The organism is Variovorax sp. LjRoot130, assembly GCF_964253755.1.
Classification (GTDB): Bacteria; Pseudomonadota; Gammaproteobacteria; order Burkholderiales; family Burkholderiaceae_C; genus Variovorax.
Genome location: NZ_CAXURM020000002.1, coordinates 1121057 through 1234848, shown reverse-complemented (window position 1 = coordinate 1234848; position 113792 = coordinate 1121057). Strand labels below are relative to the sequence as shown.

Genomic DNA, 113792 nt, shown 5'->3' with positions numbered 1-113792 from the left:
ACGTTGTTCAGGCCGTTGCCGATGATCGTGCTGTTGGTGATCTTGCCGTCCTGCGTCGCGCGGCCGACGTTCTGCGTCGCCGTCGACAGGAAGCCCGCGGCCGTGTTGTTGGCGCCGTTGACGATCACGGTGCTGTTGGTGATCTTGCCGTTCTGTTCGGCCACGCCGATGTTCTGGCGCGCCGTGGCCAGGAAGCCGGCCGAGGTGTTGACGGCGCCGGTGGACAGCACCGTGGAGCCGGTGATCTCGCCGGCGATCGCGCCACCGAAGGCGAGACCGAGAACGACGAGGGCGGAAGCTTTGCGAACGAGTTGCATGATGATCTCCTGAGAGTGGTGACGAGGTTGATGGTGGGGCTTGCCGATTTGCCTGCCTTCCCGCTCCATGGGTTGCGGCCGGTTCGGGAACGGTTCAAACGATTTGTTCAGGCCTTGGCCGAGGATCTGAGAAGGGTTCAAGCGGATGTCGGGCGGGCTGCGCGCCAGCGTAGGATTGCCCGCCATGCTCGACAGGGCTCCGCCTGAACCGCCTCCGCACCCGCCACGCCTGACGGGCCTGCGCGGCGCCTTGAACGCGCTGCGCAATTTCGGGCTGGTGGGCCTCGGCACGCCTGGTGCCGGCGAGTACGACAGCTTCACGGCCAGCGATGGTCAGGTGGTTCCCGTTTACGTTCTCGGCAAAGGCCCGCCGCTGGTGCTGGTGCACGGGGTCGGGTGCTCGCATCGCGACTGGATGCCGGTGGCGCGACGGCTGGCGCGGCGTCATTGCGTGCTCGCCTGGGACGCGCGCGGCCATGGCAGCTGCCGGCCGGTGCGCGGCAGCATCACGCTGGCGCGACTGGCTTGCGACTTGGCCGAGATGCTCGATCACTTCGGGCTGCAGCGTTCGGCGTTGGTCGGGCACTCCATGGGCGCGCTGACGCTGATGCAGTATCTGCATTTGTATGGCACGCAGCGCGTCGCGGCGGTGGCGCTGGTCGACCAGTCGCCGCGCATCGTGACGGACGACAGCTGGCGTCTCGGGCTGTTCGGCGGCTGCAGCGCGACGATGCTGTCGGGGCTGATCGCGGGTGCGCGCCAGGATCTGGCCGAGACGCTGTTGAACGAGGTCGGCACGTTCGGCGGCGCTTGGCTGAAGCGCCAGCTGGGTGTCGAAGCATCGCTCGGACGGATGCTGCGCCGGCGCCTGGGACGCATCGATGTCCGGCCATTGCTCGACCTCGCCGAGTCGATGGCGCATGCCGACTTCCGCGCGTCGCTGTCGCGCCTCGATGCCCCGCTGCTCGTCGTGCTCGGGGCGCGCAGCCCGCACTACGCCGGTCTGCCGCTCGATGCCTGGTATCGCGACACGGTGAAGCACGCGCAGATCTCGGTTTACCCGCGTGCCGGCCATTCGCCGCATGTCAGTGAGCCGCTGCGCTTCGCGCGCGAACTCGAGCGCTTCTTGGACGACCACGCGTGAGCGCGGTTTGCCTACCCGCAGCGCCCCTTGTCGTCCGATTTGAAGCAGAAGTCGGTTGTCAGGCTCGACGACTCCCAGGGCACCTGCGCGCGGCCGGTATCTTCGGCCACACCGATGCGCACCCGCTTGAAGAGCTGCTCGATCTGCAGCCCCGGCGTCGGCAGGTTGGCCAGCAGGTGACGCGCATAGACGCTGTGCTTGCCGCTGGCGCCGTCGAGCGCCACGCCGTTCGGCGCGGTCGAGAAGGCCACCAGGGTGCCCACGGGCGCATCGAGCGTGGCCAGGCCACCCGGCGTCGCGCCGCGGAATCGCAGTCGCCGTCCATCGGGGCCGACAATGACGCCGCCGGCGAACGGGTTCACACGGCAGGCGTCGAGCACCACGATGTTGACGCCGGTGGGAATCGCGCTGAGTCGGTCGACGAACTCGCCGACGTCCGCACTTTGACGCTGGATGTCCGCTTCCGATTGCGGGTCGGCGTCGATCGGCACCAGGTAGTTGCGGCCCTTCACCTGAACGCCGTGGCCGGCATAGAACAGCATGCGAACCGAGGCCTTCGGAGCGCGCACCGAAAACTCGCGCAGCGACTCGATCAGTTCCGGCAGCCGCGTGTTCTGACGCAGGGTCACGTCATAGCCAAGGCCGCGCAGCGCCGCCGCGACAGCGCTGGCGTCGCCGGGCGGGTTCTTCAACGGTGCAGTGCGATACGCGCCGTTGCCGATCACCAGGGCGATGCGCGACTCGGCGACGTTGGCGTCGGCAGGGCCGCTCATGGCGGGACCGAAGGGCAGCGCTGCGGCGCCCAATGTGCAGCGCAGCAACATACGGCGGGTCAGCAGCGTGGCCATGGCGGCTACTCCCGAGGCGGCACGCCGGGCGCCATCGAGGCGGCCTGAACGATCGGGGCAGCCTGCACCCGGGCGAGCGCTGCCGCTTCGCTGCCGGCCGGCACGCGCAGGTAGTAGTCGCCCAGCTGGCCCGGACCGCCGGCCAGCTCGCCGTGAACCTGGACCACCAGCATGCGGATGTCGGCCTCCTTGGCGTCGGGTGCGAAGCTGATCTTCAGCATCGGAGCCTCTTCGACGCGAACCGCGTGCAGTGCGCGGATTTCGTTCTCGTTCTCGCGTACGTCACCGAGCAGGTTCAGGATCACGCCGCCTTGCACTGCCACGAGCGCCAGCCCGGCCATCGCATAGCTCGGGCGCATGCCGAAGTTGCCGAAGAAGGCGCCGATGCGCTCGGCCAAGGTCGGACGGTCGCCCTGGATCAGGCGCATGGCGCGCGCCAGGCCGATCGTTGCCGGCACGGCCGGGGCGTTTTCCTGTACGCGCTGCTGCAGCGAGCGATACCAGTCCAACTCGCTCCGGGCCTCGGGATTCTGTTCCAGGTAGGCGTCGACCCAGGCGCGCTCTTCGGCTCCCAGCGTGCCGTTGGCGTACCAGGGGAGCAGTTCTTCGAAGCGTTTGTTCATGATGCCTGTGCTCCCGTGGCAACGGTCGCACCCTTGCGGTGCGGCAGCGATGAAAGGATCTCGACCATGGTGACCACCCAGAATTCTTCGGCTCGTACGAGCCCGTAACTGACCCGATCGTTGTCCATGCAAGCGGCGACTGTGGTGAGATCACGCAATATAGCGCGCGCGACCGACCGCACCGAGACCCCGATCTACCTGCACGGGACATGCCCGTGTCGCCTCTGGGTTGCGCGAGGTCGGCCGAAGGTTCAGTTTATTTTTGCGCGCTTGTCACGTACACCGCAAGCTTCAGGATGCGAGCGCGCCTTTGGCGTCGGGGGCGCCGCCCTCGCTGCGCAGCAGAGACTCCAGGCATTTCTTGATCTTCTGGCGGGCGTGGAACAGGCGCGTCTTGACGGTGCCCTCGGGACAATTCTGTACCTCTGCCACTTCAGCCAGACCCATGCCCTCGTAAAACACCAGGTGCAGGCATTCGCGGTGCTCGTCCGACAGCTTGCCCATGCAGTGCTGTACGCCTTCGCGCCGTTGCTTGCCCGCCAACTCCGCGTAGCCGTCAGGCGTGTCCGAGGCGGTGATCTCGGCGATGTCCTCAAGATCTCCATGCACCTCGTCGGGCCGGCGCGCCCGATAGACCATCAGCGCCTTTCTGCGTGCGATCCCGATGAGCCACGTGGAAAACTGCGAATCGCCGCGAAAGCGCTGGGGGTGGCGCCAGACCTCATAAAGCGTGTCCACCAGGACCTCCTCGGCCCGCGCGTGGTCGTTCAGCATGTTGAGCACGTAGGCGTATACCTTTCGGCTGAACGCCTTGTACAGCTGACGAAACGCTGCCTGGTCTTCGCGGCCGATGCGTACGAGCAGCTGATTGACCTCGTCGTTGTCCATGCGGGCGGTGGCGGTGCGGCGGGGGTGACGGTGACGCAATATAACGTCATCACCCATCGGAATGAATGGGGCTGCGTGCGCCACTGGCGGCATCAGCCAGAATCGACCCGTGAAGGACACGCCAACCACACCGCCTTCCCCGCAAGCGCCGAAGGTCTCATTTGCCTCGCGATTTTTCGGTTACGACGTATTCATCTCCTTCGCGCTAGGCGGCCCGCCGCGTGGATCGCAGAGCTACGCGTCGGACCTTGCCAGAAGGCTGCGCGAGCGAGACCTGAGCGTGTTCTTCAGTGAGGACGAGGCGCGCCCCGCTGTCCGACACCCTGAGACGTGCCCTGCTGCGGTCGAAGTTGCTGGTGGTGATCATCAACCGCGACACGCTAGAGGTGCCGAATTGGCTGCGTACCGAGGTCGAAGCGTGTCGATCGAAGTGCCCGGGCCGGCGCCAGCAGCACGGGGTCGCTCATCGAAGCAAGGCCCCGCATGCGCGGCGTTTCGAACATCGACCAGAGATCGACCCGCGCGCCGCGATTGCAGTGGACGAGCGCATCGCCACGCAAGTGCTGTTGCTGTTGCTGTTGCAGTTTCCAGAGGGCGGGCGTCCAGGGCGCATCGAAGGGACGCGCGAGCTGATCGTTCGCCGCACGCCGTACATCGTGGCCTACCGGGGTCGGAAAGGATTGCGTTCGCATCCTGCGAATTCTTCACAGCGCGCAGTTGTGGCCTGGCGAACTGACAGACCTGCTGCGAAGAGGGGGTGAATGTTGTTCGCCATCCGGAGTTTGCGTGGCGAGAACGTGCGTGAGCAGAGCATGCGAGCCCTTGGATCTGCTGGCAGCTCTCGCCCATAGCATCGCGTTCGTCATAACTCACAGCGCTTCTCCTGCTCGAGGCGTAAGGCGTGTACGGACCCTACGCCTTTTGCAAGCTCTTTTCGGTGACGTCAAACAGTCTGCATGCATGTATACCGCTTGCCGGTGGGCGCGTCGATCCCGCAGCCTCGATGAGATCCGCACGCCCTGACCTCAGCGCCTCAGCGACTACTCCAAGAAATGTCTCCCTAGGACAGCGACAGAACTGTTCCAGGTCATTCAGCCGGCTGAGCGCTACGGCGCCGGCGCCGAGCGCATTCGTTCCTGCGTGACGGCGCCCTTGAGTCGTTGGAAGTCGAGCCAGGAGCGCTTGATCTCCGGGTTGAAAGACTTAGCCAGGGCGCCGCGAGATTTCGCCTCCTGGGCGCCGTAGAGCGAGCGGCCCGCGCTCGTCGTTGCGGCCTCGGCCAACCATGCCGGGTCGGGGAGCACAAGGCGCTGCAGCCTGTCAGGGGGCAGCGCATTGGCGATGACCAGCCCTGCCGGATCGAAGTCCACGAAAGCCCAGAGGGGCTCGGTGCGCGCCAGGATGCATTCGCGTGGGGCTGAAGGGGAGAGGTGGACGTCGCCGCGATAGATCGCCAGGACCGACAGGCCTTGGTAGTCGATCCATCGGTAGGTCTCCAATTCTCGGAACGTCTCCAGGTTCTCGACGAGCATGAGCCGCTGGCAGGCGATGCGCGCCGCTACGGCCCCCTTCACTACAAGGTAAGTGCCGTCGGGCGTGTGGGAACGTGCTGGTTGGAACCGGCATTGATCAGCACCATACGGTGGAGTTGGTAGTTGGACATGTTCCGTGATCCGCAACGTGGGCCGGTTGGCACTCTTCTGTAGAGATGCAGCCTCACTGGGTTGATTTCGGCGCTGCCTCCGCGATGCACTCAACCAGGTTCAGCGCCGCCAGCATAAGCATCTTTTCCGTCTCGGATTCGATGCCCAGAAGGCCGTGCTCCCCGAATTTTCCGCGGACGTATGCGAGCAACTGCTGCTCGGGATGGTCCGCGATAGCGTCCGAAATGGCTTGCGCTTGCTGCTGCGGCGTCAGGCCCTCGATGAAGCGCACGCGTGCGGAGATGCGCTTCAGGCAACGTTCCTGAACGACTTCGGAGATGACCGGCCAGGCTTTGCCGCTGCTTTTCATCGCCTCATAGAAGACGAGTAGCAGATTCAGAACCATCTCGATTTGCTCAAGGGTGGCGCCATGCAGCCGAAGGGCGAGCACCGAGAAGAAAAGGTTGGGCTATCGGTCGTGGATTTCTTCGGCAAGTCGCTCGCGCTCCTTGAAAGCCATGCGCTCGACGCGGAGCACGGCATCGACGAGAAGCCGATTGGAGATCGATGTCATGGGGCGATTGTCCAACGCCGCCTCTCTGTTACGTGGTGGTGGCCTCTTGCCCACGAAATGAGCTCGTGCAAACCGACCGAAGTCGCTCGGCAGAGAAGTGCCTGACGGTGCCGCCCGCCAGCTCAAGACGAAGCGAGAGCCATTTTGTCAATCAAACAGAACTCAATCTGAGGTTGCTGCAACTCAGTGTCAGACAAGGAGAACGACATGGAAGACGATCGCCGCCCCGTCACCGTCATTCGTGCTGATCTGGTTCGCGCCAAAGATCAGCTTGCCGCCTTGGGCCCCAACCTCGAGGGCACCGTCCATAGCTTTGCCCGCCACCGCGTCATGAGCCTGGCCGAGGAGCTCCGCGCTGCGGAGGACGCAGCCGAGAGCCTCGCAGAGACGGTTGCATTGAAGTGGATCTATCGCTATGCCGTCGGCAAGCGCCTGCTGATCAACGAGGGCAACAGTCTACAGGGCACTTGACACGCCAGGGCAACGTCGGGGAGCGTGAGGACGCGTCACGACGAGCCTCTGGTTCAGGCAATCGCTTCCTTGGAGAGCATCCAGAAGCTGGCTCCTTGAAGGGCGCGGCTGCTCGGCCCCGTTACGACGCCGACTGCGGAATCGTGAACACCATGTTTGCCGCGCCGCGGAACTCGCCCTTCGTCACAAGGAACCACAGCGTCGCGTGGTCGCCGAACAGCTCGCCGACGTTGCCGCTCGCGGCGGCGCGGCGCGCGACCATCATGCCGTAGGTGTTGGTGCGCGTTTCGGCGGCGGTGAAGTGGTTGCCGGTGACGCTCATGAAGATGCCGGCACAAACCACCATGTCGGCCGTGAAGGTGTTGCCCGTCAGCACCACGGTCTGGAACAGGCCCCGTGCCTGTCTGACGGTCAGCAGCTTGATGGTTTCCGCGCCTAGCGCCAGCCGCGTCACCAGGTTGTGCGCGAAGACCAGTTGGCCGGTGCCGGGTTGGACCTCAAAATCACCGGGCTGCAGTGCGCGCAGCAGCGCTTCGCGCGGCACCTCGGGGTCGGGGATGCCGTAGAACGCCACGTCGCCCGCGAACTGGCAGTGCGTGATTTCGCAGACGCTGGTGATCTCCTGGAACACGGCCGCGGCCCGTATCGCCGCCGGCAGCGTGCAGCCGCGCATGCGCAGCACGCGCGCGTTGCCCACGGCCAGCCAGGGCAGCTGGCTGTCGTTCCTGCCGGCCACGTGCACGCCGTCGAGTTCGACCTGGGCGTTGTTGTTCAGCGCGATCAGCGCGCGGCCGCTCAGCGTCAGCTGCAGGTCGCGCAGTTCCAGCGCGGCCAAGCCGGCCAGGGCGATCGGGCCGGCAGCCGCGATCACCGCCGTAGGCCCGCAGCCGTGCAGCGATAGGCGCCGCGCGGGTCGCGTGTTCGCGGCGTCCAGCTGCAGGCCGGCCTCCAGGCGGTGCTGGCCTGGCAGGAAGCAGATGCACAGCGAGGGGCGCGCAGCCAGAAGCTTCTCCAGCAGTTCGCTACTCAATTCAGGGAAGTTGCCCCCCTCGCCGATGGTGATCTCGCAGCCGCCACCCCCATCGCTGGTGGCCGGTGTCGTGGCCGTGGCCGCGAACACCAGCACCTGCTCGGACACGGGGCTGCCGCCGCTGGTCAGCAGATGCGCGCGCACGCGCTGGTGCTGCGGCGTGCCCAACTGCCATGGGCATTCGGCCAGCCCCTGGGCGTTGCAGCTAGCGTCGAAGGCGTCGGCCGGCGGACTGCCCACGCTGCCGGCGCCGACCTCCACCGTGAAGCGCACGCGCGCGCCGGGCACCGGCAGTGCGCCGCGCATCACGCGCACGCGCAGCGGCTCGGGCAACGCGCCGCCGGGCGTGGTGTCCTGGCCGTCGCCACCCACATAGAGCAGTTGCATCATCCTGGTGAGCGGCGGGAACAGGTCGCGGCAGTCGGTGATGGCCGTGACCAGGCCGTTGGCATCCACCGTCACCAGGCCCAGGCGGGCCCAGCCGTCGCGCACGCCGGCCGGCGGCTCGGCGACGGGTTCGCCGTCGCCGTCGCGCGGCCATTCCACGTCGGCCGTGACGGTGCGCGCCGGGATCTGCCAGTAGTCGCCCGGCCGGTAGCTGCCGCCGGGCGCAAAACGGATCTGCACCCCGTCCTCCAGCGTGATCCAGTCGCCTTCCTCCACCGCCAGCGCGTTCTCGCCGACCGTGGCCGACGTGTGGTCCCAGCGCCGCAGTACCGGATGGCGCGCCGGGTCCTGGCCCAGCGTGCCGGAGGGCACGCCGGCCAGCACCAGTTCCAGCGCATCGTTGCCATCGTGCAGGTACTCGAAGAGCTGGCCGGCGCGGCCCTGCAACTCGGCCTCGTCGTCGACCAGTTCCACGCGGTCGTGCAGGGCCAGGTCCAGGTTGGCGTCGCGGCCGCGCGCGGCCAGACGCACCGTGGTGCGGTTGGCGGCGGTGTCGATGCTGACTTCCTGCACCGCGTAGGCGACCGAACCGTTCTCGCGCGACCACTTGAAGCTGGCTGCGCCGGTCGTGTCCACGGCGTGGATTTCCACGCGGTAGAGCTGGTTCTCCAGCCGGCGGTAGCCTGCGCTGGCGGCGATCTCGCAGACGCCGGTCGCGGCCAGCTCGGGCTCGGCGCGGGCGGCCATGCGGGCGGCGGGCGGCGCGGTCAGAGCGGTCCAGGCGGCCATGTCGGCGCCGCAGTGCCAGCCGGCGTTGTCGGGCGCGGCCGGCAGGGCGAGTGCGCGCACCTGTACCACCTGCTGTGCGCGCGTGGCCGTGTCGGGCCCGCCCAGCGCCACCTCGCGGATGCCGGGGGCCTCCAGCGCGCTCACATGGCGTTGCCAGGCGCGCAGGTAGACGAGGTGCGTGCCAGCCGCGAGCCGAAACGGCAAGCCGCCGTCGGGCTGGTTGGCCAGCGAGGCGGCCTGCTCCCATTCGCACAGCTGGCCCTGCGCGTAGTAGCGGCCCGCGCCGATGCGCAGGCTGGCCGCCGGTAGCGCCGCGGGCGCGCCGGCGCCGGTGGCGGCCACGCGCCAGGCCTGGCCGCCGCCGACCAGCCAGGGCGCCTCGGTGCCGGCCACTGCAAGCCCGGCCAGCGCCGGGCTTCCGGCCACGGGCTGCGCGCTCCAGGTGTTGCCGCCGTTGGTCGTGGCCAGCAGCGTGCCGCCGTCACCGGCGATCCAGCCGTTGTTGGCGTCGCGAAAACGCACGGCGCGCAGCCTGGCGGTGCTGCCGCTGGTGGTGGCCGTCCAGGTGGCACCGCCGTCGTTGCTGCGCAGCACGGTGCCGCCATCGCCTACCGCCCAGGCCTGGCCGCCTGTCAGCGACACCGCGCGCAGCGTTGCGGTGCTGCCGCCATCCACGCGGCTCCAGGCCGCGCCGCCATCGGTCGTACGCACGATGGCGCCGCCCGGCCCCACGGCCAGGCCGTCCTGCGCGCTGGCGAAGGCTACGGCGTACAGCCGGTCCACGCCGCCGGCGTGACGCGTCCAGTTGGCGCCGCCGTCCACGGTGCGCAGCACCAGGCCGCCGTCGCCCACGGCCCAGGCGTGCTGTGCATCGAACACCGCCGCGCCGCGCAGCGTCTGCAGGCTGCCGGCGTTCTGCACGGTCCAACTGCTGCCCGCGTTGTTGGTGCGCAGCACGGTGCCGCCGTCGCCCACGGCCCAGCCGGTGTTGGCGGCGCGTCCGATGGCGCGCAGGTGCCGCGTGCTGCCGGTGCTGGCGAGGGTCCAGGCCGCACCACCGTTGGTGCTGACCAGCAGCGCGCCATCCTCGCCGGCGATCCATACGCTGTTGGCGTCGGCCGCGTGCACCGCCAGCGCGCCCATGCCGGCCGACAGCGCGAAGCCGGCGTTCTCGGCCGGCGCGCCGCTGGCGCCGATCACATCCACGGCCAGCCGCTCGGCGCGGTGGCGCGTGATGTCGCCCTGCTCGTTGAAATCGGCATCGGTGATCACGCGGCCTTGCTGCATGCGCACGGCGGTGTAGTGCGCGCCGGGCTCGAAGGTCTCGCGCGAGAGATCGGCTTTCATGGTGTCCTCCTCAATTGGCGAAATGCACGCTGGCGGCCAGGCCCAGGCGCAGGTATTCGGTCAGCGCGTCGCGCAGGTTGGCCTCGCGCTGCGGTTGCTGCAGGTGTTCGTAGGCGCCCATCTCGGCGCCGCTGGCCGCACCGGCGCGGATCTGCCCGGCGCAGCGCAGCTCCAGCTGGCCCAGTGCCGGGTCGCCATAGCGGCGCGTGACAAACAGCGGCCGCACCGTGGCCTCGACCTCGGCGCGCACGGCGTCCTTGTCGGCCGCCGTGGCGGTGGCGGGCAGGGCGGCGAGGCGGACTTCGGTCTCGAGTTGCGGCTGGCAGCGGTAGCGCCGCGGCACCTGCGAGGCCGGTGGCACATAGCAAAAGCGCACGCAGCCGATCTGGCGCCGCTCGGCCAGCACCGGCGCGTCGAAGATACAGTCGCTGGCCTTGAGCGACAGCGCGTTGACGGCGCCGAAGAAGCTGGCGCGTTGCAGGTCCAGCGCGGCCTCGGGCGCGTCCAGCGCGGCCGTTGCCGCGCCGTCGGCGAGGCCGAGGCCGACGATGCTGTCGGTCACCTCCACGCCGCGCACCGGGCCGGCCACGGCGACCGGCGCGCAAAGGCTTTGCAGCAGCCGCAATTGCAGGCGCGGGCTGTCGGCGCCGACCGTCAGGTGCTGCGCGCCCAGCACCGTCTCGGGCAGCAGCGTGCAATGCGCCAGTTCCAGTTGCCCCAGGTGGCCGGAGGCCTGCAGCGGCCCCTGCAGCAGCAGGCCATGCAGGAACAGCGCGCCGGGGTTCGCTGCATCGGTATCGGCTGTGCCGCGCACCTGCAGCCGGCCTTCCCAATGCGCGCGCACCTGCCGGGCCTCGAAGCGGCCGGGCACGCGCTCCACGCCGCCGGGCGGTGCGCCGGGGATGGGCTGCAGTGGCCACTGGCCGGCCATCACCAGCAGTTGCGAGGCTTCGGGGATCTCGATCTCCAGCGCGGCCGCGGTGTCGATCTCCGACAGGCTGTCCATCACCACGATGACGCCGGTGCGACCGGCCGGCTGCGTGTTCCAGGCGTCGACGGCCTCGCGCAGCGTGGGGAACAAGATGCCGCTTCCGTCGTCGGGCAGCAGGTGCGACACGCCCACCTGCCAGACCTGGGGGTCGAAGAAGCCGCCAACGTCCTCGTCGGCCGTGCTGCCATCGGCCGCGCGGTTCGTCGCGCGAAGGGCCGCGCTGCGCTCGTAGGGGCCACCGCCGATGTCGGCGACGCTGCCGTGGGCCGCATGCAGCCAGACGCGCTCCACCTCGAGCGCGGGGGGAAAGCCGATGCGGCCGCGCCGCAGGTCCAGTGCCAGCACGCGTGGCGTGGGAATCGCCAGTTCAACGGTGTCGGGGATCTCGCAGATGCAGATGTCCTCTCGCGGCACCTCCACCGGCAGGGTCTCGCCGGCCAGTTGCACGAAGCAGCGCAGCACCGGATCGCGTTCGGTCATGAAGCGCGCCGCCGGTTCGGCCTGTCCTGCCCGCAACCGTTCCAGTTCGGCATGCAGTGCCAGTTCGCGCAGCGGCGCGCTGGCGTGTTCCTCGCGCGCGGCCTGGGTGATGGCACTGCCGCCGGTCTCGGTGCGCGGGCGGTTGAAGAGCGGCGCGTCCACGCCGGCCGGATGCATGTGCCAAAAGCCCTTGGCGTGGAGGCGCGCGCTGATGAAGTCGGCGCTCGTCATGTCGGCAGGGGCGCCAGGCGCGCCGAGGCCCAGGTGCTGCGAGCGCACGCGCCACAGGTACAGGCCGACGTTGGGGATGTTGAAGCGCCCGCCGCGCGTGTCTGCGTTGCGCACCTCCAGCGTGTGGGCGAAGGGATCGAAGGCGCCGACCGAGGCTTGGGCCAGCTCGGCCGCCGCGGCGTCGCGCACGCAGGCCGTGGCGGTGGGCCGCATGCGCACATGGTTCATGTGCTGGGTGGTGCCCAGGCGCTGGAAGAATTCCACGGCCGCAGCGGGCCAGCCGGTGACGTCGCGCGCCAGTTGCTCCAGCACCAGCGCCGTGCCCTTGCGCCGGCGGTAGGCGATGGTGTTGGCGACCCAGGCGCGGGTGCTGACGCCTGCCGAGGGCACCGGCCGGATCGGCCGCGCGCCCAGCAGGTCGCCGATGTAGGGCACGGTCCATTCGTCGCAGGTCTCGATGAACCAGTTGTCGTACAGGCGCGCGGAGTCGGCCTCCACCGCCTCGAGTTCGCTTTCGATCACGGCCAGCAGCGCGCGCAGCGGCGCGCCCTGCTCGCCATCGCGCAGGCGGTGGATGACCGGCAGCAGCTGGTAGAGCCGTTCGGGGGTGAGCAGACTCATAGCGTGGCCTCCACCAGTTCGAGTGCCGCGGGGTTCAGCAGCATCAGCTCGGCTGGCTTCATCGCCTTGGCCGCGCTGTCCCAGCGCCCGCCAAACGCCGGCACGACCTGCATGTCGCTGGCGGCCGCCGCCGGTTCGCCATACGGCTGCAGCACGTCAAGATCCACCGCCACCACGCCCGGCACCTGGTGCAGCAGTGCGAGCAGTTCGGCCGCCGTGACCGACTGCGCCAGGTCGCGCGCATCAAAGCTGAAGGCCCATTGCAGCTTCGTCCTGCAAGCCGCGAGCACGGTGTCGGCTTCATAGCGCGGATCGATCGCGACACGCGCCGTGCAGCGGAAGTAGCGCAGCACCGAGGCGCCCAGCACGAAGGGCTGCGACGGATCGGACAGGTCGGCGATGGCCTGGCACAGGTTGTCCATGACCTCGGCGCCCGGCGCGCCGCCGGTGGCGCCGGCCACCGACAGCAGCACGCGCGAGCTGCCGTCGACCCAGGCCAGGTCGGCGCGCGCCTTGCCGATGCCGGGAAAGGCGCGTGCGAAGTCCTGGTAGTCCGACAGCGAGACCACGCGCTCGAAGGCCAGCAAGGTCAGCGGCGCGTTGCGGCGCGCATCATGAAGGTGCTCGGGCCCCTGGGCGCCGCTGGCCGGCAGCGGGTTGCTCACGCCGCGCAGGCCCAGCGGCATGGCGCGCAGCATGGTCAGCGTACGCGCCGCGACTTCGCCGTCCGGGCCGATGCCGCTGCGGTAGCGCGCCTGCACGTTCATCTGGCCGCTGGGCAGGCGCGCGCCGCTGCGGCCGTCGCCGAACAGGATCTCCATGCGCGCCTCGTTGTCGATGCGCGTGGCATATGCATGCTCGTCAGGCGCGGCGCCGTAGAGCGAAGGCTGCTCGGTCCACAGCAGGCCGTTGACGCGCAGTTCCAGCGTGCTCTTCACGCCGGTGGCCGAGGCCGCCGTCAAGTGCGTGGTCGGCGGCTTGCGAAGCGTGAAGCGCTGGAACGGTTCTTTCGCGTCGCCGTTGCCCAGCACCTCCTGCACGCTCTCGCCATGCGTGGCACGAACCACGTTGGCGTGGATCTGGAGGCCCTCGCGCCGGTAGCTGTACGTCAGCGGCTGCTGCAGCACCAGCATGCTGCGGCCACCGCCATGTTCCACCTCGTCGAGCAACGCGATTTCGGCCGCATCCACGCCGGGCAGGTCGTGCCGCGGGCCGACGAAGGCGAGCGGCTGGCCGTGCGCCAGGCCCAGCACCATGGTCGACAGCTCGATGCGCTTGCTGCCCGCTTCCACCGGCGACTCGATCGGCAGCTCGGCCATCGGTTGGCGTCGGCTGGCGACATGGGCCGTGGTGTCACGGAACAGGAAGGCCTCCGAAGGCGCAGTGCTTCGGGGCTGGCCGCTGCCATCGGCCAGGCGAAGCGCCGTCGCGCGCGCCGACAGGCCATAGTCGGCGCGCGAGACTTCGCGGGCGTCGAACAGGGCATAGGCGGTGGCCTTCTCGCTGGGCGCGTCGAAGACCATCCAGCTGCCGGGCGCGAGCTTGGGTACCGGGCGCTCCAGCAGCGCATGGCAGGGCGGCAGCACCGTGCTGGCCAGGTTGCTGTTGCCCTGCGAGTCGGTCCAGATGTTGCGGCTTGCGCCCAGCGAGCCGCCGCCGGAGAGCGGGTCGCCGTCGTCCCAGCCGCTCGTGTAGACCGGCTCCTTGGTGTTGGTGGCGGGCAGCGAGCCCCACTTGGGCGCGTTGTGGCCGAAGAAGCCCAGCCGCTGCGAGAAGCTGAAGGTGCCGGCCTCGGGCGCCACCGGCTTGGACGGGGGCTTGACGCTGGCCGTGATCGCCTGCACCAGCTGCAGGCTGCTCCAGCCCTGGATCGCGATCATGGCCTGCAGCTCGTTCTCCTTCCAGCTCTGGCTGGCAATGGTGCTGCCGAGCGCGCTGCTGGTGAAAGGCACGCTCTCGATCTGCGCCTGCGCGTAGCCGCCGAAGGAGAAGGACAGGATCGGCACCGCCCAGTGCAGCAGCGGCGGCGCTGCCGGCGTCACCGGGTCGGGCAGCGGCTCCAGTTCGATGCGCACGCGGCGCAGCGCGGGCTCGTCCTCCACCTCCAGCGCGCGCAGCACCAGGTGGCGCAACTGGCTGCCGTTCTTGCCGACGAAGAGCAGCAGCTCGCCGGCCTGGATGCCGCTGGCCTGGTCGGAGAGGTAGACGCGCGCGACGTCGAGTGCATCGACCGTGGGCTCCACGGCCAGGCCGGGGTCCAGCCGGTACAGGCTGCCGCTGCTCAGGGCCGGGTGCAGGCCGGCGGTCTCGCTGGCCAGGCTGCCTTCGGGATAGAGCATGACCAGTCGCCGCGTGCCCGCCACGTCGAGCAAGGCCAGGTCCGCCGGGCGCGTCTGGCGCGGACGCAGCGCATTCCATTCGGCGCGCGCGACGATGGGCTCGCTGGTCTCGAAGACCTGCGGCAGCTTGCCCTGCGGCGGCACGCTTTGCACCGGCGCGCCGGCGGCGATGGCGCAGACGCCCGGGGCGCCGGCGGCGTCCTCCACGGTGAAGACCAGGTGCACGCTGGCGGCCACACCGGGCCGCAGTTCGTAGCCGACGGCGCGCGCCAGTTCCAGCACGGAGCGGCGTTCGGTGGCGGTGCGCAGGAAGCCCTCGTTGGCGATGCGCTCCTGGTAGAAGGTCAGCACATCGGCCACGCAGGCGGACGCGTCCACCAGCGCGACGGCCGCGTCGTCGGGCTCGCGGGTGCGCAGCGCGCCCAGCGGCCGCGGCGCACTTGCAGGCACGCCGGGCACATGCCACAGCGGCAGCCGAGCCAGCATGCGCTGGTAGAAGCCGGGCTGGGTGTCGATGCGCCAAGACAGCGCGGACAGGCCGGGCGCGTTGTAGATCACGCCGGGCTCGGCCTGGCCCTCGCAGCAGTGGCAGCCGTCCAGCGGGGTGTCGTCGCTGCTCATTTCATTTCCTCCGCCGCATGCACCTCGAACTGGATGCGGCCGTGCTCGGGCGCGTTCGGGTCGTTGTCCAGCCGCGCGATCTCCAGCCGCGCCATCGCAATGCGGCCGGCGTCGATCTCACCGTCCGGTTGCCGGCCCAGGCGCTGGAAGCGCAGCGGCTCCACATGCGAGACCCCTTGCACCGCCATCGCCGCGGCGACCACGGCGCTCAGGTAGACCGGCTCGCCGAAGCTGAAGCGGTCCGGGTGGAAGAAGCCGCCCGGGGTGGTGGCGAACACGCGCAGCAGCCGGCGCTGCACGTCGGCCCCGAAATAGCCCGGCCGGGTGCAGACGTGCAGCGCAATGTCCAGCGCCACGTAGGCCGGCGCGTCGATCTCGACGTCGTGCCCGGCCAGCCGGTAGCGGTCGATGAAGGCCGTCAGGCTGTCCTCGAAGGCCGGGTCCATGCCCTCGGCGCCGCGCCGGTCCACCGTGATGAACATGGTGTGCCAGCTGCCGGTCCAGCGCCGCGTGGCCACGGCGCGCTGCACGCGGCCGTTGCGCATCGCGACCTCGGCATAGTCCTGCGCCGTCACCGCGCGCTCCTGGCGCCGGAAGGCCTGCGGCGCGTCCATGCGCGCGCGCGCCAGCGTGACAGGGTCCACGCCGCCGGCGGCCGGCAGCGGGTTGCGCACCCGCGTGATGCCATCGAAGTTGCACAGCACATGGGAAATCGCGTCGGCACCCACGTTGCCGGCGCTGCCGTTGCCCACGCGCACGCGCGCCGACAAGGCCTCGGCCGCGCCGGGGCGCAGGCCGTTCACGCCGTCGCCGAAGCGCAGCAGCACCTGGCCGTCGCCTTCGGTCTCGGCCACGAACTCGGCGGCAGCGCCGCCGCTTTGCAGCAGGTCGCGCCGGGCACTCCAGCGGCGGCGATCGCCGTCGCTGGTCACCAGCACCGCTTCGCGCGTGTCGGCCAGGTCGCGCCGCAACGCGGCGGTGGCACTGGCGGCCGGATCCACCAGCAGCGGCTGGCCGGCCGCATCGCGCGCCAGGGCCTGGCGCGTCCACGGCAGCAGCGTGGGCTGGGCCAGGCGAAAGCGCGGCACGCGGCCGCCGGGCACCGGCACCAGGGACTCGAAGCGCGGCGCGCTGAAGCCGTGGTCGGCCAGCGCGATGTTGGCGCAGGCGCCGGCCATGTCCTGCACCAGCACGCCGGCGATGACCTTGGACAGGCACAGGTCGAAGGGCAGCGCGTCCTCGGCCTGCCATTGCACTTCGACCAGCGGCTGCTCGGTGACCGGGTCGCGCCGCGGTACGGGCGAAGGCGCGCGGCCGGGGCTGGCCTCGGGGTCCACGTGCATGAGGCGGACCACGTGGCGCTGCTGCGCGTCGGCATCCTGCGCGAGGCCGTTGGTGGTGCCGGCGCGCGCCTCCAGCAGCAGCAGGTCGCCCACGCGCAGGCGCAGGCGGTTCGCCTCATCGTCGCGCAAGAAGGCGCGCGTGGCGCCGCGCGGCAGGCAGCAGGCCTCGTCGCTCCAGGTGTAGAAGCGCAGGTCGTTGTGCGCGCTGTAGAGCTGCAGGGGCATCAGCAGTTCGAAGGGCTGCGCGCCGGCCGCGACCAGGGCCTGCGCGCTGTCGGGCGAGCCGAGCCGCGTGGGCGAGCCGTGTGCGCGCGTCAGCAGCAGCGTGCCGTCCAGGCCGGTCGCGCCGTCGCAGGCGGCGAGCATTTGGCCGTCGGCCGCGGCATCGATCTCGAAGGCCACCCAGGTGCGCGCGTTGCAGCCCTCGTGCACCGCGTAGTCCAGCAGCCGCGCATGCCGGCGCACCGACACGCGCTGGCGCGCCGTGCCCAGGTAGGCCTCGGTCGCGACTGCGTCCTGGAAGTAGGCGATCTCGTCGGCGCGGAAGGCCAGCGCCTCGGACAGCGTGACCATCAGGTCGGCCGGGCTGCGTTCCTTCCAGTTCGGCATCAGCACCGACAGCCGGTCCAGCACCAGCCGGCGGAAGCTCTGGTAGTCGCGCGCCAGGTAGTCGATGTCGGGCGCGCGTTGCGGCAGCGGCGCGCAGTCGTCCTCCACGCGGCAGTCGAAGTCGCTGGGGCAGTCGACCTTGAAGCCGAATGCGATCTGCGCCAGCGCCGGGTCGATGCCGTCGGGCGGCGCGTCGGAGCCGGCCGAGGCCACCAGCCGCAGCTCGTAGCGCGAGAAGTCACCGATGCTGTCGAGCTCCACCGTCAGCACGTCGCCGCTGGCCGCCACGCCGATGGCCCGCGGGTCGCGCACGCGCACGCCGCCGCGGATCTCGATGTTGGATGCAGCGAGCGGCGCGGCCGGCGCGAAGGACAGGTCCTGCACGAAATGCAGCATCAGCCGCGGCTGGCCATGCACCACCTCCAGGTATTCGATGCCGTTGAAGGCCCGCGGTGGATCGGCCTGCGCGGCCTGGCGCACGGCGGCGACGCGTCCCGGGTTGCTGCAGAGGTATTGACCGTTCATGTGATCTCCCGCCTGAACTGCGCCTGCCCGGTCTGCTGCGTTTCCAGCACCGTGTAGCGCACCGTCACCGAGAGGGTCGCGTCCTCGCTCTCGGCGCTGACCTCGTCGATGCGCATCAGGTGGCCAAGCCACTGCTGCAGCGAGCCGTGCACCAGCGCCTGCACCGTGGCCGCCAGCTCGGGGCTGTTGGGCGCGAACACCAGTTGCATCAGGCCGCAGCCAAAATCGGGCCGGTTCACGCGTTCGCCCGGCACGGTGAACAGCAGCTGCTCGATCAGGTCGCGCAAGTGCGCCTCGCGCGACACCGTCGCGCTGCGGCCGCGCCCGTCGATGCGGAAGGGGAATCCGATGTCGGTGTCCATGGTGTTCACATCCCTATGACGCGGGTCTGCGCGGCCACCGCCACCAGCGGGGTGCCGGTGGGCGCGCAGATGGCCTGGCTGCTCATCAGCAGCACCGGCTGGCCGGCGGCGAACACGCGCGTGGCCGCCACGATCCATTGCGCCGTCACGCAGGGCCCGTTGCCCTGCGGCGGCGAAAAGGCGCAGCCGGCCACCAGGTAGGGCGCCGCCTGCGTCGTCACCGGCTGGCCCGAGACCAGCACGCGCGGCACGGGGGCGCTGGGCGTGGCCTGGCCGCCGTGCGCGCACAGCACGGTGGCGCCGAGGTGGAGGAGGGGGCCGGACATGCTGTTGCCTCTAGACGATGGTGAGGGCGCCGGCGTTGATGGTGACCGTGGGACCGGTCATCACGATGGACGCGCCCTTGCCGTTCTGGATGTAGATGCCGGTGTCGTTGACGATCAAGGTGGCGCCGGTCGCGCTCTTGAGCATGATCCCGCCGCTGGGCCCGGGCAGGTCGCTGATGGTCAGGCCGTTCTGCAGCGGTGTCTGCAGGGTGATGGCCTGCACCGCCGGCGGCGTCAGCCGCGCCAGCGCCGGCACCTCGGCCGCGCTGCCCCAGAAGCAGCCGACCCAGATCGGGTGGTCGATGTCGCCCTGCTCGTACTCGATCCAGACGCCCGAGCCGATCATCGGCAGCGCGAACATGCCGTTCTGGATCCCGGCCACCGGCACGCAGGGCATGGCCCAGGTCGAGGGCATCACGCCACCGACGTCGGGCACCTGCACCATCAGCCGGCCCATCTGCATCGGATCGATGTTGTTGAGCACCATGCCGCGGTACTTGCCGTAGAACTTCTCGGGCACTGGATGGGCTCCTTCAGACGGGGACCTTGGGCGTGATCGACACCAGCCCGTTGCGCGTGAGTTCGAAGCTCTGCTTGAACTCGCCGCGCTTGAGGTTGCTGGTCACGCTGCTGACGTAGTACAGCCCGTCGTAGGCAATGCCCACGCCGCGCACGCCGACCAACCCGCGCGCCTTGAGCGGCCGGCCGTAGCGCAGCACGTCCAGCGTGCCGCTGCCGCTCACCGCGTCCTGCGACTTGGCCGCTTCCGCGAGCCCGGCCGAGATGGCACGCATTGGGCTCATCTTGGCGGTGTCCTTCATGAACTTGATGTTGGACAGCGGCGTGGGCAGCGCGCCCAGCGGCGGCTGCAGCGGGTTCAGGTTGGGGATCGGAATCGGGATCGGGACGCGCGTGAGCTGGTTCTGGATGAACACGACGGGCAGCACGCCCTTCTCGGGATCGAAGGTGAAGCTGAGCGACTCGACGTTGGTCAGCGCGTCCATGTCCACGTTCAGCGCCGGCTGCGGCACGCCGATCTTGAGTTCGGGCCCGAAGTAGGCGATGTTGGTGCCTGGCGTCGGCCCCGGCTCGACGTAGAACACATAGCCCACTTGGCGCGCCAGCTCCTGGATGTAGGCCAGGTCGGTGCCCTGCTGCGCCGGGATCTTGTCGATCGGGATCTGCACATCGGGGAAGAGCACCGGGATGATCATGGGGATGAGGCCGAAGGGCGCGTACTTGGCGCACAGCAGCGCCACGCGCCCCTCCACCGGCACGGCCGGGAAGGGCAGGCCGCTCCAGTCCTGCTTGTCCATGGCCTTGGTCACGTCCTCGCCGGTCACGACCAGGCTGCCGGGTTGCCCCTGGCTGCCGGGCTGAACCTGCACGTTGGTCATCACGCCGTCGAACAGCGGCTGCGCCTGGCCGTTGAGCGTCATCACCAGCAGCACGCGCAGCGCCGGCGTGAAGGGCGTCGAGTTGACGCCGGCCAAAAGGAAGATGGTGTTGAGTTCCGAGCGCGCGGTGATCGAGAACTTGAGCTGGAAGCCGCTCGCGCTGCCGGTGGCGGTGCGCACCTCGACGCTCTCGAGTGCGTCCGTCACCACCCGCGGCACCGGGATCGGCACGATGGGGCCGATCATCAGGCTGAGCTGGATGCCCTTAGCGAACATCTCCGGCTCCAGGTGCGGGCACGCCCTCGGGCAGCGTGATGGCCAGTTGGCGGCCGACTTCGGCCACCAGCGCCTCGGGCAGCATCGCGCCGTTGGCGTCGGCCAGGCGCCAGTTCTGCTCGGCTGCACCCAGGTGCTGCGCGGAAAGGTTGTCGAGCCGGTCGCCGGCCACGACGGTGGCGGTGGCAATCCGCGCGAAGTTCTCCGGCGGCGGCAGGAAGCGCCGCGTGACGAACACCATCTGTCGGCCGTCCGGCAAGGTGGCCTGCGCGATCGGCAGGCCGTGGTAGCGGCTGTCCGGAGCGAAGGCCGGCTGCGCCAGGCCGTTGGCCTGCATGAAGGCCTGGATCGGATCGACCATCACGAAATCCCCCCGATGCCGAGCGTGGAGAAGGACACCGGCTGCACCTTTGCGGCCAGCCTCTCCTTGCCCTGCAGATAGGTCATGAACAAGGACCCGCCCTTGGACGAGAAGCCCAGGTCGTCCACCGACAGCACGCGCAGGCTGAACGAGACCTTGGCGCGGATCGGGTTCAGCGCCGGGTCGAAAGCCTCCTCGGTGATCGAGAAGTCGGCCAGCTTCACCGGGACGATGCGGCTCTTGCCCCAGACGAAGAGGAGCAGCGGCGCCAGCATGGGCGCGATCTCCAGCGTGCCCGAACTCGCCTGGCTGTCCACCCGCTGCAACTGCGCCGCGCTGGGATGCGACAGCGACTCCAGCACCGCCAGTTGCGGCGCGATCCCGTGGGCCGTGGCGCTGGCGTTCTGGTCCGGGAACTCGAGCTGGTCCGTGGCGTCGATGTCGGCCTCGAAGCTGATGGTCTCCACGGCAGGCCCCTTGAAGCGCGTGGGCTCGGTGCGGTCGGTGCCTTCGCCGCCAACCGACTGGGCCTGGAGCTTGCGCGTCAGCGAGTCGGCGTTGTATTGCAGCGAGATCACGCGCTGCACCTGGGCCGATTCCGGGTCGACCAGGACCAGGCCGCCCTTGATCAGCTTGGGGGAGTTCGGGGTCGTGCTCATGGCGTGGGCGCCTCCGGCGGCGTGAAGCTCGACTTCGCGTGGAAGGCGGGATCGGACTCGGGCCGCGTGAAGTGGTTGTGCGGCGACGCGTCCAGGCTTGCGTGGTGCAGGTAGGCGATCACGCGCGTGGCGGTGACCCGTAGCTTGGTGTTGCCGGCGGCGTCGTGCTGGCGCTCCTGCGTCCACTCGTATTTGGCCGGGTTGTTGAGCGAGCCACGTGCCTTTGTGGCCAGCTCGGCCAGGGTCGGCAGCACCTTGGAGTCGATGTCGTAGGTCATGGTGCCCCCGTCGGGCATGCTGCCCTTCAGCTTGTACAGGCGCTTGCGCGCACCCTTGCCCGTGGGCTCGACGATGGTCGACGTGAACTCGCCGGCCTTGAAGCCGGGCGCGACCCCGCCGGGCATCGCGCGCTGCGCGGCCAGGAATTCGCTGGCGTCGGCCGGTTCGAAGCCTTCCTCCGTGAAGTCGTGGCGGTACAGGCGCTGCCCCTGCTGGCCATAGGTGGTGTTGAGCCTGGCCTCGGCCTCGGGACGTGGGTCGTCCTTGACCAGCCGCGCCGCCAGCGCGTTGCGCTGGTCGTCGGACAGGTGGCCATACAGGCGCTTCATGTCAGGCAGCAACTCGGCCGCGGTGAACTTCGCCTCCCCGGGGTGCTGGAACAGCGGCCCCGAGAAGCCTTCGAAGCTGCGCCCCTTGGCGACGGCAGCGCTGCGGTCCGCCTCGTGTTGCTTCTGCGCGGCTGCGATGTCGGACTTGCGCTTGGCCAATGCCTTGGCGCGGGCCTGCTGGGCCGCCAGGAGATCCTTGCCCTTGAGGTTCTTGTCGATGGCGGGGGGCTCGGGGAACTGGGCCTCGAGCTTCGCCTTGAAGGCGGCATCGCCGCGCGCGAACTCGGCGCCGGCGCGATCGGCGAGCTCGGGATCGGTGCCGTAGGTCTGCTCGTGCGTGGGCGCGATCACCGTTCCGCGCCCGCCGAAGGCCTCGTCCAGCAGGTCCAGCATCTCGCCATTGCGCCCAAGGTCGCAGCCCTTGATGCGCACCACCGTGTAGGCGTCCACCTGCGGGCCGACTTTCGCCAGTGCCGAGTTGCCCTCTGTCGGGTGCAGGGCCTTGCGCAGTTCGGTGGCGTTGAGCTTGCGGTCCGGATCGCTCGGGTTCAGGCCGAACATCAGCGTGCCGTCCTCGTTGGCATGCGAGACCAGGTACAGGTTGCCGATGGGTGCCTTGATTTTGTTGGCGACGTGAAGCAGCACGTCGGCCAAGCTGCGCTTGTCGATCACGATGATCGCCTTCGGTCGGTGCGCCTTGAAGAAGCCCAGTGCGTCGCGGTAGAAGGTGTCGCCCTGCGTGTCGCCCATGATGAACACGTAGTCCTGGCGCGGCGGGCCGGGGGCCTGCTGTGGTTCGAACGCCGGGGGCGCCTTCACCTCCGGCTCGTCGGCCTTGGCCCGGCGCAGGCTGCGCTGGCCGGCCAGCGCCGACTTGCGCCCGCCGACGAACTTCTGGTCGAAGAAGTCGCGCAGCGTGTCCTCTTCGTCGCCCTGGAAGTCGCTGTCGAGCTCGTTCGGGTTGATCGCCGCGAAGATCGCGGTGAGGTCGGCCGGCGGCGCGTCCAGCAGCAGCGCCAGGATGCCGCGCTCGTCGTCGTTGCCTGTGTAGCCGGACTGCATCTCCTGGATGAGCAGGATCTTCTGTTGCGCGCTGAGCTGCGTGAAGGGCGCCTGCTTGTTCTTCCACAGCCGCACGATGCGGCGGGCCTTGTCGTCGCTGTCGTTGTTGTCCTCGATCTTGCCCGGCCCGTGGGTCGCGAGGTAGCTCTCCAGCGTAGGCACGGCGAAGTCGTCGGTCTCGAAATCGTCGAGATCCTTCGCGCTGAGGAGCTCGCGCTGCATGAGTTCGTTGCCGTCGCCCTGCTGCACCACGTGGGCCAGCTCGTGCGCCAGCAGGTGGCGGCCGGCCGGCGTGGCCGGCTCGTACTGGCCGAGATTGAACACCAGGTCCTCGCCCACGGTGTAGGCGCGCGCGCCCACGGATTGCGCCGAGGCGGCGGCTTGCGCGTCGGCGTGGATGCGCACGCTGCCGAAGTCGTGGCCGAAGCGCGACTCCATGAATTGCCGCGTCGCCGGCTCCAGCGGCGCGCCGCCTTCGGCCAGAGTGGATTGCACCGCGGCGGCCGCGGCCGGGCTGCTCTCGCGCGCGCCGGGCGCTTGCGCGGGTTGCTGCGCTTCGCGCGCGACGTCGATCTGCGGGCCCAGCGGGTTGGGCTTGCCTGGGTTGAAGTGCTGGTAGAGCCGCACCAGGTCGAGGTTCAGCGTGAAGCGCACGTCCTGCCTGCCCGCCTGCAGGTCGGGCATGGCGGGGGTCTGCGCCATCACGCTGCCGCCCGGCTCGATCAGCGGGTAGGGCGAGATGCCGTTCCTGAAGCCACCTGACAGGTTGATGCCGTCGCTGAAGAGGCCCAGCTGGACCTGCATCGCCGACAAGGAAGGCAGCGCCGAACCCTTGGTATCGATCCGGCCGCTGCTGTCGAACTTGAGGCTGGAGAGATGCGTGTTCAGCACGCCGTCGTTGAAGGCCTCCAGCAGCGAGGTGGCGTCCAGGCCGAAGTCGAATTCGAAGCGCGTCTGCGCGCTGTCCAGGATGCGGTAGGTGAAGGTCTTGACCGGGAACTGCGGCACGAGGCCGGGCAGCATCGCGAGGTTGAAGTCGTCGAAGTTGCGGCGCATGGCCGGGTTCACCATCGCCATGCTCCAGAGGAAGGCGTAGTTGGCGCCCAAGAACACCGGCACGCCCACGCTCAGTTCCGCCGGCTGACGCATGAAGTCGGCCGCCAGCTTCTCGGTGAAGACGCCGAAGGCCGGGTTGTTCTCGCCCAGATTGGCAGCAACCACGCCCAGGCCTTCGCCGGCCGGGTCGGGCGCTTCCTTCTTGCGCTCCTCGTCCTCGCGCTGCACCGTCGGCGCGCGCAGCGGCGTCAGCGCGGGCTGGGTGCCGCCCTGCATCACGCGGTCGGCGGCCTGGTCGGCTTCCTGCTCGTGGCGGTCGCCCGGTGCGCCGATGGACAGCTTGGGTTGCAGCCAGGCAGAGGCCGGCGCGGTCGTCGACGCGACAGGTGCGGGGCCGCGGGGGGCGCGTGAACGGGTCATGGGCAAGCCCTGTTCAGCACGTCGATCATCCAGTTGGCCACGGCGATGTCGGTGCGGCGCGAGTTGATCTCGTCGACCACCCAGTCGCCGGCCTCGTTGAAGGCAGTGCGAAACGCCCGCGTGCCACGGCCGTGCTGCTGCTGCAGTTCGCGCGTGTGGACCGAGTGGATCTGCTCGTGCGCCAGCGTCAGCCTCTCTTCCAGCGGACCGCAGGGCCCGGCCACCGGCGCCACCCGCACCGTCCCGCTCGAGTCCGTGGTGCCCGCCGTCACGAGGCTGCTGCCGGCGGCGGCGGCGCGGGCCTCGATGCAGGCTTCGACCTGCGCGCCGGTGGTGTTGCCCGGGTCGGCACCGCAGGCGGTGTACTCGCCGATGAAGAAGTTGGCGTCCTGGATCTCGGACTGCAGCCGCGGGATGCAGCTGCAGAAGGCGGTGGTGATGTCCAGCAGGGCGCGGTCGGGGAAGTCGGCGATCAGCAGCGCCGCGTCGCCTGGGTTGCCCTCGGCCTGCAGTTCTTCCACCACGTAGGTCACGGTGACGGCGCCGAGCCGGCCGTCCTGCGCCAGGCCGTGCGAGGCCTGCCAGCGTGCCACGCCGAGCGCGAGGTCGCGGTCCGACACGGCCGGAAAGCGCGATACGCCGATCACGTCGCGGATCACCGCCAGCGAGTACGGGTCGCTGAACTGGCGTTGGTTGAAGCGGATCGCGTCCTCGATGTCGCGCTCGCTCATCGGGCGCTCCGTCGGTGCGGCCACCTGCGGCCCGATCGCCAGGTCGCACTGCACCAGCGGTGTGGTGGCCGACTGCTGCACCACGTGGGTCAGCTCGTGCGCCAGCAGTTGCCGGCCGCCGCGGCTCTGGGGCGCGAAGCGACCCGGCGCGAAGGCGATGTGCTCGCCCACGGTCCAGGCGTTGGCGCCCAGCGCCTGGGCCGAGCGCGCGGCTGCTTCGTCGGCATGGATGCGCACGCGCGAGAAATCGTGGCCGAAGCGTTGCTCGAAGTCCTGCCGCAGTGGCGCGTCGAGCGCGCGGCCGCTGCTTGCCAGTACCTGGTCCACGCTGTCCGGCGCGGTATCCGATTGCTGCGCGCTCGCGGCGGGCGCGCTGGCGCGCTGCACGCGGGGTGGGCTGGCGAGCTGCGGGCGCGTGAGCTGGTCGGCCACACGGTCGGCCTCTTCCTCCAGCGGATCGTGGGCCGCGCCCACGGCCAGCTTCGCTTGCAGGCCCAGCGCCTTCTTGCGCTCGCACTCGCTGCAGTGGCCGGTGAGGCCCGCCGAGCCGCCGCAGGCGCACTTGCGCTGCAGCCAGCGATGCTTGCCACCGACTTGCGTGCGTTCGGCGCCGGATGTGCGTGCGGCGAGGGCGGCGGTCATGGCGCACCTGCCTTGCTGCCAGCCGGGCTCGCGGGGCCGCCCGCGATGCGCATGGCCACGGCGCGGCCTAGGGCCGCGGCGCCGGCGTCGTGGGGCAGCCGGACCTTCTCGGCCTGCAGCCCATGGGCGTTGCCTTGCGTGACCAGCGGGCTGCCGCCGACGGCCAGCAGCGTGCGCAGCTCGGCCTGCAGCGCGTCGGAGACGGCCGCGGCATCGGCGCGCTCCACCCCGCGCAGCACCAGCCGGTCGATATGGAGGACGATGCGTGGCATGGCGGACTCGCTTATTCCGTCAAGCGTTGCGGGTCCTCAGACCCACCCCCGCGTTTCCGCGTCCGAATAGGGCTTGTCGCGCTTGGCCGCGTCCAGCTGCGCAGCCTGTAGCAGCGTGGCCATGCCGATGGGCGTGCCGGCCTCGGCGGCCAGAAAGGCGGCCGCCAGCGCGATGTTTCGGATGGTGCCGCCGGCCACGTTCAGCCGCGCCAGCTTGGGATAGTCGATGTCCGCGTCCAGCGGCGCGCCGGCCGGGAACACCGCGCGCCAGATGCCTTCGCGCTGCGCCTGGTCCGGGAAGGGGAAGTGCACGACGAAGCGTAGGCGGCGCTGGAACGCGGCGTCCAGCGCGGCCTTGTGGTTGGTCGTCAGGATCGCCAGGCCGCCGTAGGCCTCCATGCGCTGCAGCAGGTAGCTGACTTCGATGTTGGCGTAGCGGTCGTGGCTGTCCTTGACCTCGCTGCGCTTGCCGAACAGCGCGTCGGCCTCGTCGAACAGCAGGATGGCGCCGGCTTCCTCGGCCGCGTCGAAGACTTTGCGCAGGTTCTTCTCGGTCTCGCCGATGTACTTGCTGACCACGGCCGACAGGTCGATGCGGTAGAGCGCCAGGCCGAGTTCCGAGGCGATGACTTCGGCGGCCAGGGTCTTGCCGGTGCCGCTGTCACCCCAGAACAGCGTCGCGATGCCCAGCCCGCGCGCGCCCTGGGCGGCGAAGCCCCATTGGTGGTGCACCGTGAGCCGGTGGCGCGCGTGGGCCGCGATTTGGCGCAGCACGGCCTGCTGGGCCTCGGGCAGCACCAGGTCGGACCAGCGCGCGCGCCTGTCGATGCGCTGGGCCAGGCCAGGCATGCCATGGGCGGGGCCGCGGCTGGCCTCGTGCAGCGAAGCGGCGTTGGCGGCTGCGTCGTCGCCGCTTGCCTGCGCGGCGATCTGCGCGATGCGGCGCGCGCCCAAGCGGTACTGCGTGGCCAGCGTGTCGACCACCGGCCCCAGTGCCGCGGCCTTGTCGGCCAGCGCGGCCTGCCAGAGCTGCAGCCGTTCGGGCGCCTCGGGTCGCGCGATGTTCTGGCGCAGTTGCGGCGTGTCGCCCAGCGCCAATTCGTGGCCGCTGACGAAGACCAGGCCGCTCAGGCGTTCCAGCAGGCGCGCCACGGTTGCTTGCGCCTCGCGCTCCTCGCAGTGGATCAACAGCCCGCAGCCCAGCAGCGCAGCCTCGCGCAACCACAGCGCTGCGAAAGCGGCCTGCTCGACGGCGGCCGTCGGTACGTCGGTCGCACGCAATCGATACAGGCCGGCGCCCAGTCCGCCCGCGACCGCCGCGGCCACGTCGTGCTGGCCGGGGGCATCGTCACCGTCGAGCACGATGGCGGGCAGGCGACTGGTGGCGCCGCGCAGCCGGGCCAGCAGTTGCGCGACCGCGGCCTGCTGGTCCCGGCCCATGGCGCCGGCCGGCGGGTGCGGCTGCAGCAGCGGCTGCAGGCGGTGGTCCAGCGCGTTCAGCCCGGCGATGAAGTGCAGCACGCGCTCTTCCAGGCGCAGCCTGGCGCCGGCGATGCCGGTGCTCTCGTCGACCTCCAGCAGGCGCCAGCGGCGCAGCGGCTCGTTCGGCGCGATGGCGCTCCAGTGTGGCTGCGGCAGTACCGCCAGCGCGAGGCCGAAGCTGGCCCACGGCCGATGCGGCGGGCCGCCGCCCTGGGCGCACAGGGTGGCGATGCGCGCGTCCATCTCGACGCCGGCCACCAAAAGCAGGAGGTCGCGCTCGAAGGCGCTGAGCGCGAACAGCGCCGCCAGCGTGTCGATGGCGGCCGGTGCCGGCATGGCGGCGCGCAGCGCGGCGGCCTCGGTTTCCGCCGCGGCTGCGTCGCGCGCACCGTCGCCCGCACCGTCGCCCAAAAGGGCCGCCAGCCGCGCGAACTCCGCCACCAGCAGGCGCTGGTTGGCGTCGCTCCAGGCGAGCAGGCGGTCGGGCGCGTTCACGTGATCTCCACCGTCCGGTCCAGGAAGCGCGGCAGTTCCGGCGGCTCGAAGTCCATGTCGATGATCGGGCTGTCGATGTCGTCGATGCGCAGGCGCGCCAGATGCACGCCGACCGGCGCGTCGGGGATCACGAAGACCAGCGAATTCGGCGTGGCGCCTGCCGTCTGCGGCAGCACCTCCGCCGCGCCCAGCACCAGCACGGCGCGCTGGCCTTCGTGCAGGTCGGGCGTGAACTGGATCGAGACGCTGGCCGAGCCGTTGCCCGCGCGCGCCACGGTCTGCGGCAGGTTGGTGATGCGCGGCGCCAGCGTCAGCAGCAGCGCGTTGGACTCGTGCAGCCGGTCCTCGCCCTGCGCATCGGGCCGCGTCAGGCGCACGCTCACGCGGTACACGCCGGCCGGTAGCGCGGCCTGCTGGCCGGCCAGCGAGAAGGCGGCCACGGTGGCGGCGGGGCGGTCCGGCGCGGGGGCGAGCACCGGCAGCATCTGCGCGATGTCGAAGCGGTCGTTGCGCAGCCAGGCTTCGCGGTCGTCGCCGTCGAGCAGGCTGCCCTGCAGGGCCACGGTGTCACCGATGGCTGCCGCCGGCTGGCGCAGCGGCGGCACGGCGCGCACCAGCACCGGCACGCTGGGCAGCAGGCTGGGCTGCACGGCGATGCCGGTCTCGCGGCCCGTGTCTTCGTCGATGCGGCCGCGCGTGAGCACCGGCAGCGGCGTGCGGGCCGGGCGCAGGGCCTGGATCAGCACCACCGAGGCGCTGTAGGCCATGCTGGGGCGCAAGTGGCTTTGCGTGGCGGTCCAGAGCTTGGACATCTCCTCGTTGTTCAGGTGCTGTGGCGTGATCTTGATCAGCTCCACCTGCTCGGCCAGGCCCGATTCGGACAGCGCGCGCAGTGCCGGCGGCAAGGTGGCGCCGGTTGCGGGCGAGGGGTTGAGCGCCGTGCGGATGGCCTCGCGCGTGAGCACCGGCATCTCGTGCAGCAACTGCGTGGCGTAGCCCAGGAGGATTTCGGCATGCAGGTCCCCGGCGCTGTAGGCCGACAGCAGGTAGTGCAGGTCGAGCGCCAGCGGCGGGTTCGTGAGCCGCGCACGGCCGGCGCCGTCGCGCGAGGGCAGGGCCTCGTTGCGCCAGCCGGCGTTGGGCGTCACACCGTACAGGAACAGGTTGAGCTGCGAGGCCTCGGTGCCGCCGGTGGGCACCACACGGTCGGGCGCCAGCAGGCTGACCGTCACGCTGGAGCCCAGCACGCCGCTGACGTTGCCGTTGACCAGCCCGTCGTTGAGCAGGTCGCGCAGCACGGCGCTGACGCCGGCGATGGCCAGGGCTGTGCTCATGTCTTGCTCCTCGCGGCGAGGTAGGCGTCCAGCGATACGGGTTGCGTGCGCTCGCGCGGGCGGGCCTTGGGGCGGGGCGCTTCGTGCAAGGCCGTCACGTCGATGCGGCCGATGTGGATGTGGACCTCGGTCTCTTGGCTGGCGGCGGCTTGCGGCGCCGGCCGGAGGGCGAACTCTGCCGGGCCCCGCACCGTTGGGGCCAGGGGCGCGGCGTGGCCTGCGGTGCTTGGCTGCGGCGGCAGCAACGGCGCGGGTTCCTCGCGGCGTGGCGGGGGCGTTGACTGCGGCCGGGCGGGTGTGAGCAAGGACGCCATGATGGGCATGGCAGCGGCCGGAACAGCGGGCGCGCCGGGTGCGCCGGGTGGCTGTGCGGGCGTCGTCGTGGCCACCGGCGTGCGCGTCGCCGCTGACTGGCGGGATATGGGCATCGGCGCCTTCGGCGCCGCAGCCTCGGCCTCCACGGGCTGCGCGCGCCCGGCCTGAGCGGCGACGGCGGGCGATTGCACGAGTGGTGGCACGGCTTGCTCTGGCCCGGCCGTGGCGAGCGAAGCTGGCTCGGGCGGCCGGGGCCGCGCGGGCACGCGGGTCTTGGACACAGCCGCTTCCATCAGCGGCGGCGCCGTGTCGTCCTGCGGCCGGTCGAGGCGATCCGCGCCGAACGGCAAGCGCACGTCCGAGCGCACTGTCCAAGCGTTGCCGGCGGCGCGCTGGGCCAGGCGGTGCAGCAGGCCCGTCATGCCGCCCCCACCATGGCCAGGTAGCTGGCCCGCCGCGTCGGCGTCAGCGCCAGGATCTGCGCCTCGCTCCAACCGTAGGCGCCGGCCAGATGGTGCACCTCGCGCAGCAGCACCAGCGCGCGTGCCTCGATCTCTTCCCACAGCAGCTGCCCGGCGTCCAACTGCACCAGGTCCGCATGGCCGCAGGCCACGCACTGCAAGGCCAGCGCCAGGTCGGCTTGCGGGTCCAGCGCGTCCAGCCCTTCTTCGACGGCCCGCAGCGCCGCCTCATCCAACCGCGCGGCATCGCCGGCCAGGGTGCAGCGTGCGAGTACCTGGCGCGCGGCGCGTTCGGCATCCGCGTCGGCCGCCACAGCCGCCAAGTCGCGCAGGCTGGGCGCGCGCACGCGCAGGCCGGCGACCTCGGCCTCGCGCGGGGCCAGGTCGTCGTCCTGGGCAGGGGCGAGCAACTCCCGCGCGTCCAGCGCAAAGGCCAGGCGCTGGCCGCATCGCGGGCAGTCGGCATGGCCGTCGATGCGCGGGCCGAAGCAGGCCGCGCGCAGTTGCAGCAAGCTGGCGTTGACCGCACCCAGCGGCAGGTCGGCGATGGCCTCGGCTGGCCAGTCCGGGCGGGCCGCGGCGGCCAGCAGCGCGCTGCGGTCGAGCGCGTGGCGGCTGGCGCCACGCTCCCACAGCGACAGCAGTTCAGAGCCGGCCAGCGCGCGCATCGCCACCTTCCGCACCGGGTCGTCGTTCAGGCAGGTTCGTTGAAGGTGGGCTCGGCCGGTTCGACCACGTCGTAGTCGCGCTCCCAGCCCTCGTTCTCGAGCTTCAGGGTCTGGATCGCGACGGCGTTGGCATTGGCGTCCAGGTCCGGCAGCGCCTGGTACTCCGACACCCAGCAGCGGAACACCTTGTAGGCGATGGCGAGCTGGCCGGCCTCGTTGTAGACCTCGATGATCAGGTCCTTGCGAAAGTTCGCCAGCGAAACCTCGGCGCCCAGCCCGGAGCCGAAGTTCCAGACCTTGTTGGCCCAGCGCTCGAACTCGACGTCGTGCGTGACGCCGCGCTCCAGCGTGATGGCCTCGAACTTGGTGCGGCCCGGGGACTTGCGCGTGGAAGACGGATCGCCCCCCTCGCGGTGCTCCACCGGCTCGGTGCTGCGCTTGAGCGCGCCGACCTTGGAGATGCCGGCCACGTAGCGGCCGTCCCACTTGACGCGGAATTTGAAGTTCTTGTAGGGGTCGAAGCGGGTGGCGTTGACGCTGAACTGTGCCATGTCGTTCTTCCTCGGTCAGGTTGGGATCTGGCCGGCCATCTGCTGGATCTTGATGACCACGAACTCGGCCGGTTTCAGCGGCGCAAAGCCGACGACCACGTTCAGCACGCCCAGGTTGATGTCGGCCTGCGTGGTGGTCTGGCTGTCGCACTTGACGAAGTAGGCGTCGCGCGCCGAGGCGCCCTGGAACGCGCCCTGGCGGAACAGCCCCTGCATGAAGGCGCCGAGGTTCAGGCGCACCTGCGCCCACAGCGGCTCGTCGTTGGGCTCGAACACCACCCATTGCGTGCCGCGGTACAGGCTTTCTTCGAGGAACAGCGCGAGTCGGCGCACCGGCACGTACTTGTATTCGTCGGCGCTGACGTCGGCGCCGCGCAGGGTGCGCGCGCCCCAGACCACGCGGCCGTTCACACCCATCGAGCGCAAGCAGTTGATGCCCAGCGGATTGAGTTGGCCGTTCTGCAGGTCGTTCAGATTGATCTGCAGGTCCTGCACGCCGTTGAGCGCCGCGTCGAGCCCGGCCGGCGCCTTCCAGACGCCGCGCGCCACGTCGGTGCGCGCCATGATGCCGGCCACCGCGCCGCCGGGCATGAAGGTGTCGACACGGCTGTCGCGCAGCGGGTCGACCATGCGCAGGCACGGGAAGTACAGCGCGGCGTTGCGCGCACCGGGGCCGCTGAGGTTGAGCCCGGTGCGGCCGGTCTGCGCATTGGTGACGGCGCTCGCCGCCGGCACGGCCCAGCCTGGATCGGGGTCGACGACCAGCATGGCGCGGCGCTCCACGCACAGCGCCAGCGCGGCCTGCCAGACGTTGGCCGGCACCGGGGTGTAGGTGGACGGCAGGGTGGTGGTGTTGCGCGCCAGCGGCGGGATCACAAGCAGGTTGAACAGGTCGGCATGGGCCAGTGCATGGATGCCGGTGCGGCCGGCGGCATTGCCCAGCAGGTCCTCGGCGCGCAGCGGGGGGCCGTCGTCGCCGCCGGCGGCGTCGATCCATGTGATGGTGGTGGGCGTGACGGTGGAGGCTGGCCGCGCCACCGGCACCGCGCCCAGCGCCCGGACCAGCGTGGATTCACGCTCCAGCACCAGCGGCAGGTAGCGCGGGTCGCCGGCGGTGGTGGACACCGCGCCGATGGTCTCGAACACGAAGTCGTCGCGGCCCGGCCGCACGCGGTAGCGCAGGCGCAGGTTGAAGCGCGTGGTGTCGGCGGCCGGCAGGCCGCTGTCGGTGCCATGGTCCACTGCGGCCGACAGCCGGCCGCCCCAGGCGCCCAGGCTGGCCGCCGTCAGCACGAGATTGTCGCCGCCAGTCGGCAGCGTGAGGGTGGCCGCCGAGGCCGCAGCCGGCGCGTCGGCCGCATCCGGATCGGCCGCCGTGCCGACCAGCCGCACGACCAGCGCCAGCGCGCCGCCGTTCAGGTAGAAGTCGCGCACCGCATAGGACATCGGACAGTCCACGGCCAGGCCACCGAACCGGCGCTCGTAGTCTGCGAAGCTGGTCAGCATCAACGGGTCGTTGATAGCGCCGGAGGCGGCCCGGCCGACGAAGGCCGTGATCGAGGTGGCCACACCGGTCAGGGTGCGCACGCCACTGGGCACTTCTTCCACGTAGACGCCTGGGTAACTCAGGGCACTGGGCATACATTCCCCTCCATCAATTGATGATCAAGAGCCTGGCGGCTCCGCCTGCGATCCCTCATGGCCCGCGAGCCGCGCGGCGCGGTACACCGTCTGGCCGTCCGGACCGAATGCGCACTCCACCTCGCCGCTGGCCACCAGCGCGGCCAGCGCCGCACCGACAACGTCTGGCGAACTCCTCGCCGTCTGCGGCTGCAGCCACCAGGCGGCGATGCCCGCGAGGGTGTCGCAGGCCTGCGGATTCGCACGCACGTAGCGGCCCAGGGCCGCTACCACTTCCGTCACCGCAATCAGGTCGTCGCGCCGGGCATTCAAGTCCACCCCACGAAGTCACGAACGCATCAGCTTGCAGCAAGCGTGCCATCTGTTTCTCAATGGCAAGTGCTTGAATTGATTGGGGTTTTTTGACAGATCCCTGGGGTTGTTGTGCGCTCGGAAGCACAGCCCCTCCATTGCAGTCCGGAGACGCTGCGTTGGCGGTTTCCGCAGAGCCGCTGGTGCGAATGGGGTACGTGTCGTGGCGGACACGGGTGTGCTTGCATCGACATGGGGCCGCGCGAGCGGCGCAAGAATCCCATCCACCAAACAGTGGAGAAGTGCGGGGGAGGGGAAAGGGAGGCGGCGCTAAACGCTACCGAGCGCGCGTGCCTTGACGCCGTATTTCTTGACAAGTCGACTCAGCGAGGCCCGTTCGATGCCGGTCAACCGTGCGGCCTCGCTGATGTTGCCGGCCGTCCGCGACAGCCAGTCCTCGATGAAGCGTCGCTCGGCTTGGTCGGCGGCTGCACGCTTGGCCGCGCGCAGCGAATGCGGAGGCGTGGCGGCTGGCACAGCGGGGACGCCAACCTGGGCCAGCTCGGGCGCGCATCGGCGCAGATCGTCGACGCCGACCTCGGATCCCTGACAGACCACGTGGGCCTTGAGCAGCACGTGCTCCAGCTGGCGCACGTTGCCGGGCCAGTCGTAGGCACGAAGCAGCGCCAGGCCGGGCTCGCCGATGCGGCGCGCCAAGCCGTCGGTCTGTTGCGCCGCCTTGGCCAGCAGGTGCGGCACCAGCAGGGTCAGGTCGTCAAGACGCTCGCGAAGCGGCGGCAGGCTGACGCGAAAGGCGTCCAGCCGGTAGAGCAGGTCGTCACGGAACGTGCGCGCCGCCGCCTTCTCGTGCAGGTCAACGTTGGAGGCCGCGACGATGCGCACGTCCGCATGGTGCAACGTGTTGCCCCCCAGCGCCCGATAGCTGGAGTCCTGCAGAAAGCGCAGCAGCACGCCCTGGCCACGCGGCGACAGCGCTTCCACTTCATCGAGGAACAGCGTCCCGCCCTCGGCCAGGCGCACCAGGCCCTGGCGCGCTTGGCTGGCGTCGGTGAAAGCGCCGCGGGTGTGGCCGAACAACTCGCTCTCGACCAGGGTGTCGGGCAGCGTCGCGCAGTTGACCGGGATGAACGGGCAGTGCCGGCGCCGGCTCTGGTAGTGCACCGCGCGCGCGACCAACTCCTTGCCGGTGCCGGTTTCGCCGGCGATCAGCAGCGGCGCGGACCACGCGGCGTAGAGCTTCACCAGCTCCATGGCTTCGCGAAAGGGCGGGCTGTGGCCGACAAGGTTCTGCGCCAGCGCCGTACAGGCGGGGCCGTAGCCATCGTCCTCTGGACAGACTGCGGTCTGCGTGTATGAAGAGCTGTTTGTGCGCATTCTTCGTCCGTCCTCAACCCGCCGATGTGGGCAATCCCCGGATTCGCTCACTCTTACTGCCTGGCGAAAAGCTTCGCGGACCACGTCGCGCCTGCGTTACGTTCGCGTCGTCACAGAAGAGAGCGGTCGACTTCCATCGCATGACTTTGGAGAACACACGCCCTTGTTCTTTTGAAATGGCAATAGTCCACGTCGCGCGAGATCCAGCTCCCGCGCGGCGACCCGCCTCCCCGAGTTTTTTAGTTCAGCCGAGCCAGCCGTGAACACGCCTAACGCCCGGTGACCGAATACCGCAGCGTGGATCACCCCGGCGCTGCCTGGCAACGCGCAGCAACGTGTTCGCTCCGATCGAATTGCAGCGCTGCTTCGGTGGACCAGAAAGTGCGCCGCATTGCGGCTCGAGACCTACGACACGACTCGCCGCGAACCCAACGAAGCGCGCCCATCATCCGTCCACAGGGCAGAACGCGCATCTACCAAACGAACTAGTGACGTGAGTCAGAAGTTTGACGTCTCCCGCCGAACCCGGGGCGTTTCAAAACCAGAGGTACGGCTGCTCTCCGGCAGCCCCGGAGGGGCGCGAGGAGAAGCAAAGTAAGGAGGAGCAATGAAAAGGTCGAACTTCAGCGAAGAGCAGATCGCCTGCGCGTTACGGTTGGTCGATGCAGGAGAGCATGAGCTCGCAGCTCGTGACAGACGAATTGATGATAGACGTGTGGCGCCGCGGTAAGCCCGTGACGTTGCCGCATCACTCGGACCAAGGCAGCTCAATACACCAGAGAGCACTTCCATCAGCTGCTCAAAGAGTAAGGCACTACCTGCAGCATGCGCCACGCAGGAGAAGTCTGCGACAACTCGGCCATGGAGAGCTTTCCAGGTCGAACCACTCACAGCAGCGGTGGGCCAGCGCTACGGCCAGATTCGCGGCACCCTCGAGCGCAAAGGTCAGCCCACCGGCAACAACGACCTCTGGGTCGCCGCTCACGCCCGTGCTGAAGGTCGCCAACAACGAGCGTGAGTTCTGCCGCGTCGGCGATCTGGCGATTGAGAACTGAGCTTCATGAATCCGGCGACGCCAGCCGAAGATTTTGTCAATCCCACTCTCAAATGTCGCATTCCTGGCTAAGTAGAGATGTCGCATCTCTAAGGTTTGCCCAGGGCGCATTGACTGCCTTGCCTCAGCATGCGCACAGGCTTGTCAGCCGGAGGCAGGACGCATGCCTGAAACCACCACCTTGCCTTGCAACTTCTGGTTCGTGAGGGGTAGGCGCGAGAGCCGCCGCTGTGCGGATCGCGGCCTCGGTCTGCGCCTGTGACTGTGAACTGGCGCGAATGTTTGGTGCCGGGCAGGGTCTTCTTGGCGTACGGTGCCTGGCCAGAGTTCGTTCGATGTGGCATGTTTGACGCGTGACGATCATCCCGCCTGGATCACCAGCGTCGTCTGCAGCACATGGCTCAGGCGCTTGTTCTCCACGATCGCCCCCATGTCGACTTGCGGCAGCCGGTTGCAGCGTTTCGTACGCCAGGGGTCTGAGGATGACCCCCGTGGCATTCACAAAGCTTCTCTGCCGCAAGAGCGTCGGGCCGAAGTCTGCATAGCGTTCGCAGATCATCGAGATCGCACGCTCGGCAATGCCTGGCGCCAGCTGATTGTTGCTGGCACGCCCGCGCTTGCGTGAGACCCGCCTACCCCGGCTTGGGTGGCGGCGGATGGGTGTATGCGTAGCTGGGCATCACCCGCTGGCGCAGGAATGCCGACACTTCCGCATTGAGTTTGCGTTCGCTGTCCAAGTCGTTCGGCAGCGCCAAGTGAAGCGCCGGGTACAGGCTGAAACGGTACAGGTCGAACGCCACCTCCACCACGTTCCCGTACGCGATCGCTGCCTGCACACCGGCACGGTACGACAGCCGCGCCAGCACGAGCGAGATCAACGCCAGCCCCAGCCATGGCGGGTGGCGCCACAACAGCGCGCCGCACACCAGCGCGGCCAGAAAGAACACTGCGGCGAAGCGCAGCGTCACGTCCATCTGGTTGCGCGCATCGCCCAAAAGGCTGCGCATTGACTCGGGCAACAGCGGGAACAGTCGCGGCCAGATCACCACGCCGTCCAGTCCGTAGGCACGCTGCGGTCGGTCCTCGGCGGCGCGCAATACATTTCCGAGCGCAGTGGGCATCAACCGGTCGGCCGACGGATAGCGTTGCATCAGTGCCGCTGCGCTTGCCTGCATGCGCTGGCGGGTCGGCGCATCGGGCTGGCCGGCACCTTCGTAGCCCAGTGCCTTCACCAGTGCATCGCGTCGGCGCGCCTGGCGCGCGGTGGCGAGGCGCGCCAGATCGCGTGCACCCGGTGCATTGCCCCAGTAACCCTCCAGCAGGCGCACCAGCGAAAGCTGCAGGGGGTGCAGCACGAGCGCCAGTGCGAGTAGCGCGGCCACCAGCAGCAGTGCCTCGCCGCCGTCCGGGTTCTTGGCAGCGGCCCACAGTTTGCCCAAGTCAGGTGCGGCCTGCGGCGCGCCGCTCGCGAGCAGCGAGGCGATCAATCCGAACAGCGCCAGGTTCGGCAGCAGGCCGATAAGCGACAAGCGCGGGCCGACCTCCTTCAAGCCGCTGTCGATCAGGCCGTCGAGTTTCATCGGTGCGACCTTCAGCCTTGCAGGACAAGCGTTTGGTCGGGGTGGCGAGCACAGTTCGGCGCATCGTCAAATACGATGGTCACGAGCGAGTAGCCGCAGTCGCGCCGCGGGCACACCCAGTTCGTGGTGCTGTAGTTCCCCACGCCCGGCAGCAGCATGGCGTCGGATGCGCCGACACCCTTCAGGCCGTCGCCGACGAACGCGATCGTCGCTTCGCGGTTCACGGTGCCGAGCAGAACTCCACCGCGCCGCACCTGAATCTCGGTGCACGAATCGTCGCCGCCGAAGGTGCTGACCAGTGTGCCGAGCACCTGCGCATCGCTGGCGCCGCTCACGTCCACGGCCACGGCCGCGCCGGCGTCGTGCGCCGCCACTTTCGCCACGATGAGCTTATCGAGTAGTCCCATGGTGTCTTCCTTTCGCGAAACGGATTTGCGGCTTGCCGACCGCGAAAAAAGCGGCCCAGTGCACCGGGTGAGCGTAAGGGCGCTCGGGCCCGCCTTGCAAGCGGGTCGCGGCCGCCTCGAGCATGAAGCGCGCTGCCGGCTGCAGGCGCTGTTCGTGCATTGCCAAGAACCGCGCGCGTGCCTCGTCGCGCGGCATCTCGCGCAAAGTGCCGGCGCTCTCGCGCAATGCGGTCACGACGTCGAACGCGTCGCCCGACGCCGCGAGCCGGCGGTAGAACAGGTCGGCGGCGAGCAGCGTGAGCGACTCGGGCACCGGCCACAAACTGCACACCACCGCGCCCACGCCGGCCAGCAAAAGGGCCGCGGGCAAGCCGCCGTATTCGTCGATCACCGGCTCGAAGCCACCGGAGGCGGTTTCACAGGCGGAGAGAAAGGCCACGCCGAGCCGGTTCAAGCGCGCGCCGACGCCGATGTCGCCCGCCGACCAGAGCTCGGCACTGCGCAGCGGCGCGCCGTCGCGGTACAACGTCCACAACGTGCCGGTAACGCTGAATTCGAGCCTGCGCTCGAGCGGCGTGCCATCGTCGCGCCGGATCTCATGCAGGCGGCCGCGCCCGTCGATGTTGGTGTGACGCCGGCCGTCCCCTTGTTCCTCCCATGCCTCGGCGGCCGCGGCCAGCACGCCGAGCGGGTCGGCGCCGGGCAAGCCCAGCGCGCCGGCGCCCGCGTGCATCAGCAAAGCCGATGCACGGTCGCGGTCGGGTTCCGATCGCCCGTGACCACAGAAGTGCAACACACCCGCACGACGCAATGCGGGTGCCACGAGCGCTTCGGTGGCGCGCTCGTGCGCGAAGCGTTCGACGGCGAAGCCGGCGCCGCCCAAGGCGCTCTGCACCGCTGCGCTTTCGGCGGCGGCGAGCGGCAGATCGCCGGTCGGGTTCTCGACGATCACCGCGCGGCGTGAGCTCGGCGGACGCGGCGCACGTGAGGCCAGCAGGTGCGCGAGGCTGGGCGCACTCGCGATCTCGATCTCGGACAGCGAGGGGAGCGCCCAGAACGGCAGCAGGTGCAGATAGCGGTGCGCGACGATCGTCAGCCGGCGCACGCCGAACTCGCGTGCTGCCTTCGCAATCCAGCGCCCGAGGTCGGCGTCGACCGCGGCGAGCAGGCCATCAAGCACCGCGGCGTGTTCGAGGCCGAGCTCCGGCGCGCCAATCGCGAAGAGCCAACCCGGGCGCGCCTCGTCGCCTGCCATCACACGCATCCAATAGCCGTGGGTCCATTCGCTGATCCATTGCGCGCGGCTCGGCTGCTCGCGGTCGCCGTGGCGCACCAGCACCGCAAGCGTGCCGCTGAAACTGCTGCCGATCGAAAGCACTGCCTCGTGTTCAACGAGCACCGCTGCCACTTCAGCGAGGCCGGGCGACACCAGCGCCGACGCATCGAACTGAGGCCGCAGCCTTCGGTAGCGCTCGTACACCCGTGCATGGCGCGACACCTGACCGTGCATGCGGTCACCGGCGTCAGCGCGGTCGGGGGTGGCGGCCGTCGCCGTCGAACCAAGCGGTGCGCCGCGCTCGTGCGCATGCAGCTCGCGCTCGAGGCGCAACAGCGTTCGCCCGCGCGGGATCGTGCGCAACCATGCGCGCTGGCGCAGGCGCAGGCTGCGCGCGGCATCCAGCGCACGCAGGGCCTCGTCCCAGCGTCCAAGCGCACCGAGCGCGAAGGCGTGATGCGTGGCCAGGTTGCTGAAATGCTCACCTCGGTCCTGAACATCGGCGTCGCGCAGCGCGTCGAGGTAGTCCTCGCGTGCCGCATCGATCAGCGGTGCGAAGAGCTGCGCCGCGGTCTCGTGCTCGCCGAGTTCGAGGCGCCGGCGTCCTTCGTGGTACGCGACGATGCGGTCAATGTCGTCCGGCACCGACTCGCCGCTGCGCGCGGCAGCCCAGGCCGTCGCCGCGACTGCGGCGTTGCTCTCATCGACGTCAATCAGCATCGCGAGCAGCATACGGCTCTGGCGCAGCTCACGGTCGCTCGAACGCTCGACACCGATCGCGTCGGCGCGTTGACGCGCGAGAGCGGACTGTTCCTTGAGACGCGAAGCTTCGCCGGCGTCGCGCGCCTCGATCGCCAGCTTGGCGTGAAACTTGAGCGACGCAACGTCCAGGCGGCGCGGCAGCTGCGGCTCGCCTTCGATGGGCAGCCGCTGCCGGGCCTGCTCATAGAGCGACACGGCTTCATCCTCGGCAGCAAGGCCATGATCGAGCAAGTCGATCACCGACGAGACGAACGATGAGGGATCGTCGTCGTTCAGCGCTGCGCCAAGCCGTTGGCGCACGAGAGTCTCGGCTCGTTGCAGGTCGCGCTGAGGGTGCGACTCGGGCAGCGACAGGATCGCTCGCGCAACGATGCCGCCGATGCGTACATGGCCCTGCGCCATCAGGAGCATCTCCTCGCCCACCGCGACGCGGCGCTCGTCGTCGTCGGCGCGCTTGGTGAGGCGAGCGCCGCCGATCCAGCGCAGCAAGAAAGCCCCGGATTCTTCGCTCAGCGCCGTGTAGGGCCCGGGCGTGTTCTCGAGCCTGGCGAGTTCGCCCAGGGAGTAGGCGAAGCCCATGCCGAAGCGCGCGAAGCCTTCGCCAAGCGCCGCGTCGCGTTGTGCGTCGTCCGCTGCGGCGAGCGCACGCTGCACCAAAGCGAAATGATGTTTCGCATCCGCCTTGCTCACTTTTCGTGCTTCTTCGCGAGCCATTGGTGGACCATACGCCGCATGCAGTGACGCGGCAAATGCTTGTACTGTGGGTCGGCGCATCACGAGCCGTGGACTAAGGGCAACCTCGACACTGAAACAGCCCGAAGAGCAGCTCCGTTTGGTACTAGTACATCAACACGCAAGTTTCGAAACGTAATGACGCCCGAGCTTGTGATCTGCATCCTGTCGAGTGAACTTCCACTCGATGGTTCGGCGCAGCGCGTTTCGATCTGTTTGCCAAGCATCGACTTCGCGTCGCAGAAGTTGCTGACTTGGGAGGCGGCGGTTCAGGCATTGGCGCGTGAGGATGCCGATCTCGATCTCTGCCATGTTGAGCCAACTTGCGTGCTTGGGCGTGTAGTGAAAGCACGCCCGGCGCAGCAGCGTGCTGGCCGCGCGCGTTCCCAACACATCGTCGAAGCATTTCCTGAAGTGAATGTTCAGGTTGTCCAGCACGAGGTGAACGCGGCGCGCCGTCGCATAAGTGTCGGTAAGAAGTGCCTGGACGAAGCCGACGAAGTCCGTCTTGCCCCGGTGATCGGTGACCGAGACGACGCGCTGTCCCGCCTTGGGCTCGACCGCCACGAACAGATTGGTCGTGCCCTTGCGCACGTACTCGTAGTCCAGCTTGGCCGGTTCGCCCGGCGCCATGGGCAACGGTTCGCGGCTATGAGCAACGAGTTGCAGACTCTTCTCGTCGATGCAAATCACGGGCTCGTCGCCGCGCATCGGTTTGGCATACAGCTTGAGCAGGTTGTACATGCGGCAGCGGTACTCTTCGGTGAGCGTGCCGATGCACCACATCAGCCGTCGCCAGGGCTTGAGCTCGTTTTTTTGAGCATGCGCCGGACGGTTTCCCGACTGCAGATTCTTGATCACGTGGAACGGGTGCTCGACCTTGGCCCGGATGCTCGCCTTCAGCTGCTCGGCCTTTTCAAGAAGGCGCGCCCACTTGCGCTTCGGGTCCAGCTGCCGGCGCTTGCCCGGCTGCATCGCCACGTGCCACTTCGGGCCCTGCGCTTCCTTGCGCTTGTCTACGCCCCGATAGCCGGCATCGCCGAAGGCCACCGTCTCTTCCCCGTGAAGAAGCGCGCCGGCCTGGGGGTCACGTCGTGGACGTTGGCCGACGTGGCGACCACCGTGTGCACGAGGCCCGATTGGGCGTCCACACCGACATGGGCCTTCATGCCGAAGTGCCAGGTATTGCCCTTCTTGGTCTGATGCATCTCGGGATCGCGCGATTTACCCTCGTTCTTGGTCGAACTGGGCGCGGCGATGATGGTCGCGTCCACGATGGTGCCCGCGCGCATCAGAAGACCTTGCTCGGCAAGATGGGCGTTGATCTCCTCGAACAGGGCCTTGGTGAGGTCGTTGTCCAACAGCAGTCGCCTGAACTTCAGCAGCGTGGTGGCGTCGGGCACCGACTCGCGCGACAGGTCGATGCCCACGAAGTCGCGCAGCGCCTGGCTGTCGTACAGCGCGTCCTCCAGCGCCTCGTCGGCCAGGCCGTACCACTGCTGGAGACAGTACATGCGCAGCATCCTGGGAACGCCGATCGGCTGTCGGCCGACGCGCCCGCGCGTGGGGTACAGCGGCTCGATCACGGCAACCAGACGAGACCACACGACGCGCTCCATGTCGGCCAAGAACTTCTCGCGCCGCGTGCGCTTCTTCTTCATCGCGTACTCGGCGCTGGCAAAGCTGCGTTGGTTCATCTAGGTGGTGCTGTGATTTGCGGTGTCTTCACGCATGCACGGGCCGTGCCCGCCGCGACCAATTGATCAGCATTTCCCTAAGTCCCCGCGGCCAAGCACTTCTCCGGGCGGTGTGTCGTGGTCAGTTCGAGCGTCGCGCGAGGTCTCGAACGGGTGTATGGATAACCGATTGGCTTCCCTGCAGCGCTGCGACCGCGCGCGCCTCGGAAGTCACTGTGACTCGCGGAGCAACGCGTCAACGGAGATGGGGTGTCCGCCATTCCGCCTATCGCGAATGCTCTATCACACCTGATTGCTTCATCCGGTCCGTTTCAACACAATCCAGCACGGAAATCGAGAGGGCTTCGTTCCGAGGCACGATCGTCAATGCGAGGACAGCAGACATGCCTTCATACCAGAACGGTCCGGAAGGCTGTCAATGGGAAGAACTCCGTCTGGGCCTCATCGAAGGGGCGCATCCAGGAATCCTTTCGACCCGATCGCCGCTCAGATCGGGAGGCGAAATTCCTTGCCCTTCCTCCGTGCTCGGATTCATCCGCCCGGCTCTGCGGCGTCGAAGCGCAGGCCGCTCGACCCTTCGCCGCGGCCCACGCGACGCAGCCGCCGCGACCAAACGAAGGTCGCACCATTCGACCAGCGCGTGAGTACATAGTCGCGCACTAGCTGCCTTCCTTCGCGTGGCACGTTGGCGTCCGCAAATGTCGGTCCGTTGAGGTTGAGCAACCGACCGAGCGGTGTGATGGATACCTGCCGATTCACCATCTGCCGAAGTTCTAGCTGCAAGTCGCCGCCCGTGTTGACCGGGACCAGCGGAAACCAGTAAGGCGGCACCTGAGTGCCGAGCACATATTTCAGCGCGGCGTCCGCGGCAGGTGGCAGCGGTGCATCGCGATCACGCATCGCTTCTTCTACGCGTTCCACCGCTGTTCCGCGCGCACCTTCGTAGCGGCGCTCGATCGCCCACGCGAGGTTCGCCATCTCGTCGCGCAGCAGCAAGACCTCTTCGACCGGCGCGTCCACCAGGATCTGGTGCGCGACCGGCGGCAGGACGAAGCAGTCCGACACGCCGGTGCCGCCGGGGGCGGCAGGATCGCGTTCGCTCAGCGTGAACATCGACCAACGCTGCGCGCCCTGGCGTGCGTTCCCATGCGCGGCCGCACCGATCCGCTGGCGCAGGCCGAAGGTGTCTGCGACCACCAGTGAGGTAATGCGGCACAGCGTGCCGAGCGCGAGCCTCAACGGCATCGCGAAAAAGTCGTTGGCATAGACGAGGCCGAACTCGAGCAGTGCCACGCGCGCCATATCGCTTGCGCCAGCGTCGACGCTGCCCAAGTCGATAGATGCGTCCTCGAACTCCCACCATCGGGCATTCGGCATGCCGCGGAAACGCACGCCGGTGGGCAGTCCCTGAACGGTGGCCTGCGTTCTGAAATCCACCGGCTTGGCGACTGGCCGCGCATTGAAGGCATGCCAGTCGAGCGCGCCACCGGGATGCTCGGGAGCGTCCAATCGCATGGCGTCGACATCGGACGAAGTAGCGACGCTGAAGCCATGATCAAGCGTGGCCGGCCGCCAGGCCGAGGCACCGCCGATGTCTGCCAACGTGTCGTCACACCACCGAAGCCAGGCGGCTGCGGCATCACGCACCGCATCGGTGTCGGCGGCCGCGACGGCAGGGTGAGAAGGCAACTGCTTGCCTATGCGCAGTCGCTCTTCGAGGGCCTGGTAGAGCAGGCGGCCATCGGGGACGCGGCCTGCATGCACGTCGCGCAGTCGCGCACCGGCCGGGTCAGCGATTCGAGCTCCGACATCGGCGCGGTCCAGCGCGAAGGCATCGCAGAAGCCGGCCCCGTAGCCACCCATGGACGCATCGTCCAGCGCGCGCTGGAACGCGCGACCGGTGTCGATGCGCAGCCGCAGCGTCCACAGGTCGGCACTGCGCACCTGGTCGGCCTCGACACGCACCTCCAGCGGCGACTCGCGCGGGTCGTAGGCTTCGTCGTCACGGTTCTCGCCGCGACGCAGCACACCGAGCATCGCGGTCTCGGTGTCGAGCGCGGCCGACACGGGGCTGCCTGCGTCGTCGCCCAGCAGTTCCCCGAGCTGCCACTGCCGACCGAGCATCCACAGAGGGTCGTAGACGCGGGCCTCGACGCCGGCGTCGAGGTCGGATGTCGTGGTGCGGCCTTCAAGGCGCAGAAAGTACGTCGTGGCCACTACTTCTCTCCGGTGCGTGTGAGGTCTTCGACATCGAGCCCCGCGACTTCGTGGTCGAGGTTCTCGGCTGTCACGAAGGCCGGCAGCAGTTGGCCCAGGGTAGGCAGGTCGTCGGTGTCGACCAGGCGGATGCGGGCGAGTTCGATCGCCTCGGCGACCAGGCCGCATGCCGCATCGGCGGTCCAGCGTTCGACGCCGGGTTGCGGCACCCCAAGCAGCAGAACCTGCGGTGCGGCGGAGGAGGGCGCATCGTAGTGAAAGGCGACACTGGTCGTCTCCTCCGGATTCGGCAACACCTCCACCCATTCGTCGACGAAGAGGCCCGCCACTGTGTCGCCGGGCAGTACGCCGGACGTCGCCGCGACCAGCGACACCCGACCTCCGGGCAGTGTCGTGCCCGCAGCCAGCGGCAGCGCGATCCAGCGCTCGCCCGCTGGACCGCCGAGTTGCCCCACGTGGAACTGCGGCAGCGTGCCGCGCTTCTGGGTGAATGCGACAGCCTCGGCACAACCCAGCACGCTATCGAACAGGCGTGCGCCTTCGCGCACCCGCGCGGCGCTAGAAAGCCAGGTGCGCGTCGCGGCGGCGCTCGCGCCATCCGGCCGCGCGCCGGGCACGAAGGCCGCAGTAGCCGCGCTCGATTCGACCAGCAATGGCAGGACCACGAACGCTTCGCCGAACACCGCCTTCAGGCGCGCCACGGGACCGTCGGCCGTCGCCTGGTTCAGCCGCGTGGAGCGGCGAGCCAGTTCGGCCAGGCACGCGGCCGCCTGCGCGTGCAGTTCGGCAAGTTCGGGCCCCTTGGCCGCGGCGATGGCGGCATCGCGCAACGATGCCGGTGCGGCACCGACGACGCCGAGCGCATCGGCCGCGAACAGCGCCTCGCGCAGCGCTGCGGGCTCGGCACTTCGGGCCAGCGTATCCAGCGCGCTGCGCACCGCCGCCAGTTCGTCGGCGGCCTTCTGCGCGCGTTTTCCCAGCTCGGCCTGGTCGATCGCAAGCGACGGCGACTGGCCCGGAGCGGTGAGGTCGGCTGGCGCGAGCGGTCGGGCGTGGCCGATCGAATCGCGCAACTGCATCGCGATCTCGAGCGCATCGGCCAGGAGAAACTCGTTGGTCTGCAGGTCGTCCGGCCGCTCGTAGACCAGTTCCAGCCTCGCCGACGCCGGAAGGTCCACCGGCCGCCTGCACTCGACGAGCGCCATCAGGCGCACCTCGAGCGCCGAGCGCTGCGGCCTCGCCTGTGGGTCGGCCAGCGCAACGAGATCGAGCGCCGCGAACTGGAGGTAGCCGGCATCCCGGTCCTCGGCGGCCTCATGCAGTGCGGCCAACGTCAGGTTGTCCAGCGTGGCAGCGACGCTGCCGTCGGCGGCCACAAAGCGCGCGCGGACCCGGATTTGCGATGGCGTCGGCAGCACGGTCGAGGCCCAGGCCTCCAGTCGCGGCTCCGCGATCGCACGCGGCGTCGCGCCCCAGCCTTTCGCGCTGGCGGCCCTGACGTCGGTGTCGCCGGTGAGCACCAGCAGGCGATGCGTGGCCGCGATGCCGGTGCGCGGCGTGCGCACGATGGTGGGCTCCGAAGGCGGCACCGGTGCGCCCGACGTGCTGTCCGCCGCGGCGCCCGCGCGCACCGGGTTGCCTTGCACCGCCTGGTAGACGCTCTCTGCCAGCACCAGGTCCGAGACCGCATCGATCGCGTCTTCTGCGGCGCTCAGCACGCGTTGCAAGGCTGCGTGCTCGGGGCCGCTCGGCAGTGCGCCGAGCGAGGCATGACGCTGCCAAAGCCTATCCACCGAGGCGGCCTGTTCGCCGTCGTAGCCGCTCTCCGCGAGCAGCGCGAGCCCGTCGACCACGTTGCTCGCAGCGACGCTGTCGGCCGGCTGCGTCGACGGCGTCAATGTGTTGGCCAGCAGCGGCGCGACGCTGCGCAGCGGTGCGATGAAGCGCTGCAGCCGCTCCGCGCCCAGCGCGCGCTCGATGCGGTACCCGAGCAGCGCCGAGAGCGGCTGTCCGCCACGCACGCCTTCGAGCAGTTCCAGCGCGTGACGCACGCGTTCGGACGACAAGTCGACACTGAATGCGGTACCGCGTCCTGCGGCCGAGTGCGCGAGATGCACCGAGCGCAGCACCGCCGCCGCCACGCCCTGGTTGACGCTGGGCGCATGCACGTAGCCGCCATTCGCCGGATCGCTGAAGAGGCCCGGGCTGCCCGCAACCGGCCGGCGCGGCGCGGGAACGATATGCTCGAGCACGCCCCAGCCACCGATGTTCAGGCCGGTCTGCGTGCCGACTTCGTTGCGCAGCGACAGCAGCTGCTCGGTCGCGAGCGCGGTGTACCAGGCATCGAGCCGGTGACTGAACAGGCCCAGGCTCGCGCGCAACTGCAGTTCGAGCATTTCCGGCGGACGCTGCTTCAGTTGGCGCAACGCATTGCGCAACGTGCCCAGCACGCCGGCATCGCGACCGGCCTCGGAAAGATGGAAGGCGATTGGCGCAAGCGGATCGGCCGGATCGGGCGACTGCAGGCGGCGCAATGGCGACGCCAGCGCATCGACGAACAGGCTTGGCACTTCCTCGTCGTCCCAGCGTTGCGGATTCGCGCCTGCGGCGATCAGCAACGCGCGCGCCCAGGCGTCGGCCTGCTCCAGCATCGCGAGACGCGCGATCGCGAACAGCAGCGCGCGCGGGCGCTCGCCGCCGCCGTAGTCGTGCTGCATCAGATGATCGGGGCGCAGCGCGGCAACGGTTTCCAGGTAGGCTGCGGCACGCTGCGCCGAGGCGGCCAGCGCATCGGCTGGTTGAACGAGATCGACCGCAAGCGATGGCGCCATCGGCAGATGCAGTGTTTTCAGAAGCGGTGAGGCCGACGAGCGCCGGGCACCCAGCGCATCGATCGCGGCCGCAGCGGTCTGCTGCTGCGCACGCAGATCCGCGGCGGCGCGCCCGGTCAGACCGGCGGCGACGGCCGCGCCGGTCAGCGGGCCCAGCACCGGGCGCAATGCGACGCGGCGCAGCACACCGTCGCGCTGCAGGATCCGCAGCAACGTCTTGCCCGGGTCGGCGCCGGCTTGGCCGACGCGGTCAATGGTTTTGGTGGCAGTGCGCCAGACCGCGCGCAGGCGCTCGAGCACCGGCAGGAAGCGCTGCGCGCTGGAGCCGGTTGGAAAGCGCTTCACATCGCGCAGCATGACCGGCAGGACGGCGTAGGGCTGGCTGCCGACACGCAGCGTGGGCAGGGGACCGAGCGCACTCACGCGTTCGACCGCGAAGACCAGCAGGTCGTCGACGGTCTGGGCATCGACGATGCCATCGAGCCAGCGCGTGAGCGGCCGCCGCGTCGCCGCGACCAGCACCGAGCGCAACAGATAGGCGTCCTGCTGGTCCGTGCCATCGGCCCGGCCCACGAATGCGAAAGTCGATGCGTCAACCCCGAGTGCGAGCGCGAGCGCGGTGCCGTCGGTCTGGTCGCCGTCCTGGCACAGTGGCTCGGCACGGCCGCCGACGCGAAAGCGCCGCTGCTCGATGTCGATCACCCTGGCGGCTTCGGGCCGCGTGCTGTAGCCGGCCCGTGCAGCCGGCGTCGAATTGGTCGGCGTGCCAGGTGCGAGCAACTCGAGGCCGCGCGTGTAGCGATGTGCGTCCAGCAGCCGCACCAGTTCGGCCTGGGCCTGTGCCGGATCGAGCGTCGCGCGCGCGCCGACGACCGTGAGGCGCACCACCTCATCGGTGTGGTCCCGGATGCCGCGCACGATCAACGCCATGCCGACCTTCATGCCCAGCTCGAAGTCGACCATCCACTGCATGCCGTCGGGCGAGGGCCCCATCTCGAGCGGCTCGCGCACCGGCGCGGACATCGCGGTCAGGGTCGACTCGTCGTCCAGTTCGGCGAACGCGACCCAGCGGTCAGGCAGCAGGCGTGCCAGCGCGGAGCGCGAGAAAACGGTCGTCCGCTTGTCGGCACGCAGCCCGGCGACCACAATCTGGCCCAGCCAGGCCGCACGCGTCGGGCCGGCGCGCGCGATCAGCTCGGCCCAGGCATCACGGATTGGCGGGTTGTCGCGCGCGGCCAGCAACTTGCGCTTGAACTCGCCGGCCCAGCGGCCCTCGTCGGGTGTGAACTCGGGCTCGTGCACATCCTCGTGGATCTCGTCCGGGTAGATTCGCACCAGCAGCACGCGTTCGAGCGTCGGGTCGTCATCGAAGACGACGGTGTCGTTCTTCAGTCGTGCGAAGCGCGCTTCGAGGCGCACCGGAAGCAGCAGCAGGGGATGCGCGCCCGCCAGCAGCTCGAAACCCGACTCGCCCTTGAGCGCCTTCTCGCGCGCGGCAGCCATGCGGTTGGCGAGTTCGGCCTGCAGCCGCTCGGCGCGTTGGCGCCGGACCTCCAGCGCAGCCAGCGTCTTGCCAGCGGTCGAGAGGGTGTCCTTGCGGGCGCGCAGGTCCGATCCGGTCGATGGCTCAGTGGCCTGTGTGGGCCGCAGTGTGGCGGAGCTGACGGACGCACGCGCGGCGGCGATCGCGGCGCGGGCGGCGATTGCCTCGCGCTGCGCCACTGCGTGCTCGCGCTGTGCCTGCGTGTACTCGGCAAGGGCATTGGATTGGGTTCGTTTGCGCATGGCTCAGGCACTCACGAGGTCGCTGGCATGGACGAACAGCCGGTAGGCCGGGCGCATCAGCTGCACGGCGAGCGTTTCGGCCTTCGTCGCATTGGCGGTGGCCGGCACGGCGGGCGGACCGAAGCGAGGCTCGGTCGGCTGTTCCTGGAAGACCACGAACCAGCCAGCCTTGGCGTCGGCGGTACCCTGCGGCAGGCCGGTACGGTCGACCCCGCGCACGTCCTGCTTCTCGCGCATGAAGCCCGCGAACAGCACGTCGGCGCCCGCACGGCTGCTGAAAGCCGGGAAGCAGGCATCCTGCTCCCAGGCGGCCGCGTCGACCAGCGGTACCGGCTCGCGCAATGCGACGTCGCCCTCGTACACGATCGCACCTTGCGTATCTCGCTTCCAGCGCGCGCGCTGCATGAAGATAGTGGCGCGCGGATAACGCTGCAGCAGGTCGCCGCGCAGCAACAGAACCACGAGGTCGCTGGCCGCATCGGTGAGGTGACTGCCGAGCCCGTCATGGCGCAGCCAGCCCGCGATCGGCTCAATGTCCGCGATCGGCGCCGCCGGCTGGCTCACCACCGCACCGCGCCGGTCCCAGAAGCGCGAGAACACGGTCCCGCGCTGGTCGGTCGGAAAACCACGCCACAGCAACTCGCGGCTCATCTCGTGGTTGAGGCCGACGAAGTAGGCCTCGATGAAGGCCGCGTCAGGCTCGACGATGCTGACCGTGTTTGGCGCCAGTTCGGTCAGGCCCGGCAGCAACCAGTCCAGTCCCAATTCGATCAGCGGGCCGATCATCGGTGTCGGAATCTCAGGCGCGGCCATCACCGGATCGAGGCGGTCCGACAGGTAGACGCGTTCGGTGGGAACGTGCAGTTGAGCACGCACGCGCGGCGGGATCGCAAGATCGGGCACGACCGCGTCGCGCAGCACCCGTGCGACCGCCGGGACGTTCAGCGGCGGGCAGCTTGCGGCGAGGTCGCGGCTGGCCAGTCGGGTGAAGGTCGGCATCAGCGTGTCGAGTGCCTTCGGCGCGGGTTCACGGCTCACCGGCCGGCGGCCGCGCAGCGGGAACAGGCTGGCCGGCGCCACCACCGCGCCCGCGGGGATCGACGGCGCACGTGCGTTCAATGTTCCAGCGGCCAGGGCCTCGATCAGCGCGGGCGTGTCGATCGACGGCGGGAACTGCTGCACGTCCGGCAGTCCGCGGCCGGCGCGCTGGGCGAAGCGCCGCTCGATCGGCCCGTGGGTGCGCGCGATGCGGCGAAACGCGCCCGAGAGCGCCGCCAGCGGCAGGCAGCTGTCGACAATGGCACGGCGCACGGTCTGGCCGCTCGCGAAGCGGATACGCGCCGTCGTCGGCCCAAGCACGCCGAGCAGGGCGGCGTCCGGCAGCGGTGCGAGATGGCGCGCCACCACGCGCTTCGATGCGGCGATCGCGAGCTGCGCCTGGCGCAGCAACTGATTGGCCCGCAGGATCTCGCCAAACTGCTGCCACACGGCGGCCATCAGGTCTTCCTGACGCTCCTGGACCACACGCGTGCCGAGGCCGGCCGCGACGCGGTAGCGCACGTCGAGGTTCAGCGCGTCGAGCCAGCCCGGCACGCCGGTGCCGCGCGCCACCCGCGTAGCGGCGGCATGCCAGCGCCCATAGATCGGAGGAGCGACGGCGGCCTGCACGTTGACCACCGGCAGCAGCCGTTGCGCGAGGTCTTCGTGGACGGGCGCGGCGGCGGGCACGGCAACGCGCAGCGCACCGCCGAGCGCCACCTCGGTCGGCTCGGCGAACGCCGTCACGCCGAAGCCCGGGGCGGAGACGTCGAGCGCACGCGTGCCCACGCCCGCGACCGGCGGGCGACCCTGCAGCCGCGAAACCAGCGACTTGAAATCGCCCGCACCACCGGTCGAGAATTCCCAGTGGTGGTAGACCGGCAGGCGAATCGCATCGGTGGTCGCGCTCCATGCGTCGCCCAGCGTGGCGGTGCTGGCGACGTCGCGCCCGAGTCCGGCCTCGACGCCGACATCGAAGCATGGCACCACGCAGGCGATGTACGCCGTGTCGGGCGCGAGCGCACGCGGGCACACCAGGCGCGACAGGATGCGCTCCGGATGATCGCGCGCAATCGCTTCGGCGCCGCCGCTCGCGTCACCCGTGATCTGCACGTGCGCCCACGCAGGGGCGGCGGCGAGCGATGGCAGTTCGGCAGCCGCGCCACTCGCGATTGCCAACACCGGCAACGGCGAGGCCGCCTCGAGCGCCACGCCTTCGCGCTTTTCGGCGACGACGAGGCATAACCAGGGCCGCAGCAGGCCGTTCGCATCGGGTGCCTGCGGCGTGAAGAGCCATGGCAGGTCGGGCCGGTCGAACTCGACATGCGCGAGGTAGCTCTTCTCGAAGTCGATCGTGCCCGCGACCGGGAAGGTCCGGATCACCTGGCGCGCGTCAATGCCGCCGACGTCGCCGGGGCCGAACAAGGCGAGCCGCGTCTGCGCCAGCTGGTTTGCGAGACCGGTCGCGGCGACGTCGACGCCGACAGTGATGCGTGCGCGCGGACCGCCGCCGGCGTCAAGCGTCGCGTCGCCGAGTGCGGCCGCGATGCCGAAGCGGATCCAGCGCAGAAAGGTGTAGCTCATCGGGGTACCTTCGCGCAGCAGCGCTCGGCATTCGACTTCAGAGTGGCAGTGCCGCTCATGGTCCGGCCTCGTGCAGCAAGGCGGCCTGCGCAGCACCCGGCCTGGTCTTCGCCACGCGGTCCAGGGCTTCGGCACAGCTGGCGCCTGCCACGGGTCCACCGGCCTGCGAGCGCAGCGTGTCGGTGCTGGCGGCCACATAGCGCTCGCCCCGCACGCCAAGCGCGAGGTTGCGCGCAACAAAATCCGCAGCGCCGCCGGCGCGTGTGGGCGCCAGGCCGGCCGCACCGCGCCGCGCGACCTGCAGCAGCACGGCCTCCGGCAGTGCCGCGATCGAGACGCCGATCGGTCTTGCCAGACGTTCGTCCAGCGCGGGCTCGTCGTCGACTATCGCGTCTTCGAAGGCGGCCGTCGCGGAGGCTCCAGCGGGCGCATCGGTCGGCACGCGGAAGGCGGTGACATTGACGCGGCCGCCAGAGGCCATCGCCTCGAAGGCCGGCCGGCCGACGCGATCGTCGTCCGACAGCGGCGTGAACTGGCCGGGCGCAAAGTCGTCGCGCAGCGTTTCCGCCGCAGGCGCGGTCGGGCCGCCGATGCGGAAGCCGGCCAGTGTGAAAGTGACCGACGCCACCACTGAGGCGCCGAAGCGCTCGATCACCTTGTCGAGAGGCAGCAGACGCTGGCGCACGCTCAGCGCGCCGAGCGGATGCACCAGCATGCGGTCGCCATCGGGCTGTGTGCGCAGTGTGACGATGCGTTCGCCGTCCGCGGGCGGCAAGGCGCCCCACGCGTCGGCGCGTCCGAAGGCCTCAACCAGTCGAGTCGCGAGTTCCGCCGGCGCGATCGTCGAAGGCGGCTGCTCTGCCGGTTCGCCGACGGTTGCCTCGAACGCGATGCGGTGTTTGCCGATGAAGTCGAATTCGGCATAGCCTATTGCATGCCACGGTCCGGGACCGCTGAGAGACGCATGCAGCGCCGCATGCAGGATCGGTACGCTGTTGCGCGCGATGTCGACCGAGGCACCGAGGTCGGCCATCAGTGCGAACGGCTGGAACTGGATGAGGGCGTCGAAGTTCGCGAGCGCAGCCACCGAAAAGGTGCCGGCGAAGGTGTCGAAGCTCGCGTAGATATCGAGTGCCGCACCGAATTGGATGCTGTTCGTCGTCAGCGCGAAGTAGGACTCCAGCCGCAGCCGCGGATTGTCGCTATTGGCCAACGAGATGGCGAGCCGGCCGAGCGCCGGGAACGTGGCTGGCGGCTGGAAGCGCGGGTGGAACCCGCCGGCCGCGAGCGCGAACTGCTTCGTGGCACCCCAACCGACGCGCAGCGCCATATCGCCGGTGATCGCGAACGCCGCGATGCGCGAATCAACCAGCGAAGCGTCGACAGAGACCTCGCTGCGGTCGAAATCGATCACGCCGACGATGTCGAGGCGAAGCACGACGATCGCGTCCTTTTTGTCGGGCAGCGCCGCCTGGACCTTGCCGAGCACCACGAGCCGGATGGGCGCCATCAGTTCCAGGATCACCGCGGCCTGGAATTCGAGGATCGCGTTCGGGCCCCAGCCGATCTTCACCATCGGGCCGAAGACGTAGCGTCCCTGTGCCGGCGGGAAGATGCTACGTAGGTTGCTGATGATCTCGGCCGCGCGCGCCACCGGATTGGTAGGGAACAGGATCGAGTCCACCGTGCCGTTGCGCACGCCGTTGCGCAGCGCATCGACCACCATCGTGCGGTTGATGCCGAGCAGGCCGCCAACGCCGTTGAGCGTGAAGCCGTAGCCAAGCTGGATCGGTGGCAAGTCGAACGCGATGATGAGCAGCAGCGAGAAGCCCTGCGTGGCGGCGCCCGGTGCGCCCGAGGCGTCGGGCAACCGCGTGGTCAACAGACCGATCACCGTCAGACCGATGGTCTTGAACGAAAGCTGCAGCACGCCGGCGTACTGCTCGTGGTCCGGATCGAAGAACAGGTAGCCGCCGCCGGAGACCGGGCCCGCGACCACCGACAGGCCGGCACCGGCCGGTGGCTTGAAACGCGTACGCAGGTCGAGCGCGCCGAAGTTGCCCGGGCTGCCAGCCACCGTCGGGACCAGCGCGGCCTGCAGGCCGATGCGCTCCACGGTACCGTTGACCGGGCCGATCTTCACGACTACCGTCAGCGCCAGCGCGAGTTGCAGCCCCTCGGCGCTGGCGCCAATGCGCACCCACAGCGACTTGAGCTCGACCACGCCGCCGAGCGAGAGCTTGAGCGGCAGTTCGACCTCGAATCCCGCACCGCCGCGGAAGCGGAAGCCGGTCTTGGTCGAGGCGTCGATGCCGAGGTCGCCGCTGGCCTTGATGCCCTCGGGCGGCAGCACCTTCTTGAGGAAGCCGTCGCCGTCGGCGGGCACCACGGCGATGGTGAGGCCGACGACATCGACGCTCATGATCAACTCCGGCGGTTGACCGAGCGCGCCCGTCAACGCGGCGCCGAACTCGCGTATCGCAAGGCGCGTCTTGCCCTTCTCGCCGAGCAGGATGATCTCGGTGTCGGGCGGGGCAGCGCGGCGCACGCCGATGCCGAGCTTGCCACTCACCGCGGCGGCGGCGCCGCCGAGCAGTCCTGTCTCGAAGCCGAGTGTCTGCGGCGGCCGCAGCACCAGCGCTATGCCGGCCGTGATGTCGAGCGCGGTCTTGACCTGGAGCGTCCAGCCAGGCGCGAGCGTGCCCACGAAGGTCGCGGCGCCGGCCGCGTAGGGCAGGATCGCGACGCCCGTCCCGAGCGCGCCGGCAGGCGGCACTTCGCAAAGGCGCAGACCCACCTCCGCCGCGGTCGCGGCATCGAACAGCTTGCCCTTTCGTAACAGCGAAACGCGGTACTCGGTGCGCGGATCGGGCGGCCGGTGCAGCGCATCGGCGAGTTCGCTCGATTGCGGAAATTCGCCGAGCGGCAGCCCGAGCGCGCCGACGAAGCCCATCGTGCGCGCCAAGAACTTGTCGGCACGAAAGTCGGTGGACCAGCCGTAGACCTGGTCGAGGATCGACACCGGATTGGAAAACAGCAGCGGGATGCGCTCCCAATGCACCGTGGGGATGATGGCGTCGATGCGGTGGGTCGGGGCGTCCGGCTGCTGCACCACGAAGTCGACCAAGCCGAGCCACAGCAGCAGCTCGACGATCGCGCCGTGCTTGGCAATCAGGTACTGCAGCAGTACCAGGTCGAGCAGCCGCCGCGGCAGCTCGCTAGCAAGCCCGCTCTCGCCAACGAAGTCGCCGAGCTCGTCGAAGCCAGCCTCGATCGCGGAAGCCAGGCCGGCGGCGCCGCCCAGCACCGCGGTGACCGCGGTCAACAGCGACGCGGCCGCGGTCTTTCGCGCGTCGTCGGTGGTGGCAGCTCCGAGCTGACCGAGTGCGTGTCGGACGTCATCGACACCGGTCACCAGAAGCCCGAACGCTTCCGGCAATTGGGTGATGGCCGGCACGTCGAAGCCCAGCGCGCGCACCAGCTTCGCTACATCATCGGGCGAGGACAGCACCGCAAGCGGCGTCACAAGCTCGGCGAGCTCTGCGAGCAGTGCCTCGCGCGTGGACGACTCCGTGGTGTCGCTCATGGCGGATCCGGGAAATAGCGCGTGAGGCCGAGCACGTCCTGGTCCGCCTTGGCGTAGGTGACGGCGCGGTCGCCGTAGGCGTTGTTCTTCATGCTTGCCAGCGGCGTGTCGAAGCCGCCGCGGTTGTACTCGGTCGCGATCATGCCGATCGCCTGGTCGCTGGCCAGCACGTCGCGCATCGACATCATCGGAAAGCGGTGCGCGCGGTTCTTCAACTTCGCGAGCAGCTGCGCCGCGAACTGGATGTTGGTCTTGGGAAAGCGCAGGCCGTTGAAGATGCCGAGCTTGTCGGACGTCGACAGCGCGCGGTAGTCGGCTTCGATCGCGTCCAGAACGGCTTCCTTGCCGGGGTCGGTCAGTTCGCGCCAGGTGATGAGGCCGCTCACCATGGCGGCCGTGGTTTGCGCGATCTGTCCGACGCCAAGCGTCTTGCGGCTCGCGTACAGCAGGGTCAAGAGTCTCGGGTCAAAGCTCGAGAGATCCTCGATCTCGTTGAAGAAACCGCGCATCATCGCGATTTCCACATCGCGGATGTCATGCAGGTGCTGCAGGTTGACGGTGCGGCCAGTCTGGCGGGTGAGCTGTTCCACCAGCGCCTGCTGGCGCGGATCGTAGTCCTTGCCTTCGAGCCGCAAGCGAATCGCGTCCGCCTTTGGGCTGCCGTCCTTCGGTCGATTGAAGGCTTCGCGGTAGAGGATCGCGGCCAGCAGGCGCGCCGGGATGCCGTTCGGACCGGTGGCGGTTGCGGCGGCGTCGATGTAGGGCTTGAGTTCGAGGCAAATTTCGCGCAGCGTGAATAGATAGTCGGCGCCGGCACCGGCAATGGCGAGCTGGGTCGCAAGGGCCCGGAAGTCCGCTGACGGTTCCACCACCTGCTGGGTCAGGCTGACGGTGGCCAGGGTCGTGCCGGTCTTGCGGACGAAGACCGTGGTCTCGAGCGTGCCGGCAGCGGGCAGCGTCACCCAGCTTGCCGTGTCGCCGCTGTCGGTCTTCGAGACGAGCTTGGTCGCCGGGTCGGCGAAGCGCCAGATGAACTCGTCCGCGTCTTCATGGCACAACAGCACGTAGTCGAGGCGGCTGTCCACGGGCAGAGGCGCCGTCAGGAAGCTGACCAGCGTGAAGCCGGCGGTACCGCCGAGGCCGGGCACGGTGACCGTCTCGCCGAGCATGTTCCAACTGATCGGGGCGGCGATCGGCAGGAAGTAGCGCTCGGTCAGCGGAGCGGTCATGGCGTGGGCAGGGGCAAGGCCGCGTTCAGCGCCGCGTAGTCCTGCCAAGTCGGATGGCGGGCCAGCCATTGCGTGGCACCCACGTCGACCTCGGTCCTGTACGGCGTGGCTGCGGGCAGGGGACCGAGGCCGCTACCGGCACCGAGCGTCTCCTCGACGTGGGTCGTCGTCAGTGCTTCGGCGCGCGACATCATGAAGCGGTAGTGCGTCGGCGTGAGGTCGAGGATCACGAAGAAGTAAAGACCGCCAAGCCCATCGACCAGTGTGGCGTCGTAGGACGTCACTGCGCCGACCACCCACTCGGACAGGATGCGCTCGAACTTTGTCTGGCGGTAGCCGGTCGCGATGCCCGGCGCGTCAAACCATTCCCCGATCGGCTTGTCGCCGGAGTCGAGCTGCAGCGCGCCCTGGTCGATCGCATAGCCATCGATGCGTGTCTCGCGGTCGGCCGGATCGAGGTGTGCCAGCCAGTTGCGCCATTTGCGGCGCACCGCGTAGTGCTTGCTGACGTTGACCGCGCCGCGTTTGACCAGCACGTCGCTGTTGCAGTGCAGGTAGACGTCCTTGAGCACGCCCTTGGTGCGCCGGGTCGCGAGAGTCGGCGTCACCGCCGTGTAGTTGCTGCGAGCGCTGAAACGCAGATTGTCATTGTCGACGCTGCCGATATATTCGAGACGCAGGTCGTCGGCCATGATTGTCGAGCTTGAGGTGGGATCACATCGACCGTTTCCGTACGGCTGGCTGGACAGGATCGTCCGACGGCACATCGTCGGCCCCACAGCGCGGAATGCGCGACCGCGCGTGGGCGCGGTGAGGAATGTCGGCGTTCTGAAGCGTCGAGTGCATGCGAGGACCCTGGGAGGAAGAAATGAGGGTGGCCGAGGATAGGGAAAATCTGCGCCGGCTGTCTCTTTGCCGTTTGGCATAGGCTGGGACTCGATGGCGCGGATTGGGCCCATGTCGTCGGCAGCGCAGGGACGCCGGGCATGTTGACGATCCCCCGACGAGAAGGGATGCGATTGGAGCAGGCGTCAATTGCTGGCGTGCTCGCTATCGCCGTCTAGCGGTACTGGTCGCCGGTCCTGGAGGAGGGCGCATGCAGACGGTGGAGCCGCTACAGAACTTGATGATGATGTAAAGAACAACAAGCCTTGTTATGTCAAAAGCTCGATCGGCGCCACCACGCGCTTTGTTGCTGAGAAGCCAACCCCGGCTTCACCTTTGCCTTCACTCAGCCCGCGGCCCAAGGTGACGGCAAGGGCGAGCGACGCGAAGCGGCGCGCAATGTGGAAGAGCTCGTCGAAGGTGGTCGAGGCCGTCGCGATCAGACCGTAGCGCTCCGTGTGCTGGGCCAGCGCAGACAGCAGCGTGAACGGCTCGAAGGAGCTCACCGTGTGGCTGGTTGCAGCGCCTCGATCGGCATGTTGAGCACCGCGAGGTGATCGGCCATGAACAAGGCATCCGAATCGACCGCGCTCCCGCGTCTGGATCAGACGCCATGCGCGGGTGTGGATGCTGACCGGGTATGGAGGCCGAGCCGAAGCTGCTTTTGCGCGTGCTCACGTGTCCTCGTGCGTCAAGTCTATGGCCGCTGACGCGCCTGTTGAACGAAGAAGAAGCAATAACCATCCTTGCGCTCGGAGCGCCGTTAGATGGTTTGCTCATTCGGATATCGCGATTGATTCGTTGGCGCCCACGTCCTGCACTCTTAGAGTGCGGGCTCGATCTCATCATCATCGACAGCAACTGGAGGGTTCATGCTTGTTCCGACGAAGTGGTGGCGCTGCGCCGCCGTCGCCACGCTCGCTTTCATCGCCGCCGCGCCGGGCGCCTTCGCGCAGGCTTCGGCCGATGGCAGCGGCGCATTGGTCTCGACTGAATGGCTCGAAAAGAACCTCAAGAATCCGAAGCTGCGCGTGATCGAGGTCAGCGTGAACCCGGGTCTCTATGAGAAGGGCCACATCCCCGGCGCCGTCAACTTCTCGTGGCACAACGACCTCAACGACCGCGTGCGGCGCGACATCGTGAGCCAGGGCAATTTCGAGAAGCTGCTGTCGACCGGGGGCGTCGCGAGCGACAGCACGGTGGTGCTCTACGGCGACAACAACAATTGGTTCGCCGCCTGGGGCGCCTGGGTGTTCGACCAGTACGGCGTGCAGAACGTGAAGCTGCTCGATGGTGGCCGCAAGAAATGGGAGGCCGAGAACCGCACGCTCGAAGCGCGCACGCCCGAGCACGTCGCGACCAACTTCAAGGTGGCGAAGCCCAATCCGCAACTGCGCGCGCGCCTCTCGGATGTGCTCGCGGTGGCCGAGGGCAAATCGGATGCGAAGCTGGTCGACATCCGCTCGGCGGACGAATACACCGGCAAGATCTTCGCGCCGCCCGGCGCGGCCGAGCTCGCCGTGCGCGCCGGTCACATCCCGGGCGCGGCGAACGTGCCCTGGGTACGCGCGGTCAACGAGGACGGAACGTTCAAGTCCGCGGCCGAGCTGAAGGCGCTCTACGCGAGCGCCGGCATCGACGGCACGCGGCCGGTCATTACCTACTGCCGCATCGGCGAGCGGTCGAGCCACACCTGGTTCGCGCTCACCAAGCTGCTGGGCTACAACGTGCGCAACTACGACGGCTCGTGGACCGAGTACGGCAATGCAGTCGGCGTGCCGGTCAACAACCCTGCCGGGACCATCTGGGCTTCGAAGTAAGAGTGTCTCCTCGTCGAATCGAAGCGACGTTTCGCGGGCCTTCGTGGCCCGTTTTTTTCGCCTTGCTCGTCGCTGCGGCTCTTCTGTGGGCCATCGCAGTCGTGGGTGCGCAGACGGGTGGCCGCGCATTGGCCTTCGCGCTGGGGCTCGGTGCCGTGCTGGGCGCCGTGCTGCAGCGCTCGCGCTTCTGCTTCTATTGCCACGCGCGCGACTACTTCGAGCATCGGGACGCGCGCGGCCTGCTCGCGATCGTCGTCGCGCTCGCGGTGGGAACCGTGGGCATGCACATCGTGATGGGCTCCTGGCTTCCAGTGCCACAGCCGGGCCGCTTGCCGCCCGATGCGCACATCGGTCCGGTGAGCTGGGCGCTGGTGCTGGCGGGCCTCGCCTTCGGCATCGGGATGGTGATCTCCGGCTCGTGCATCAGCGCGCACTGGTATCGCCTCGGTGAAGGCTCGCCCACGGCACCGTTCGCGCTTGCAGGCAGTGCAATGGGCTTCGTGCTGGGCTTCAACAGCTGGAACTGGCTGTACACGGCGACCATCGCGACCGCGCCCGTCGTCTGGCTCCCGCACTACCTGGGTTATGCCGGGTCGGCGCTGCTTCAGCTCCTGCTGCTGGCCGTCGCTGCCGCGCTGCTGTGGCGCCGCTTGCCTGCGGCGTCCCCGGCCGCCGAACGGCCTTCGAGCTTCGGGGCCGCATTGCAGCGGCTCATTCGGGGTCGGTGGGACTACTGGCTCGGCGGGCTCGCGGTCGGTGTCATTGCGACTGTGGTGGTGCTGCGCCTGCGGCCGCTCGGCGTCACGGCCGCCCTCGGCAGCGCGGCGCGCGAGTTCGGCAGCGTGCGCGGATGGGTGCCCGATCGTCTCGAGGGGCTCGACGGTTTCGGCGGCTGTGTCACGGCCTTGGTCGAAAGCCTCTGGCGCACGCCCAACTCGCTTCTGATTGCCGGCCTGGTGGCGGGCGCCTTCGCAGCTGCGCTCGCGAGCGGCCAGTTCGCGCCGCGCTGGCCGCGCGGGCGCGAGGTGGTTCGCGGCCTGGGCGGCGGCCTGTTGCTGGGATGGGGCGCGATGACGGCGCTGGGTTGCACCGTCGGGAACCTGCTCTCTGGGACGATGGCCGGTGCACTCTCGGGCTGGGTGTTCGGAGCCAGCGTGCTCTTCGCGGTGTGGGCGGGCCTGCGACTGCGCTGGGGTGGCTGAGGACGCCAGTGCGACGAACCGGCATGGGTTGGACTCTGGCCGCGACGAGTTTCGGCTTCGTCGTGGTGCAGCTTGATGTGACCATCGTGAATGTGGCGTTGCCGGAGATCGGTGCGAGCCTCGGTGCCGGCGTGACGGGCCTGCAGTGGATCGTGAATGCCTACACGCTGGCATTCGCGGCACTGCTGATGATGGGGGGCTCCTTCGGTGACCGTTTCGGGAGCCGGCGCGTCTTCATCGTCGGGATCTTGCTGTTCGGGCTGGCATCCCTCGCCTGCTCGGTCGCGCCGTCCATCGAGATTCTGATCGCGGCACGCGGTGCGCAGGGCATTGGCGCCGCATTGATCCTTCCTACCTCGCTGTCGCTGCTGTCGCATGCCAGTGCCGGCGATTCGGTGGCAAGGGCGCACGCCATCGGCTGGTGGAGCGCCATCGGCGGCGTCGTGAGCGCTGCAGGCCCGGTAGTCGGGGGCGCATTGACGAGCAGCCTTGGCTGGCGCTCGATCTTCTTCGTGAACCTGCCGATCTGCGCGTTGGGCCTGTGGGCCGCGCGCCGCCACGTTGGCGAAACCGTGCGTGTGATCACCGGGCGTCTGGACATCGGCGGGCAACTTCTGGCCATGCTGGCACTCTTCGTCTTCACGCATTCGGTCATCGAAGCCGGCGCGCGTGGCTGGACCCACTGGACGGTGCTGGCGGGTCTTGCCTTGACCATGGGGGCCGTCGCGGCATTCGTGCGCAATGAATCGCGCGTGCCCGCGCCGATGATCCCGCTCGGGCTGTTTCGAAGCAAGGCCTTCTCCGCATCGGTCGTCCTGGGAGTGATCATGAACATCACTTTCTATGGATCGATCTTCGTGCTGAGCCTGTATTTCCAGCATGCGAAAGGCTATACGCCGACCGAGACAGGTTTCGCCTTGCTGCCCTTCATCGTGATCATGGTTGCCAACCTTGCGAGTGCGCGGCTGGCAAAGCGCTTCTCCCCTCGGACGCCGGTGATCGCGGGCTTCCTGATCTCGGCCCTTGGTTTCGCGCTACTGCACGGTATAGACGACGCCACGCCCTATCTGCGCATCCTGCCGAGCCTGCTGCTGCTGGCCATCGGCGCTGGCATCGGCACGCCGGCCTTGACGTCGTCGATCCTCGGCAGCGTGGAGCCATCGCGCTCGGCCACGGCATCGGCGATCTTCAGCGCGGCCCGCCAGGTCGGCAGTGCCATCGGCGTTGCCCTGTTCGGCGCGCTTGTGGTGGGCCTGCCAGCGCAGGTCGCTGCGGGTGCGGGGTTTTCGTTCGACCTGTCGGCGTTTCTCAGGCTCGCGGGTGTGTTGCTCGCCGTGCTGTGCCTGTGAGCTGGGGCGCTTGAGCGTCTCTCGCGCCGCAGCGTCAGATCGCATGCGCCGCCTGCAGCGCGTGACGAACCTCGGCGATCGCCGCCGCCACCCGAGGGTCATCGCGGCTGCGTGCGCGCGGCAGTTCGATCGGAACCTGCGCCGCCGTGCGACCCGGCTCGGCCTCGAGCACGATGACACGGTCGCTCAGGTACACCGCTTCGTCGATGTCGTGCGTGACCAGCAGGACCGTGATGTGGTGCGCCCGTGCGACGTTCAGCAGCAGGTCCTGCAGCTTCAGACGCGTGAAGGCGTCGACCGCCGAGAACGGCTCGTCGAGCAGCAGCAGCCGCGGCTGCAAGAACAGGCCGCGCGCGATCGCGACGCGCTGCGCCTGCCCGCCGGATAACTGCTTGGGCAGCCGCGCGCCGAGTCCGGCGAGCCCGACCTCCTGCAGCAGCGCATCGACCCTGGCCGAGTCGATGGCGTGCCCGCCGAGGTCGAAAGCCACATTGCGCGCCACGCTCAGCCAGGGGAAGAGGCGCGGCTCCTGGAACACGAAACGGATGTCGCGCGTCGGCCCGGTCACGGCGCGGCCGTCCAGCTGGACCTCGCCTTCATAGTCGCGGTCCAGGCCCGCGACGAGGCGCAGCAGTGTGCTCTTGCCGCAGCCGCTGGCGCCGACCAGCGACACCACTTCGCCGGGGCGCAGCCGCAGATGGATGTCGCGCAGCACCTCGCGCGTGCCGAAGCGTTTGCGGGCGATCCGGACGTCGAGCAGCGCGCTCATGCACGCGTGTCCAGCGTGTCCCGCCAGGACAGCCATCGCGCTTCCAGGCGCTGCATGCCCGTGTCGGTGAGCTTGCCCATCACGGCCAGCAGCACGATCGCGGCAAGCACGATGTCGGCGCGGCCGGTCTCGCGACCATCGGTCAGCAGGTAGCCCAGTCCTCGCGTGGCGGCGATCAGTTCGGCCGCCACCATGAACATCCACGCCAGCGACAGCCCGTTGCGCAGGCCGGTGAGCAGCGCGGGCAGCGCGGCCGGCAGCAGCACGCGACGCGCCATCGCGAGCGGAGAGAGGCCCGCCATCTCGGCCACCTCCACCAGCTTGCGGTCGACATCGCGAAACCCCGAAGCGACCCCCATGTAGACCGGGAAGAAGGCGCCGATCGCGATCAGCACGATCTTGGAGCCTTCGTCGATGCCGAGCCACAGCAGCAGCAGCGGGACCCAGGCGAGCGAAGGAATCGCGCGCAGCGCCTGGAAGCTCGGGTCGAGCAAGGCTTCGGCGCGCCGATCGAGCCCCACCAGCACACCCAGGCCGATGGCCAGCAGTGCGCCGGTCGCGAAGCCGGCGAAGACGCGGACCGTGCTGGCGAGCACGTGCGCGCCCAGGCCGTTGGCGGACAGCTCGACCAGCGTGCGAGTGATCTCGCTCGGCGGCGGCAGCAGGTGCGCCGGCACGGCTCCGAGGCGAACGGCCAGTTCGAGCAGCAGCAGCGAGCCGGCCGGCAGCAGGGCGCCCCACCAGCGCGAAGGGCGACGCGGCGCCGCAGGTGCAGGCGGCTGCGACGCCTGCGCGACGGGCGCGCTCGGCACTGCAGGCACCAGCCCGGGAGGGTAGTGCGCGCTCATCCGCTAGCCTTCAAGCGGCGCTGCCCGCCAGCCCGCGGGCGAACTGGGTATCGAGAAGATCCGCGATCGCCCTGTTGAGGTCGGTGCCGGGCTTGACGAGTTGCTCTTCCAGCAGGATGGGAGCGGCCGCCTGCAGCGCCTTCACGTGCTCGCTGGAGGGTTGGGGATTGCTGAAGTCGGTGCGCAGCTTGAGCTGCAGCAGCGCGACCTCCAGGCTGACCTTGGCCTCCTCGGCCAGGATCTTCGCCGCCTCGGCGGTGTTGGCCAGGATCCAGCGGCGTGCGCGCTCGTAGGCCGCGATCACGCGCTTCACCTCGGCCGGATGCCGGGCGAGGAATTCTTCCCGCACATTGAGGAAGCCATACGTGTTGAAGGCCACGTTGCGGTAGATCAGCCGCGAACCGGCATCGAGCTCGCTGGCCGCCATCAGCGGATCCAGCCCTGCCCACGCATCGACGCGGCCTTGCTCGAGCGCCGTTCGGCCGTCGGCATGCTGCAGCGCGACGTGTTCGATATCGCTGCGCTTGAGCTTGACGGTCTGCAGTGCGCGCAGCAGGAAGAGATATGGATCGGTGCCCTTGGTCGCTGCGACCTTCCTGCCCTTGAGGTCGGCGAGCGAGCGGATCGGCGAATCGCGCCGCACGAGCAGCGCGGTCCATTCGGGGCGCGAGAAGATGTAGGGCGCCCGGATCGGGTTGCCGTTTGCCTTGGCCAGCAGCGCGGCGAGCCCGGCGCTCGAGCCGATGTCGATGCTGTTGCCGTTGAGATATTCGAGGGCGCGGTTGCTGCCGGCGCTCAGCACCCACTTGACGCCAATTCCGTCCTGCTTGAGCGCCTGCTCGAGCCAGCCGAAGCGCCGCAGCACCAGGCTCGACGGCGAGTAGTAGGCGTAGTCGAGCCGGATTTCCCTGGGAGCATCGGCGGCTCGCACCATGGCGGGCAGCGCGAGGCCGGCGGCGCCGGCCGCCGCGCCTTGGAGGATCGATCGACGTTTCATGATTCAGCTTTCTTCGAGGGTTGTCGCGGTGGGAGCAGGCTTCCACAGCGCGGCGGCATGCAGGTCTTCGCCGAAGTCGGGCGCAACCTCGGCGCAGATGCGCTGCTCGTGCAGTTCCAGGTCAGCCAGCGCCACGCGCGCGAAGCGGTCGGGGTCGACGGGCCTGGCGTGAAGCGGGGCGGGGAGAGCGTCATGCCTCAGCGCAGCGCGATGCCGGCCGTCCTGATGGCCTGTGCGTATTTGGGACGCTCGGTCTGCAGGCTGGCTGCCAATTCGGCCGGCGTGCCGCCCGCGATCTTGAAGCCGAGGTCTTCGAGCTTCGTACGCACCTCGGCCGACTGGAGCACGGTCCGGATGTCCCGGTTGATTTTCGCCACCACCGCAGGCGGGGTGCCGGCCGGCGCGAAGTAGCCCTGCCAGCTTTCCACCGAGAAACCGGGCAGGCCGGCTTCGGCCATGGTGGGCACGTCAGGCAGCGCGGGGGAACGGTAGGGCGTGGTGACGGCCAGCGCGTGCAGGCGGCCGGCGCGCACGTATTCGGTCACCGCCGCCAGCGTGATCAGCGTCGCGTTCGTGTGCCCGGCCAGCACGTCCACGGTGGCCGGTCCGCCGCCGGGATAGGGGATGTAATTCACCTTCGCGCCGGTTTCCTGCGTGATGATCTCGTGCGCCACATGGGCGATGCCGCCGTTGCCGGGCAGGCCGAGGCTGATGCTTTCCGGCTGGGCCTTGGCGCGCGCCAGGTAGTCGGCGAAGGTCTTGAGTCCGGTGCCCGGGTTCACCACGAGGATCTGCGGATTCACCACCGCCTTGATGATGGGCGTGAAGGCCTTCTGCGCGTCGTAAGGCAGCTCGCGGTAGAGGATGGCGTTGAGCGTCAGGCCTTCGCCCTGCTGCAGCAGGGTGTAGCCGTCGGGCGCCGCCTTCGCCACCTTGGCCGCACCGATGGTGCCGCTGGCGCCGGTCACGTTCTCGACCACCACCGACTGGCCCCATAGCGCGGCGAGCCGGTCGGCCAGCGTGCGCGTGAGCTTGTCGGCGCTGCCCCCGGGCGCCACCGGGACGACGATGCGCACGGGCTTGCTCGGGAAGCTGCCCGCGTCGGGAGCGCCGAAGCTCGTGGGCGCGTGCAGTGCGACCAGCGCCAGAGCGGCTGCCGCAGCCAGGGCGCGAAGAAGGGAGCGTGTGCTCGTCATGGGGTTCGTGGAGTCAGCAAGGATGCGGCCGACTCTAGGCAGCAGCAGCGTGCGCGCGAACGAATTTCCGCGGATATGGTTAGTCGATTTGCTTCGTTGGTGCGCACGCTCGCGCGGCGTAGGGTCGCCAGCCTCCACACATTCCGAATCCCCAGCACTCACGATGACTTCGACCGCCCGCGCCTCCCACCCGTTCATCACGTCCCATGGGCTGAAGGCCGCGTTGGCCGACGGCGAGGAGATCGCCGTGCTCGACGTGCGCGAGACCGGCGTCTACACGCACCGCCACATCCTCTTCGCCGCATCAGCGCCGCTGTGGCGCCTCGAACTGCTGATCGACCGGCTGGTGCCGCGCCGCGGCACTCGCATCGTGCTGGTGGATGCCGACGAGACGCTGGCCCACCAGGCCGCCGCCAAGCTCGTGCGCTTGGGCTGGAACCAGGTGTCGGTGCTGGCTGGCGGCACGGATGCCTGGGCCGCCGAGGGTTTCGAGATCTTCAGCGGCACCAACGTGCCGAGCAAGGCCTTCGGCGAGATCATCGAGCACCGCAAGCACACGCCCTGGATCGATGCCGACGAGTTGCAAGAGCGCATCGCGCGCGGCGACAAGCTGGTCGTGGTGGACAGCCGCACGCCCGAGGAGTTCGCGCAGTTCAGCCTGCCTTTCGCGCACAGCCTGCCCGGCGCCGAGCTGGTCTACCGTATCCAGGAAATCGCGCCGGACCCCGAGACCCTGGTGGTGGTCAACTGCGCAGGGCGCACGCGCAGCATCGTCGGCGCGCAGACGCTCATCGACGCGGGAATTCCGAACCGCGTGGTCTCTCTGAAGGACGGCACCATGGCCTGGCTGCTGACGGGCCGTGCGCTGGCGCACGGCCGCAATGCCGCGCTGCCCGAGCCCGGACCGGCCGCGCTGGCCGCCGCGCGCGATCGGGCCGAGGTCGTGGCGCGGCGTGCCGGCGTGCGCCGCATCGATGCAGACGAGCTGGCGCGCTTCGAGGCCGAAGCCGCCGAGCGCTCCCTCTACCGCTTTGACGTTCGCACCGAGCAGGAATATGTGGCCGGCCATCTCGAAGGCTGGCGTTGGGCGCCCGGAGGCCAGCTCGTGCAGGCCACCGACGAATACGTGGCCACACGCCGTTCGCGCATCGTGCTGGCCGACTGGGACGGCGTGCGCGCCCTCACCACCGCCGCCTGGCTCGCGCAGCTGGGCGGCCACGAGGTGTTGGTCCACGCGCCGCCTGCGCTCGCCCCGCGGGTCACCGGTGCGGAGCCGGTGCGCGTGCTGCCGTCGCGTGCGGCCGCGCCCCTGGTGTCGCCGCAGCAGGCCGCTGCCTTGCTGGACGCGGGCCAGGCGGTCGCCTTCGACGTCGATCGGCGCGCGGCCTATGAACGGCGCCACGTGGCCCGCGCGCGTTTTGCCGTGCCCGATCGCCTGCAGTCCTTCACCGCCGAGCTGCCGCCCACGCAGACGGTGCTGCTGGTCTCGCCCGACGGCGTGCTGGCCGGCATCGTCGCGGCCGAACTGGCCGCACGCACACACCGCGACGTGCGTGCCATCGCAGGCGGCACCGGGGCCTGGGTCGCCGCGGGACTGCCCACGGCCAGCGGCGCCGAGGGCGTCCTCACCGGCGACGACGACCATTGGTACAGCCCCTATGCGCATGCGGACCCCGGCGCGCGCGATGCGGGCTTCCGCGCCTACCTGGCCTGGGAACTCGGCCTGGTGGCGCAACTGGAACGCGAAGGCGAAGTCGGCATCAGGCTCATACCGGCCGCCTGAAAACATGCACTGGCCCGTGGCTTCCCAACCTTCCTGCTCTTCATCTTCGTGAAACTCTGCAAGCTCCTGACCAGCGTCGTGCTGGCGTCCGTCCTCCTGCCCTCGGCGGCGCTTCATGCCGAGACCGTGCGCTGGGCCCGCTCCTCCGATCCGGCCACGCTCGACCCGCACGCGGTCAACCTCAACACCAACGTCACCTTCCTGCACCAGGTCTACGAACCGCTGGTGCTGCGCACCGCCGACGGCAAGCTCCAGCCGGCGCTGGCGACCGCATGGCAGGTCACGCGCGACCCCACGGTCTGGGAATTCAAGCTGCGCCCCGGCGTGAAGTTCCATGACGGCGCGCCCTTCGGCGCCGACGACGTGGTCTTCTCGATCCAGCGTGCCAAGGCGCCCACCTCGGCCTGGAAAACGCTGCTGGCGCCGGTGGTCGAGGTGCGCAAGGTCGATGCGCTGACGGTGCAGCTGAAGACCTCGGGCCCCAACCTCGTGCTGCCGCACACGCTGACCAATCTCTTCATCGTCAACGCGGCATGGTCGAGGTCCCACCAGGCCGAGCAGCCACAGGACGTTTCGGGCAAGGACGAGAACTTCGCCACCCGCAACGAGAACGGCACCGGTCCCTACCAGCTGGCGTCGCGCGAGCAGGACACGCGCACCGTCCTCAGGCAGTTCCCCGGCTACTGGGGAAAGGGCCAGTTTCCGTTGGAGGTGACGCAGATCGTGTTCCAGCCGATCAAGACGGCGGCAACGCGCGTGGCCGCACTGCTGTCGGGCGAGGTGGACTTCGTGCAGGATGTGCCGGCGCAGGACGTCGCGCGCCTGAAGGCCGATGCGCGGCTGCGCGTCACGGAGGGCCTGGAGAACCGCACCATCTACCTGGGCCTGAACGTCGGCGCCGGCGAGCTGAAGTATTCGGACGTGAAGGGCCGCAACCCGCTGGCCGACGCGCGCGTGCGCGAGGCCTTCCGCCTGGCGATCGACCGCGACACCCTCAGGACCGCGGTGATGCGCGGGCTCTCGGTGCCGGCCGGCATCATCGCGCCGCAATTCGTGCACGGCTACGAGAAGGCCTTCGACACCTGGCCCAAGCCCGATGCCGCGCGTGCAAGACAGCTGCTGGCCGAGGCGGGGTATCCGGGCGGTTTCGGCATCACGCTGCACTGCCCGAACAATCGCTATGTCAACGACGAAACGATCTGCACCGCGGTCGCCGGCTTCCTGGCGCGCATCGGCGTCAGGGTCTCGGTCGCCGCGCGGCCGATCGCGCAGCATGCGACCGCCATCAACCAGGCCGACACCGACTTCTATCTCTACGGCTGGGCCGCGCCGACCTTCGACTCGGCCTACATCTTCGACTACCTGGTGCACACCCGCGGCAAGGATGGACGCGGCTCCGCCAATGCCATCGGCTACAGCAACCCCGACATCGATGCGAAGATCGCCTCGCTCGCCGTTGAGCGCGATCCGGCCAAGCGCGACGCGACCATCCACGCGATCTGGCAGACGGTCCAGCAGGAAGGCTTCTACATCGCGCTGCACCACCAGGTGCTCGACTACGCGATGCAGCGCAAGCTCGACATTCCGGTCAATCCCGAGGACGCGATCTTCTTCAAGAACGTGAAGGTTGGCGACCCCGCGGCGGCGCGCTGAGATCTGTAGACCGGGCCGTAAATGCCCGGGCCAGGTCCGCAATGAGGTCTTGCGGATCTTCGAGTCCGACGTGCAGCCGTACCACCGGCCGGGTGCTGGTCCAGTGGCTGTGTTCGCGCAACCGCTCGGGCGCGGCGACCAGCGCAAGGCTTTCGTAGCCGCCCCACGACGCGCCGATGCCGAACAGCTGCAGCGCATCGACGAAGGCATTCGCCGCCGCCACGTCGGCATCGCGGAATTCGAAGGACACCAGCCCGCTCGCGCCGCTGAAGTCGCGCTTCCACAGCGCATGGCCTGGATCCTCGGGCAATGCCGGGTAGAACACGCGCGTCACCCGCGGATGGCGCTGGAGATACTGCGCCACTTCAGTGGCATGGCGCTGGTGCTGGGCCAGGCGCACGGGCAGCGTGCGCAGGCCGCGCAGCGACAGGTAGGCGTCGTCGGCACCAATGGCCAGGCCCAGCGCCTCGTGCGCGGTGGCGATCTTCGTGGCGAGCGCCGGGCTGTCCACCACCACGATGCCCTGCATCAGGTCGGAGTGGCCGGCGATGTACTTGGTCGCGGCCTGGATCGAGATGTTGGCGCCCAGCGCCAGCGGCTGGTGGAACCAGCCGCCGCTCCAGGTGTTGTCGGTGGCGACCGTGACGCCGCAGTCGCGGGCGATCGCGGCGAGGCGGGGCAGGTCCAGCACCTCGTAGAGCAGCGAACTCGGCGATTCGAGGTACACGAGCCGCGTGGTGGGGCGGATCTTCGCGGCCAGGTCGTCGTGCGTGGGCGAAAAATATTCAAGCGTGATGCCCAGGCGCTGCAGCAGGGTGCTGTCGACGCGGCGCACGGGTGCATAGACGCTGTCGGCCACCAGCGCATGGTCGCCGGGCGACAGCAGCGCAACGAACACCAGAGCGATGGCCGACAGTCCGGAAGGCGCGAGAAAGGCCCGGTAACCGAGCTCCAGGGTGGTGACGGCATCCTCCAGCGCACGGTGCGTGTCCAGGCCGTGTCGGCCGTAAGCCGCGACGCGTTCGCCGGCGGCGCGGCGGTGGTGGTAGTCGGCATGGGTGCCGGTGTCCTCGAAGCGCACGGTGCTGGTCCGCACCACCGGCACGTTGACCGGGCCGCTGCCGTCGCGCAGCGCGGGCGCACCAGCGTGCAGCAGCCGGGTGCTCGCGGAGAGCAGCGTGTCGGAACCCGCCGCGATTCCCGTTGCGTTCAAGCGGCCACCTCACTGGGCTTGAACTGCGTGGCGTTGTAGTTCACCACCACGCCGGTCTCCAGGTTCACCCCGATGCGGCCCGTGAGCGTCTCCAGCGGCTGGCCGTAGAGATGGAAATGCAGCGTAGGTTGGTTGCCCACCACGTGGATGCTGTGGATGTCGTCGGGCAGGAAGGCGACCGACGTGCCGGGCTGCACGGTGAGCTCGCGCACCAGTGCGAGCTGCGCCACGGCCGGATCGCTGCCGTCGTCGGTGCGGCGGTAGATGCGATTTTCCTCCTCGCCGTCGATCGCCACGATGACGGCCCAGGTCGTGTGGTTGTGCGGGATCGTGGTCTTGCCGGGATTGATCGAATTCAGATAGAGCGCGATGCCGTCGTCGCCGTCTTCGAAGTTGAGGCGATAGCGCGTGGAGGCGCCCACGCCCGCCGATTCGGCGGGCGGCGGAAAGTCGGCGCGCGTGAAGAGCGCGGTCTGCGTCGCCAGTTGTTCGAGGCGCGCGGTGATCACGGCCAGCGTCGCGCGGTCCGGTGCGTTGCCGGCGGCAATGCGCCTGATCTCGTCCAGCGCCTCGGCGATGGCGGCGCGGCGTTGCGCCGCGATGGAGGTGATGTCAGTCGTCATAGGTGTTCTCCAGTGAGGGGTGGGTTCAGAGCGCGAAACGCAGCCGCTCGAAGGGCAGCGGCACGAACGCGGGAGCGGGCTGCAGGGGCGCGGGGCGGGCGCGAGCGCCTTCGCCGAGCGCGCGGTGCAGGAAGGCGCGCGTGCGCTCGCTGGCCGGGTCGTTGAAGATGCGCGCGGCCGTGCCGTGCTCGACGATCACGCCCGCCTCGGTGAAGTACACCTCGTCGCTGATCTCCTCGGCAAAGCGCATCTCATGCGTGACCAGCACGCAGGTCAGGCCGTCCTGCACCAGGTCGCGGATCACGGTCAGCACCTCGCCCACGGTTTCGGGGTCGAGTGCGGAGGTCACCTCGTCGAACAGCATCAGCTCGGGCCGCATCGCCAGCGCGCGCGCAATGGCCACGCGCTGCTGCTGGCCGCCCGACAGCTCGCCCGGGTAGGCCGCTTCCTTGTGCGACAGGCGCACCTTCTCCAGCAGCTCGCGCGCTTCGCGCTCGGCCGTAGCCCGCTCGCGGCCGGCCACGCGGGTCGGCGCGATCACCAGGTTCTGCAGTACCGTGAGGTGCGGGAACAAGTTGTACTGCTGGAACACGAAGCCCACGCGCTTGCGCAGCGCGATCAGCTCGGCCTCGGTGCGCAAGCTCTCCACGGCGGTGTCGCCCACGCGGATCTCGCCGCGCTGCGGGCGCAGCAGGCCGGTGATGCAGCGCAGGATGGTGGACTTGCCCGAGCCCGAGGGGCCGACGATCGACACCGCCTGGCCGCGCCGCACCTCGAGATCGATGCCGCGCAACACCGTGGTGGCGCCGAAGGCCAGGTGCACGTCGCGCAGCGCGACCAGCGGTGCTTCGCGTGCAGCGGCGGCGGTGGGGGAAAGAAAGACATCAGTGGCGGTCATGGCGGCGCTCCAGCGCGCGCGTGGCGCGTGCAATCGGGTAGCAGTAGGCGAAGAACAGGCCCAGCAGTGTGAAGTAGACGAGGATGGTGAAGTCGGTGCGCGCCACTGTGTTGCTCGCGATCTGCGCCGTGTCGACCACGTCGTGCACGCCGACCAGCGAGGCCAGTGCCGTGCTCATGGTGATGCTGGCATACAGGTTCATCCACGGCGGCAGCATGCGGCGCACGCACTGCGGCAGCACGATGAGGCGGAAGATCTCGCGCCGCCGGAAGGCCAGCGACTGCGCCGCCTCCCACTGCGCACTCGAGATGGACTGGATGGCGCCGCGGAAGATCTCCGCCACGTTGGCGCTGGCCGGCAGCGCCAGGCCCAGCACCACCTTGATCCAGTCGGGAAACGGAAAGCGCCACGAGGCGAGGTGCAGTTCGAAGGGGAAGACGTAGGTCGTGAAGTAGATCAGCACCAGCACCGGCGCGTTGCGAAACACCTGCACGTACCAGCGCGTCGCGATGCGCAGCATGCGCAAGGGCGAGAGAGACAGCGCCCCCACCACCAGCCCGGCCAGCGTACCCAGCGCCATGGCGAGTACGCTGATCTCGATGTTGGCCAGCAGGCCGCGCAGCAGAGCCGGCAGCCATCTCCACAGGTGCACGAAAGCCGTGGGCGTGCTGCCCGTGGCGCCCCAGAAGGCGAGCACGATCAGCGCGGCGCCGACGCCGACGAACCAGGGGTTGCGCCAGGGGCTAGCCCACGGGCCGGCGGGAACGGCCTGCGGCGCGCCATGCGCGATCATGATTTCACTGGCCATAGCCGGGCATCCTCAGGCGTTCTTCGAGCCAGCGGCCGGCCAGGCTCACGAGCCAGGTCAGAAGGCCGAAGTACAACAGGATCAGGAGCAGCAATTCCAGCACGTTGTCGCGCTGTGTCCAGATCATGATGGACTCGTAGGTCACGTCGCCTACCGCGATGGCCGAGGCCACGGCGGTCATCTTGACCAGGTCGACCAGGTTGTTGACCAGCGAGGGCAGCGCGAAGCGCAGTGCCAGCGGCAGCTCCACACACCACAGCAGCTGGCGCTGCGAGAAGCCCAGCGAGCGGGCGGCCTCGAGCGTGACGCGCGGCACGGCCTCGATGGCCGCGCGCAGCGCCTCGGCATGGAACACGCCCTTGTGCAGCGACACCACGACCACCACCCAGACGAAGGGCGTGAGCGGGTTGCCGCCGTGCGTCTGCAGCTGCTGGGTGATGAGCATGTTGAGCACCAGGAACGCGCAGTAGAGCTGCACCAGCGTCGGCGTGTTGCGCGTGACTTCGACGAAGGCGCGCGCGGGCTGCACCAGCCAGGCGCGCCCGGAGGTCAGCGCGGCGGCGATCGCCACGCCGGCGGCGAGGCTGCAGGGGATGGTCAGCAGGCACAGCTGCAGCGTCACGCCCAGGCCACGCAGGAAGGCGCCTCGCTCGGCCGGGTTGAGCACGAAGGCGTAGTTGAGGCCCAGCGGCTTGAGCGCCGCGACCGCCTGGGCCCACAGCGCGTCGCTCATCCCGAGGTCTCCAGTTCGATCGCAGCGTCGGCGCTGCCGCGATCGGCGGGGCGCATGACGACGGCCGACAGCGTCAGTGCGAGCGAGCGGAGTTTCATGGCGAAGGCCTTCAGGGGCCGCCGGATCGCAGCTCCAGGTGGATCAAGGAAAAGCGCAGGCAGGTCGTCGAGCGGACTCAGGGCGCGGCCTTGAGCTTGGCCTGCAACTCGGGCAGCAGCGGCTGCGGCGGCACGATGCCAAGGCGCTTCTCGGTCTCGATCAGCCAGCCGCTGCGATGCCATTGCTGCACCGCCTTGTCCACCGCGGCGATGGTGTCGGCCTCGCCCTTGCGGGCCCACACCACCGAGGGTGCGGGCAGGATTTCGTCGCGGATCGGCGCCGCGTACGCGCCCCATTCCGGATTGCCGCGCAGGAGCGGCTGGATCAGGATCGCGTCGTGCACCGCGGCCACGCAGTTGCCGCCGCGCAGTGCCAGCAGCGATTCGGCCGAGGTCTTGAAGCCGCGCACCTCGGCCCCGTACTGCTCCTGCAGCGGCTTCACGTAGCTGCTGCCCTGCGAGGCGCAAACGGTCTTGCCGCGCAGGTCGTCCCACTTGGTGATGCCGCTGGTCTTGAGGACCGCGGCCGTGCCGCCCACGCGGTAGAAGGGCGTGGGCGCATGGCCCAGGATCTCGCCGCGGTCGGCGTTGTATTCCATGGAGGCGATCAGCAGGTCGACTTTGCCGGACTGCAGGAACTGCATGCGGTTGGAGGGGTTCACCTGGACCAGCTCGGCCTCCGCACCGAGCCGCTTGGCCAGGTCGCGGGCGAGCTCGGGGTTCCAGCCGACGAGCTGCTGCGTGGCCGGGTCGATGGCGCCGAAGGGGCCGCCGCTGATGGCGACGCCGATCACCACCTTCCCGCGCTGGCGGATCTTGTCCAGTGTCGCGTCGGCATGGGCCAGACCGGCGGCGAGGCAGAGCACGGCGCCGAGCAGGGCGGCGATACGGTAGGAACGAGGAAGGCGGAACGTTGGATGCATGGAATCGTGACGGCAAGGCAAAGGCAAAGGCAAAGGCAAAGGCAAAGGCAAGCGGGCATCTTGCGGGCCCGCGGACACCGTCGCAAGGAAGACTTTCAGATATCGATATGCGTCGCCTCGGGCAGGCGGAAGGCCGCGAGATCTTCCGGCGCGCATTGCGCGATCAGCCCGGTCTCCCAGGCGAGGTAGCGGCGTGCGGCATCGAGGTTGCCCTCGTGCCGGTCGTGCACGAAGAACAGGTAGTCGATGGCCTCGGCATCGGTCGGCGACCCTGGGCTCGCGTCCTGCGGCCAGCCGGCGGCCTTGGCCGCAAGGGCCGGGGCCCAACTCAGGTGGTGCCAGCCGGCCTCCCAAAGGTCCTGCGCCGCCAGCCGCGCCACGATCTCCTCGGCCGCCAGCAGCAGCACGGGGCGCTGCCGGTCCCCGCGCGTCGCGGCCTGCACGTCGGCCATCAGGCGCGGGCGGATCGACCACGTGGCGCCGCGTGCATGGCGCTGTCGGTATGCCATCGAAGGCCGCAGGTCGAATACCACCGGCGGCAGGTTGCCGTTCCGCAGCGCCGTCAGGGCTTCGGGCGTCCGTTCCGGCACAGCCTGCGGCAGGGGCAGGCGAGACGGTGCAGGGATGCGCAGCGCTGCGGCGACGCCGCCCTCGACCACCGCTGCATCGAGGCCCAGGCGGCGCAGCCAGAGCGCCGCCACCGGCGCGCGGATGCCTTCGTCGTCCAGCAGCAGCACGCGGCTGCCGCGCACGCCGATCTGCAGGTCGGCAGCCTGCAGCAGCTGGCCGCCCGGCGCATGCCGCGCGCCTTGAATGCTGCCCGCGGCGAATTCGTCGGCGGTGCGCACGTCGAAGACGAAGGTGGTGCGTGCGTCGTCGTCGAGCCAGGCCTGCGCGGCGGCGGCGTCGAGCAGCGGCACCCCGGCGCGCCGGGCGGCGGCAGCGGCGTCGGCCTGCGCAGCATGCCGCTGGGAGGGAAGCGGCGCGGCCGGCAGCGTGCGTGGGCTGCCGCGTTCCAGCTCGAGCCCGGCCAGCGCCCAGCCCTGCGTGCCGTTCTCCAGCGCCAGCACCGGATTCGGCACGCCCAGGTCGCGCAGGATCTGGGCGCCGACGATGCTGCGCGTGCGGCCCGCGCAGTGCACGACGATCGGCGTCTGGTCATCGGTCACCAGCGTTCGCCAGCGCAGCGCCAGTTCGCCGTTGGGCACGGGCAGCGCACCGGGGATGGTCATCTTGCGGTGCTCTTCGAGAGTGCGGCCGTCGAGCAGCACGAGCGGCTCGCCCGACTGAAGCCGCGCGGCCAGCGCCTGCGCGTCGATGTGTGGGACGTCGAAGGCGTGTTCGACCCGCTCGCCGAAGGTCTTCGAAGGCAGGTTCACGCCCTGGAAGAGGGTGTGCCCGGCGCGTGCCCAGGCCGGTGCGCCGCCGGTGAGCAGCCATACATTTTCGTAGCCCAGGGTCGCCAGCCGCGCCGCCGCGCGCGTGGCCACAGCGGAGCCTGCGGCGCCGTCGTCCAGCAGCACGGTGCGCGTGCCCCGGCGCGGCACCAGGCGCGCGATCTCCGGCTCGAGCCGGCTGTAGGGCACGTGGACGGCGAAGAAGGGGTGGCCTTCGCCGTACTGTCCATGCTCGCGCACGTCGAGCAGCGCGATCTCGCCACCGTCGTGCAGCCAGTGCTGCAGGGTGGCGGCGTCGACGGTCGGGACCGAAGGCGCTGGGGTTGCGGATTGCGCAGGGTTCACGGCGGGAAGAGACATAGGGTGAAGAGCGGAATCGGAAACGACACAGGCGCAGCACCTTAGCCACCGCGCGCAAGGTGGGCTACGAAGCTTTGTGCATAAGCTTCTGCGCACGAGCGGACGCAAGCACCCGCGACTTGGCAGAGCCCGAGGCCCCATCTCTTAGTTGAGTTGGTTCTTAAGAACCCACTTTTCGGTTGTTTGAGATTCGATCTTCCCTTCCTACATTGATGGCCATCGCCACCAAGAGGCGAACACCAGGAGTCACCAGCAATGTCATTAGAAGTCGAAGAAGTCGCGCTGCCGGAAGCGCTCGTCGAAGCCCGGGCCCAGGCCGAAGCGCAAGGCTGGCGCTATCCCGGCGGCGTGAACCCGCGGACTGCATGGGCGCTGGTCCAGGCAGGACAGGCGGTGCTCGTCGACGTGCGTTCGGGCGAGGAGCGCAAGTTCGTCGGGCATGTGCCGCAGAGCCTGCACGTGCCGTGGGCCACCGGTACCGCGCTCACACGCAACCCGCGCTTCGAGCGCGAGTTGGAGGCCAAGCTGGCGAAAGAGGGTGGCAAGCAGGCTGTCGCGCTGCTGCTGTGCCGCAGCGGCAAGCGCTCCGCGCTGGCGGCCGAGGCGGCCGCCAAGGCCGGCTTCACGCAGATCTACAACGTGCTCGAAGGCTTCGAGGGCGAGATCGATGCCGGCCAGCATCGGGGCACGAAGGACGGCTGGCGCTACCACGGGTTGCCCTGGGTCCAGGACTGATACCTCGGTCTCTCGCAACAAAAAAAGAACGCTTCAGGAGGGAACGCGATGGCTCATTTCGAGGTGGGCGAGGTGGTGCGCGCGCTGCGCGGCGTGCGCGACGAGTGGCGAGATCTGCAGAAGCGCTCACGCGAGCTCGGCGCACGCGAATTTCCGTCGCGTGAGGCGCTGGCCGGCATCGTGGCGTCGCTGAAGGGCGCATTGTTTCCGATGCGACTCGGACCGCCGGAGCTTCGTCACGAGAGCGAGGATTTCTATGTCGGCCACACGCTCGACGCGGCGCTTCAGAGCCTGTTGGGGCAGGCAGGACTGGAGCTGAACTTCAGCACTCGCCATCGATCCGTTGCCGCGCACGAGATGGAGGAGAGGGCAGCGCAGGCGGTCCGCGAGTTCGCGAATGCGCTGCCCGGCCTGCGCCGGCTGCTCGACACCGACGTGCTCGCGGCCTTCCAGGGCGACCCGGCGGCGCGCAGCGTCGACGAGGTGCTGCTGTGTTATCCGGGCGTGCTGGCGATGATCCACCACCGGCTCGCGCACAAACTTTACCAGCTGGAGCTGCCCCTTTTGGCCCGCATCCTGGCCGAGCTCGCACACGCCGAGACTGGCATTGACATCCATCCGGGCGCGCAGATCGGCGCCGGCTTCTTCATCGATCACGGCACCGGTGTCGTCATCGGGGAGACGGCGGTGATCGGGCAGCGCGTGCGTCTCTACCAAGCCGTGACGCTGGGCGCCAAGCGTTTTTCGACCGATGTCGAAGGCAACCTGCATAAGGGCCTGCCGCGCCATCCGATCGTGGAGGACGATGTGGTGATCTATGCCGGCGCCACCATCCTCGGACGGGTGAGGCTGGGCAAGGGTGCGACCATCGGCGGCAACGTCTGGGTGACCGACGACGTCGCGCCGGGCGCCAGCGTCACGCAGGCCAGCCTGCAGAGGGCACCGAAGGGGGCGACATGAAGGTGTTCGTGCAGGACTTTGGCGTGGTCGTACGGCAGCTTCGGGAGGCACAGGGCTGGTCGCAGGAGCGGTTGGCCGAGCGCTCGAATCTGAATCGCTCCTACGTGGGCGAGATTGAGCGGGGCAGCGTGATCGCCTCGATCGTGACCGCGCAGAAGCTCGCCCACTCGCTTGGCATTCACAGCGCGGCCCTGTTCGCGCATTGCGAGGAGCTGGAGCGCCGGCGGCTGGCGCAACGCATCAATTTGGCGGCTATAGCCTGTTGAACGACCGGCCCCGTGCGGCCGACACTCGCCGTCCTCGTTTCTTTCTTCAATGTTCACGGAGCCCTCATGAGTGCAACAGTCGGTGGTACCACCGCTCTCGGCGACAACGCCGCCCGCCAGTTGGCGAATGCCACCAAGACCGTCCCTCAACTCGAAACCATCAGCCCGCGCTGGCTCACGCACCTCTTGCAATGGGTGCCGGTCGAAGCAGGCATCTACCGGCTCAACAAGGTCAAGAACCCCGAATCGATCAAGGTCACCTGCACCGCGCGTGAAGAAGAAAACCAGCTGCCGCGCACCTTCGTCGACTACGAGGAGCAGCCGCGCGAATACTTCCTCAATGCCGTGAGCACCGTGCTCGACGTGCACACCCGCATCTCCGACCTCTACAGCAGCCCGCACGACCAGATCAAGGAGCAGCTGCGCCTCACGATCGAGACGATCAAGGAGAACCAGGAGAGCGAGCTCATCAACAACCCCGACTACGGCCTCTTGTCGCAGGTGAGCGAGGAGCAGCGCATCTTCCCGCTGACCGGCGCGCCCACGCCGGACGACCTCGACGAGCTCTTGACCAAGGTCTGGAAGGAGCCGGCCTTCTTCCTCACGCATCCGCTGGCCATCGCCGCCTTCGGCCGCGAAGCCACGCGCCGCGGCACGCCGCCGCCGACCGTGAGCCTGTTCGGCTCGCAGTTCATCACCTGGCGCGGCATCCCGCTGATCCCCTCGAACAAGGTGCCCGTGGCCGACGGCAAGAGCAAGATCCTGCTCTTGCGCGTGGGCGACAAGCGCCAGGGGGTGGTGGGCCTGTTCCAGCCCGGCCTGGCCGGCGAACAGAGCCCGGGCCTGTCGGTGCGCTTCATGGGCATCAACAACCATGCGATCGCCTCCTACCTGATCTCGCTGTACTGCTCGCTCGCGGTGCTGACCACCGACGCGCTGGCCGTTCTCGACGACGTCGAAGTCGGCAAGTACCACGACTACGCCGACATCTACAAGTGAGCACATCGCTTCCTTCATCGGACACCGGCTTCGAAGCGCCCTTCGATCCGGCCGTGCTCGCACAGATGGCCTCGGCCATGTTCGCGGCGCTGCCCGGCGGCGCTGCACCGGGCGTACAGGCGCCGGTCAACATCGCGCCGCCGGGTTCGCCGCTCGCGAGTCCGGCCGGCTTCGGCCCCGGTGTGCCGGGCACGCCCATTCCGCAAGGCCTGGTGCCGGGTGCCAACCTGCTGCCCGCATCGCCCACGCCGCTGGCTTCGCTGGCGCATCGCGCCCCGGCGCTGCAGCCGCACGCGGCCGCGGCCAACGGCCTGCCGGACAGCGTCGTCAGCACCGTGCCGGCCTACGAGCCGCGCTTCGGCGGCGGGCTGCTGGGCGTGCCAGAGGCGAAGGTGGCCGCGGCCTCCCAGGCCACAGCGCATCCGGCCGTCGAGGCCTCGCCCTTCTACTTCGTCGGCGATCGCCATGGCCATCCCGCGGCGGGCGGACACGGCAGCGAAGCCGCAGCCGATCCGCTCGACGCGCTGGCTGCTCAGCCCTTTGCGCAGGCCGCACTGCCGCGCGCGACGGTGCCCCCCGGCCCGGGCATCCCGCAGACCGCGCCCTCGGTCGAGCCGAAGTTCTATTTCGTCGATTCGGTGGTGCTGGCCAGCGGCTACGTCACGCCGGCCAAGCCGGCGCTCCACGGCGGCGCCGTGCCGCCGGCGGAGCAGGGGCGGCATCCGGCCTTCGACGTGCACGCGGTGCGGCGCGATTTCCCGGTGCTTCAGGAACGCGTCAACGGTCGCCAGCTGGTGTGGTTCGACAACGCCGCAACCACGCACAAGCCGCGCGCGGTGATCGATCGCATCTCGTACTTCTACGAGCACGAGAACTCCAACATCCACCGTGCCGCGCACGAACTGGCGGCACGCGCCACCGATGCCTACGAAGGCGCGCGCGAGCGGGTGCGGGCCTTCATCAATGCCCCCGAGGTGGAAGAGGTGATCTTCGTGCGCGGCACCACCGAGGCCATCAACCTGGTGGCCAAGAGTTGGGGTGCGCAGCACGTGGGCGAGGGCGACGAGATCGTCGTCAGCCATCTGGAGCACCACGCCAACATCGTGCCGTGGCAGCAGCTCGCTTCCGCCAAGGGCGCCAAGCTGCGCGTGATCCCGGTGGACGATTCAGGTCAGGTGCTGCTCGACGAGTACCAGAAGCTGCTCAACGACCGCACGAAGATCGTGGCCGTTACCCAGGTCTCGAACGCGCTCGGCACCGTGGTGCCGGTCAAGCAGATCGTGGAGCTCGCGCACCGCGCCGGTGCCCGAGCGCTGGTCGACGGCGCGCAGTCGGTCTCGCACATGCGCGTGGACGTGCAGGACATCGGCGCCGACTTCTTCGTCTTCTCCGGCCACAAGGTGTTCGGCCCGACCGGCATCGGCGTGGTCTGGGGCAGGCGGGAGCTGCTCGAGGACATGCCGCCGTGGCAGGGCGGCGGCAACATGATCGCTGACGTCACCTTCGAAAAGACCGTGTTCCAGCCGATCCCGAACAAGTTCGAGGCCGGCACCGGCAACATCGCCGATGCAGTGGGCCTGGGCGCGGCGATCGACTACGTGAACAGGATCGGCATCGAGAACATCGCGCGCTACGAGCACGCGCTGCTGTGCCACGGCATGCAGGCGCTGGGCGCGATCCCCGGCGTGCGCCTGATCGGCACCGCGGCCGACAAGGCCAGCGTGATGTCATTCGTCCTGGCGGGCTACAGCACAGAGGAGGTGGGCAGAGCGCTCAACGAGGAGGGCATCGCGGTGCGCACCGGCCACCATTGCGCGCAGCCCATCCTGCGGCGCTTCGGCGTCGAGACTACGGTGCGGCCCTCGCTGGCCTTCTACAACACCTTCGACGAGATCGACCGCCTCGTGGCGGTGGTGCGCCGGCTGGCCGGGCAGCGGCGGGCCGGCCTGCCTTCCTAGGCCCAAGCGAAACGCGACATTCGGCGGGCCCTCGAGGCCCGCTTTTTTTACCACCGCGGATGCACCGGCTCGAACACCGGTCGGAACAGAAAGCGGCGCGCGATCTCGCCATAGCCCCGATAGTAGAAGTGACCATTGGCCGCCAGCACCGCGGCCTTGTGACGCCGGAAGTGGATCGGGATCTCGTACCACGGCATCGTGGGCGCGCGATGGTGCACGTGGTGCAGGTTGTTGTAGAGGTAGAGCAGGCCGAACACCAGGTTCGATTCGACGATCGCGACGCGCGCGTGCGGCGTGTCGCTCCATCGGTGCTCGGCGAACGAGCGCAGGGCCCCCAGCATCATGCTCGGGTAGACGAAGCACAGCACGTAGGTGCCCAGATGCATGCCGCAGACCTGGGTCACGTAGAAGAGCACCGGTGCCACGCTGAGGGCGTGCACGAGCCAGATCCGGACGTGCGACAGGTCGTGCGCCCGCAGTCGCGCGGCCTCGCTTCGCACCAGCTTGAGCAGGCGCAGCCAGGGGCCGACCACCACCCGGAAGGCGAGCGTCTGGTTGGCGCCGAAGACCCAGCGCCGCAGTGACCCGTACGCCTCCCAGGCGTGCGCGGCATGGTAGACGCTCTCGGTGTCCTTCTGCGGATGCGTCAGGTGGAAGTTGACGTGGTGCGCGCTGTGACTGCGGTTGTAGAGCGGGTAGGGCAACCAGAGATTGATCGGCGGCCAGACCACGGCGTGGCGCAGCCAGCGCGGCAGGTGGCGCATGGCATGAATGCTCTCGTGCTGCAGCGAGAAATGGAGCTGCCCGAGGTAGCCGCCGAGCAGGAACAGCAGCCACGCCGGCAGCGCGCGGTGCCACCACAGCAGCGCGGCCCAGGCGGCGTAGAGCGCCACGGCGAGCACCAGCGTGGGGATTTCAAAGTGCCGCCACCAGGTGGCGCGCGGCGGGCGCGGAAGGGAGGGGCGGGCGGTGGTGGTCATGGCAGGGACCGCACCGATCTTAGGAAGGGCCGCGTCCTTCGCATGCGCCCATTGCGCATGTGGACATGCGCAAAGCTTCGTTGGCGCGGACGCGAAGGCGCCCTAGATTGGCGGGCTTCCAGACTTTGGCGCTCGCTGTTCCATGACTCACTTCCATCGCCGGCGCCTGCTGCTTTCGCTTCCGGCCCTCTGGCTTGCAGCGAGCCTGGCCGCAGCCGCCGAGGACTATCCCGCCCGGACCGTGCGCGTCGTCGTGCCATACCCTGCCGGCGGCATCGCCGACAAGATCGCGCGCGAGGTCTCCGAACAGTTGCAGCAGCGCCTGAAGCAGCCCGTGGTGGTCGAGAACCGCAGCGGCGCAGCCGGCAACATCGGCTTCGACCATGTCGCGCGGCAGCCGGCCGACGGCTACACGCTGCTCTTGGCGCCGGCGTCGAACCTCACGGTGCAGCCGGCCCTGTTCAAGCAGCTGAGCTACGACCCGGCACGCGACTTCACGCCCGTCTCGCTGCTGGTGCAGACGCCGCAGGTACTGCTCGTGCACCCCTCGCTGCCTGTGGACAGCGTGCAGGAACTGGTCGCCTATTCGAAGAAGAGCCCGGGCAAGCTCAACTATGGCGTCAGCGTCGGCGCCTATTCCCATCTCGCCGGCGAGCTGCTGCGCAGCCGCACCGGCGCCGACTTCACCGCCATTCCCTACCAGGGCAGCGCGCCGGCGCTCAACGACCTGCTCGCGGGCCAGACGCAGTTCATCTTCAACGAGGTGGTCACGGCGATCCCGCATATCCAGGCCGGCAAGCTCAAGCCGCTCGCCGTGGCCTACCGCACGCGTGCTCCCTGGCTGCCCCAGGTGCCGACCACGGCCGAGGCCGGCTTCGCGGATTTCGAGGTGACCTCCTGGTACGGCATCGTCGCGCGCAGCGGCACGCCGAAGCCGGTGGTGGACCGGCTCGCACGCGAGCTCCATGCGATCGTGCAGGCGCCCGACTTCAGGAAGCGCTACGACGACATCGGTGCCTTCACTGTCGGCAGCTCACCGGAAGAGTTCGGCCGCTTCATCGCGAGCGAGACGGTCCGTTGGACGGCGGTGGTCAGGCAGGCAGGGATCGAGCCGCATTGAGTAACGAAACCCTCTCCCCCGGCGAACTGCAGGCGCTGCTGCTCGGAAGCGCGGAGCTTGCGCTGCTCGACGTGCGCGAGGCGCGCTGGTTCTGCGACGCGCATCTCAACCTCGCGCGGCTGGCGCCGCTCTCCACGCTGGAATTGCAGATCGGCGCACTGGTCCCGCGCCGCACGACCGAGCTCGTGGTGTACGACGAGGCCGATGCACAGGAGGGCCCGGCCGCACGCGCGGCTGCGCTGCTCGGGCGGCTCGGCTACACGCATGTGCGGCGTCTTGCGGGCGGCTTGAACGCATGGCGTGCGGAAGGCCTGCCGGTCATCGACGGCTACGCCACGCTGGTCAAGGCTTTTGGCGATCTCGCTCGCCTGCACTACGGCACGCCCACGTTGTCGCTGGCCGAGTTCGAAGAACGCCGGCGCACGGGGCAGGCCATCACGCTCATCGACGCGCGGCCGCGCGAGGAGTACGCCTTTCTCTCGATCGAAGGCGCCCGCAACTATCCGGGCACCGAGCTGGCGCTACGGGCCTTGCACGCGAACGAGCCCGGTCACGTGTGGGTGGTCAACTGCTTCAGCCGCACGCGCGGCATCATCGGCGCCACCACGCTGCGGCTGCTGGCGGGCGGTGACAAGGTCGTCTTCCTGGAGGACGGCGTGATGGCCTGGGGGCTACGCGGGGGCGTGGTGCTCGAGAACGCGCAGCCCCTCGACGACATCCCGGCCGAGCCGCCGGAGCTGCTGCGCGCGCTGGCCGACCGGCTGATCGCGCGCCACGGCCTGTCCGTCATCGATGCCGAGGGGCTCGCGCGGCTGCAGGCCGATCGGGACCGGACCCTCTACCTGTTCGACCTCCGGCCGTCCTCGCCGCCCGCGAATGGCGTGCACCATGTTCCCGGTGGACAGCTGCTCATGCACTTCGAGAATCTCGTGGGCACGCGCAACGCGCGCATCGTGCTGATCGACGAGCCGCATCGGCTGCGCGCGGCCGTGACCGCGTTCTGGCTGGCGCAGCTGAACCAGGCCGAGGTCCATGTGCTCGCGGGCGAGCTGCCGGCGCAGCCTCCCTCGACGGCGGACCATGTGGATCCGGCGAACGACGGCCTCGCGCCCGATGCACTCGCACGGCTGATCGCGTGCGGCGAGGCCGAGCTGTTGGACGTCGGTCCCAGCCTCGACTACGAGAAGCGGCACCTGCCGGGCGCACGCTTCCTGCTGCCCGTCTCGCTCGCGCCGCTCGAACCCTTGCTCGCGCCGGGCCGCACCGTGGTCTTCAGCTCGCCCGACGGCGCCGCCGCCCGCCTCGCCGCGCGCGATGCCGGAGCACGCTGGCCGGCATCGGCCTTCGCCTGGCTGGCCGGCGGCACCGAGGGCTGGGCTGCCGAGGGCCGGCCCGTCGAGGCGTCCTATGTGCCGCAGCAACTGCTGACGCCTTTCGACGACGACTGGGGCTCGGTGATGCGCGTCTTCGGCCCGCGGCGCGACGAGGTCTGGGCTGACTACCTCACGTGGGAGCGCGGGCTGGCGCAACGCGTGGTTGCCGATCCCGCGGTGCGCTTTCGCTTCTTCAGGTGAGCCTCAAGGCGACGGCCTCACCGTCGCCTCGACCGCACTCATGCGGCCTGCGCTGCCGGCCAGAACAGCAGCGCGCGCAGCTCGATGCTGCGGCGCGGCGGCGCATCGGGCGCGTCGTTCGGATTCTCGAAGGCGGTGTGCGCGGTCAGGCGCGCGGTCCCGTCGGCGAGCGAGTCGTAGATCTTCAAGAGCAGCACTTCATCGGGCCGTAGCTTGGGAAACCAATACCAGCGATGCGCTGGGTTGTAGGTGAAGGAGTACGTCTCGCCGACCTTGTCGCGATAGACCAGGTCGCTCGGCACCAGGTCCTCGGGGACGATCGAGCGCGCATCGCACAGCGCCAGCGGCAGGCGCTCCACGGTCGCGAGCGGCCGCCATAGATTGACGATGGCGAAGCGGTGCTTGAGCCGCTCGGCCGCCTCTTCGGGCGGCAGGTGATCGCGCACGCGGCGCGGGCCGGAGAGGAAGGTCTGGTCGTTGTGCACGCGGCGCACCGGCTCGCGCAGCGACGCGGTGCCGCGCGAGCCGCGCGCGCTGTCGCGCAACGTGTGATCGAAGACCACCACCTTCTCGGCGCCGGTGGCCGTGCGCAGCAGCTGTTCCGATTCGAGATAGTAGACCGAGCGGATCGCTGCTTCGTCCGAGAAGTCGGCGAGGGCGCTGCGGTGCGCGAGGTGATGAAAGCCGCTGCGATCGAGCGACAGCTCGCCCAGCGCGGCAAGCGGGCGGCCGTCGCGGATGGTCACGCGCTGCGGCGCCAGCGCGCCGGTCGTCCATGGCAGACCGTCCGGCGGCTCGAAGGTATAGCTGACGGGGCGGCCTTCGCCGGCCTTCAAGTAGTTGAGTTCGGCCTTCACGGACGGCAGCGTGTCCGCCGACGGCCAGTCATTCAATACGGCGCTCATGGGAATTCCCTGCACGTTTGCTTGAAGGGGTGGAGGCTATCCCGGCTGGCGTCTGCGACGAACGAAGGAAAAACGATATCGATATCCGCTTCGTGTACGTGATCCGGTCGCGGGATGGCTGCCCTGCACCGATGCAAAGTGCATCAGCTAACTCGCGATCCTTCGTTGGCAAGCGTCTCGCCTTTTTTGCAGAATGCGACGGGTGAAGCAGATCGTTTATGTCTCGCCGGCCGAACAGGTCCGTTGCGTTCTTGCCATCACGGCAGTCCTGTGGCGGGTGAGGGGACGATCTGTGCGCGATGCGGCTGCCCGCGTCACGCTGCTGCACAACGAGCGTGGCGCAGCGGCGGGAAAGAGTCCGCTGCCGGATGACCCGCGACCGCCTGGAGGACGCGCTTGCGCAGAGCTGGCGCTGGGCGATCTGAGCGCCGCCAAGCCATCGCTCGGGCGCCCTCTGCCTAGCGCTGCTGCCCCCAGCGCCGCACCGTCAGCCGCTCCAGCGTCGCGAAACCCAGGTTCTCGACCGCGAGGCCGATCAGCACCACCATCGCGAGGCCCGCAAACACACGGTCGGTGTAGAGCTCGTTGCGGTTCTGGAAGATGTACCAGCCCAGGCCCCCCTGCCCCGAGGAGGCGCCGAACACCAGCTCGGCCGCGATCAGCGTGCGCCACGCAAAGGCCCAGCCAATCTTGAGCCCCGAAAGAATCGACGGCAGCGCGGCCGGCACCAGGATCTGCAGCACATAGCGCAAGCCCTTCAGGCCGTAGTTGCGCCCGGCCATGCGCAGCGTCTCGGGCACGCCCTGGAAGCCGGCATAGGTGTTGAGCGCCAGCGGCCACAGCACCGAATGGATCAGCACGAAGACCAGGCTGCCGCGGCCGAGGCCGAACCATAGAAGCGCCAGCGGCAGCAGCGCGATGGCCGGCAGCGGGTTGAACATGGAGGTCAGCGTGTCCAGCAGGTCGCGCCCGAGCCGGGTCGACACCGCGAGCGTGGTCAGCACGAAGGCCAGCAGCACGCCGGCCAGGTAGCCCTGCAGCAGCACGGCCAGCGAGATGCGGACCTTGGCCAGCAGTTCGCCGCTGGCCAGGCCCTGCGCCAGCGCCCGCACCGTGGCGCCGAAGGTGGGCAACAGCAGGTCGTTGTCCTGCCAGCGCGCCGCCAGTTCCCACAGGAGCGCGAGCGCGCAGAGGATCAACCCTTTGCGCAGCCAGCCCTGGGCCCAGAGTCGGGTGGCAGCCGGCAGCGGACGTTCGACGGCCCCGGCCGTGAAGGGTTCGAGCGGGCGTTCGTATTCGGGCCGGATGGGCGGATTGGCCGTCGTCATGCTGCAACGGCCTCTTCTTCGAACAGCAGGCCATGGATGCGCTGCGCCGCGGCCTGGAATTCGCTGCCGCCCAGGCTCGCCTGCGTGAAGCCGTGGCTGTTGATCTCGGCGCGCATGCGGCCCGGATGCGGCGACAGCAGCGCGACGCGGTTGCCGACCACCAGCGCCTCTTCGATCGAATGGGTGACGAAGAGCAGCGTGAAGCGCACCTCCTCCCACAGCGCGAGCAGCTCTTCCTGCATCTTGCGGCGCGTGAGGGCGTCGAGCGCAGCGAAGGGCTCATCCATCAGCAGCACGCGCGGCTGCATGGCCAGCGCACGCGCGATCGCCACGCGCTGCTTCATGCCGCCCGAGAGCTGGTGCGGATGCACGTCGGCGAAGCGGGCGAGGCCGACCTTGGCCAGGTAGTGCAGCGCGCGTTCTTCGGCTTCCTTGCGGCCCAGCGTGCCGGAAGCGCGCAGCGGGAACATCACGTTCTGCTTGACCGTCTTCCACGGCGGCAGCTGGTCGAACTCCTGGAACACCACGATGCGGTCCGGCCCCGGCTGCGCAACACGCCGGCCGTCGAGCCGGATCTCGCCCTCGACCGGATGCACGAAGCCGCCCACCGCCTTCAGCAGCGTCGACTTGCCGCAGCCCGAGGGGCCGAGCAGCACGAAGCGGTCGGACGCGAAGACGTCGAAGCTCACGCGGTGCGTGGCGCGGACCACGCGTTCCGGCGTGCGGTATTCGAGGCTCACGCCGTCGACCTGCAGCAGCGGATCGAGCCCGGTGCGCTCTGCAGCTCCCGACGCAGCAGCCGGCGCCGGTCCGCGCAAGGGCGCTTGCGACAAGCCATGGCGCAAGACGAGACCTGCCGTCGAAGACATCGGCTCAGTTCCCTGCCGCGTTCTGGGCGTCGTCGAAGAAGTAGTCCTTCACCGAAGCCGGCTTGTTCTTGATGGCGCCCACGCGGTGCATGAACTCGGCCAGCACGTAGGTGTTCTGCGGCGTGGTCTTGAACTGGACCTCGGGGTTCTTGATGATTTTCAGCAGCAGCTCGCGATCGATCTTCGCGTTGCCGACCTTGAGATAGATGTCGGCCGCCTTCTCGGGGTTGGCGCTGACGAATTGCGCGGCTTCGTTGAGCGCATCGATGAAGGCGCGGTAGCTCTTGGGGTTCTCGCTGCGGAACTTCTCGGTGGCGTAGAGCACGGTGGCCGAGGCCGGTCCGCCGAGCACCTGGTAGGAGTTCAGCACGATGCGCGCGTTCGGGTTGCCTGCGAGCTCCTGCTCCTGGAAGGGCGGGTTGCCGAAGTGGCCGGTGATCTCGGTGCCGCCCTTGATGATGGCCGCGGCCGCATCCGGATGCGGCACGGCCACGCTGATCCTGTCGAGCTTGTTGAACTCCTTGTCGCCCCAGAGCTTGGCCGAGGCCAGCTGCAGCACGCGCGACTGCACCGAGACGCCCACCGCGGGCAGCGCGATGCGGTCCTTGTCGGTGAAGTCGGCGATGGACTTCACGTTCGGGTTGTTCGTGACCAGGTAGTAGGGGAAGTTGCCCAGCGAGGCGACGCCGCGCACGTTCTGCTTGCCCAGGGCGCGGTCCCACAGCGTGAGCAGCGGGCCAACGCCGGCGCCGGCGATCTCGATGTTGCCGGACAGCAGCGCGTCGTTGACTGCCGAGCCGCCCGAGAGCTTGACCCATTCGACCTTGGCGTCGATGCCGGCCGCCTTGGCGTGCTTCTCGATCAGCTTCTGCTCCTGCGCCACGTTGAGCAGCAGGTAGACGATGCCGAACTGCTCGGCGATGCGGATGCGGCCTTCGGCGTGGGCGGCGAGGCTGCCCAGGGCCAGGCCGAGGCCCGCAATCAGCGCGGCGGTGGTGCGTGTGAAACGGTTCATTTTTCTTGAGGGTCAGAAAGGCGTGTCGCCCTGGATGGTCGTTCGGTAGAGCTTGCGTCGCAGTTCGTCGGGCGTGCCGGCGGCCAGGTGCATCAGCGAGCGGTTGTCCCAGAACACCAGGTCGTGCGGCGCCCAGCGGTGGCGGTACACGTACTCGGGCTTGACGCTGTGCGCGAACAGCTCGGCCAGCAACGCATCGCTTTCGTCCTGCGGCAAGCCGACGATGCGGGTGGTGAAGTGCTCGCTGACGAACAGCGCCTTGCGGCCGGTTTCGGGATGGGTGCGCACCACCGGCTGAACCGCGGGCGCGACCTTGTCGATCTGGGCCTGCGAGAGCTTGGGGCGCCACGGATTCTTGGCGCGCAGTTCCTCGTACTTGGCGAGGTAGCTGTGCTCGGCCTTCAACGGCAGGATGCGTTGCTGCATCTCGGGGCTCAGGCCCTCCCAGGCGAGATGCTGGTCGGCGAAGAGCGTGTCGCCACCCTCGCTCGGCAGTTCCTGCGCATGCAGCAGCGAGCCGAGGCTGGGATGGGGCTTGTAGGAAATGTCGGAATGCCAATAGGCGCCTGCGTCGCCGAGGCCGAGCGGCTCGCCGTCGGCCTTCTTGATGTTGGAGACAATCAGGATCTCGGGATGGCCCTCGAGATGAAACTGGTGCAGCACATGGATCTCGAGCGGGCCGAAGCGGCGGCTGAAGGCGATGTGCTGGTCCGGCGTGATCTGCTGGTGGCGGAACACGAGCACGTGGTGGTCCAGGTGCGCGCAATGGATGCGCCTGAAATCGGCTTCGTTGATCGGCCTTCCGATGTCGAGGCCGACGATCTCGGCGCCGACCGGCGTATCGAAAGGACGAATATCGAAACGCTGGACAGTTGTGGAACGCGACAGGACAGCCGGCATGAAGAAGACATCTGGAGCAAAAAGCGAACTGGCGACTCTAGGTGCCCGGTCCGCTATCGACAACGAACGATTCTTCGCTTGCTTATGAGCAATCTGTCTGAGGCGACTGCGCGGCGAAGGAGTGCCGTCGACTTGGAGCGGAGATCCTGGAAGCGCCAGTCGAAGCGTCCTACTGCAGGAAGCTGGGCTTGGCATAGCCCTGGAACTTGCTGTCGACCACCGCCTTGTATTCCTTCGAGCGGTAGGCCTCGCTCAAATCCTTGGCCCAGGGCGTGTCCTTGTCCGCACGCTTGACGGCCACCACGTTCAGGTAGTGGTCGGGCGTCTTCTCCAGAACCACAGCCTCGTCCAGCTTGAGGCCCGAGGAGATCGCGAAGTTGCCGTTCACGATGGCGTACTCGGTGTCGCCCAGCGAGCGCGGCAGCTGCGCGGCCTCGAGCGGGATGAACCTGAGCTTGCGCGGGTTCTCGGCAATGTCCTTCTCCGAGGCGCGGATCGGATCGATGCCGCTCTTGAGCGCAATCAGCTTGTTCTGCTCGAGCAGCACCAGCGCACGCGCCAGGTTGCTCGGGTCGTTGGGCAGGGTCACGCGGTCGCCGTCCTTCACCTCGGCCAGCGACTTGCGCTTGGTCGAGTACACGCCGAGCGGCGCGATCGGGCCCTGCACCAGCTCGACGATGTCGAGCTTCTGGTCGGCGGAGAATTTCTTCAGATAGACCGTGTGCTGGAAGAAGTTGGCGTCGAGCGAACCCTGGGCGAGCGCGAGGTTGGGCTGCACGTAGTCGTTGAACTCGACCAGCTTCACCTTGTAGCCCTTCTTCTCGAGGATCGGCACGATGCCGAGCTTGAGCTGGTCGATGTTGGAGCCGGCGGTGCCGCCGATCACGAGATTCTTCTTGGCCTCGACCTGGGCCTGCACACCGAGCGCGAGTGCGGTCAGGGACAGGGCGAGAACGGTGCGGCGCAGCAGGAATGCTTTTTTCATGAGAGTGCGAGAGTGGAGAAAGAAGAAGGGAATCAGCGCTTGTCGAGACGGCGCGCCGCCGTGTTGCCGACGAACTGGAGGATCTGCACCAGCACCACGAGCAGGGCCACGGTGAGCACCATCACGTCGGTCTGGAAACGGTAGTAGCCGTAGCGGATGGCCAGGTCGCCGATGCCGCCACCGCCCACCACGCCGGCGATCGCCGAGTAGGAGAGAAAGCTCACCGCCAGCACCGTGAGCGCGAGCACCAGGCCGGAGCGTGCCTCGACCACCAGCACGCGCCAGACGATCTGCAGCTCGCTCGCACCCATCGCGTGCGCGGCCTCGATCACGCCGCGCGGCACCTCGCGCAGGCACTGGTCGACCAGGCGCGCGAAGTACGGAATGGCGGCAAACGAAAGCGGCACCGCGGCCGCGAGCGGCCCGATCGAGGTGCCGGCGATGATGCGCGTGAAGGGTACCAGCGCCACCAGCAGGATGATGAAGGGGAAGGAACGCACGGTGTTGACGAGCCAGTTCAGCACCAGGAAGGCCGGCTTGTTGTCCAGCGACTGGCCGGGTCCGAGCAGGAACAGCAGCACGCCCAGCGGGCCGCCGATGAGCACCGCAGCCGAGAGGCCGATGCCCAGCATCAGGAAGGTCTGGCCGGTGGCGACCCACAGCTCGGGCAGGATGGCGGCGATGTTCTCAGGCATAAGCCAACCCTCCAGTCGGATGATGACGCTGCGCGGGTTGCGGCAACGTTTCGCGCTCGCGCCGTCGCACCAGCGCATCGATCTCGCGCCCCAGCGCGGTCCGGCGCTCGACGCTTGGCGCATCCACAGCGAACTGCTCGATCAGCCGGCCCTGCTCGAGGATGGCGACCTGGCGGCACAGCACCTCGACCACCGAGAGCTCGTGCGTGACGATCACGATCGTGACGCCGATCTTCTGGTTGATGTCGCGCAGCGTTTCCAGCAAGTCGCGCGTGGTCTCGCTGTCGAGCGCGGAGGTGGGCTCGTCGCACAGCAGCACCTGCGGCCGCGGCGCCAGCGCACGTGCGATGGCAACACGCTGCTTCTGGCCGCCCGAGAGCTGCGCCGGATAGCTGTCAATCTTCTCGGCCAGGCCCACCAGTTCCAGGCATTCGCGCACGCGCGCATCGATCTCTGCTCGCGAGTGGCGGCCGTGGATCCTGAGTGGAAACGCCACGTTGTCGAACACGGTCGCGTTCTGCAGCAGGTTGAACTGCTGGAAGATCATTCCGATGCTCTGCCGCGTGTCGCGCAGCTCGCGCCGCGAGAGCGTGGTGAGGTCGCGGCCGCCGACGAACACCTTGCCCGCGTCGGGCCGTTCCAGCAGGTTGATGAGGCGCAGCAGCGTGGACTTGCCGGCGCCGCTCTTGCCGATCAGGCCGAACACCTCGCCTTCGGGTATGTCGAGGGAGAGCGAATGCACGGCATCGAAGACCTCGCCATTGGGCAGCGGAAAGGATTTCTGGACGGATTCAAGACGGATCACGGGCGGCTTCTTGTTCGCCGCGTCGGAGGGAGGGCTGGTCATTGCGCTTCAAAAAGCTGCCGAGTATGCGAAGAGGCGAGCTCGAAGGGAACGAACAAATAGTGGGTTGCTTATGCACACCGGTCCGTCGAAGAACGGATATCGACATGCGGCTTTCTTCGTTCCGTCGCGCGCCATGCAATGGCACATTCGCGCTCCCTTGTATTTCGCACACATCGACATGCTTTCTTCGCTCCGCCGCCGCACTGCCCTCGCTGCCCTCGCTGCCATCGCAACGCTCACCGTCCTCACCACTCCTCCTGTCCAGGCGCAGGACAAGAACACGATCAAGGTCGGCGTCTCGGTCGGCAATGCCGAGCAGGTCTTCGAAGTGGTCAAGAAGGTCGCCGCACGCGACGGACTCAAGATCGAGGTGGTGGTGTTCAACGACTACCAACTGCCCAATGCGGCGCTGACGGCCGGCGATCTCGACGCCAATGCCTTCCAGCATCAGCCCTTCCTCGACAACCAAAACAAGGCGCGCGGCTTCGACATCGTGCCGGTGGGCCTCACGATCACCGCGCCGCTGGGCTTCTACTCGCGCAAGCTCAAGTCCATCGATGCGCTGCCCGACAGCGCCTCGGTCGGCATCCAGAACGATCCTTCGAACGGCAACCGCGCGCTCCTGCTGCTGCAGTCGGCCAAGCTGATCACGCTCAAGCCCGAAGCGGTGAAGAACAACAACGCGACGCCGCTCGACGTGGTGTCGAACCCGAAGAAGCTCAAGCTGGTGCCTCTCGACGCCGCGCAGCTGCCGCGCTCGCTGGACGATCTCGCGATCGCCGCCATCAACAACGACTATGCCGAGAAGGCGGGCCTCTCGCTTGCCAAGGATGCGGTCATCAAGGAATCGCCGCAGGGCCCCTACGCCAACCTGATCGCGGTGCGCCGCGCCGACAAGGACAAGCCCTGGGCCAAACGGCTGGTCGCGGCCTACCAGTCGCCCGAGGTCAAGGCCTTCATCGAGACCCAGTTCAAGGGCTCGCTGGTGCCAGCGTTCTAGACGCCACCCGAGCAATCCAGGGCAGTGCCGCCGCCGCGGACCCGAGCGAACTGGCCAGTGCATGGACCTGGCGGCGAGAGCGCCAAGCCTGGAATCTGCATATCGATAGCTGAAATGCTTCTAGCAGCCGCGGGTGTAAAGGCCCGCCCAGGCGACACATTCGTGGTCTGGCATTTTTTCCAAACGCGAGGCGATTTCGTGAAGCTCTTCTGGTTCTTGCCGACCCACGGCGACAGCCGCTACCTCGGCACCGCGCATGGCGCGCGCAGCGTGGACCACAAATATCTGAAGCAAGTGGCGCAGGCAGCCGATCAGCTGGGCTACGAGGGCGTGCTGATCCCGACGGGCCGCTCCTGCGAGGACTCCTGGGTGGTTGCCTCCTCGCTCGTTCCATTCACCGAGCAGCTCAAGTTCCTGGTGGCCATCCGGCCGGGCGTCATCTCGCCGACCGTCTCGGCGCGCCAGGCCGCCACGCTCGACCGCTTCTCCAACGGGCGCGTCCTGATCAACGTGGTGACCGGCGGCGACCCCGACGAGCAGCGCGGCGACGGCAGCTTTCTGTCGCACGCCGAACGCTACGAGGTCACGACCGAGTTCCTGCGCATCTGGCGCGGCGTCGCTGCAGGCGAGACCGTGAACTTCGCCGGCAAGCACCTGCGCGTGGAGAACGCGAAGACGCTGTACCCGTCGGTGCAGAAGCCCTATCCGCCCCTGTGGTTCGGCGGCTCCTCCGATGCCGCGATCGAACTCGCGGGCGAGCAGGTCGATGTTTACCTCACGTGGGGCGAGCCGCCGCGGGCCGTCGCCGAGAAGATCGCCAAGGCGCGCGCCGCCGCGGCCTTGCATGGCCGCACGCTGCGCTTCGGCATCCGGCTGCACGTGATCGTGCGCGAGAGCTCGGAGGCCGCCTGGCGCGCCGCCGACAGGCTGATCTCGCACCTGAGCGATGACACCATCGCGGCCGCGCAGAAGGCCTTCGCACGCTTCGATTCGATCGGCCAGCAGCGCATGGCCGCGCTGCACCAGGGGCGGCGTGATCGGCTTGAGGTGTCGCCCAACCTGTGGGCCGGCGTCGGCCTGGTGCGAGGCGGTGCCGGCACGGCACTCGTGGGCAGCCCGGAGGAGGTCGCGGCGCGCATCGAGGAATACGCGGCGCTCGGCATCGACACCTTCATCTTCTCCGGCTATCCGCACCTTGAAGAGGCCTACCGTTTCACCGAGCTCGTGTTCCCGTTGCTGCCGCTGGCGCGCATGCACCCGCCAGGGCAGGCCAACCTGACCGGTCCGTTCGGAGAGGTGATCGCCAATGACATCGTCCCGTCCGCGCGCGCCGCCGCCTGAGGCATCGCTTCTCCAGTTCTTCTTCTCTTCTTCTCTTCTTCTCATCTCGCCATGGCTCACAAACTCAAGATCGTCGCCGTCTCCGGCGGCCTGCAACGTCCGTCGCGCACGCTCGCGCTCGTCGAAGAACTGCTGGACGGACTGACCGATGCCTGGCCCGCCGAGACCCGGCTGATCGAGCTCAGCCAGTTGGTGCCGAAGTTCGGCAACGTGCTGCAGCGCGGCCAACTGCCGGCCGAGGTCGAGCAGGCGCTCAAGGATGTGGAGTCCGCCGACCTGCTGCTGGTGGCGAGCCCGATCTACCGCGGGTCGTACACCGGACTCTTCAAGCACTTCTTCGACTTCGCCCACCACGAATCGCTGATCGACGTCCCGGTGCTGCTCGCAGCCACCGGGGGCAGCGACCGCCACGCGCTGGCGATCGACCACCAGCTGCGCCCGCTGTTCAGCTTCTTCCAGGCGCATACCCTGCCGATCGGCGTCTATGCGACCGACAAGGAGTTCGAGAACTACCGCGTCAGCAGCGAGGCGCTGCGTGCGCGCATCGCGCTGGCGGTCGAACGTGCGTTGCCGGTGCTGCGGCAACGTGCCCACACGCCGGTCGCGGTGCCTTCCCTCGCTCTGGCCTGATCGTTCCGTGGCCGAGCACGGGATTACGGGCCTGCCTGATCCGCCGCTGCTGGAACTGGGCGGCCTGTCCGTGGCCTTTCCCGGTGGCCGAGCGGCGGTGGACGCGCTCGACCTGCGCATCGCCGCCGGCGAGACGCTGGCGCTGGTGGGCGAGTCGGGCTGCGGCAAGTCGACCACCGCGCTGGCCGTGCTGCGTCTGCTGCCGCGGCAGGCGCAGCTCTCGGGCGCCGTGCGCTATGCCGGCCGCGACCTGCTGGCGCTGAAGGAGCGGGAGCTCTTCGCTCTGCGCGGGCGCGAGATCTCGATGATCTTCCAGGAGCCGATGAGCTCGCTCAATCCGCTGCACACGATCGGGCAGCAGGTGGTGGAGGCGCTGACGCTGCACCAGCCGCTCTCGAGGGCCGCCGCGCGCGCGCGTGCGATCGAGCTGCTCGAGCGGGTCCGGCTGCCGGAGCCGCGGCGCCGCTTCGACGACCATCCGCACCAGCTCTCCGGCGGGCAGCGCCAGCGCGTCATGATCGCGATGGCGGTCGCATGCCATCCGCGCCTCCTGATCGCCGACGAGCCGACCACGGCGCTCGACGTCACCATCCAGGCGCAGATCCTCGGCCTCATCGACGAGCTGCGCCGCGAGCTCGACATGGCGGTGCTGCTCATCACGCACGACCTCGGCGTGGTCGCGCAGTGGGCCGATCGCGTGGCCGTGATGCATGGCGGGCGCAAGCTCGAGGAGGGGCCGACCTCGGAGGTCTTCTCGGCGCCGCGCCACGCCTACACGCGCGGCCTGCTGGGCGCCTCGCTGCACCTCGATCCTTCGCTGCACTACCGCGGCGCGCGGCTGGCTGAAGTTCGCGCGGACGGGCAGGGCGGTTTCGCGCTCAAGCGTTCGCCGGTACGCGCGCAAGGCAGCGCTGCCGCCGATGCGGCAGGCGCGAAGCCATTGCTCGCGGTGGAGGGACTGCATGTCGGCTACCCGGGCGGCCACGGCACGGTGCAGGCGGTGCGGGATGTCTCGCTGTCGATCGGCCGTGGCGAGACCGTCGGCCTGGTGGGCGAATCGGGTTGCGGCAAGTCCAGCCTCTCGCGCGCCATCGTCCGGCTGGTGCCGGCGCAGGCCGGCCGTGTGGTGCTCGACGGGCGCGACCTGCTCGCGCTGCCGCCGCGCGAACTGCTGCCTGAGCGCCGCCGGGTGCAGATGATCTTCCAGGACCCCTACGGCTCGCTCAATCCGCGCCATCGCGTCGACGACATCCTGCATCACGCGCTCGCCATCCATGGGCTGCGCGATCGCGGCGAACGCGAGCGCCGCATCGTCGCCGTGCTGGACGACGTGGGGCTCGGCGGCAGCGCGCGGCGCCGCTACCCGCACGAGTTCTCGGGCGGACAGCGCCAGCGCATCGGCATCGCCCGTGCGCTGGTGCTGCGGCCCGAGCTCGTGATCTGCGACGAGCCGGTGTCCGCGCTCGATGTCTCGATCCAGGCGCAGATTCTCAATCTGCTGGTCGACCTCAAGGCCGAATACGGCCTGGCCTACCTGTTCATCTCGCACGACCTGTCGGTGGTGCGCTACATCGCCGACCGCGTCCTGGTGATGAACGGCGGGCGCATCGTCGAATCGGGCGATCACGAAAGCATCTGGAAACGCCCTCGACATCCTTACACGCGCAGCCTGCTCGCGGCCGTGCCGGGTCGGCGCCGCGAAGAAGCGTCGGCCCGGATCGACGAGCCGGTGCTGCAGGCCGCGTGAGCGCCTCTTTTTCTGTTGCCCGAAGGACTCTCTCATGACGACACCTTTCAACGACGATGCCGTGCGCCACGAGCTGCGCCGCCGCCAGCTCTTCAGCCTGACCGGCGCACTGCTGTCCAGCGGCCTGCTGGGCAGCCTCTATGCGGGGGATGCGGCAGCGATCACGCAGGCCCTGCCCAACACCGAGCAGGGCGCCCAGCGCGGCGGCACGCTGGAGGCCACCGTGCATCCCGAGCCGCCCACGCTGGCCTTCTTCATCAATACCTCCACGCCCGGGCGCACCGTGGTCAGCAAGATCTTCGACGGCCTACTCGACTACGGGCCGGACCTCAAGCCCAGGCCGCAGCTGGCCGAGAGCGTGGACGTTTCGGCCGACGGCCTCACGGTGCGGCTCAAGCTGCGCAAGAACGTGCTGTGGCACGACGGTAAGCCCTTCACCGCGGCCGACGTGAAGTTCTCGGCCGAGGAGGTCTGGCGCAAGCACGCGCCGACGGCACGCCGTGTGTTCCAGCACCTGAGCAAGGTCGAGGCGCCGGACAGCCACACGGTCGTGCTCACGCTCGCCAAGCCGACGCCGGTGATCCTCAATGCGCTCGACGTGGTGGCCGCGCCGGTGCTGCCGAAGCACCTGTACGAGGGCACCGACATTCCCAGCAACCCCTATAACAACAAGCCGGTGGGCACCGGCCCCTTCGTCTTCAAGGAGTGGGCGCGCGGCAGCCACATCGCGCTGGAGCGCAACGACCGCTACTGGGCGCCGGGCCTGCCCTACCTGGACAAGCTCACCTTCAAGATCATTCCCGACGTGGCCGGCCGTGCCACCGCGCTGGAAACCGGCGCCATCCAGTACGGCGAGCGCAACCCGGTAACCTTCGCCGATGCCGACCGCCTGGCCAAGTCGCCGAACCTGGTCGTGAGCACCGAGGGCTACAACGGCTTCGCCGGCTGGCTCTGGCTGATCCCGAACCTGCGCGATCCGGTCATCGGCAACATCAAGGTGCGCCAGGCCATCCTGCACGCGATCAACCGCGACGCGCTGGTCAAGACCGTGTGGGGCGGCTACGCGTCGCCGGCGACCGGGCCGGTGTCCTCGCTGCTCAAGACCTTCTACACCCAGGACACGCAGCAGTACCCCTTCGACCGCAAGAAGGCCGAGGCCCTGCTCGACGAAGCCGGCTATCCGAAGAAGGCCGACGGCTTCCGCTTCAAGCTCGACCACGACTTCATTCCCTTCGGCGACGACTACCGCCGCACCGGCGAATTCGTGCGCCAGGCGCTGCGGGCCGTTGGCATCGACGTCAATCTGCGCGCGCAGGATCTCGCGAGCTGGACCAAGAACGTCTTTGCCGACTACAACTTCCAGCTCGTGAGTTCCTGGGGCATCAACTGGCAGGACCCGCAGATCGGCGTCGAGCAGCACTACTGGTCGAAGGCCGAGTCGAAGGGTACGCCGTGGCAGAACGCCTCGGGCTATGCGAGCGCCGAGGCCGACCGGCTGCTGGAAGCCGCGCAGGTCGAACGCGATGCGGCCAAGCGCGTGCAGCTTTACCAGTCATTCCAGAAGCTCGCACAGAAGGACCTGGCGCTCCTGAACCTGTTCGAGTTCCGCTGGTTCGGCGTCTGGGACAAGCGGCTGCGCAACGTCACCGACACCTTCGATCACAGCCAGAACAACTTCGCGCGCGTCTGGTTCGAGTCGAAGGCATAGCACGCGGATGACGAAGCGGATCCTGCGGCGGCTGCTGCAACTGCTGGGCGTCGTGCTCGGCACCGCGGTGCTGAACTTCGCCCTGCTCAAGGCGATGCCCGGCGACCTGGTGGACGTGATCGCGAGCGAGAGCGGCAGCGTCTCGGCCGAGTACGTGGCGCAGCTGCGCCAGATGTACGGCCTGGATCGCCATGCGTTCGATCAGTTGTTGAGCTACCTGGGCCGCATTGCGCAGGGCGACCTGGGCTTTTCATTCCGCTTCGGCGAGCCGGTGCTGGGCCTGGTGCTGCACCGGCTCGGGCCCACGCTGGCGCTGGTAGGGGTGGCGTTGATGGCGTCCGTGATCGCCGGCGTTCTGCTGGGCGTGGCCTCGGCGCGTCGCCCGCATGGCGTGACGGACACCGTGCTGTCCGCGCTGGCCACGCTGGGCTATTCGGCGCCCATGTTCTGGACCGCACTGATGCTCATCGTTCTGTTCGGCGTTCATCTCGAATGGCTGCCCATCGGCGGCTTGAGCGACGTGAGCGCCGGTCACCGCGGCCCGCGCCTGTGGCTCGACTATCTGCACCACCTGGTGCTGCCGGCACTCACGCTGTCGATCTACTACGTGGCCGTGTATGCGCGGCTTGCACGCGCCTCGATGATCGAGACGCTGGCCGAGGACTACATCCGTACCGCCCGCGCCAAGGGCGCGCCGGAAGGCCGCGTGATCTTCGGCCATGCGCTGCGCAACGCCGTGCTGCCCGTGCTCACCATGCTGGGCCTGCAAAGCAGCGCGCTGCTGGGCGGCTCGATCGTGGTGGAAACGGTGTTCGGCTGGCCCGGGCTGGGCCAGCTGTCCTACGAGGCCATCAAGAGTCGCGATATCCCGGTGCTCTTGGCCGTGCTGCTGTTCAGCGGCATCCTGGTGGTGCTGGCCAACCTGCTGGTGGACGTGATGCAGGCCCGGCTGGACCCGCGCGTGCGCTTGCATGCGTCGGCGGGAAGCGCCGCATGAAGCGTTGGTACCTGCAGCCCTCGATCCTGATCGGCGGCTCGATCCTGCTCGTGGTGTTCGCTGCCGCGCTGCTGGCGGGCACGCTGTATCCCGGCGATCCGCTCGACATGGTGGGCGCGCCCTTCGTCTGGCCCGGCACCGATGCGCAGACGCCGTTGGGCACCGACCTGATGGGCCGCGACCTGGCGGCAGGCTTGCTGCACGGGGCGCGCGTCTCGCTGCTGGTGGGCGTCTCGTCGGCCGTCATTGCGCTGGCGATCGGCATTGCGGTGGGAGCGGCCGCGGGCTTCTATCGCGGGCGCGTCGATGCGGTGTTGACGCGCATCACCGAGTTCTTCCAGACCATCCCGGCCTTTCTGCTAGCCATCATCCTCGTGGCAGTGCTCAAGCCCACGCTGGGCACCATCGTGTTCGCGTTGGGCGTGACCTCTTGGACCTCCATCGCACGGCTGGTGCGCGCCGAATTCCTGTCGCTGCGCGAGCGCGAGTTCGTGCGCGCCAGCGTTGCGCTCGGTGCGAGCGATGCGCACCTGATCTTCCGCGAGATCCTGCCCAACGCCTGGACGCCGGTCATCGTCTCCACCGCGCTGCTGGTGGCCAACGCCATCCTGTCGGAGGCGGCCCTGTCTTTCCTGAGCCTGGGCGATCCCAACGCGGTGAGCTGGGGTTCGATGATCGGCCTCGGGCGCGACGCATTGCGCACCGCCTGGTACATGACCGCGATCCCGGGCCTGGCCATCGTGCTCACGGTGCTGGGCCTGAACCTGCTGAGCGACGCGCTGCATGCCGCGCTCAACCCGCGCCTGCGCCGCGCGCGCCAGGCAACGCCGCTGGTCTAGTGGCCTTTTTTCTTCCCCGATACGGCACCTCCATGTCCCATTCGCTTTTTCCAGACTCATCCGCCGCGCGCTTGCCACGCACCCTCGACCCCGCGCGCGTGCAGCGCATCGAAAGCGATGCCGAAGCGCTGGCTGCCGCGCACTGCCTCGCGGCCGAGTTCGCGCCAGGCGCTTCGCAGCGCGACAGCGAGCGCCGCCTGCCCTGGGACGAGCTCGATCGCTGGTCCGAAAGCGGCCTGGGCGGCATCACCGTGCCGCGCGCGTACGGAGGCGCCGGCGTGTCCTACGCCACGCTGGCCGAAGTGTTCGTGATCCTCTGCGCGGCCGATCCCGCGCTGGGGCAGATTCCTCAGAACCACTTCGGCGTGCTGGGCGTGCTGCGCGAGGTCGGCAGCGAGGAACAGAAGCGCCGCTTCTACGGCGAGGTGCTGAGCGGCCGCCGGCTGGGCAACGCCGGGCCGGAGCGTGGCTCCAAAACCATCCTGCACGGTGCCACCCGGCTCACGCGCACGCCCGAAGGTCTGCGCCTCACCGGCCGGCGCTTCTATTCGACCGGCGCACTGTTTGCGCACCGCATTCCAGCGCGCGCGCAGGACGACGAGGGCCGCGCCGTGCAAGTGTGGGTGCCGCGCGATGCGCCCGGCGTCGCCGTGATCGACGACTGGTCGTCCTTCGGCCAGCGCATCACGGCAAGCGGCAGCGTGGTGTTCGACGCGGTGCCCATCGACGAAGATGACATCCTGCCGATCTGGCAACTGGCCGATCGGCCCGGCCTGTTCGGCCCCGGCTCCCAGATCATCCAGGCCGCGATCGACCAGGGCATCGCCCAGGCCGCCGTCGCCGACGCGCTCGCCTTCGTGCGCGAGCGTGCGCGGCCCTGGGTCGACTCGGGACTCGAACACGCCGCCGACGATCCTTACATCATCCAGGACGTCGGCCGCCTGCAGATCGACCTGCACGCCGCGCACGCGGTGCTGTTGGAAACCGGGCGCGCGTTCGACGAGATGGCCACACAGCCGCTGACCGCCGAATCCAGCGCCCGCGCCTCGGTGGCCGTGGCCGAGGCCAAGGTGCTGACCACGCAGATCGCGCTGGAGGCGAGCGAGAAGCTGTTCGAGCTGGCCGGCTCGTCTGCCACGCGTGCGCAGCACAACCTCGGCCGGCACTGGCGCAATGCGCGCACCCACACGCTGCACGACCCGGTGCGCTGGAAGGCGCACCTGATCGGCAACTACCACCTCAACGGCATCCTGCCCCCGCGGCATTCCTGGAACTGAAGCATGGCCCTGATCCTTTCTCCTGCGCCGTTGGAGGCCGCGACCCCAACCCGCACACCCGAGCTGATCCACGACGACGCCCACGCCATCGCCGTCGCGCGCCGCCTGGCGGCCGACTTCGCCCGCGGGGCCGCCCTGCGCGACCGCGAGCGCCGCCTGCCCTGGGACGAGCTCGAGGCCTTCACGGCCAGCGGCCTGTGGGGCATCACCGTGCCGCGCGAACACGGCGGCGCGGGTGTGTCGAACGAAACGCTGGCCGAGGTGGTGGCGACTATCTCGGCGGCCGACGGATCGCTCGGCCAGATCCCGCAGAACCACTACTACGCGCTCGAGGTGCTGCGCGTGGGCGGCAGCGCGGCGCAGCGGCGCTTCTTCTACGGCCGCGTGCTGGCCGGCGAGCGCTTCGGCAACGCGCTCGCTGAGATCGGGCACAAGGACTTCCAGCGCCGCACGCGGCTCACGCGCGACGGCGAGGCCTGGCGCGTCGACGGCCGCAAGTTCTATTGCACCGGCGCGCTCTACGCGCATTGGATTCCCACGCTGGTGATGGCCGCGGAGGGCGGCCGGCACGTGAGCTACCTGGCCTTCGTGCCGCGCGATGCCGAAGGTGTCGCCATCACGGACGACTGGGACGGTTTCGGCCAGCGCGTCACCGGCAGCGGGTCGGTCTCGTTCGACGGCGTGCGCGTCGAAGCGCAATGGGTGGTTCCTTTTCTCGCCTCCTTCGAGCGGCCCACGACCATCGGGCCGTTCGCGCAGCTGCTCCACGCAGCGATCGATCTGGGCATCGGCCGCGGCGCCTTCGAGGCCACCCTGCCTTTCGTGCGCGAGCGTTCGCGGCCGTGGATCGACGCCAAGGTCGAGCGTGCCAGCGAGGACCCGCTCGCCATCCAGCAGGTCGGCGAAGTGGCGGTGCACCTGCGCGCGGCCGAGGCGCTGGTGCGGCGCGCCGGGCGCATCGTCGACGCGGCACAGCGCGCGCCCGACGAGCGCAGCGTGGCCGAGGCCTCCATCACGGTGGCCGAGGCACGCGTGCGCACCACCACCGCTTCGCTCGACGCCAGCACGCGCCTCTTCGAGCTCGCGGGCACGGCCGCCACGCTCGACGACCTGGGCCTGGATCGCTTCTGGCGCAACGCGCGCACGCACACGCTGCACGATCCGGTGCGCTGGAAATACCACGCCGTCGGCAACTACTACCTCAACGACCGCCTGCCGCCGCGGCACGGGGCGCTGTGACTCGCCGGCATTTCATCTTCAAGGAGTCCTGATGACCATTTCCAACCTGGCGCGATCGGCATCCGCTTCGCGCCGCCGCATCCTGCAGATCGGTTCGGCCGGCGCGCTCGCCGCCGCGGGCCTGCCGTTGCACGCCGCACTCAAGGAGCAGCCCGGCACGACGAAGCTGCTGAAGGTCGGCGTCACCACCGGCCCGCACGAGCAGACCTTCGAGGTCGTGAAGAAGGTGGCAGAGCGCGACTACGGCCTCAAGATCCAGATCGTGCCCTTCACCGACTACAGCCGGCCCAATGCCGCGCTCGATGCCGGCGACCTGGACGCCAACAGCTTCCAGCACCGGCCCTTTCTCGCGGCACAGGTGCGCTCGCGCGGCTACAAGATCGTCGGTTTCGGCCGCACCTGGATCGGGCCGATTGCGATTTACTCCCGGAAGTACAAGAGTTTCAAGGACCTGCCCGAAGGCGCGAGCATTGCGATCCCCAACGATCCGTCCAACGAGAGCCGGGTGCTGTTGCTGCTGCAGAAGGCCGGCGCCATCAAGCTCAAGAGCGGCATCGACCCGATCGCGGGCATCAACGCCACGCCGCGCGACATCACAGAGAACCCGCGGAAGTTCCGCTTCGTCGAGATCGAGGCCGCGCAGCTGCCGCGCACGCTCGACGACACCGACGCCTCGGCTGTCAACGCCGACTATGCCAACAAGGCCGGCCTCAACCCCGTGCGCGACGGCATCCTGGTCGAGGACAAGGACGGCCCCTATGCCTGCCTGATTGCGGTGCGCGAACAGGACAAGGACCAGCCCTGGGTGCAGCAGCTGGTCAAGGCCTACCAGACCGAGGAGGTGCGCGATTTCATCGTCAAGACTTTCGCGGGCGGCGTGGTGCCGGCCTTCTGATCGCAGCCCATGACCCGGAAGAAAGAGATCCTGCTCAACGCGTTCAACATGAACTGCGTGGGCCACATCAACCACGGCCTGTGGACCCATCCGCGCGACCGCTCCACAGAGTACAACACGCTCGAGCACTGGACCGGCATCGCGCGCACGCTGGAGCGCGGCCTGTTCGACGGCCTGTTCATCGCCGACATCGTGGGCGTCTACGACATCTACCAGCACAACGTCGACGTGACGCTGCGCGAATCGATCCAGCTTCCGGTGAACGATCCGCTGCTGCTGGTGTCGGCGATGGCCGCAGTCACGCAGCATCTCGGCTTCGGCGTGACGGTCAACCTCAGTTACGAGCAGCCCTACCTGCTGGCGCGGCGCTTCTCGACACTGGACCATCTCACGCGCGGGCGCATCGGCTGGAACATCGTCACCGGCTACCTCGACAGCGCCGCGCGCGCGATGGGCCTTTCGCAGCAGATCGCGCACGACGAGCGCTACGACCGTGCCGACGAGTACCTGGAGCTGCTCTACAAGCTGTGGGAAGGCAGCTGGGAGGAGGGCGCGGTGCGGCGCGACAAGGCCGCGCGCGTCTACGCGGACCCGGCGAAGGTGCACAAGGTGCGTCACCAGGGCCGCTATTACCAGGTGGACGGCTACCACCTGGCCGAACCGTCGCCGCAGCGCACGCCGGTGCTGTTCCAGGCCGGCAGCTCGGGCCGCGGCCAGCGCTTCGCCGGGCGGCATGCCGAGTGCGTCTTCATCTCGCCGCCGAACAAGGCGTCCGCGCGCAAGAGCGTGGATTCGCTGCGCGAACAACTGGTGCGTTCCGGCCGGCGGGCGGACGACGTGAAGGTGTTCGTCGGCACCGCGGTGGTGACGGGCCGCACCGAGAAGGAAGCACGCGAGAAGTACGAAGACTACAAGCGCTACGCCAGCCGCGAAGCAGGCCTCGCACATTTCGCGGCCAGCACCGGCGTGGACTACGCGCGCTACGACCTCGACGAGCCGATCGCCTACGGCCAGACAAACGCGATCGAGTCGGCGGCGCGCACCGCCGAGCAGCACGGCTGGACCCGCCGACAGTTGCTGGAACTCTTCGAGCTCGGCGGGCGCTACCCGGCGATCGTGGGCGATGCCGCGCACGTGGCCGACGAACTGCAATCGTGGATCGACGAAACCGGGGTGGACGGCTTCAACCTGAGCCGCACGGTCGTGCCGGAGAGCTACGAGGACTTCGTCGACCTGATCGTGCCGGAGCTTCAGCAACGCGGCGTCTACAAGACCTCGTACGCGGAGGGCAGTCTGCGCAGGAAGCTCTTCGGCGCGTCCGACCACCTGCCCGAGCGCCACGCCGGCGCGCAGTTCAGGCGCTAGCCGCGCGCTGCGGATCTCTCGTCGGAGAAAAGCTTCTTCGCCTCAGTTGAGGCGCTCGCCGCCTGCTGCATCGAACAGGTGCGCCTCGGCCGCCACCGGCCACAGCGCCAACCGGTCGCCGGGCCGTGCACCGACGCGGTCGCGAAACGCGGCCATGACCGATTGGCCGCCCAGGCGCAGTGCGACTTGCGTTTCGGCGCCCGTGGGCTCGACCACGATCACGTCGGCCGAAAGCCCTCGGCTCGGATCGATCGTGAAATGTTCCGGGCGCGCGCCGTAGAGCACGCGGTCGCCGTGCGATCCGCGCGATGCGGAAGCCAGCGGCAGGCGCAGGCCGTCGTCGGTCAGCACGTAGGGTGTGCCGTCGAGCTGCAGGCGCCCGCGGATGAAGTTCATCGCCGGCGAGCCGATGAAGCCCGCCACGAAGGCGTTGCGCGGCCGGTCGTAGAGCTCGAGCGGCGCGCCGACCTGTTCGACGCGTCCGTCCTTCAGCACGACGATGCGGTCGGCCATGGTCATCGCCTCGACCTGGTCGTGCGTGACGTAGACCGTGGTGGTGCCCAGACGCTGGTGCAGGGCCTTGATCTCGGTGCGCATCTGCACGCGCAGCTTGGCGTCGAGGTTCGACAAGGGTTCGTCGAACAGGAAGGCCTGCGGCTGGCGCACGATGGCGCGTCCCATCGCGACGCGCTGGCGCTGGCCGCCCGAGAGCTGACGCGGGCGGCGGCGCAGCAGCTGGTCCAGGCCCAGCGTCTCCGCCGCCTGCTCGACGCGGCGCGCGATGTCGGGGGCGCGCAGTCCCTGGATCTTCAGGCCGAAGCCGAGGTTCTCTTCGACCGTCATGTGCGGATAGAGCGCGTAGTTCTGGAACACCATCGCGACATCGCGCTCGCGTGGCGCCACGTCGTTGATGCGCCGATCGCCGAGCAGGATCTCCCCCGCGTCGACGGTTTCCAGGCCGGCAATCATGCGCAGCAGCGTCGATTTGCCGCAGCCCGACGGACCGACCAGCGCGACGAACTCGCCGTCGCCGATGTCGATGTCGATGCCGCGGATGACGGGCGTGCTGCCGAAATCCTTGGCGAGGTCGCGGATGGTGATGGAAGCCATGGAGGTCCTGGATGAAGAGAAGCGGTCAGTCCTTGATGCTGCCGGCCGTGAGGCCGCGCACCAGGTACTTGCGAACGAGCACCGTGAACACCACGACCGGAAACATCACGAGGGTTCCGCTGGCGGCGATCTTGGTCCACTCCCAGCCTTCGTACTGCAGGAAGTTGACGATCGCCACCGGCGCGGTGATGGCGTTGGTGCGGGTCAGGATGAGCGCGTAGAAGAAGTCGTTCCACGAGAAGATGAAGCACAGCACCGCGGTGGCCGCGAGGCCCGGCGCGGTGAGCGGGAGCGACACGCGCCAGAAGGCCTGCCAGATGCCGCAGCCGTCCATCCAGGCCGCTTCTTCGAGCGACGCGGGCACCGCCTCGAAGAAGGTCTGCATGAGCCAGATGACGATGGCCAGGTTGAAGGTCAGGTAGACGATGGCCAGGCCGATCACCGTGTCCTGCAGGCCGAGGTACTGGTAGGCTAGGAAGAACGGAATCGTGAACGCGATGGGCGGCGCCATGCGCGTCACCAGGATCCACAGCGCGATGCGGTCGCGGCCCTTGAACTGCCAGCGCGTGAGCGCATAGGCCGCGGGCACGCCGATCAGCAGCGAGAAGCCGGCGGACAGCGTGCTCACGAGCAGGCTGTTGCCGAAGGACTTGAGGAAGTTGCCTTGTAGCAGGCTGATGAATCCGTCGAAGGTCGGCGTGAACAGCAGGCTGTCCTCGAAGATGTCGGCCGCCGGGCGGAAGGCCAGCTGCACGAGCCACAGGAAGGGCGAGAGCACGACCAGCAGCAGCACGGCTACGGTGAGCGTTCGGCCGTGGCGCGAGAGCCAGGAGCGGCGCGGGCTCGCGGCGCGCACGACGTCTGGAACGACGCCCTCGTCGTGCGCGACTTCGAGGGACTCCATGCCCCATGCGGGGCTAGCGCTTGTCATGGTCGCTCCATCCCAGTCTGCCGACCAGCCAGCTCAACACGAACACACCCGCCAGCATCACGGTCGCGATCGCGCTCGCGTAACCCCAGTAGGAGAAATTGAAGGCCTGGATGAAGCCGTAGTAGTTGGTGACCTCGGTCACGCTGCCCGGCCCGCCGTTGGTCAGCACGTAGATCAGCGGAAAGGCCTTGAAGCTGTCGATGAGCCGGAACAGCGCGCACACGACGAGCACGGGCCGGATGTAGGGGAACACGATGTAGCGGAACAGCTGCCAGCGGCTCGCGCCTTCCAGCGTCGCGGCCTCGAGCGGATCGTCGGGGATCATCTGCAGCGTCGCGAGCACCATCAGCATCGTGAAGGGGAACCACTGCCAGGTGTCGGCCAGCGAGATCGCCCACAGGGCGGTGTCGGGGTCGGCGATCAGCGAGCGCACCGGCAAGCCGATCGCTTCGAGCGTGCGGTGGATCGGACTCACGTCGGGCGTGTACATGATCTTCCAGATCAACGCGACCACAATCGGCGGCAGCACCATCGGGATCAGGAACACCGTGCGCGCGCCTTCGAGCACGCGCGACTTGCCGTTCAGCAACAGCGCGAGGCCGAGGCCGACACCGAGCTGCAGCGCGACGCTGGAAGCCGAGAGCTTCAGCTGCACCGCGATCGACGCGAGGAAGCGGTCGTCGTGCAGCAGCTGCCGGTAGTTCACCAGCGGATCGTCGAAGCGGAAGGTGCCGGACGGGTCCGTGAGTTGCAGCGGCGTGAAGCTCGCCACCAGCAGCGCGGCCGCCGGCACCAGCGTGATCAGCAGCAGGACGACGAGCGAGGGCGTGAGGCCAAGCAGAAAGGCGCGACGCCGCTCGTTCTGCCAGCCCGTTCGCTGCCAGCCGTCGGCAGTCATCGCATGCGCCAAGCCTGCGCCCTCAGAGCTTCGCGCCCGCGCGCTTGAGCTCCGCGATCGAGTTGGCCTGCGCCTGCTGGAAGGCCTGCTTCGCCGACAACTGCCCGCTCGCGATCAGCTCGATCGCCTTGTTCAGCTGCTGGTCGATCTGCGGGTAGACCGACACCGTGCGGTACTTCATGTGCCCGCTCTTGGCGGCGAGTTCGATCGAGTCGAGCGAGAGCTTGGCCAGGTCGCTGCCGTTGATCACCTGCTTGCTGCGGAAGGTCGCGGAGTCGATGTCCGAGCGCCGCGCCGGCGAGCCGTAGCCGGCCGCGACCGCCTTGCCGGTGGTCTGCTTGCTCAGCGCCCACTGGATGAAGGCCCAGGCGGCTTCCTTTTGCTTCGAGCCGACCGGAATGCCGAGCCCGTGCACGGCGGTGCCCGGGAAGCGGCCGGCCGGGCCCTTCGGCACCAGGCCGAACTTGACGGTCTTGATCGTCTTGCTGGTCGCGGGGTCGCCGAGCTGGGCCAGGTGGAGCTGGCCCGCATCGGTGAAGTTGACGCGGCCGAGCTTGAGCGCCTGTGTCACCTGATCGGGCTGGTAGGTGATCGCGCCGTCGGGGCCGAACTCCTTCAGCAGGTTGGCGTAGTACTCGCCCGCGGCGATGGCTTCGGGCGTGTCGAGCGTCGGGAACAGGTCGTCGGGCGCCTTGCGGAACACGTCGCCGCCGAAGGCGTGCAGGTAGGGCACGAAGGTCCATCCGTAGTGGTTGTCGGCGACGAAGCCGGCCACGCGCTCCTTCTTGTTGACCGCGCGCAGCACCTTGACGAGGTCGTCGGTGGTGTCGGGGAAGGCGAGCCCGGCCTTCTCGACCAGGTCGAAGCGCGAGGACGCGGTCAGCAGTGCCTCCGCGGTCCAGGGAATGCCGTAGAGCTTGCCGTCGCGGCCGGTCTCCGGCGCGCGGGCGCCGGGCAGGAAATCGTTGACGTTCCAATCGGCCGGTGTGAGGTTGGGGTTCTTGATGTAGTCGTCGAGCGGCGTGAGCCAGCCCGAATTGATCCAGCGGCTCGAATAGATGAAGGTGACGTTGACCACGTCGTAGGCGGAGCCCTTGGTCGAGAGCTCGAGGTCGGCGCGCTGGTTGTAGACCGGAAAGGAGGGCGCGTCGAAGTTCACCTTGGCGCCGGTGAGCGCCTCGAACTCGGGCAGCCACTGCTGCAGCAGCTTCGGATAGGCGGCGCTGAAGGTCGAGACGTTGAGCGTCACGCCGGCGAACTTCTTGGCGCCGGCTTGCGCCGCCGCAAGGCCGGGGAGCAAGGCGGTCGCGCCGAGTGCGGCACCGGCCTGGAGCAGGCCGCGGCGTCGACGGTCGTGGGCGGAGAGTTCGTGTGTCATGGGAGGAATGAGGTTCAGGCGGTGGCGGAAATGACTTCGTCGATGCGCGCGTCGTTGGTCGCCTCGGGCCGGCTGCGGGTGCGGCTGCGCTGGCCGTCCAGCGCCACCGCAGGTTCGCCGCGCACGGTGACGCGGCGCACCAGGCGCGATTGCTTGCCGTAGTCGTTGATCGCGAAATGCTGCGTGGCGCGGTTGTCCCAGATCGCGACATCGTCCTGCTGCCAGCTCCAGCGCACGGTGTTCTCCAGCCGCGTCACGCGGTTCTGCAGCAGCTCGAAAATGCGCGCCGACTCGGTGCTCGACAGGCCGACCAGCTTCTTGACGAAATGGCCCAGCAGCAGCGCCCGCTCGCCCGAAATCGGATGAACGTGCACCACCGGATGCTCGGCCTCGTAGACGGCCGAGACGAAGACGTTGCGATGGTGGCGCAGGCGTTCTTCCTCGACCTGCACGCGGTCGGCGCCGTAGTCGTAGTCGTTGCTGTGCACGGCCCACAGGTTGTCGGCCAGTTGTTTGAGATGGGTCGGCAGGCGCTCGTAGGCCACCGCCGTATTGGCCCAGACGGTGTCGCCGCCGTAGGCTGGAATGGTCACGCCGCGCAGGATCGAGATCTTCGGGAACGCATCGACGAAGGTCACGTCCGTATGCCACGAATCGGCCCGGCCGCCGCCCTTGGACGCATCGAGCTCGAACAGCTTCGTGCCCTGCGGCGAGGGGACCGTCGGATGCGCCACCGTGCGGCCGAAGCGCGCACCGAAGGCCTGGTGCTCGCGGTCGTCCAGGTGCCTCTGGCCGCGGAAGAACAGCACCTTGTGCTTGACCAGGGCCGCGTCGAGTTGCTCGATCACCTCGGCTGGCAGATCGCCGCCGAGCCGGATGTTCTGCACCTCGCCGCCAATGTGGCCGGCCACGCGCCGGATGCGCAGCTCGCCGATGCTGGTGTCGATGGAGGAAGGGGTGTCGTCGCTCATCGGGGGATCTCCTTGGGATGTGAATGTCGTGAATCGCAGGCGTCGAACCGCCGTCGGGGCGGTCGACTCAATGCTGGGCCGACGGCGCGCCGCCGGCGCCCGGCGCATGCGCGAGCAGCTGGGCCAGCGCCGCCTCGCTCAGGGGTTCGCTCTCCTCCTCGGCCGCGCCGCTGCCGAGGGCTTCCTCGACCACGGGACGCGTGAGGGTCGGCGCGAAGGCTTCGATGAAGGCGTAGACGAAGGCGCGCAGATAGACGCCGCGCCGTACCGCGAGCTTCGTCAGGTTGATGCCGAAGAGATGACCCGCATCGACCGCGCGCAAGCGCGTGTCGCGCTCGGCCTCGAACGCCACGCCGGCGACGATGCCCACGCCCATGCCGAGTTCGACATAGGTCTTGATCACGTCGGCGTCCATCGCGGTGATGGCGAAGTCGGGCTTGAGGCCGGCCTCGACGAACGCCTGGTCGATGCGCGTGCGGCCGGTGAAGGCGCTGTCGTAGGTGACGAGCGGGTAGGCGGCCAGGCGCTCGATCGTCAGCGGGCCGTCGAGCAGCGGGTGGCCGGGCAGCGTGATCAGCGAGTGGGTCCAGCGGAAGCAGGGCAGCGCGACGAGCTGAGGGTAGTCGCCGAGCGCCTCCGTCGCGATGCCGACATCGGCCTCGCCGTCGAGCAGCATCTGCGCGATCTGCTTGGGCGAGCCCTGACGCAGATGCAGCTGCACGTTGGGGAAGCGGCCGCGAAACTCCTGCACCGCCATCGGCAACGCGTAGCGTGCCTGCGAGTGCGTCGCGGCAATGGAGAGCAGACCCTGCTCTCGCGTGAGGAACTCCTGTCCGGCCTGCCGCAGGTTCTGGCTCTCGAGCAAAACGCGTTCGATGATCGGCAGCAGGTGATCGCCCGGCGCCGTCAGACCGGTGAGCCGTTTGCCGGCGCGCGCGAACAGCGCGATGCCGAGTTCGTCTTCCAGTTCACGGATCTGGCGGCTGACGCCCGGCTGCGAGGTATGCAGCGCATGGGCTGCCTCGGTGAGATTGAAGCCGCATCGCACGGCTTCGCGCACGGAGCGCAACTGTTGGAAATTCATGGAGCCCAGACGAAATAGAGCGGTGCCGACCAGCACTCGGCGGCCGATTCTGGGGGCGTGTCTTCAGATCGCGAACTACCGATTCGTTGCTTTCAAATAAGGGAATGATCTGAGTCTCGCGCGGCTCGCATATTCGTTTTTCAGATATCGATGCGACCGAATCGTGGGTTCACCGCGTCGGGAAGAACCGGTTGACCGGGCGCGGCAGGCCGAGGTTCTCGCGCAGCGTCGTGCCTTCGTACTCGCGCCGGAAGATGCCGCGCCGCTGCAGCTCCGGCACGACCTTGTCGACGAAGGCGTCGAGCCCGCCGGGCAGCCACGGGAACATGATGTTGAAGCCGTCCGAGCCTTCCTCGTCGAGCCACTGCTGCATCTGGTCGGCGATGGTCTGCGCGGTGCCGACGAAGGCCAGTCCGCCGTAGCCGCCCAGGCGCTGCGCGAGCTGGCGCACCGTGAAGCCTTCGCGCTCGGCCAGGGCGATGACGCGCTGCTGGCCGCTCTTGCTCGCGTTCGTTTCCGGCACCGCGGGCAGCGGCGCATCGGGGTCGAATTTCGAGGCATCGACGCCGAGCGCGATGGAGAGCGAGGCGATGGCGCTTTCGTAGTGCACGAGGCTGTCGAGCCTGGCGCGGATCGCGCGCGCCTCCTCCACCGTATCGCCCACCACCACGAAGGCGGCCGGCAGGATCTTGAGGTGATCGCGCTCGCGGCCCAGCGCGGCGAGGCGGCCCTTCACGTCGGCATAGAAGCTGCGGCCTTCGGCCAGCGTGCCGTGCGCGGCGAAGATCACTTCGGCCGTCTCGGCCGCGAGCTGCCGCCCCGGCTCCGACGCGCCGGCCTGCACGATCACCGGCCAGCCCTGCACCGGCCGCGCGATGTGCAGCGGGCCGCGCACCGCCAGATAGGTCCCCTTGTGGTCGAGCGTGTGCAGCTTCGCCGGATCGAAGTAGAGGCCGCTCGCGGCGTCGCGCACGAAGGCATCGTCGGCCCAGCTGTCCCACAGGCCGGTCACCACGTCGTAGAACTCCCGTGCCCGGGCGTAGCGCTCGTCGTGCGGCATGTGGTCGTCGCGCCCGAAGTTCAGCGCGGCGTCCGGATTGGAGGTGGTGACGACGTTCCAGCCCGCGCGCCCCTGGCTCAGGTGGTCGAGCGACGCGAAGCGACGCGCGATGTGGAAGGGCTCGTCGAAGGTCGTCGATGCCGTGGCCACGAGGCCGATGTGCGACGTCGCCTGGCTCAGCGCCGAAAGCAGCGTGAACGGCTCGAACGAGGTCACGGTGTGGCTGCGCTTGAGCGCCTCGATCGGCATGTTGAGCACGGCCAGGTGATCGGCCATGAAGAAGGCGTCGAAGCGCGCGCGCTCCAGCGTCTGCGCGAAGCGCTTGAGGTGCGCGAAGTTGAAGTTGGCGTCGGCGAAGGCGCCGGGGTAGCGCCAGGCACCCGTGTGGATGCTGACGGGGCGCATGAAGGCGCCCAGCTTGAGTTGGCGGGTCGTCGGCATGGACCACCTTGTACGCGAGCGCCGATCACCTTGCCAAAGACCGATTGTTTCGATGCTTATGACCCGGCCGTCCGGGCGGTGCGCGACGCTGCGGACCCAACGGAAACCGCATCTGCAAACTCGCATTCATTCGTAGGGAAGCGCATGCCGTATCCGCAGAATCCGCCCAGGTCGTCGCTGCGAGTTTCGCGGCCCTTTCCCTTCACACCACTTCGTCGATAGGCTCTTCATGGCATTCCGCAATCCCGAACTCCTGGCGCCGCGCACGCTCTCCGTGCTGCGCATCATCTCCGCCTTCCTGCTGATCCAGCACGGGTCGGCCAAGCTGCTGCGCTTTCCTCACGTGGCCTATTTCGACAACCTTCAGCTCCTGTCCTTGCTCGGCGTTGCCGGTGTGCTGGAGCTGGTCGGGGGTGCGCTGCTGTTGGTCGGCCTCTTCACACGCCCGACGGCATTCGTTCTCTCGGGCCTGCTGGCCTTCGCCTATTTTCTCGGCCACGCGACCAAGGGTTATGTGCTCGCGCCTTCCCTGAACCAGGGCGAGGCGGCGGTGCTCTTCTCGTTCGTGTTCCTCTACATCGCCGCTGCCGGCGCCGGTCCGTGGAGCGTCGATGCGCGCCGCGCGAAGGCCGCCACGGCGACACCGCGGCCCGCTGCGGCTGCCTGAAGCACCACCGAAGTCCGCACGCTCCATGACCCTCACCGATCTTCCCCGCCGGCGACTGCTCAAGACCGCCGCAGCCGCTGCCATCGCCGCGGCTGCGGCCGCGGCCGCGGCCGGCATCG

Annotated in this window: 92 protein-coding genes and 4 pseudogenes (1 of these 96 cut by a window edge); 29 read left to right on the top strand and 67 right to left on the bottom strand. The window is 68.9% G+C overall.

The window, feature by feature from the left end:
• Positions 1-317, bottom strand: partial view of a hypothetical protein gene (locus ACSQ86_RS35655; RefSeq protein ID WP_436306512.1) — the 5' portion only. The gene continues 256 nt to the left of window position 1, outside the view; the window shows 317 of its 573 coding nt (coding positions 1-317); its start codon is at positions 315-317; the stop codon falls past the left edge of the window.
• 250 nt (positions 318-567) lie between these two features.
• Here ACSQ86_RS35655 and ACSQ86_RS35650 point away from each other — a divergent pair, with 250 nt between their 5' ends.
• Complete coding sequence (locus tag ACSQ86_RS35650; protein WP_436306513.1) at positions 568-1461, top strand: alpha/beta fold hydrolase; 894 nt, start codon at positions 568-570, stop codon at positions 1459-1461.
• Positions 1462-1472: 11 nt separating this feature from the next.
• On the opposite strand, the gene ACSQ86_RS35645 is transcribed toward ACSQ86_RS35650, so the two are convergent.
• The 3 genes from ACSQ86_RS35645 to ACSQ86_RS35635 form a co-directional block, all read right to left on the bottom strand.
• Complete coding sequence (locus ACSQ86_RS35645; protein WP_093103664.1) at positions 1473-2309, bottom strand: caspase family protein; 837 nt, start codon at positions 2307-2309, stop codon at positions 1473-1475.
• 5 nt (positions 2310-2314) lie between these two features.
• Positions 2315-2932, bottom strand: a complete 618-nt coding sequence (locus tag ACSQ86_RS35640; protein ID WP_436306514.1) for an anti-sigma factor family protein — start codon at positions 2930-2932, stop codon at positions 2315-2317.
• 291 nt (positions 2933-3223) lie between these two features.
• Positions 3224-3820: an RNA polymerase sigma factor gene (locus tag ACSQ86_RS35635; protein ID WP_170855510.1), complete on the bottom strand. Its 597-nt coding sequence runs from the start codon at positions 3818-3820 to the stop codon at positions 3224-3226.
• Between the two features lie 356 nt (positions 3821-4176).
• Between ACSQ86_RS35635 and ACSQ86_RS35630 the strand changes: the two genes are divergently transcribed.
• Positions 4177-4581: a hypothetical protein gene (locus tag ACSQ86_RS35630; protein ID WP_436306515.1), complete on the top strand. Its 405-nt coding sequence runs from the start codon at positions 4177-4179 to the stop codon at positions 4579-4581.
• Between the two features lie 345 nt (positions 4582-4926).
• Here ACSQ86_RS35630 and ACSQ86_RS35625 read toward each other — a convergent pair whose 3' ends face one another.
• Positions 4927-5499 (bottom strand): DUF7281 domain-containing protein, encoded by a 573-nt coding sequence (locus tag ACSQ86_RS35625; protein ID WP_436310801.1) that lies wholly within the window; start codon positions 5497-5499, stop codon positions 4927-4929.
• A 37-nt stretch (positions 5500-5536) separates the two neighbouring features.
• The gene (locus tag ACSQ86_RS35620; protein ID WP_436310800.1) at positions 5537-5869 is read right to left on the bottom strand and encodes a hypothetical protein; all 333 of its coding nucleotides are present in this window, start codon (positions 5867-5869) and stop codon (positions 5537-5539) included.
• A gap of 24 nt (positions 5870-5893) precedes the next feature.
• Between ACSQ86_RS35620 and ACSQ86_RS35615 the strand changes: the two genes are divergently transcribed.
• Together ACSQ86_RS35615 and ACSQ86_RS35610 are read left to right on the top strand one after the other, a co-directional pair.
• Complete coding sequence (locus ACSQ86_RS35615) at positions 5894-6142, top strand: hypothetical protein (protein ID WP_436310799.1); 249 nt, start codon at positions 5894-5896, stop codon at positions 6140-6142.
• 102 nt (positions 6143-6244) lie between these two features.
• A complete protein-coding gene (locus ACSQ86_RS35610; protein ID WP_436306518.1) occupies positions 6245-6508 on the top strand; it encodes a hypothetical protein in 264 nt (87 codons plus the stop codon).
• Positions 6509-6629: 121 nt separating this feature from the next.
• Here the strand turns inward: ACSQ86_RS35610 and ACSQ86_RS35605 are convergent, their stop codons facing one another.
• The 21 genes from ACSQ86_RS35605 to ACSQ86_RS35505 form a co-directional block, all read right to left on the bottom strand.
• Complete coding sequence (locus ACSQ86_RS35605; RefSeq protein WP_436306519.1) at positions 6630-10061, bottom strand: DUF6519 domain-containing protein; 3432 nt, start codon at positions 10059-10061, stop codon at positions 6630-6632.
• A 10-nt stretch (positions 10062-10071) separates the two neighbouring features.
• Positions 10072-12384, bottom strand: a complete 2313-nt coding sequence (locus ACSQ86_RS35600; RefSeq protein WP_436310798.1) for a hypothetical protein — start codon at positions 12382-12384, stop codon at positions 10072-10074.
• Entirely contained in the window at positions 12381-15344 is a 2964-nt protein-coding gene (locus tag ACSQ86_RS35595; RefSeq protein WP_436306521.1) for a putative baseplate assembly protein, read from the bottom strand. The genes ACSQ86_RS35600 and ACSQ86_RS35595 overlap by 4 nt, the downstream gene beginning before the upstream one ends.
• Complete coding sequence (locus ACSQ86_RS35590; RefSeq protein WP_436310797.1) at positions 15341-17821, bottom strand: putative baseplate assembly protein; 2481 nt, start codon at positions 17819-17821, stop codon at positions 15341-15343. The genes ACSQ86_RS35595 and ACSQ86_RS35590 overlap by 4 nt, the downstream gene beginning before the upstream one ends.
• Positions 17818-18183, bottom strand: a complete 366-nt coding sequence (locus ACSQ86_RS35585) for a GPW/gp25 family protein (RefSeq protein WP_436296884.1) — start codon at positions 18181-18183, stop codon at positions 17818-17820. Before ACSQ86_RS35585 ends, ACSQ86_RS35590 begins: the two co-directional genes overlap by 4 nt.
• A gap of 5 nt (positions 18184-18188) precedes the next feature.
• Positions 18189-18509, bottom strand: a complete 321-nt coding sequence (locus ACSQ86_RS35580) for a hypothetical protein (RefSeq protein ID WP_436306523.1) — start codon at positions 18507-18509, stop codon at positions 18189-18191.
• 10 nt (positions 18510-18519) lie between these two features.
• The gene (locus ACSQ86_RS35575; RefSeq protein WP_436306524.1) at positions 18520-19029 is read right to left on the bottom strand and encodes a phage baseplate assembly protein V; all 510 of its coding nucleotides are present in this window, start codon (positions 19027-19029) and stop codon (positions 18520-18522) included.
• A 13-nt stretch (positions 19030-19042) separates the two neighbouring features.
• Positions 19043-20182 carry a hypothetical protein gene (locus ACSQ86_RS35570; protein ID WP_436306525.1) on the bottom strand — a complete coding sequence of 380 codons (1140 nt, stop codon included), beginning with the start codon at positions 20180-20182 and terminating at the stop codon, positions 19043-19045.
• Positions 20172-20543, bottom strand: a complete 372-nt coding sequence (locus tag ACSQ86_RS35565; protein ID WP_436306526.1) for a LysM domain-containing protein — start codon at positions 20541-20543, stop codon at positions 20172-20174. Before ACSQ86_RS35565 ends, ACSQ86_RS35570 begins: the two co-directional genes overlap by 11 nt.
• Complete coding sequence (locus tag ACSQ86_RS35560; protein ID WP_436306527.1) at positions 20543-21202, bottom strand: CIS tube protein; 660 nt, start codon at positions 21200-21202, stop codon at positions 20543-20545. Before ACSQ86_RS35560 ends, ACSQ86_RS35565 begins: the two co-directional genes overlap by 1 nt.
• A complete protein-coding gene (locus ACSQ86_RS35555; protein WP_436306528.1) occupies positions 21199-24348 on the bottom strand; it encodes an eCIS core domain-containing protein in 3150 nt (1049 codons plus the stop codon). Before ACSQ86_RS35555 ends, ACSQ86_RS35560 begins: the two co-directional genes overlap by 4 nt.
• A complete protein-coding gene (locus ACSQ86_RS35550; RefSeq protein ID WP_436310796.1) occupies positions 24345-25721 on the bottom strand; it encodes an eCIS core domain-containing protein in 1377 nt (458 codons plus the stop codon). The genes ACSQ86_RS35555 and ACSQ86_RS35550 overlap by 4 nt, the downstream gene beginning before the upstream one ends.
• Positions 25718-25993, bottom strand: coding sequence for a hypothetical protein (locus tag ACSQ86_RS35545; RefSeq protein WP_436310795.1), 276 nt, complete (start codon positions 25991-25993; stop codon positions 25718-25720). The genes ACSQ86_RS35550 and ACSQ86_RS35545 overlap by 4 nt, the downstream gene beginning before the upstream one ends.
• A 36-nt stretch (positions 25994-26029) precedes the next feature.
• The gene (locus ACSQ86_RS35540; protein ID WP_436310794.1) at positions 26030-27970 is read right to left on the bottom strand and encodes an ATP-binding protein; all 1941 of its coding nucleotides are present in this window, start codon (positions 27968-27970) and stop codon (positions 26030-26032) included.
• On the bottom strand, positions 27967-29304 hold the full coding sequence (locus ACSQ86_RS35535) for a Pvc16 family protein (protein WP_436310793.1): 1338 nt from the start codon (positions 29302-29304) through the stop codon (positions 27967-27969). Before ACSQ86_RS35535 ends, ACSQ86_RS35540 begins: the two co-directional genes overlap by 4 nt.
• Complete coding sequence (locus tag ACSQ86_RS35530; RefSeq protein WP_436310792.1) at positions 29301-30041, bottom strand: hypothetical protein; 741 nt, start codon at positions 30039-30041, stop codon at positions 29301-29303. Before ACSQ86_RS35530 ends, ACSQ86_RS35535 begins: the two co-directional genes overlap by 4 nt.
• Positions 30038-30748 carry a hypothetical protein gene (locus tag ACSQ86_RS35525; RefSeq protein WP_436310791.1) on the bottom strand — a complete coding sequence of 237 codons (711 nt, stop codon included), beginning with the start codon at positions 30746-30748 and terminating at the stop codon, positions 30038-30040. Before ACSQ86_RS35525 ends, ACSQ86_RS35530 begins: the two co-directional genes overlap by 4 nt.
• A 26-nt stretch (positions 30749-30774) precedes the next feature.
• Positions 30775-31299 carry a phage tail protein gene (locus ACSQ86_RS35520; RefSeq protein ID WP_093103603.1) on the bottom strand — a complete coding sequence of 175 codons (525 nt, stop codon included), beginning with the start codon at positions 31297-31299 and terminating at the stop codon, positions 30775-30777.
• A gap of 15 nt (positions 31300-31314) precedes the next feature.
• On the bottom strand, positions 31315-32940 hold the full coding sequence (locus ACSQ86_RS35515; protein WP_436310790.1) for a phage tail sheath family protein: 1626 nt from the start codon (positions 32938-32940) through the stop codon (positions 31315-31317).
• Positions 32941-32964: 24 nt separating this feature from the next.
• Positions 32965-33258 (bottom strand): hypothetical protein, encoded by a 294-nt coding sequence (locus tag ACSQ86_RS35510; RefSeq protein ID WP_436310789.1) that lies wholly within the window; start codon positions 33256-33258, stop codon positions 32965-32967.
• A gap of 303 nt (positions 33259-33561) precedes the next feature.
• A complete protein-coding gene (locus tag ACSQ86_RS35505) occupies positions 33562-34626 on the bottom strand; it encodes a sigma 54-interacting transcriptional regulator (RefSeq protein WP_436310788.1) in 1065 nt (354 codons plus the stop codon).
• Positions 34627-35279: 653 nt separating this feature from the next.
• Between ACSQ86_RS35505 and ACSQ86_RS35500 the strand changes: the two are divergent.
• Positions 35280-35499 (top strand): annotated as a pseudogene (locus tag ACSQ86_RS35500) (DDE-type integrase/transposase/recombinase); the annotation flags it as partial.
• 813 nt (positions 35500-36312) lie between these two features.
• On the opposite strand, the gene ACSQ86_RS35495 reads toward ACSQ86_RS35500, so the two are convergent.
• The 12 genes and pseudogenes from ACSQ86_RS35495 to ACSQ86_RS35440 all read right to left on the bottom strand — a co-directional run.
• Positions 36313-37260, bottom strand: coding sequence for a hypothetical protein (locus ACSQ86_RS35495; RefSeq protein ID WP_436310787.1), 948 nt, complete (start codon positions 37258-37260; stop codon positions 36313-36315).
• 11 nt (positions 37261-37271) lie between these two features.
• Complete coding sequence (locus ACSQ86_RS35490; RefSeq protein ID WP_436306537.1) at positions 37272-37667, bottom strand: hypothetical protein; 396 nt, start codon at positions 37665-37667, stop codon at positions 37272-37274.
• A complete protein-coding gene (locus ACSQ86_RS35485; RefSeq protein WP_436310786.1) occupies positions 37651-40395 on the bottom strand; it encodes a CHAT domain-containing protein in 2745 nt (914 codons plus the stop codon). The genes ACSQ86_RS35490 and ACSQ86_RS35485 overlap by 17 nt, the downstream gene beginning before the upstream one ends.
• Before the next feature lie 156 nt (positions 40396-40551).
• The gene (locus ACSQ86_RS35480) at positions 40552-41298 is read right to left on the bottom strand and encodes an IS630 family transposase (RefSeq protein ID WP_436310899.1); all 747 of its coding nucleotides are present in this window, start codon (positions 41296-41298) and stop codon (positions 40552-40554) included.
• Positions 41284-42134 (bottom strand): annotated as a pseudogene (locus tag ACSQ86_RS35475) (IS5 family transposase); the annotation flags it as partial. The gene ACSQ86_RS35480 and the pseudogene ACSQ86_RS35475, both read right to left, overlap by 15 nt.
• 531 nt (positions 42135-42665) lie before the next feature.
• Positions 42666-44351 (bottom strand): hypothetical protein, encoded by a 1686-nt coding sequence (locus ACSQ86_RS35470; protein ID WP_436310785.1) that lies wholly within the window; start codon positions 44349-44351, stop codon positions 42666-42668.
• The gene (locus ACSQ86_RS35465; protein WP_436310784.1) at positions 44351-48967 is read right to left on the bottom strand and encodes a hypothetical protein; all 4617 of its coding nucleotides are present in this window, start codon (positions 48965-48967) and stop codon (positions 44351-44353) included. The genes ACSQ86_RS35470 and ACSQ86_RS35465 overlap by 1 nt, the downstream gene beginning before the upstream one ends.
• 3 nt (positions 48968-48970) lie before the next feature.
• Positions 48971-51589, bottom strand: coding sequence for a hypothetical protein (locus tag ACSQ86_RS35460; RefSeq protein WP_436310783.1), 2619 nt, complete (start codon positions 51587-51589; stop codon positions 48971-48973).
• A 55-nt stretch (positions 51590-51644) separates the two neighbouring features.
• Positions 51645-55175: a DUF6603 domain-containing protein gene (locus ACSQ86_RS35455; RefSeq protein ID WP_436310782.1), complete on the bottom strand. Its 3531-nt coding sequence runs from the start codon at positions 55173-55175 to the stop codon at positions 51645-51647.
• Positions 55172-56404 carry a hypothetical protein gene (locus tag ACSQ86_RS35450; RefSeq protein WP_436310781.1) on the bottom strand — a complete coding sequence of 411 codons (1233 nt, stop codon included), beginning with the start codon at positions 56402-56404 and terminating at the stop codon, positions 55172-55174. Before ACSQ86_RS35450 ends, ACSQ86_RS35455 begins: the two co-directional genes overlap by 4 nt.
• Positions 56401-57096 (bottom strand): hypothetical protein, encoded by a 696-nt coding sequence (locus ACSQ86_RS35445; protein WP_436310780.1) that lies wholly within the window; start codon positions 57094-57096, stop codon positions 56401-56403. The genes ACSQ86_RS35450 and ACSQ86_RS35445 overlap by 4 nt, the downstream gene beginning before the upstream one ends.
• A 570-nt stretch (positions 57097-57666) precedes the next feature.
• Positions 57667-57918, bottom strand: a pseudogene (locus ACSQ86_RS35440) (LLM class flavin-dependent oxidoreductase); the annotation flags it as partial.
• 243 nt (positions 57919-58161) lie between these two features.
• Between ACSQ86_RS35440 and ACSQ86_RS35435 the strand changes: the two are divergent.
• From ACSQ86_RS35435 to ACSQ86_RS35425, 3 genes are all read left to right on the top strand, one after another.
• Positions 58162-59109, top strand: a complete 948-nt coding sequence (locus ACSQ86_RS35435; RefSeq protein ID WP_436306550.1) for a sulfurtransferase — start codon at positions 58162-58164, stop codon at positions 59107-59109.
• Positions 59110-59171: 62 nt separating this feature from the next.
• Positions 59172-60311: a YeeE/YedE family protein gene (locus tag ACSQ86_RS35430; protein WP_436310779.1), complete on the top strand. Its 1140-nt coding sequence runs from the start codon at positions 59172-59174 to the stop codon at positions 60309-60311.
• Complete coding sequence (locus ACSQ86_RS35425; protein ID WP_436310778.1) at positions 60278-61660, top strand: MFS transporter; 1383 nt, start codon at positions 60278-60280, stop codon at positions 61658-61660. The genes ACSQ86_RS35430 and ACSQ86_RS35425 overlap by 34 nt, the downstream gene beginning before the upstream one ends.
• A 34-nt stretch (positions 61661-61694) precedes the next feature.
• On the opposite strand, the gene ACSQ86_RS35420 is transcribed toward ACSQ86_RS35425, so the two are convergent.
• From ACSQ86_RS35420 to ACSQ86_RS35400, 5 genes are all read right to left on the bottom strand, one after another.
• A complete protein-coding gene (locus tag ACSQ86_RS35420; RefSeq protein ID WP_436306552.1) occupies positions 61695-62429 on the bottom strand; it encodes an ABC transporter ATP-binding protein in 735 nt (244 codons plus the stop codon).
• The gene (locus ACSQ86_RS35415; RefSeq protein ID WP_436306553.1) at positions 62426-63277 is read right to left on the bottom strand and encodes an ABC transporter permease; all 852 of its coding nucleotides are present in this window, start codon (positions 63275-63277) and stop codon (positions 62426-62428) included. The genes ACSQ86_RS35420 and ACSQ86_RS35415 overlap by 4 nt, the downstream gene beginning before the upstream one ends.
• A 10-nt stretch (positions 63278-63287) precedes the next feature.
• On the bottom strand, positions 63288-64274 hold the full coding sequence (locus tag ACSQ86_RS35410) for an aliphatic sulfonate ABC transporter substrate-binding protein (RefSeq protein WP_436310777.1): 987 nt from the start codon (positions 64272-64274) through the stop codon (positions 63288-63290).
• A gap of 3 nt (positions 64275-64277) precedes the next feature.
• Positions 64278-64409 (bottom strand): hypothetical protein, encoded by a 132-nt coding sequence (locus ACSQ86_RS35405; protein ID WP_436306555.1) that lies wholly within the window; start codon positions 64407-64409, stop codon positions 64278-64280.
• A gap of 62 nt (positions 64410-64471) precedes the next feature.
• Complete coding sequence (locus ACSQ86_RS35400; protein WP_436306556.1) at positions 64472-65470, bottom strand: tripartite tricarboxylate transporter substrate binding protein; 999 nt, start codon at positions 65468-65470, stop codon at positions 64472-64474.
• A 196-nt stretch (positions 65471-65666) separates the two neighbouring features.
• Between ACSQ86_RS35400 and ACSQ86_RS35395 the strand changes: the two are divergent.
• Together ACSQ86_RS35395 and ACSQ86_RS35390 are read left to right on the top strand one after the other, a co-directional pair.
• Positions 65667-67253 (top strand): annotated as a pseudogene (locus ACSQ86_RS35395) (rhodanese-like domain-containing protein); the annotation flags it as partial.
• A gap of 48 nt (positions 67254-67301) precedes the next feature.
• Positions 67302-68906 (top strand): ABC transporter substrate-binding protein, encoded by a 1605-nt coding sequence (locus ACSQ86_RS35390; protein ID WP_436306557.1) that lies wholly within the window; start codon positions 67302-67304, stop codon positions 68904-68906.
• Here ACSQ86_RS35390 and metC read toward each other — a convergent pair.
• From metC to ACSQ86_RS35355, 7 genes are all read right to left on the bottom strand, one after another.
• The gene (metC, locus tag ACSQ86_RS35385; protein WP_436306558.1) at positions 68866-70119 is read right to left on the bottom strand and encodes a cystathionine beta-lyase; all 1254 of its coding nucleotides are present in this window, start codon (positions 70117-70119) and stop codon (positions 68866-68868) included. The two genes, ACSQ86_RS35390 and metC, sit on opposite strands and share 41 nt — an antisense overlap.
• Positions 70116-70742, bottom strand: coding sequence for a cysteine dioxygenase (locus tag ACSQ86_RS35380; protein WP_436306559.1), 627 nt, complete (start codon positions 70740-70742; stop codon positions 70116-70118). Before ACSQ86_RS35380 ends, metC begins: the two co-directional genes overlap by 4 nt.
• 25 nt (positions 70743-70767) lie before the next feature.
• Complete coding sequence (locus tag ACSQ86_RS35375; protein ID WP_436306560.1) at positions 70768-71640, bottom strand: amino acid ABC transporter ATP-binding protein; 873 nt, start codon at positions 71638-71640, stop codon at positions 70768-70770.
• On the bottom strand, positions 71627-72448 hold the full coding sequence (locus tag ACSQ86_RS35370; protein ID WP_436306561.1) for an amino acid ABC transporter permease: 822 nt from the start codon (positions 72446-72448) through the stop codon (positions 71627-71629). Before ACSQ86_RS35370 ends, ACSQ86_RS35375 begins: the two co-directional genes overlap by 14 nt.
• A complete protein-coding gene (locus ACSQ86_RS35365) occupies positions 72438-73181 on the bottom strand; it encodes an amino acid ABC transporter permease (protein ID WP_436306562.1) in 744 nt (247 codons plus the stop codon). Before ACSQ86_RS35365 ends, ACSQ86_RS35370 begins: the two co-directional genes overlap by 11 nt.
• A gap of 175 nt (positions 73182-73356) precedes the next feature.
• Complete coding sequence (locus tag ACSQ86_RS35360) at positions 73357-74202, bottom strand: transporter substrate-binding domain-containing protein (protein WP_436306563.1); 846 nt, start codon at positions 74200-74202, stop codon at positions 73357-73359.
• A gap of 95 nt (positions 74203-74297) precedes the next feature.
• On the bottom strand, positions 74298-75959 hold the full coding sequence (locus ACSQ86_RS35355; protein WP_436306564.1) for a rhodanese-like domain-containing protein: 1662 nt from the start codon (positions 75957-75959) through the stop codon (positions 74298-74300).
• A gap of 255 nt (positions 75960-76214) precedes the next feature.
• On the opposite strand from ACSQ86_RS35355, the gene ACSQ86_RS35350 reads away from it, so the two are divergent.
• The 5 genes from ACSQ86_RS35350 to ACSQ86_RS35330 all read left to right on the top strand — a co-directional run bounded on the left by ACSQ86_RS35350 (position 76215) and on the right by ACSQ86_RS35330 (position 80877).
• Positions 76215-76694, top strand: a complete 480-nt coding sequence (locus ACSQ86_RS35350) for a rhodanese-like domain-containing protein (protein WP_436306565.1) — start codon at positions 76215-76217, stop codon at positions 76692-76694.
• A gap of 48 nt (positions 76695-76742) precedes the next feature.
• Positions 76743-77654 (top strand): serine O-acetyltransferase EpsC, encoded by a 912-nt coding sequence (gene epsC, locus ACSQ86_RS35345; protein ID WP_436306566.1) that lies wholly within the window; start codon positions 76743-76745, stop codon positions 77652-77654.
• Positions 77651-77920, top strand: coding sequence for a helix-turn-helix domain-containing protein (locus ACSQ86_RS35340; protein WP_436291185.1), 270 nt, complete (start codon positions 77651-77653; stop codon positions 77918-77920). Before epsC ends, ACSQ86_RS35340 begins: the two co-directional genes overlap by 4 nt.
• A 66-nt stretch (positions 77921-77986) precedes the next feature.
• The gene (locus ACSQ86_RS35335) at positions 77987-78919 is read left to right on the top strand and encodes a family 2A encapsulin nanocompartment shell protein (protein WP_436306567.1); all 933 of its coding nucleotides are present in this window, start codon (positions 77987-77989) and stop codon (positions 78917-78919) included.
• A 65-nt stretch (positions 78920-78984) separates the two neighbouring features.
• Entirely contained in the window at positions 78985-80877 is a 1893-nt protein-coding gene (locus ACSQ86_RS35330) for a family 2A encapsulin nanocompartment cargo protein cysteine desulfurase (RefSeq protein WP_436307733.1), read from the top strand.
• Positions 80878-80924: 47 nt separating this feature from the next.
• On the opposite strand, the gene ACSQ86_RS35325 is transcribed toward ACSQ86_RS35330, so the two are convergent.
• A complete protein-coding gene (locus tag ACSQ86_RS35325) occupies positions 80925-81857 on the bottom strand; it encodes a fatty acid desaturase (protein ID WP_436310776.1) in 933 nt (310 codons plus the stop codon).
• A gap of 142 nt (positions 81858-81999) precedes the next feature.
• Here ACSQ86_RS35325 and ACSQ86_RS35320 point away from each other — a divergent pair, with 142 nt between their 5' ends.
• Positions 82000-82977: a Bug family tripartite tricarboxylate transporter substrate binding protein gene (locus ACSQ86_RS35320; RefSeq protein ID WP_436306569.1), complete on the top strand. Its 978-nt coding sequence runs from the start codon at positions 82000-82002 to the stop codon at positions 82975-82977.
• A complete protein-coding gene (locus tag ACSQ86_RS35315; RefSeq protein WP_436306570.1) occupies positions 82974-84551 on the top strand; it encodes a rhodanese-like domain-containing protein in 1578 nt (525 codons plus the stop codon). The genes ACSQ86_RS35320 and ACSQ86_RS35315 overlap by 4 nt, the downstream gene beginning before the upstream one ends.
• A 38-nt stretch (positions 84552-84589) precedes the next feature.
• Here ACSQ86_RS35315 and ACSQ86_RS35310 read toward each other — a convergent pair whose 3' ends face one another.
• The 8 genes from ACSQ86_RS35310 to ACSQ86_RS35275 form a co-directional block, all read right to left on the bottom strand.
• A complete protein-coding gene (locus ACSQ86_RS35310; protein ID WP_436306571.1) occupies positions 84590-85456 on the bottom strand; it encodes a CmcJ/NvfI family oxidoreductase in 867 nt (288 codons plus the stop codon).
• Between the two features lie 458 nt (positions 85457-85914).
• Entirely contained in the window at positions 85915-86784 is an 870-nt protein-coding gene (locus tag ACSQ86_RS35305; RefSeq protein WP_436306572.1) for an ABC transporter permease, read from the bottom strand.
• Positions 86781-87653, bottom strand: a complete 873-nt coding sequence (locus tag ACSQ86_RS35300) for an ABC transporter ATP-binding protein (protein WP_436306573.1) — start codon at positions 87651-87653, stop codon at positions 86781-86783. The genes ACSQ86_RS35305 and ACSQ86_RS35300 overlap by 4 nt, the downstream gene beginning before the upstream one ends.
• Before the next feature lie 4 nt (positions 87654-87657).
• Positions 87658-88668: an ABC transporter substrate-binding protein gene (locus ACSQ86_RS35295; protein WP_436310775.1), complete on the bottom strand. Its 1011-nt coding sequence runs from the start codon at positions 88666-88668 to the stop codon at positions 87658-87660.
• A gap of 12 nt (positions 88669-88680) precedes the next feature.
• Positions 88681-89568: a TauD/TfdA dioxygenase family protein gene (locus ACSQ86_RS35290; RefSeq protein ID WP_436310774.1), complete on the bottom strand. Its 888-nt coding sequence runs from the start codon at positions 89566-89568 to the stop codon at positions 88681-88683.
• Between the two features lie 169 nt (positions 89569-89737).
• A complete protein-coding gene (locus ACSQ86_RS35285) occupies positions 89738-90553 on the bottom strand; it encodes a MetQ/NlpA family ABC transporter substrate-binding protein (protein WP_436306576.1) in 816 nt (271 codons plus the stop codon).
• 32 nt (positions 90554-90585) lie between these two features.
• Positions 90586-91248 (bottom strand): methionine ABC transporter permease, encoded by a 663-nt coding sequence (locus ACSQ86_RS35280; RefSeq protein WP_436306577.1) that lies wholly within the window; start codon positions 91246-91248, stop codon positions 90586-90588.
• Entirely contained in the window at positions 91241-92095 is an 855-nt protein-coding gene (locus ACSQ86_RS35275; RefSeq protein ID WP_436306578.1) for a methionine ABC transporter ATP-binding protein, read from the bottom strand. Before ACSQ86_RS35275 ends, ACSQ86_RS35280 begins: the two co-directional genes overlap by 8 nt.
• Before the next feature lie 178 nt (positions 92096-92273).
• Between ACSQ86_RS35275 and ACSQ86_RS35270 the strand changes: the two genes are divergently transcribed.
• From ACSQ86_RS35270 to ACSQ86_RS35220, 11 genes are all read left to right on the top strand, one after another.
• Positions 92274-93095, top strand: coding sequence for a MetQ/NlpA family ABC transporter substrate-binding protein (locus ACSQ86_RS35270; RefSeq protein WP_436306579.1), 822 nt, complete (start codon positions 92274-92276; stop codon positions 93093-93095).
• A gap of 198 nt (positions 93096-93293) precedes the next feature.
• Positions 93294-94436, top strand: a complete 1143-nt coding sequence (ssuD, locus tag ACSQ86_RS35265) for an FMNH2-dependent alkanesulfonate monooxygenase (RefSeq protein ID WP_436310773.1) — start codon at positions 93294-93296, stop codon at positions 94434-94436.
• 51 nt (positions 94437-94487) lie between these two features.
• Positions 94488-95066: an FMN reductase gene (gene msuE / locus ACSQ86_RS35260; RefSeq protein ID WP_436306581.1), complete on the top strand. Its 579-nt coding sequence runs from the start codon at positions 94488-94490 to the stop codon at positions 95064-95066.
• Between the two features lie 7 nt (positions 95067-95073).
• Positions 95074-96813, top strand: coding sequence for an ABC transporter ATP-binding protein (locus ACSQ86_RS35255; RefSeq protein ID WP_436306582.1), 1740 nt, complete (start codon positions 95074-95076; stop codon positions 96811-96813).
• A gap of 34 nt (positions 96814-96847) precedes the next feature.
• Entirely contained in the window at positions 96848-98521 is a 1674-nt protein-coding gene (locus tag ACSQ86_RS35250; RefSeq protein WP_436310772.1) for an ABC transporter substrate-binding protein, read from the top strand.
• A 7-nt stretch (positions 98522-98528) separates the two neighbouring features.
• Positions 98529-99518 carry an ABC transporter permease gene (locus ACSQ86_RS35245; RefSeq protein WP_436306584.1) on the top strand — a complete coding sequence of 330 codons (990 nt, stop codon included), beginning with the start codon at positions 98529-98531 and terminating at the stop codon, positions 99516-99518.
• Complete coding sequence (locus ACSQ86_RS35240) at positions 99515-100357, top strand: ABC transporter permease (protein WP_436306585.1); 843 nt, start codon at positions 99515-99517, stop codon at positions 100355-100357. Before ACSQ86_RS35245 ends, ACSQ86_RS35240 begins: the two co-directional genes overlap by 4 nt.
• Before the next feature lie 32 nt (positions 100358-100389).
• Entirely contained in the window at positions 100390-101634 is a 1245-nt protein-coding gene (locus ACSQ86_RS35235) for an SfnB family sulfur acquisition oxidoreductase (protein ID WP_436306586.1), read from the top strand.
• A gap of 3 nt (positions 101635-101637) precedes the next feature.
• On the top strand, positions 101638-102873 hold the full coding sequence (locus tag ACSQ86_RS35230) for an SfnB family sulfur acquisition oxidoreductase (RefSeq protein WP_436310771.1): 1236 nt from the start codon (positions 101638-101640) through the stop codon (positions 102871-102873).
• Between the two features lie 31 nt (positions 102874-102904).
• Complete coding sequence (locus ACSQ86_RS35225; RefSeq protein WP_436306588.1) at positions 102905-103768, top strand: MetQ/NlpA family ABC transporter substrate-binding protein; 864 nt, start codon at positions 102905-102907, stop codon at positions 103766-103768.
• 9 nt (positions 103769-103777) lie between these two features.
• A complete protein-coding gene (locus tag ACSQ86_RS35220; RefSeq protein ID WP_436310770.1) occupies positions 103778-105133 on the top strand; it encodes an LLM class flavin-dependent oxidoreductase in 1356 nt (451 codons plus the stop codon).
• A gap of 42 nt (positions 105134-105175) precedes the next feature.
• On the opposite strand, the gene ACSQ86_RS35215 is transcribed toward ACSQ86_RS35220, so the two are convergent.
• The 7 genes from ACSQ86_RS35215 to ACSQ86_RS35185 all read right to left on the bottom strand — a co-directional run bounded on the left by ACSQ86_RS35215 (position 105176) and on the right by ACSQ86_RS35185 (position 113006).
• Positions 105176-106243 (bottom strand): ABC transporter ATP-binding protein, encoded by a 1068-nt coding sequence (locus tag ACSQ86_RS35215; RefSeq protein WP_436310769.1) that lies wholly within the window; start codon positions 106241-106243, stop codon positions 105176-105178.
• 25 nt (positions 106244-106268) lie between these two features.
• Positions 106269-107174 carry a carbohydrate ABC transporter permease gene (locus ACSQ86_RS35210; protein WP_436306591.1) on the bottom strand — a complete coding sequence of 302 codons (906 nt, stop codon included), beginning with the start codon at positions 107172-107174 and terminating at the stop codon, positions 106269-106271.
• Entirely contained in the window at positions 107161-108072 is a 912-nt protein-coding gene (locus ACSQ86_RS35205) for a carbohydrate ABC transporter permease (RefSeq protein ID WP_436306592.1), read from the bottom strand. Before ACSQ86_RS35205 ends, ACSQ86_RS35210 begins: the two co-directional genes overlap by 14 nt.
• Positions 108073-108094: 22 nt before the next feature.
• Entirely contained in the window at positions 108095-109450 is a 1356-nt protein-coding gene (locus tag ACSQ86_RS35200) for an ABC transporter substrate-binding protein (protein WP_436306593.1), read from the bottom strand.
• Positions 109451-109464: 14 nt separating this feature from the next.
• On the bottom strand, positions 109465-110421 hold the full coding sequence (locus tag ACSQ86_RS35195) for a TauD/TfdA dioxygenase family protein (RefSeq protein ID WP_436306594.1): 957 nt from the start codon (positions 110419-110421) through the stop codon (positions 109465-109467).
• A 67-nt stretch (positions 110422-110488) separates the two neighbouring features.
• On the bottom strand, positions 110489-111505 hold the full coding sequence (locus ACSQ86_RS35190) for a CysB family HTH-type transcriptional regulator (protein ID WP_436306595.1): 1017 nt from the start codon (positions 111503-111505) through the stop codon (positions 110489-110491).
• Positions 111506-111674: 169 nt separating this feature from the next.
• Positions 111675-113006 carry an LLM class flavin-dependent oxidoreductase gene (locus tag ACSQ86_RS35185; RefSeq protein ID WP_436306596.1) on the bottom strand — a complete coding sequence of 444 codons (1332 nt, stop codon included), beginning with the start codon at positions 113004-113006 and terminating at the stop codon, positions 111675-111677.
• Positions 113007-113235: 229 nt separating this feature from the next.
• Between ACSQ86_RS35185 and ACSQ86_RS35180 the strand changes: the two genes are divergently transcribed.
• Entirely contained in the window at positions 113236-113673 is a 438-nt protein-coding gene (locus ACSQ86_RS35180) for a DoxX family protein (RefSeq protein ID WP_436306597.1), read from the top strand.
• Positions 113674-113792 lie beyond the last annotated feature (119 nt).

What these genes read in the sequence shown, in the direction of transcription:
- ACSQ86_RS35615 (WP_436310799.1), top strand. Translation starts at nt 5,894, where the DNA reads ATGCAGCCGAAGGGCGAGCACCGAGAAGAAAAGGTTGGGCTATCGGTC.
- ACSQ86_RS35415 (WP_436306553.1), bottom strand. Translation starts at nt 63,277, where the DNA reads ATGAGCGCGCACTACCCTCCCGGGCTGGTGCCTGCAGTGCCGAGCGCG.
- ACSQ86_RS35535 (WP_436310793.1), bottom strand. Translation starts at nt 29,304, where the DNA reads ATGAGCACAGCCCTGGCCATCGCCGGCGTCAGCGCCGTGCTGCGCGAC.
- ACSQ86_RS35525 (WP_436310791.1), bottom strand. Translation starts at nt 30,748, where the DNA reads ATGCGCGCGCTGGCCGGCTCTGAACTGCTGTCGCTGTGGGAGCGTGGC.
- ACSQ86_RS35225 (WP_436306588.1), top strand. Translation starts at nt 102,905, where the DNA reads ATGACCATTTCCAACCTGGCGCGATCGGCATCCGCTTCGCGCCGCCGC.
- epsC (WP_436306566.1), top strand. Translation starts at nt 76,743, where the DNA reads ATGGCTCATTTCGAGGTGGGCGAGGTGGTGCGCGCGCTGCGCGGCGTG.
- ACSQ86_RS35445 (WP_436310780.1), bottom strand. Translation starts at nt 57,096, where the DNA reads ATGGCCGACGACCTGCGTCTCGAATATATCGGCAGCGTCGACAATGAC.
- ACSQ86_RS35235 (WP_436306586.1), top strand. Translation starts at nt 100,390, where the DNA reads ATGTCCCATTCGCTTTTTCCAGACTCATCCGCCGCGCGCTTGCCACGC.
- ACSQ86_RS35200 (WP_436306593.1), bottom strand. Translation starts at nt 109,450, where the DNA reads ATGACACACGAACTCTCCGCCCACGACCGTCGACGCCGCGGCCTGCTC.
- ACSQ86_RS35250 (WP_436310772.1), top strand. Translation starts at nt 96,848, where the DNA reads ATGACGACACCTTTCAACGACGATGCCGTGCGCCACGAGCTGCGCCGC.
- ACSQ86_RS35605 (WP_436306519.1), bottom strand. Translation starts at nt 10,061, where the DNA reads ATGAAAGCCGATCTCTCGCGCGAGACCTTCGAGCCCGGCGCGCACTAC.
- ACSQ86_RS35570 (WP_436306525.1), bottom strand. Translation starts at nt 20,182, where the DNA reads ATGTTCGCTAAGGGCATCCAGCTCAGCCTGATGATCGGCCCCATCGTG.
- ACSQ86_RS35270 (WP_436306579.1), top strand. Translation starts at nt 92,274, where the DNA reads ATGCTTTCTTCGCTCCGCCGCCGCACTGCCCTCGCTGCCCTCGCTGCC.
- ACSQ86_RS35600 (WP_436310798.1), bottom strand. Translation starts at nt 12,384, where the DNA reads ATGAGTCTGCTCACCCCCGAACGGCTCTACCAGCTGCTGCCGGTCATC.
- ACSQ86_RS35320 (WP_436306569.1), top strand. Translation starts at nt 82,000, where the DNA reads ATGACTCACTTCCATCGCCGGCGCCTGCTGCTTTCGCTTCCGGCCCTC.
- ACSQ86_RS35330 (WP_436307733.1), top strand. Translation starts at nt 78,985, where the DNA reads ATGGCCTCGGCCATGTTCGCGGCGCTGCCCGGCGGCGCTGCACCGGGC.
- ACSQ86_RS35640 (WP_436306514.1), bottom strand. Translation starts at nt 2,932, where the DNA reads ATGAACAAACGCTTCGAAGAACTGCTCCCCTGGTACGCCAACGGCACG.
- ACSQ86_RS35275 (WP_436306578.1), bottom strand. Translation starts at nt 92,095, where the DNA reads ATGACCAGCCCTCCCTCCGACGCGGCGAACAAGAAGCCGCCCGTGATC.
- ACSQ86_RS35450 (WP_436310781.1), bottom strand. Translation starts at nt 56,404, where the DNA reads ATGACCGCTCCGCTGACCGAGCGCTACTTCCTGCCGATCGCCGCCCCG.
- ACSQ86_RS35465 (WP_436310784.1), bottom strand. Translation starts at nt 48,967, where the DNA reads ATGCGCAAACGAACCCAATCCAATGCCCTTGCCGAGTACACGCAGGCA.
- ACSQ86_RS35365 (WP_436306562.1), bottom strand. Translation starts at nt 73,181, where the DNA reads ATGAGCGACGCGCTGTGGGCCCAGGCGGTCGCGGCGCTCAAGCCGCTG.
- ACSQ86_RS35375 (WP_436306560.1), bottom strand. Translation starts at nt 71,640, where the DNA reads ATGACCGCCACTGATGTCTTTCTTTCCCCCACCGCCGCCGCTGCACGC.
- ACSQ86_RS35205 (WP_436306592.1), bottom strand. Translation starts at nt 108,072, where the DNA reads ATGACTGCCGACGGCTGGCAGCGAACGGGCTGGCAGAACGAGCGGCGT.
- ACSQ86_RS35230 (WP_436310771.1), top strand. Translation starts at nt 101,638, where the DNA reads ATGGCCCTGATCCTTTCTCCTGCGCCGTTGGAGGCCGCGACCCCAACC.
- ACSQ86_RS35220 (WP_436310770.1), top strand. Translation starts at nt 103,778, where the DNA reads ATGACCCGGAAGAAAGAGATCCTGCTCAACGCGTTCAACATGAACTGC.
- msuE (WP_436306581.1), top strand. Translation starts at nt 94,488, where the DNA reads ATGGCTCACAAACTCAAGATCGTCGCCGTCTCCGGCGGCCTGCAACGT.
- ACSQ86_RS35645 (WP_093103664.1), bottom strand. Translation starts at nt 2,309, where the DNA reads ATGGCCACGCTGCTGACCCGCCGTATGTTGCTGCGCTGCACATTGGGC.
- ACSQ86_RS35555 (WP_436306528.1), bottom strand. Translation starts at nt 24,348, where the DNA reads ATGACCCGTTCACGCGCCCCCCGCGGCCCCGCACCTGTCGCGTCGACG.
- ACSQ86_RS35585 (WP_436296884.1), bottom strand. Translation starts at nt 18,183, where the DNA reads ATGGACACCGACATCGGATTCCCCTTCCGCATCGACGGGCGCGGCCGC.
- ACSQ86_RS35515 (WP_436310790.1), bottom strand. Translation starts at nt 32,940, where the DNA reads ATGCCCAGTGCCCTGAGTTACCCAGGCGTCTACGTGGAAGAAGTGCCC.
- ACSQ86_RS35335 (WP_436306567.1), top strand. Translation starts at nt 77,987, where the DNA reads ATGAGTGCAACAGTCGGTGGTACCACCGCTCTCGGCGACAACGCCGCC.
- ACSQ86_RS35325 (WP_436310776.1), bottom strand. Translation starts at nt 81,857, where the DNA reads ATGACCACCACCGCCCGCCCCTCCCTTCCGCGCCCGCCGCGCGCCACC.
- ACSQ86_RS35550 (WP_436310796.1), bottom strand. Translation starts at nt 25,721, where the DNA reads ATGACCGCCGCCCTCGCCGCACGCACATCCGGCGCCGAACGCACGCAA.
- ACSQ86_RS35590 (WP_436310797.1), bottom strand. Translation starts at nt 17,821, where the DNA reads ATGAACGGTCAATACCTCTGCAGCAACCCGGGACGCGTCGCCGCCGTG.
- ACSQ86_RS35565 (WP_436306526.1), bottom strand. Translation starts at nt 20,543, where the DNA reads ATGGTCGATCCGATCCAGGCCTTCATGCAGGCCAACGGCCTGGCGCAG.
- ACSQ86_RS35520 (WP_093103603.1), bottom strand. Translation starts at nt 31,299, where the DNA reads ATGGCACAGTTCAGCGTCAACGCCACCCGCTTCGACCCCTACAAGAAC.
- ACSQ86_RS35180 (WP_436306597.1), top strand. Translation starts at nt 113,236, where the DNA reads ATGGCATTCCGCAATCCCGAACTCCTGGCGCCGCGCACGCTCTCCGTG.
- ACSQ86_RS35420 (WP_436306552.1), bottom strand. Translation starts at nt 62,429, where the DNA reads ATGAGCGCGCTGCTCGACGTCCGGATCGCCCGCAAACGCTTCGGCACG.
- ACSQ86_RS35435 (WP_436306550.1), top strand. Translation starts at nt 58,162, where the DNA reads ATGCTTGTTCCGACGAAGTGGTGGCGCTGCGCCGCCGTCGCCACGCTC.
- ACSQ86_RS35580 (WP_436306523.1), bottom strand. Translation starts at nt 18,509, where the DNA reads ATGTCCGGCCCCCTCCTCCACCTCGGCGCCACCGTGCTGTGCGCGCAC.
- ACSQ86_RS35310 (WP_436306571.1), bottom strand. Translation starts at nt 85,456, where the DNA reads ATGAGCGCCGTATTGAATGACTGGCCGTCGGCGGACACGCTGCCGTCC.
- ACSQ86_RS35210 (WP_436306591.1), bottom strand. Translation starts at nt 107,174, where the DNA reads ATGACAAGCGCTAGCCCCGCATGGGGCATGGAGTCCCTCGAAGTCGCG.
- ACSQ86_RS35545 (WP_436310795.1), bottom strand. Translation starts at nt 25,993, where the DNA reads ATGCCACGCATCGTCCTCCATATCGACCGGCTGGTGCTGCGCGGGGTG.
- ACSQ86_RS35620 (WP_436310800.1), bottom strand. Translation starts at nt 5,869, where the DNA reads ATGGTTCTGAATCTGCTACTCGTCTTCTATGAGGCGATGAAAAGCAGC.
- ACSQ86_RS35530 (WP_436310792.1), bottom strand. Translation starts at nt 30,041, where the DNA reads ATGACGGGCCTGCTGCACCGCCTGGCCCAGCGCGCCGCCGGCAACGCT.
- ACSQ86_RS35305 (WP_436306572.1), bottom strand. Translation starts at nt 86,784, where the DNA reads ATGACGACGGCCAATCCGCCCATCCGGCCCGAATACGAACGCCCGCTC.
- ACSQ86_RS35455 (WP_436310782.1), bottom strand. Translation starts at nt 55,175, where the DNA reads ATGAGCGACACCACGGAGTCGTCCACGCGCGAGGCACTGCTCGCAGAG.
- ACSQ86_RS35370 (WP_436306561.1), bottom strand. Translation starts at nt 72,448, where the DNA reads ATGGCCAGTGAAATCATGATCGCGCATGGCGCGCCGCAGGCCGTTCCC.
- ACSQ86_RS35505 (WP_436310788.1), bottom strand. Translation starts at nt 34,626, where the DNA reads ATGCGCACAAACAGCTCTTCATACACGCAGACCGCAGTCTGTCCAGAG.
- ACSQ86_RS35290 (WP_436310774.1), bottom strand. Translation starts at nt 89,568, where the DNA reads ATGCCGGCTGTCCTGTCGCGTTCCACAACTGTCCAGCGTTTCGATATT.
- ACSQ86_RS35185 (WP_436306596.1), bottom strand. Translation starts at nt 113,006, where the DNA reads ATGCCGACGACCCGCCAACTCAAGCTGGGCGCCTTCATGCGCCCCGTC.
- ACSQ86_RS35285 (WP_436306576.1), bottom strand. Translation starts at nt 90,553, where the DNA reads ATGAAAAAAGCATTCCTGCTGCGCCGCACCGTTCTCGCCCTGTCCCTG.
- ACSQ86_RS35460 (WP_436310783.1), bottom strand. Translation starts at nt 51,589, where the DNA reads ATGAGCTACACCTTTCTGCGCTGGATCCGCTTCGGCATCGCGGCCGCA.
- ACSQ86_RS35635 (WP_170855510.1), bottom strand. Translation starts at nt 3,820, where the DNA reads ATGGACAACGACGAGGTCAATCAGCTGCTCGTACGCATCGGCCGCGAA.
- ACSQ86_RS35280 (WP_436306577.1), bottom strand. Translation starts at nt 91,248, where the DNA reads ATGCCTGAGAACATCGCCGCCATCCTGCCCGAGCTGTGGGTCGCCACC.
- ACSQ86_RS35495 (WP_436310787.1), bottom strand. Translation starts at nt 37,260, where the DNA reads ATGAAACTCGACGGCCTGATCGACAGCGGCTTGAAGGAGGTCGGCCCG.
- ACSQ86_RS35360 (WP_436306563.1), bottom strand. Translation starts at nt 74,202, where the DNA reads ATGCATCCAACGTTCCGCCTTCCTCGTTCCTACCGTATCGCCGCCCTG.
- ACSQ86_RS35350 (WP_436306565.1), top strand. Translation starts at nt 76,215, where the DNA reads ATGTCATTAGAAGTCGAAGAAGTCGCGCTGCCGGAAGCGCTCGTCGAA.
- ACSQ86_RS35340 (WP_436291185.1), top strand. Translation starts at nt 77,651, where the DNA reads ATGAAGGTGTTCGTGCAGGACTTTGGCGTGGTCGTACGGCAGCTTCGG.
- ACSQ86_RS35490 (WP_436306537.1), bottom strand. Translation starts at nt 37,667, where the DNA reads ATGGGACTACTCGATAAGCTCATCGTGGCGAAAGTGGCGGCGCACGAC.
- ACSQ86_RS35355 (WP_436306564.1), bottom strand. Translation starts at nt 75,959, where the DNA reads ATGTCTCTTCCCGCCGTGAACCCTGCGCAATCCGCAACCCCAGCGCCT.
- ACSQ86_RS35560 (WP_436306527.1), bottom strand. Translation starts at nt 21,202, where the DNA reads ATGAGCACGACCCCGAACTCCCCCAAGCTGATCAAGGGCGGCCTGGTC.
- ACSQ86_RS35240 (WP_436306585.1), top strand. Translation starts at nt 99,515, where the DNA reads ATGAAGCGTTGGTACCTGCAGCCCTCGATCCTGATCGGCGGCTCGATC.
- ACSQ86_RS35190 (WP_436306595.1), bottom strand. Translation starts at nt 111,505, where the DNA reads ATGAATTTCCAACAGTTGCGCTCCGTGCGCGAAGCCGTGCGATGCGGC.
- ACSQ86_RS35610 (WP_436306518.1), top strand. Translation starts at nt 6,245, where the DNA reads ATGGAAGACGATCGCCGCCCCGTCACCGTCATTCGTGCTGATCTGGTT.
- ACSQ86_RS35595 (WP_436306521.1), bottom strand. Translation starts at nt 15,344, where the DNA reads ATGAGCAGCGACGACACCCCGCTGGACGGCTGCCACTGCTGCGAGGGC.
- ACSQ86_RS35215 (WP_436310769.1), bottom strand. Translation starts at nt 106,243, where the DNA reads ATGGCTTCCATCACCATCCGCGACCTCGCCAAGGATTTCGGCAGCACG.
- ACSQ86_RS35380 (WP_436306559.1), bottom strand. Translation starts at nt 70,742, where the DNA reads ATGACGACTGACATCACCTCCATCGCGGCGCAACGCCGCGCCGCCATC.
- ACSQ86_RS35195 (WP_436306594.1), bottom strand. Translation starts at nt 110,421, where the DNA reads ATGAGCGACGACACCCCTTCCTCCATCGACACCAGCATCGGCGAGCTG.
- ACSQ86_RS35295 (WP_436310775.1), bottom strand. Translation starts at nt 88,668, where the DNA reads ATGAACCGTTTCACACGCACCACCGCCGCGCTGATTGCGGGCCTCGGC.
- ACSQ86_RS35410 (WP_436310777.1), bottom strand. Translation starts at nt 64,274, where the DNA reads ATGAAACGTCGATCGATCCTCCAAGGCGCGGCGGCCGGCGCCGCCGGC.
- ACSQ86_RS35245 (WP_436306584.1), top strand. Translation starts at nt 98,529, where the DNA reads ATGACGAAGCGGATCCTGCGGCGGCTGCTGCAACTGCTGGGCGTCGTG.
- ACSQ86_RS35400 (WP_436306556.1), bottom strand. Translation starts at nt 65,470, where the DNA reads ATGACGAGCACACGCTCCCTTCTTCGCGCCCTGGCTGCGGCAGCCGCT.
- ACSQ86_RS35300 (WP_436306573.1), bottom strand. Translation starts at nt 87,653, where the DNA reads ATGTCTTCGACGGCAGGTCTCGTCTTGCGCCATGGCTTGTCGCAAGCG.